Source organism: Bacteroides sp. L008, from assembly GCF_040812255.1.
GTDB classification, from domain to species: Bacteria; Bacteroidota; Bacteroidia; order Bacteroidales; family Bacteroidaceae; genus Bacteroides; species Bacteroides vicugnae.
The window spans coordinates 2768232-2883574 of the sequence record NZ_JBFNXO010000001.1 but is presented as its reverse complement, the minus strand read 5'-3'; the positions used below and the strand labels follow the sequence as shown (position 1 = coordinate 2883574).

General features: G+C 41.6%; 80 protein-coding genes, 1 tRNA gene, 1 pseudogene and 2 riboswitches (2 of these 84 cut by a window edge). Of the genes and pseudogenes, 52 read left to right on the top strand and 30 right to left on the bottom strand.

All coding sequences use genetic code 11. The features are described 5' to 3' along the window. The 11 genes from AB3G73_RS11420 to AB3G73_RS11370 all read right to left on the bottom strand — a co-directional run. On the bottom strand, positions 1 to 1588 hold the 5' portion of the coding sequence (locus AB3G73_RS11420; RefSeq protein ID WP_148365196.1) for a BACON domain-containing protein. It extends 239 nt beyond the left edge of the window; only the first 1588 of its 1827 coding nucleotides appear in the window; the start codon lies at positions 1586 to 1588; the stop codon falls past the left edge of the window. Positions 1589 to 1632: 44 nt separating this feature from the next. Further along, positions 1633 to 3246 (bottom strand): RagB/SusD family nutrient uptake outer membrane protein, encoded by a 1614-nt coding sequence (locus AB3G73_RS11415; protein ID WP_148365195.1) that lies wholly within the window; start codon positions 3244 to 3246, stop codon positions 1633 to 1635. Positions 3247 to 3262: 16 nt separating this feature from the next. Beyond that, positions 3263 to 6322, bottom strand: a complete 3060-nt coding sequence (locus tag AB3G73_RS11410; protein WP_148365194.1) for a TonB-dependent receptor — start codon at positions 6320 to 6322, stop codon at positions 3263 to 3265. Between the two features lie 114 nt (positions 6323 to 6436). Beyond that, positions 6437 to 9457 carry a DNRLRE domain-containing protein gene (locus AB3G73_RS11405; RefSeq protein WP_195649116.1) on the bottom strand — a complete coding sequence of 1007 codons (3021 nt, stop codon included), beginning with the start codon at positions 9455 to 9457 and terminating at the stop codon, positions 6437 to 6439. Between the two features lie 27 nt (positions 9458 to 9484). Next, the gene (locus AB3G73_RS11400; protein WP_259023379.1) at positions 9485 to 11743 is read right to left on the bottom strand and encodes a sialate O-acetylesterase; all 2259 of its coding nucleotides are present in this window, start codon (positions 11741 to 11743) and stop codon (positions 9485 to 9487) included. Between the two features lie 94 nt (positions 11744 to 11837). Next, positions 11838 to 14705 carry a glycoside hydrolase family 2 TIM barrel-domain containing protein gene (locus tag AB3G73_RS11395; RefSeq protein WP_367744948.1) on the bottom strand — a complete coding sequence of 956 codons (2868 nt, stop codon included), beginning with the start codon at positions 14703 to 14705 and terminating at the stop codon, positions 11838 to 11840. Positions 14706 to 14791: 86 nt separating this feature from the next. After that, positions 14792 to 18805: a two-component regulator propeller domain-containing protein gene (locus tag AB3G73_RS11390; protein WP_217721236.1), complete on the bottom strand. Its 4014-nt coding sequence runs from the start codon at positions 18803 to 18805 to the stop codon at positions 14792 to 14794. Between the two features lie 390 nt (positions 18806 to 19195). Further along, positions 19196 to 19441, bottom strand: a complete 246-nt coding sequence (locus AB3G73_RS11385; protein ID WP_004299385.1) for a DUF4248 domain-containing protein — start codon at positions 19439 to 19441, stop codon at positions 19196 to 19198. A 142-nt stretch (positions 19442 to 19583) separates the two neighbouring features. Then, positions 19584 to 20063 (bottom strand): HU family DNA-binding protein, encoded by a 480-nt coding sequence (locus tag AB3G73_RS11380; protein WP_259023377.1) that lies wholly within the window; start codon positions 20061 to 20063, stop codon positions 19584 to 19586. Positions 20064 to 20237: 174 nt separating this feature from the next. After that, on the bottom strand, positions 20238 to 21503 hold the full coding sequence (locus AB3G73_RS11375; protein ID WP_217721235.1) for an ATP-binding protein: 1266 nt from the start codon (positions 21501 to 21503) through the stop codon (positions 20238 to 20240). 137 nt (positions 21504 to 21640) lie between these two features. Continuing rightward, the gene (locus tag AB3G73_RS11370) at positions 21641 to 22240 is read right to left on the bottom strand and encodes a DNA-binding protein (protein WP_217721234.1); all 600 of its coding nucleotides are present in this window, start codon (positions 22238 to 22240) and stop codon (positions 21641 to 21643) included. 286 nt (positions 22241 to 22526) lie between these two features. On the opposite strand from AB3G73_RS11370, the gene AB3G73_RS11365 reads away from it, so the two are divergent. The 4 genes from AB3G73_RS11365 to AB3G73_RS11350 all read left to right on the top strand — a co-directional run bounded on the left by AB3G73_RS11365 (position 22527) and on the right by AB3G73_RS11350 (position 25033). Continuing rightward, the gene (locus tag AB3G73_RS11365) at positions 22527 to 22679 is read left to right on the top strand and encodes a hypothetical protein (RefSeq protein ID WP_004326181.1); all 153 of its coding nucleotides are present in this window, start codon (positions 22527 to 22529) and stop codon (positions 22677 to 22679) included. 3 nt (positions 22680 to 22682) lie between these two features. Further along, positions 22683 to 23234: a GNAT family N-acetyltransferase gene (locus AB3G73_RS11360; RefSeq protein ID WP_217721233.1), complete on the top strand. Its 552-nt coding sequence runs from the start codon at positions 22683 to 22685 to the stop codon at positions 23232 to 23234. 198 nt (positions 23235 to 23432) lie between these two features. Beyond that, a complete protein-coding gene (locus AB3G73_RS11355; RefSeq protein WP_074559463.1) occupies positions 23433 to 23762 on the top strand; it encodes a helix-turn-helix domain-containing protein in 330 nt (109 codons plus the stop codon). Then, positions 23759 to 25033 carry a type II toxin-antitoxin system HipA family toxin gene (locus AB3G73_RS11350; RefSeq protein ID WP_074559462.1) on the top strand — a complete coding sequence of 425 codons (1275 nt, stop codon included), beginning with the start codon at positions 23759 to 23761 and terminating at the stop codon, positions 25031 to 25033. Before AB3G73_RS11355 ends, AB3G73_RS11350 begins: the two co-directional genes overlap by 4 nt. Positions 25034 to 25063: 30 nt before the next feature. Here AB3G73_RS11350 and AB3G73_RS11345 read toward each other — a convergent pair. After that, positions 25064 to 25168 (bottom strand): annotated as a pseudogene (locus tag AB3G73_RS11345) (LD-carboxypeptidase); the annotation flags it as partial. Positions 25169 to 25630: 462 nt separating this feature from the next. Here AB3G73_RS11345 and AB3G73_RS11340 point away from each other — a divergent pair. Further along, the gene (locus tag AB3G73_RS11340) at positions 25631 to 26422 is read left to right on the top strand and encodes a hypothetical protein (RefSeq protein WP_148365188.1); all 792 of its coding nucleotides are present in this window, start codon (positions 25631 to 25633) and stop codon (positions 26420 to 26422) included. A gap of 119 nt (positions 26423 to 26541) precedes the next feature. Here the strand turns inward: AB3G73_RS11340 and AB3G73_RS11335 are convergent, their stop codons facing one another. Next, a complete protein-coding gene (locus AB3G73_RS11335; protein WP_148365187.1) occupies positions 26542 to 27270 on the bottom strand; it encodes a GntR family transcriptional regulator in 729 nt (242 codons plus the stop codon). 141 nt (positions 27271 to 27411) lie between these two features. Here AB3G73_RS11335 and AB3G73_RS11330 point away from each other — a divergent pair, with 141 nt between their 5' ends. From AB3G73_RS11330 to AB3G73_RS11315, 4 genes are all read left to right on the top strand, one after another. Continuing rightward, positions 27412 to 29142 carry a class I mannose-6-phosphate isomerase gene (locus AB3G73_RS11330; protein WP_367744941.1) on the top strand — a complete coding sequence of 577 codons (1731 nt, stop codon included), beginning with the start codon at positions 27412 to 27414 and terminating at the stop codon, positions 29140 to 29142. 37 nt (positions 29143 to 29179) lie between these two features. Continuing rightward, positions 29180 to 30280, top strand: coding sequence for an ROK family protein (locus tag AB3G73_RS11325; RefSeq protein ID WP_195649113.1), 1101 nt, complete (start codon positions 29180 to 29182; stop codon positions 30278 to 30280). A gap of 92 nt (positions 30281 to 30372) precedes the next feature. After that, on the top strand, positions 30373 to 33498 hold the full coding sequence (locus AB3G73_RS11320; RefSeq protein WP_298045103.1) for a GH92 family glycosyl hydrolase: 3126 nt from the start codon (positions 30373 to 30375) through the stop codon (positions 33496 to 33498). Continuing rightward, positions 33495 to 34664 (top strand): sugar MFS transporter, encoded by a 1170-nt coding sequence (locus tag AB3G73_RS11315; RefSeq protein ID WP_195649111.1) that lies wholly within the window; start codon positions 33495 to 33497, stop codon positions 34662 to 34664. The genes AB3G73_RS11320 and AB3G73_RS11315 overlap by 4 nt, the downstream gene beginning before the upstream one ends. A 2-nt stretch (positions 34665 to 34666) precedes the next feature. Here the strand turns inward: AB3G73_RS11315 and AB3G73_RS11310 are convergent, their stop codons facing one another. The 6 genes from AB3G73_RS11310 to AB3G73_RS11285 form a co-directional block, all read right to left on the bottom strand. Continuing rightward, a complete protein-coding gene (locus AB3G73_RS11310) occupies positions 34667 to 35245 on the bottom strand; it encodes a Crp/Fnr family transcriptional regulator (RefSeq protein ID WP_074637578.1) in 579 nt (192 codons plus the stop codon). A 13-nt stretch (positions 35246 to 35258) separates the two neighbouring features. Next, positions 35259 to 36614: an MATE family efflux transporter gene (locus AB3G73_RS11305; RefSeq protein WP_367744938.1), complete on the bottom strand. Its 1356-nt coding sequence runs from the start codon at positions 36612 to 36614 to the stop codon at positions 35259 to 35261. 151 nt (positions 36615 to 36765) lie between these two features. Further along, positions 36766 to 38451, bottom strand: a complete 1686-nt coding sequence (locus tag AB3G73_RS11300; RefSeq protein WP_074637525.1) for a putative transporter — start codon at positions 38449 to 38451, stop codon at positions 36766 to 36768. Positions 38452 to 38666: 215 nt separating this feature from the next. Then, positions 38667 to 38881: riboswitch (cobalamin riboswitch) on the bottom strand. Positions 38882 to 38959: 78 nt separating this feature from the next. Further along, positions 38960 to 39715: an ABC transporter ATP-binding protein gene (locus AB3G73_RS11295; RefSeq protein ID WP_148365171.1), complete on the bottom strand. Its 756-nt coding sequence runs from the start codon at positions 39713 to 39715 to the stop codon at positions 38960 to 38962. Beyond that, the gene (locus AB3G73_RS11290) at positions 39712 to 40728 is read right to left on the bottom strand and encodes an iron ABC transporter permease (protein ID WP_074637528.1); all 1017 of its coding nucleotides are present in this window, start codon (positions 40726 to 40728) and stop codon (positions 39712 to 39714) included. Before AB3G73_RS11290 ends, AB3G73_RS11295 begins: the two co-directional genes overlap by 4 nt. Beyond that, entirely contained in the window at positions 40725 to 41858 is a 1134-nt protein-coding gene (locus AB3G73_RS11285) for an ABC transporter substrate-binding protein (protein ID WP_195649108.1), read from the bottom strand. Before AB3G73_RS11285 ends, AB3G73_RS11290 begins: the two co-directional genes overlap by 4 nt. Before the next feature lie 124 nt (positions 41859 to 41982). Continuing rightward, a riboswitch (cobalamin riboswitch) is annotated at positions 41983 to 42194 on the top strand. Positions 42195 to 42404: 210 nt separating this feature from the next. On the opposite strand from AB3G73_RS11285, the gene AB3G73_RS11280 reads away from it, so the two are divergent. The 6 genes from AB3G73_RS11280 to AB3G73_RS11255 all read left to right on the top strand — a co-directional run bounded on the left by AB3G73_RS11280 (position 42405) and on the right by AB3G73_RS11255 (position 51663). Then, positions 42405 to 44411 carry a TonB-dependent siderophore receptor gene (locus AB3G73_RS11280; protein ID WP_234132467.1) on the top strand — a complete coding sequence of 669 codons (2007 nt, stop codon included), beginning with the start codon at positions 42405 to 42407 and terminating at the stop codon, positions 44409 to 44411. After that, positions 44408 to 45568, top strand: a complete 1161-nt coding sequence (locus tag AB3G73_RS11275; RefSeq protein ID WP_367744934.1) for a DUF5074 domain-containing protein — start codon at positions 44408 to 44410, stop codon at positions 45566 to 45568. The genes AB3G73_RS11280 and AB3G73_RS11275 overlap by 4 nt, the downstream gene beginning before the upstream one ends. Positions 45569 to 45588: 20 nt before the next feature. Beyond that, positions 45589 to 46635, top strand: a complete 1047-nt coding sequence (locus AB3G73_RS11270; RefSeq protein WP_367744933.1) for a hypothetical protein — start codon at positions 45589 to 45591, stop codon at positions 46633 to 46635. Positions 46636 to 46654: 19 nt separating this feature from the next. Then, positions 46655 to 47971 carry a DUF5074 domain-containing protein gene (locus AB3G73_RS11265; RefSeq protein ID WP_367744931.1) on the top strand — a complete coding sequence of 439 codons (1317 nt, stop codon included), beginning with the start codon at positions 46655 to 46657 and terminating at the stop codon, positions 47969 to 47971. 295 nt (positions 47972 to 48266) lie between these two features. Beyond that, the gene (locus AB3G73_RS11260; protein WP_367744928.1) at positions 48267 to 50978 is read left to right on the top strand and encodes an outer membrane beta-barrel protein; all 2712 of its coding nucleotides are present in this window, start codon (positions 48267 to 48269) and stop codon (positions 50976 to 50978) included. 52 nt (positions 50979 to 51030) lie between these two features. Next, a complete protein-coding gene (locus tag AB3G73_RS11255; protein ID WP_138274543.1) occupies positions 51031 to 51663 on the top strand; it encodes an AAA family ATPase in 633 nt (210 codons plus the stop codon). 93 nt (positions 51664 to 51756) lie between these two features. On the opposite strand, the gene AB3G73_RS11250 is transcribed toward AB3G73_RS11255, so the two are convergent. Further along, complete coding sequence (locus AB3G73_RS11250; protein ID WP_148365151.1) at positions 51757 to 53421, bottom strand: putative transporter; 1665 nt, start codon at positions 53419 to 53421, stop codon at positions 51757 to 51759. A gap of 269 nt (positions 53422 to 53690) precedes the next feature. Between AB3G73_RS11250 and mutA the strand changes: the two genes are divergently transcribed. From mutA to AB3G73_RS11195, 11 genes are all read left to right on the top strand, one after another. Further along, the gene (mutA, locus tag AB3G73_RS11245) at positions 53691 to 55592 is read left to right on the top strand and encodes a methylmalonyl-CoA mutase small subunit (protein ID WP_367744926.1); all 1902 of its coding nucleotides are present in this window, start codon (positions 53691 to 53693) and stop codon (positions 55590 to 55592) included. A 1-nt stretch (position 55593) separates the two neighbouring features. After that, the gene (scpA, locus tag AB3G73_RS11240; protein WP_148365149.1) at positions 55594 to 57741 is read left to right on the top strand and encodes a methylmalonyl-CoA mutase; all 2148 of its coding nucleotides are present in this window, start codon (positions 55594 to 55596) and stop codon (positions 57739 to 57741) included. Between the two features lie 223 nt (positions 57742 to 57964). Next, positions 57965 to 58585, top strand: coding sequence for an RNA polymerase sigma-70 factor (locus tag AB3G73_RS11235; RefSeq protein WP_004312400.1), 621 nt, complete (start codon positions 57965 to 57967; stop codon positions 58583 to 58585). Positions 58586 to 58703: 118 nt separating this feature from the next. Next, complete coding sequence (locus AB3G73_RS11230) at positions 58704 to 59687, top strand: FecR family protein (protein WP_217721705.1); 984 nt, start codon at positions 58704 to 58706, stop codon at positions 59685 to 59687. 32 nt (positions 59688 to 59719) lie between these two features. Continuing rightward, the gene (locus AB3G73_RS11225) at positions 59720 to 60865 is read left to right on the top strand and encodes a peptidase M26 (RefSeq protein ID WP_367744923.1); all 1146 of its coding nucleotides are present in this window, start codon (positions 59720 to 59722) and stop codon (positions 60863 to 60865) included. A 179-nt stretch (positions 60866 to 61044) separates the two neighbouring features. Beyond that, positions 61045 to 64566 carry a SusC/RagA family TonB-linked outer membrane protein gene (locus tag AB3G73_RS11220; protein ID WP_367744921.1) on the top strand — a complete coding sequence of 1174 codons (3522 nt, stop codon included), beginning with the start codon at positions 61045 to 61047 and terminating at the stop codon, positions 64564 to 64566. A 19-nt stretch (positions 64567 to 64585) separates the two neighbouring features. Then, complete coding sequence (locus AB3G73_RS11215; RefSeq protein ID WP_259023366.1) at positions 64586 to 66343, top strand: RagB/SusD family nutrient uptake outer membrane protein; 1758 nt, start codon at positions 64586 to 64588, stop codon at positions 66341 to 66343. Positions 66344 to 66367: 24 nt separating this feature from the next. Continuing rightward, positions 66368 to 67927, top strand: coding sequence for an endonuclease/exonuclease/phosphatase family protein (locus AB3G73_RS11210; RefSeq protein WP_195649096.1), 1560 nt, complete (start codon positions 66368 to 66370; stop codon positions 67925 to 67927). Positions 67928 to 68184: 257 nt separating this feature from the next. After that, positions 68185 to 70359 (top strand): DNA topoisomerase 3, encoded by a 2175-nt coding sequence (locus tag AB3G73_RS11205; RefSeq protein WP_148365148.1) that lies wholly within the window; start codon positions 68185 to 68187, stop codon positions 70357 to 70359. A gap of 785 nt (positions 70360 to 71144) precedes the next feature. Beyond that, the gene (locus tag AB3G73_RS11200; protein ID WP_217721700.1) at positions 71145 to 73178 is read left to right on the top strand and encodes a hypothetical protein; all 2034 of its coding nucleotides are present in this window, start codon (positions 71145 to 71147) and stop codon (positions 73176 to 73178) included. Between the two features lie 143 nt (positions 73179 to 73321). Then, positions 73322 to 74380: a linear amide C-N hydrolase gene (locus AB3G73_RS11195; RefSeq protein ID WP_074637587.1), complete on the top strand. Its 1059-nt coding sequence runs from the start codon at positions 73322 to 73324 to the stop codon at positions 74378 to 74380. A gap of 110 nt (positions 74381 to 74490) precedes the next feature. On the opposite strand, the gene AB3G73_RS11190 is transcribed toward AB3G73_RS11195, so the two are convergent. Next, entirely contained in the window at positions 74491 to 75855 is a 1365-nt protein-coding gene (locus tag AB3G73_RS11190; protein WP_074637567.1) for a dipeptidase, read from the bottom strand. Then, positions 75855 to 76931, bottom strand: a complete 1077-nt coding sequence (gene aroC / locus AB3G73_RS11185; protein ID WP_004306728.1) for a chorismate synthase — start codon at positions 76929 to 76931, stop codon at positions 75855 to 75857. Before aroC ends, AB3G73_RS11190 begins: the two co-directional genes overlap by 1 nt. A gap of 161 nt (positions 76932 to 77092) precedes the next feature. On the opposite strand from aroC, the gene AB3G73_RS11180 reads away from it, so the two are divergent. After that, positions 77093 to 77659 (top strand): calycin-like domain-containing protein, encoded by a 567-nt coding sequence (locus AB3G73_RS11180; protein WP_367744918.1) that lies wholly within the window; start codon positions 77093 to 77095, stop codon positions 77657 to 77659. On the opposite strand, the gene AB3G73_RS11175 is transcribed toward AB3G73_RS11180, so the two are convergent. Both AB3G73_RS11175 and AB3G73_RS11170 read right to left on the bottom strand, forming a co-directional pair. Continuing rightward, positions 77656 to 78441, bottom strand: coding sequence for a porin family protein (locus tag AB3G73_RS11175; protein WP_074637572.1), 786 nt, complete (start codon positions 78439 to 78441; stop codon positions 77656 to 77658). The genes AB3G73_RS11180 and AB3G73_RS11175 overlap by 4 nt on opposite strands. 32 nt (positions 78442 to 78473) lie before the next feature. Next, the gene (locus AB3G73_RS11170; RefSeq protein ID WP_074637574.1) at positions 78474 to 79559 is read right to left on the bottom strand and encodes a PCMD domain-containing protein; all 1086 of its coding nucleotides are present in this window, start codon (positions 79557 to 79559) and stop codon (positions 78474 to 78476) included. Between the two features lie 133 nt (positions 79560 to 79692). On the opposite strand from AB3G73_RS11170, the gene AB3G73_RS11165 reads away from it, so the two are divergent. Continuing rightward, entirely contained in the window at positions 79693 to 80979 is a 1287-nt protein-coding gene (locus tag AB3G73_RS11165; RefSeq protein WP_074557628.1) for a serine dehydratase subunit alpha family protein, read from the top strand. A gap of 112 nt (positions 80980 to 81091) precedes the next feature. On the opposite strand, the gene AB3G73_RS11160 is transcribed toward AB3G73_RS11165, so the two are convergent. Beyond that, entirely contained in the window at positions 81092 to 81670 is a 579-nt protein-coding gene (locus tag AB3G73_RS11160) for a peptidylprolyl isomerase (RefSeq protein ID WP_004306740.1), read from the bottom strand. A gap of 481 nt (positions 81671 to 82151) precedes the next feature. On the opposite strand from AB3G73_RS11160, the gene ilvD reads away from it, so the two are divergent. The 5 genes from ilvD (at position 82152) to ilvC (ending at position 88149) form a co-directional block, all read left to right on the top strand. Then, positions 82152 to 83951 (top strand): dihydroxy-acid dehydratase, encoded by a 1800-nt coding sequence (gene ilvD, locus AB3G73_RS11155; protein WP_195357651.1) that lies wholly within the window; start codon positions 82152 to 82154, stop codon positions 83949 to 83951. A 29-nt stretch (positions 83952 to 83980) separates the two neighbouring features. Next, the gene (ilvB, locus tag AB3G73_RS11150) at positions 83981 to 85675 is read left to right on the top strand and encodes a biosynthetic-type acetolactate synthase large subunit (RefSeq protein ID WP_367744914.1); all 1695 of its coding nucleotides are present in this window, start codon (positions 83981 to 83983) and stop codon (positions 85673 to 85675) included. Positions 85676 to 85731: 56 nt separating this feature from the next. Then, complete coding sequence (ilvN, locus tag AB3G73_RS11145; protein ID WP_148365140.1) at positions 85732 to 86295, top strand: acetolactate synthase small subunit; 564 nt, start codon at positions 85732 to 85734, stop codon at positions 86293 to 86295. After that, entirely contained in the window at positions 86295 to 87038 is a 744-nt protein-coding gene (locus AB3G73_RS11140) for an acyl-[acyl-carrier-protein] thioesterase (RefSeq protein ID WP_367744911.1), read from the top strand. The genes ilvN and AB3G73_RS11140 overlap by 1 nt, the downstream gene beginning before the upstream one ends. Positions 87039 to 87105: 67 nt before the next feature. Further along, positions 87106 to 88149 (top strand): ketol-acid reductoisomerase, encoded by a 1044-nt coding sequence (gene ilvC / locus AB3G73_RS11135; RefSeq protein ID WP_122136875.1) that lies wholly within the window; start codon positions 87106 to 87108, stop codon positions 88147 to 88149. Positions 88150 to 88627: 478 nt separating this feature from the next. Here the strand turns inward: ilvC and AB3G73_RS11130 are convergent, their stop codons facing one another. After that, complete coding sequence (locus AB3G73_RS11130; protein ID WP_321020093.1) at positions 88628 to 90565, bottom strand: AAA domain-containing protein; 1938 nt, start codon at positions 90563 to 90565, stop codon at positions 88628 to 88630. Between the two features lie 66 nt (positions 90566 to 90631). On the opposite strand from AB3G73_RS11130, the gene AB3G73_RS11125 reads away from it, so the two are divergent. The 6 genes from AB3G73_RS11125 (at position 90632) to AB3G73_RS11100 (ending at position 98509) form a co-directional block, all read left to right on the top strand. After that, positions 90632 to 92875 (top strand): aconitate hydratase, encoded by a 2244-nt coding sequence (locus AB3G73_RS11125; RefSeq protein WP_367744909.1) that lies wholly within the window; start codon positions 90632 to 90634, stop codon positions 92873 to 92875. 3 nt (positions 92876 to 92878) lie between these two features. Then, positions 92879 to 94069 carry an NADP-dependent isocitrate dehydrogenase gene (gene icd, locus AB3G73_RS11120; RefSeq protein ID WP_217721693.1) on the top strand — a complete coding sequence of 397 codons (1191 nt, stop codon included), beginning with the start codon at positions 92879 to 92881 and terminating at the stop codon, positions 94067 to 94069. A 26-nt stretch (positions 94070 to 94095) separates the two neighbouring features. Continuing rightward, on the top strand, positions 94096 to 95439 hold the full coding sequence (locus AB3G73_RS11115; RefSeq protein WP_148365136.1) for a citrate/2-methylcitrate synthase: 1344 nt from the start codon (positions 94096 to 94098) through the stop codon (positions 95437 to 95439). Positions 95440 to 95622: 183 nt separating this feature from the next. After that, positions 95623 to 96384: a DUF1295 domain-containing protein gene (locus tag AB3G73_RS11110; RefSeq protein WP_074557642.1), complete on the top strand. Its 762-nt coding sequence runs from the start codon at positions 95623 to 95625 to the stop codon at positions 96382 to 96384. Between the two features lie 53 nt (positions 96385 to 96437). After that, entirely contained in the window at positions 96438 to 97661 is a 1224-nt protein-coding gene (locus tag AB3G73_RS11105; protein WP_195650559.1) for an NADH:flavin oxidoreductase, read from the top strand. Next, positions 97658 to 98509 carry an SDR family oxidoreductase gene (locus tag AB3G73_RS11100; RefSeq protein ID WP_148365134.1) on the top strand — a complete coding sequence of 284 codons (852 nt, stop codon included), beginning with the start codon at positions 97658 to 97660 and terminating at the stop codon, positions 98507 to 98509. The genes AB3G73_RS11105 and AB3G73_RS11100 overlap by 4 nt, the downstream gene beginning before the upstream one ends. Here the strand turns inward: AB3G73_RS11100 and AB3G73_RS11095 are convergent. After that, complete coding sequence (locus AB3G73_RS11095) at positions 98489 to 99412, bottom strand: LysR family transcriptional regulator (protein WP_148365133.1); 924 nt, start codon at positions 99410 to 99412, stop codon at positions 98489 to 98491. The two genes, AB3G73_RS11100 and AB3G73_RS11095, sit on opposite strands and share 21 nt — an antisense overlap. 118 nt (positions 99413 to 99530) lie before the next feature. On the opposite strand from AB3G73_RS11095, the gene AB3G73_RS11090 reads away from it, so the two are divergent. The 3 genes from AB3G73_RS11090 to AB3G73_RS11080 all read left to right on the top strand — a co-directional run bounded on the left by AB3G73_RS11090 (position 99531) and on the right by AB3G73_RS11080 (position 104905). Further along, positions 99531 to 101993 (top strand): TonB-dependent receptor, encoded by a 2463-nt coding sequence (locus AB3G73_RS11090; RefSeq protein WP_367744905.1) that lies wholly within the window; start codon positions 99531 to 99533, stop codon positions 101991 to 101993. Between the two features lie 63 nt (positions 101994 to 102056). Continuing rightward, positions 102057 to 103463, top strand: a complete 1407-nt coding sequence (locus tag AB3G73_RS11085) for a DUF4374 domain-containing protein (protein WP_258981700.1) — start codon at positions 102057 to 102059, stop codon at positions 103461 to 103463. Positions 103464 to 103540: 77 nt separating this feature from the next. Beyond that, entirely contained in the window at positions 103541 to 104905 is a 1365-nt protein-coding gene (locus tag AB3G73_RS11080; protein ID WP_148365130.1) for a PepSY domain-containing protein, read from the top strand. Positions 104906 to 105603: 698 nt separating this feature from the next. On the opposite strand, the gene pfkA is transcribed toward AB3G73_RS11080, so the two are convergent. The 3 genes from pfkA to cmk form a co-directional block, all read right to left on the bottom strand. Continuing rightward, positions 105604 to 106584: a 6-phosphofructokinase gene (gene pfkA, locus AB3G73_RS11075; protein ID WP_004297914.1), complete on the bottom strand. Its 981-nt coding sequence runs from the start codon at positions 106582 to 106584 to the stop codon at positions 105604 to 105606. Positions 106585 to 106783: 199 nt separating this feature from the next. Beyond that, entirely contained in the window at positions 106784 to 107653 is an 870-nt protein-coding gene (locus tag AB3G73_RS11070) for a 4-hydroxy-3-methylbut-2-enyl diphosphate reductase (RefSeq protein WP_195650563.1), read from the bottom strand. Between the two features lie 8 nt (positions 107654 to 107661). Continuing rightward, positions 107662 to 108348, bottom strand: coding sequence for a (d)CMP kinase (cmk, locus tag AB3G73_RS11065; RefSeq protein ID WP_298047201.1), 687 nt, complete (start codon positions 108346 to 108348; stop codon positions 107662 to 107664). Positions 108349 to 108566: 218 nt separating this feature from the next. Between cmk and AB3G73_RS11060 the strand changes: the two genes are divergently transcribed. From AB3G73_RS11060 to AB3G73_RS11015, 10 genes are all read left to right on the top strand, one after another. Beyond that, a complete protein-coding gene (locus tag AB3G73_RS11060; protein WP_148365127.1) occupies positions 108567 to 109250 on the top strand; it encodes an energy transducer TonB in 684 nt (227 codons plus the stop codon). A gap of 69 nt (positions 109251 to 109319) precedes the next feature. After that, positions 109320 to 110294, top strand: a complete 975-nt coding sequence (locus tag AB3G73_RS11055; RefSeq protein WP_122136863.1) for a polyprenyl synthetase family protein — start codon at positions 109320 to 109322, stop codon at positions 110292 to 110294. Between the two features lie 5 nt (positions 110295 to 110299). Continuing rightward, the gene (locus AB3G73_RS11050; protein ID WP_148365126.1) at positions 110300 to 111016 is read left to right on the top strand and encodes a hypothetical protein; all 717 of its coding nucleotides are present in this window, start codon (positions 110300 to 110302) and stop codon (positions 111014 to 111016) included. After that, positions 111010 to 111786: a TatD family hydrolase gene (locus AB3G73_RS11045; RefSeq protein ID WP_258981696.1), complete on the top strand. Its 777-nt coding sequence runs from the start codon at positions 111010 to 111012 to the stop codon at positions 111784 to 111786. Before AB3G73_RS11050 ends, AB3G73_RS11045 begins: the two co-directional genes overlap by 7 nt. A 120-nt stretch (positions 111787 to 111906) precedes the next feature. Then, positions 111907 to 111994 (top strand) — tRNA-Ser (locus AB3G73_RS11040). Positions 111995 to 112065: 71 nt separating this feature from the next. Then, complete coding sequence (locus AB3G73_RS11035) at positions 112066 to 112866, top strand: MotA/TolQ/ExbB proton channel family protein (protein ID WP_195650564.1); 801 nt, start codon at positions 112066 to 112068, stop codon at positions 112864 to 112866. 6 nt (positions 112867 to 112872) lie between these two features. After that, on the top strand, positions 112873 to 113358 hold the full coding sequence (locus AB3G73_RS11030) for a hypothetical protein (protein ID WP_148365123.1): 486 nt from the start codon (positions 112873 to 112875) through the stop codon (positions 113356 to 113358). A 36-nt stretch (positions 113359 to 113394) separates the two neighbouring features. After that, positions 113395 to 113988: a biopolymer transporter ExbD gene (locus AB3G73_RS11025; protein WP_195650565.1), complete on the top strand. Its 594-nt coding sequence runs from the start codon at positions 113395 to 113397 to the stop codon at positions 113986 to 113988. A gap of 3 nt (positions 113989 to 113991) precedes the next feature. Beyond that, the gene (locus AB3G73_RS11020; RefSeq protein ID WP_004315772.1) at positions 113992 to 114462 is read left to right on the top strand and encodes a biopolymer transporter ExbD; all 471 of its coding nucleotides are present in this window, start codon (positions 113992 to 113994) and stop codon (positions 114460 to 114462) included. Between the two features lie 245 nt (positions 114463 to 114707). Beyond that, on the top strand, positions 114708 to 115343 hold the beginning of the coding sequence (locus tag AB3G73_RS11015; RefSeq protein ID WP_258981694.1) for a zinc-dependent metalloprotease. Its footprint extends 2055 nt past the window's final position; the window shows 636 of its 2691 coding nt (coding positions 1-636); the start codon lies at positions 114708 to 114710; its stop codon lies beyond the right edge, outside the window.

The following is a 115343-nucleotide window of genomic DNA, read 5'->3' as shown; positions in this document are numbered from 1 at the left end:
GCTTAATAGCATCAGGTTTTACCCCGATACTTTGGGAAGGTCCGCCGTTGTATGCAGTAAAGACCGCTTCCATTTCATTTCTAGCAGGTAAATACCAGCCATCTTTACAATATTCCAGAATCGGAATATTAGCAGCTATGGCACTCTCTCTCATCTTTTGAGTATTAGCTTCACCATCTTCCTGATCTGTTAAACCTAATGCATCTATAAATCCTTCGTTAGCCCAATTTATGGCAGTGGCACTACGCTTTAAAGACAGAATTTTAGCATTGTTGCCCTCTACCCAAAATACGATACCGCCTTCAGCCAGTTCTGTATCACCATCCATCTTTACAAAATCTCCTATCTGGAAAGCAGGAGCTTCCGTCTGTCCTTTCTGTTGTCTTATGGTTATTGTCACTGTGGCTTGAGCATCACCGCTGCCTGCTGTTATCGTTACAATGGCTGTACGAACTTCGTCACCGTCATTCTTAGATAAAGCAGTAAATTTGATTTTATCTTCATTCTGTACAGCAGAAAGCCACGTATTACTGTTACCTTCAATGACATATGCAAATGACAGTTTATTTGTGCTAACTGTGACATCTGCTGTAGCCCCTTCTTCACTTGTCAGTTCTACCTGCGTTGGTGAAACAGATAAGGTAGCGGGCTCCTCGGGGAATTTATAGTCACCGATTGCTTTCATGGCACGTACAAAACGGCTCGTACCTGTCTTGGCACCAAAATCCATTCCATATTTCCCGAAACGTACATAGCGTGCTTTCTGGCCGTCTTCATTTTCCGTGCTCGACCAGTAACTTTCTCCGTTACCATTTTCAGCAGCTGCATTTATTACTGCCCCTCCGAGATCGGTTAATTTTTTATCAAATGTAGAACGGGAAGCTTTTTCTGCATCACTGATTTGATCTGGTGTAGCATTGGTAAATCCGTTATCGCGTGCTATGCCATTATAGATATCAAATAAATTCCCTAATTCTTCAGAGGCAGGCAGATACCATCCCTCTCCTAAATTTGTACATAGAGCAGCTGCGTCATTGGTACCGGCATCAGTATACAGAGCTGTATTTTCCATACCATTTACCATCGAGAAAGCATTGTGTAATTTAATGGATGCTTCAAACGGATTACCACCCCAACGCTCTAGTGAAATAGCCTTACCTACTTCTTGATTATCCGGATCAACCCAGAATATCATTCCGAGTCCGTCTTCTGTTAATTGTCCGACTTTTAATGTCTTTACTTCTGACTCGTCCTTCGCCAACTGCTTCACTGTCACTTCCATTGAAAAATCTCCGGCATTTAACTTGACGATGGCAGAGCGCACCTCACCGGTTTCATTAGTAGTAAGGGTTGTATAGATAATCCGTTGCTTGTTAGCATCTACCGAAAGCCAACTGGCATTATAATCTGCAGTAATTTCGTTCGCTGTAGTGGATATTACCACTGTTTTTGAGGAACCTTCATTTTTATAGAGTTCAATCTCTGTTTCACTATGATTAAATTCCGGCATAATTCTTACTTCACCATACTCTTTACAGGAAGTCAATATCATACTCAGAATCAATGATATCAATGTTAGTCTTTTCATACTATGATTCTTTTACAGATTTATAAATTAAAATCAGTCTCTTTTTATTTCCATGGATCACTTTGCGGAAAAACATTTGTTCCCATCAAGTCAATCTGCGTTTGTGGAATAGGCCATGTTTCATGTTTGCCTATTACGAAGTTCTGGCGGCATTCGGCATAGTCTTTATCCAGATAGGGGTCTTCCAGTACAAGGTCGCCTCCATGTTGACGAACACGTTCGCCCAAGATGCCAAGGCGTTTCAATAATGACCAGCGCACTCCTTCGAAGTGTAGTTCGCGGGCATATTCATCCAAGAGCATATTGAGGGTTAAAGGACCATTTTCATGAGTGTTACCTGCCCTTTCCCAAGTTTTGTTGTAGTATTCTATAGCTTTAGGACTGTCTCCACCATCACGGTGGAAATAAGCTTCACTACACATTAAGTAAGTTTCAGCCAAGCGATAAACAATCAGATCTTTGAAACTGCTGGTACGGTCAGGTTGCGTAGCATTGGTCCATTGGTCAAAGTGTTTTTTTGACATCGGGTGTAATCTTTCCATATAGCCGGCTGCTTTACCATATAAGTCTTTAGGGATTTCCTGCCCATAATTAGCCTTACTTTGGTCATTGTAGTAAAAAGTGTGGATGAAAAGATCCTTATAACGATTGTCTTTTTCTTGATCATATAGGCTGAATAAATAGGTGTTTGGATAAACACGTCCCCATCCATATCCCCCTTGGGCAGCTTCAAATGTACAATCGGGATTAGCTTGGGAGCGGGTCGTTGTAATGATGGCAGCACGATGTCCCATTAATGGAGTACCGGTTCCGCCTCCACCCATATTTTCAGAGAATTGATAAGACCATAAAACTTCGGCGGAACGCATGTCTGCACTGTTGAATACGTCCCCTGTTTTGGCCATCATAGAGTACATTGTTCCATCTCTAAATATATCCTCGCATTCTTCAATCGCCTTATCATAATCCTTCTCCCACATGGCAACCTGTGCTCTCACGTGCTTGGCAGTCGCTTTGGTAACACGGCCATAGTCATTATTGGGTATTCCCCAATCGAGTGCATTGATAGCATCATCCAAATCGTTTTTGACTTGAGTGAATATCTGTTCTGAAGTAACAGGATGGAAATCACGTTCCAGATTATTTACTGTAGTAGGAATCGTATTCAGATAAAGACGTTCAAAACGTTTCCATAGTTCAAAATATGCACGTCCACGGAAAAATTTAGCTTCACCCCATGCGCGGGTAGTTACAGGATCGTCAAATCCCAGTTGCTCCGCTCCGGTAATAATCTCATTAGCTTTACCGATAATGAAATAATAGTGTTGCCAGAATGATTCCACATCACTATTATTGGGCATGAAATTCTGTAGTTTCGCAATGGCAGTACTTGTTCCTGCACGGAAAGCCATAATATCAGTGCTGTAATCACACATCGTCACAATATAGAGGTTGCTACCACCACTTCCGTCTCCTTTTGCGAGTTCTCTGTCCAAACTGTATAATCCTATCGCTGCACGATACAATCCGTCAGGGGAAGTGGTCAGATAATCTGTAGTAATATCCGTTTTTGATTTGAGGTTCAGAAAATCTTCACAAGAAGATAAGAACGCAATGGAAGATATTGCCAGAGCTGTTATATATAATTTATTTTTCATATTCTGTGGGATTTTATTAGAATGAAACATTAATTCCAAATACATACTGTTTTGATTCAGGATATGCACCCGGTGTCAACTCCGGACTATAAGACAAAAAGTCTGTAAATGTCAGAAGATTGGTTGCTGTAGCGTATACTCTAAGTTTTTGAAGTTGAAGTTTCTTTATCCAAGTTACGGGGAAGGTGTAACCCAGTTGCAAAGTGCGCAAGCGAATGTAAGAAGCGTCTTGAATCGCTAAAGAACCATGATAAGTCACATTTGTGTTATGACTAGGTCGCGGGAATTCATTAGAGGGGTTGAATGGAGTCCAATAATTTACCTTCACGCCATTTAGTTTCCCTTGTAAAGAACCGCCACTATTGGATTCGGAGAGATATCCATTTCTAATTTTACGACCGGATACACCATACCAATCCATATATAAATCAAAACCTTTCCATTTGAGAGTTGTATTTAGGGAAAGTGTGAAATCTGGATCTCTTGAGATAGGTGTACGGTCATCGGCATTTATTTTTCCATCGCCATTTACATCCTTTATTTTAACAGATCCCGGAGCGACATTATCCTCGCGTGTCAATGCTTTATCAGCTATACCATCGCCGTCAGTATCAATTGTCGGTTTCAATGTGTATTCCAATTTGCCGTAAGCATTTCTTTTTATATCGAAATCTTCATACTGGTAGATGCCATCCGGTAAATAGTCATAATAAACATTTATGGGTTTACCTACAAACCAGCTATTACCCGGTTGACTCAATGGCTTGCCGTTTTCATCGACTTGATTGTCAATTTTTACGATCTCATTAGCATACTGGCTGAAATTGGCTCCCAGACTCCATGTAAAATTCCTTGTACGGAAGACGTCGCCGTTGATACTGATATCAATGCCGTGTGATTTAGTTTCTCCCAAATTATCAAGCATTTGTTCATAGCCTAAAACTGAGTTTAATTCGCGCTTGACGATCAGATCTGTTGTTCTAGTATTATAGTACTCGATCGTACCTGACAAACGATTGTTGAAGAAACCAAAGTCAACACCAACATTGGCTGTACGTGATTGCTCCCACTTTAAATTGGGGTTTGAGAGTTCTTTTCCGGGGAGATACCCCATATAGGAGTTGTCACCAAACTCATAACGTTCCTGATCTGTCAAGCCAAGCGTTGTATAGTTACCAATTCCATTCTGGTTACCTACAATGCCATAACTCAAACGGAGTTTTAAATTATCAATCCAGGACACATTGCGCAGGAAACTTTCTTCGTTTGCACGCCATGCCAGAGCCACAGAAGGGAATGTACCCCATTTGTTGTTTTTTCCGAATCGGCTTGAACCATCCCGTCTGATAGCCACATTCATAATATATCTATCCATAAATATATAAGAAGCGCGGCCCATGAATGATACCAGATTATTTTCAGAGAATGTTCTAGTAGGTGTGCCGGAGAATTGGCCATTGGATATAAAATCCCAGTCCATATCTACAGGTAAGTCACTGGTCGAATATCCTAGTCCTTTAGTTTGAGAGTGGTCTACTGACTGTACGGCAGTAAGGGTCAGTTTATGTTGCTGTTTTTTGATTGGAACTTCATAAGTGAAGATGTTTTCTATCAGATAATTTCTCTGTTCATTATTTGTCAATTTGGCGGTAGCTCCTCCACCGGGATAATTGACACCTTTCACTTCTCCATCTTCTTGTTGTCTGTTATAGAAAGAAGTATTTAAACGATAATTAAACCCTTTGAAAGGTTTTAATTCCAGAAAAATATTGACGCGGTAACTGTTGTTCGTTATTTCGCGTGCATAATTTTGTGCTCTATAAAGCGGATTAACATCGTTGGCAGTGTCGATATATTTAGTATAACTACCATCCGCATTGTATACTTTAGCTAACGGAGTGCGGGTAATGAACTCCGTAAAATTTCCATCTTCACGTTCACTTTTGGATAATGCGTAGGAAGTATTCACACCAAAACTTGCCCATTTGTTTACTTTGTAGTCCACGTTCAGACGGAAAGCTGCTTTTTTATATCCCGAACCGGTAGTCACCATACCGTCTTGATCAAAGTAATTGAGACCTGCTGATACACGGAGTTTGTCAGTTCCGCCACGTACAGTTAAATCATGGTTTTGGTAAAGAGCATTCTTTAACATTAGATCTTCCCAGTTGACAAACTGACCGTTTGCCCAGACTTCACTCATAATTTCGTCACTCAAAGCTTCTGCAACAGAGATTTCGCGGGCGTCAATAATGCCTTTGTCGTTTGCCATTGCTTCACGTCGCAGCATCATATACTCTTGTGGAGAGTAAAAATCGAAGTTACGCCACAAGGACTGAATACCTACATAGCCGTTATAACTCACTTCCATTTTACCTTGCATACCACGTTTGGTAGTTACAAGAATTACACCGTCACTGGCACGTGCGCCATAAATGGCTTGAGAAGCTGCATCTTTCAGGATTTCGATAGACTCAATGCTTTCTGCGCTTAAAGTACTGAATTCCTCACTGCTTGATACAGAACCGTCAATAACGTACAACGGAGTATTTTGCGCACTGATAGAACGGTTTCCACGGATGGTAATGGTAGGAGCGGCCCCTGGTCTGCCGGATGAGCTTGTTACATTAACTCCCGCTACACGTCCACGGAGCATGTCACCCACATTTCCTGCCGGAAAACTTTTCATTTCATCAGTTTTGACGGAAGCAACGGAAGTAGCGATATCGCTTTTCTTTTGATAACCATAGCCTACTACCACAATTTCTTCCAGCAATTTGGAATCTTCGGACATGGTTACATCAATAACTTTCCGATTCCCGACTTTATGCTCCTGATCTGCATAACCTATATAAGAGAATACGAGTGTAGTATTAGAAGATACCTCGATGGAATATTTACCATTCATATCGGTAATCACACCGGTTGTACCTCCTTTCACATGAACGTTCACTCCAATCAATGGGCCTTGTGTATCAGACACAATACCTGTCACTCGTACATTTTGCGCATGTATGCCTACCATAATCATTAGAAATATAGCCAGCAAGATTGTTTTTAATTGATTGTTTTTCATTTATACATAAGATTTAATTATTGAATATGCTGAACAAAAGTCATCAAAAAAAGAAATATAACATAAAAGGATCGTACGAAAAGAAAGCAATATTATACGAATGCTTATTTCATGTCACCAAATAGATAATACAGGCTTATTATTAGATTCCTTCGTATCAAAATAGCAGCTTCTTTCATTGTCCGAGTCATCGCCCAATTGTCTGAGTTCCCTTATCAACGCAAAAGTGATCTCTTTCTGCTTGCACTTACGGACCAATCCGGTAACATCGAGCTGATGATATGAAGCATTTTTATCGACTACGATTTCTCCCGCTACATGTGCGGTGTTTCCTACCTGGGTTATGCGCATTTGTTCCCTATCTAAATTAGGAGCATTATTCCAATTTAAGGACATTTCATTCCAATCGCAGTTGTCTAAGGCGTAGACATGGAAACGATATGAATGCTTGTCCGACGAATTACCATAAATCTGCAGTAGTGCCGCATTTATATTATCTACTTTGGACAAGTCGAATTTGATGTAGCTGACCTGATTGTGATTAATCTGTGAAGCGTTCATTTCTACACTCATCTTTTTTATTTTGCCAAAGTTCTTTTCGCTATTACTGCCACTCTTTATAGTAGCGTCTGCTGTAGCAATCAAAGTGCAAGGCGTACTTTGGCAAGCAGGGATGGTAAGAAGCATCACACTTTGAGCCGGTAGTTCGAACGATAGTTGTCCGTTTTCAGAAATTTCTTTTGACCACACCACTTCGCCATAAGCATCCGCACTTACTTCTTCGGCAAATACCTTTGTACCGGTGGGGAGGTTTAATGATTTTAAATTCAAAGTCAGCGTGTTTGGCGAGAGTTTACGTTGTACAAGCCATATATAATATCGCATTTCTTCCGGGTTGTAAGAGGTTAATGCATCTACCTCATTATCGGGGACTGATTTCACCGTTTCCAATAGCGGCCGTTCGTCCTTAAAACCTTTTGCAAAAAGCCGGACTACCTGTCCCGTCCGCTGAATGCCACTGATGTCATAAGATTCCGGGATGTTTTTTACTGATTCTTCATCAAACAATTTTATCTCCCTCACCTTGATACTGCCCTTATCGGTAGCAATAAAACGAATTCTCGAACTTGTCACAGGAGTCTTAAATAGAAAGAATGATTGTGTGTAGCGGGCATTCTCTTCAATCGTTTCTTCAATGTCTTTCCAACCGGTACCCTCCCAATATTGCAACCGGAAATTCTTCACGCGGTCCGGACCTGTGTAGACTCCGTATTCCGAGCCTGTATAAATCACAGCTGCACCCAAAGAATAACTCTTTCCCAAATCTATTTCGAGGCATTTCTTTTCGTCTGTATTCACAGATGTCCACATGGAGACATCGGTCTTGTTGCCGTCGGTGATCACTTTCACTTGTGCAGGATGTGAAGAAGTCAAATCAATGACTTTCTTCCCCAATGCTACGTTATTGTAAGCATCTTCCACGATTCTCTTGCCTTGCCAGATAAAATGATGTCCCGATTTAATGCCACGCGGATAGGTGTTGCTGGTTGTGTTGGCAAATTTGAAGGCCCACATACCATACCCTTGGTTAAGGGTATTGTTTGTATATTCACCTGCCCATTCGGTAAATAGGGAAGGGGAGTCCATCGTCTCGTATTTGTCAATAAGATAGGCATTCATCCAACGCCCGGTTTCAGTATACACTATCGGAAGAGAGCGGTTTAAAGGATGATTATCTACTATGATCTTCCGTATGTCCGAAACCTTGGATACATATCCTGCTGCCGGAAGATTATAAGAGTGTGTCGAGAATATGTCCAGCAAGTCTCTGTCGGAAGGTAATCCCCGATAATCAATACGCAGGCTTTTCACAACCTCCGCCCACCAGTTAGCGTTGGAGCCTGCCGTAACAGGACTTACAAAACGTGATTTCAGATGTTTTCCATAGAGTTTGTTTACATCCTGTATAGCACAATATATAGCATCTGACACAACTTTCATGGCATCTACATATTGTGTGATTTTCATCGGACCGGAATGTCGGTGATTAGGTTCGTTCTGCATGGCGAACATTGTCACGTCACCCGTTTTGGCTGCATAAAATGCCAGGGCATAAAAACGTTGCCATTGTTTCCATTTATTGCTCCATGTATTGTCAAAGTCTGTTGAATTCATCTGTAGGACTACATCTATGTTCAAACGTTTCAATTCTAGTAAAGCATATTCAAATACCATTGAATTGGTTGAGAATTGTTGTTTGCGACATCTTTCCAAAATTGGTTTCCATTTGATGAAGTTATTTTTTTCGGGATTGCTTCGTAATTCATGTTTGTACGATTCAAACTCTTCTAGTGTATTCAGGTTCTTTTGATAATTCACAGCTTCTTCGGGTACATAATCATTCATAGATGTCCATACGCGTAAACTGTTTACATTGGAATATTCAAGCCAACCTGATATGTTGCTGCCGGGCATATAATATCCTTGATTGTAAGCCACGTATTTCATGGTATTTCCTACTACATTTTTATTGACTGTTACAAGCATGTCCTTAGGAAATTCTTTATGAACTCTGTCTGGCAGTTCATTCTGAATAACAGGAGCAATCATATTTTTCTTTTCTTTGCCATATACTTCAAACTCATTGATGGTAACAGGTTCCCCATCAGTAGAGATTAGTCGAAGCTGGAAAGTAGTAAGTTGTGGAGTAAATGTGAATTCTATTTTGTCCAGCCTGTTTTCTGTACATTCCGTATTGGGTAAGTCTGTCCAGTTTGCGTCGTCCCAATATTGAATCTTGAAATTCTTCATTGCCCAGAAGCCGGGAGCTTTTCCCTTCTCCTGTTCTGTCTTTTCCGATTCAGGGATTCCTGTGTGGATAACTACCCTGTCAATATCATAATATCTCTGCAAATTGACATCAAGAATATGCGGAGCACGGGCATTTGGGTCACTTATCCAGGAAGATTTACGTGAAATGACTCCGTCAGTCACATTTGATGCTGGAAACTCTTTTTGTTGTGAGGATGCTATTACCGGTTTATGTAATGCTACATTCACATTGTCAGCTGATATACTTGTAAAAGGTATAGTCATGGCTCCATAAACTAAAACCAAACATTTTCTAAGGTACATAAATCTTTTGTATTTTATGGTATGTATTTATTTTCCGGAGTAACAAGCATTATAGGTAGCTTCTGCATATCTGCGTCCCAGAATGATCTGGCTGTCTGCGCTGAAATGAGGGTCACTTTCATTAATCAGAGGAACTAATTCTTTGGATGACACGCAATAAGAATAAGGAATGTGTTTTGGAACCGTGCGTAACATTTCATTGAATGTTTCCGATGTTCCATTCTTTCTCCATTCTGCCAGTTCGCCTACAATAAATGGGAGTTTTTCATTATTTAGGTCTTTCCGTAAATTGGCTATCAGTTCTTGTAGTTTCGGCATATATGTTGCCGGGTCATTACTGTCGCTTTCTCCTTGATGCCAGATGATGGCTTTTAGTGTACCGAACTTCATCGCTTGACGTATACGTGACAGGGTTTCATCATAATAATTATCTTTTGCTCCCTTCATCCATGAGTTGATTGAACTGCCTCCACGGGCATTGACTACCAGTCCTAGTGGACGTCCGGTTCTTTCTGTGATTGATTTTGCAAATGAATAGGCAGGTCCTACTCCTTGTAAACCCAATCGTTTGCGGATCGTAGAATATTTATTCAGAGGATTGCGTGCCGGTTCCATACTGCCGGTGGGAGTAAGCAGATATGTGTTTTTAATATAACCTTTATAGTTATCTGTGATATATCCTCTTCCGGCCATATTGGACTGACCGATAAAAAGAAACAAATCAAGGTCAGGAATTTTTGGTTCAGGATTAATATGGACACCTTCTGTCATCAACTGATATTTGTCTGTACGGAAAGGAACTGCCGGAAAACCCTCTTCATTAAATAAGTTCATATCGGTACTATTCACCCAGAGGTAACGGACATCTACGGGATTTGTCACCAGATTATTTTTCACTTTTACTTGATTTTTGCCTACGATTATTGCTTCAGCGGGATAAAACTTGCCGTCTTTACCCGCAACAGTGAAGCCTGAAAGTGTTGCTGCTTTGTCTTTGCTAACGAGTCCTGTACCGGTATTGGCAAAATCAAGTAGCAAAGAGCCATCGGCAGTTTTCGTCATCTTTTTGAACTCCGGTCCTTGGCAAACCACTTTTTTACCGTAAACTTTTCCTAGTGCTAATTGAGACAACCGCCAGCCTACCGTGTCTTTCACTATGGGATGAATATCTTTCGGATTACCCTGATCGAAAGCGACAACCATTGCTGTATTTTTTACATGGAGTGAGGTGAGGTATTGCGCTTCACGTAGTTCATACCAATAGCGTGTTTTCGTTTCGAATCTGGGTAACTGAATAAAGAGAAAAGGAATATCTCCCTGTCCCCAAGCAGTTCTCCATTCCTTTATCATGGCAGGGAACAGTTTGCGGTACTGCGCTCCGCGGGCTGTGTTCGACTCTCCCTGATAAAAGAGGAAACCTTTCAATGTGTAAGGGATAACAGTGTTTAGCATTGTCTCGGACAACCCTATCGGCCTATGGAAATTCTTTCTTCCCATAGGTTCTACCGGTTTGTCTATATATTTCTTTTGTTCTTCGCTCAGCTGGTGATATTCTGTCAGGCTTGAAACATAACGGTTGTATAATTTCTCGTACCCGTCCGGTCCGTAAGAATTCACCATACTGTCATAATGCTGTACTATCGGCTGGAAGTCTTTGTCCGACATCAGCAGTGTCCTGCTTGTCCAGGCCTCCACCGTGGTTCCTCCTACCGGAGTCTGAATGATACCGATAGGAACATTCAACTCTTTATGTATGTTTCTGGAAAAATAATAAGCGATAGCAGAAAACTCCGGTGCTGTCTGCGGTGAACATACCCTCCATGATGCTTTGGACACTTCCTGTTCCGGGTAGAATTTTCTCGGTACTTTATAATAACGTATTTGTGGATAGTCTGCCAAACTAATTTCCGTTTGAGCATCTTTTACCCTGCGTAAAGCGAATTCCATGTTCGACTGACCACCCGCCAACCATACGTCACCTATTAAAACATCTTGAAAACTAACCTTATTATTACCGTTTATAACTTCTAATTTATAGGGTCCTCCGGCTTCTCCGGTCTTCAATGTCACTTGCCATTTTCCCTGAATGGCTTTTACTTTCTGAAGCTGCCCTGCAAACCGGACCTCAACCAGTGAGCCGTTTTGAGCTTCTCCCCATATCTTTATTATGGCATTTCGCTGCAACACCATATGGTCCGTAAAGACATCTGCTACCGTAAATCCGTCTGTTGCAAAAGTCAGTATTGCTATCAGAGATAAATACAAAGAGAATAATATGCGTTTCATAGTTTGCCTGATTAAAATTCATTGGCAAATATCCTGCTTTTGTACATTATAAGATATAAAAATCGTTCTTTTAAGAAGTAACATCGTACGGAAGTTAACTTTTCGATTTGCTTATTATCGTCTTTAACAATATGGTACGCCTGTCTCCTTTCAGCATCACCTTCATACTGTCTTTTAAATGAGAGATATTTGTTCTGATAACCAACTGCTGTTTAGGTTGAATAACATACTCTTTCCATTCTCCTTCTGCAACCGAAAGACTGATATTAAGAGGTTCTTCTACCGGGTTCTCCAATACGGTAATCATAGTCTTCGCTTTTCGGGGAAGTGCCAGATAAAAGTAACCTTCTCCAATAGTGGACGACTTATCGATTATAGGGCTTCCACCACGCGAGAATTTGAATGGGGCCATCGGGCGTCTGCCATAAGGAACGTATTGTACTCCCGGTTTCGAATTCCAGCCTCCGTAGGAACCTGCATACTGATAGCCATATTCGTCAATCTGCACTTTATACTTAGGCAGTTCTTCCTGTCCCTTAGGAATGATAGGAACCGTGTTTACCATCAGGCCGTTGCAGGGAGCATTGACGATTCCTCGTTCGGAGGCATAGTCTCCCCAGATAATGGAATCGTTTACGGCTACATATCGTTCGTGCTTCTTATCGACAGCCATGTATTGAATCATGTTGGACAAAAGTTTGTCAGCTACTGGATCTGTTCCGCAGTGGTCTATCAAGTCAAATCCGGATAAAAGGATGGAACCTTTACCTATAAATATTTCGGATAATGCCGTAGCAGCCAGAGCACGGCTATAATTGGCAAGAACAGCTACATCCTTCATGGAGGGTGATTGCAGGTCATAACCGGCTTTTACAGGGTAGATGGCCGGAAAACCATTCTTCGACTCATCATAGGATGTATAGTCAGACCATAGCCTGAACATACGGGGATTTAATCCTTTGAAAATCGGATGATAGGGACGTTCCAGGTTAATATTCATTCCGTCTTTATATGCCAGAGAAGGTGACAGATAGACCGGGTCGTTATTACTGTGCTGCAGAAATTCAATCTTTATAGGTGACCAGGATTGGTTGAAGTCTGTTTTATCCTGCTCCAGACAAATTATGCGGCCACCCTTATTGATATATGCTTTCAGTTCTCCGGTCTGCCTGTCAAGATTATCATTCCATGAGTTTTTGCCGATGACAAGCGTGGAGTTTTGGGTGAGTTCTGTTATTGAACGTACTGGTTTCACCGAATATCCGTTTCTTTTCAAACAATTCAAAGTCTGTTGTTCCGGTGTGGTGTCATATACGGAAATCGTAGCTGTTGCATCAACTGCGCTGTTCCAGTCCTTTCCGGCTATAAATAATTCGCTTTCATTATATGACACTTTTTTGCCTTTGGAATAAATCTCTCCTTTTAATAAATAATCTCCCGTAAGCAAATTGGGGGGGATATTGATAGTCAGAGGCAATTTACCGGTTCCGTAATAAGGTACAAACGGAAATTCATTTTCTCCCGATATCACTTTCCTGCCTTCCTGTTCAATCCACCAATGCAGACGGACATCACTCAATGCATTGCAGTAATCGTCATCATTTACCACATGAGCCACCACTGAAAGTTTGTTTCCTGCATATATCTGTGATTGCCAGTTTTCCCAGCTCAATAATATGGACTGATAACTAAGTTGATATTGTCCGGCAACCGGTTTTGGCTTCATTTCGGCAAAAGATTTCACTCCATCCCAATTATGAAATACAATTGTGAAGGGCATGGTGCCTGCCAGACAATCGTTTTGGCTTCTCAAACGCCGGAATAGTTCCGTGGCATTTTTCAGGACAAACGCCTGATAGGCCATGGCTGCTTCTGCCTGTTCCGTATCAGGCAAATGCCCTGTCCAGCATTTTTGAGAACCGGGTTGTTTGGTTCTTGAACAGAGGTTAAAGCGTCCGTCTATACCGGTATAATTGCCAACACATTCCGTAAAGGTGATCGGCTGTACTTTGCCCGGATTCTGCCACATATCCTTATCGCGCATATTCAGGTAAGTAAGAAAAGAGTTGTAATACCATCCCCAATATCTGTGCACGTCATAAATGTCTGCAGATTTCCCCAGACCATAGCCTGCATTACATATATACAGGCGGGTATTATCCCATTTTTTGAGTTCCTGATACATTCGGGTGAGAAAATCTCTGTATAAATCACCCGCCTTTCCTTCGTAAGGCATTTCGTTGGATAAGATATAAATCACAACAGAAGGATGGGAGGCGAACGGGCCTAAATCTATTTCCTTATAAGTTTTGAGCGATAGTTCAAAATCTTTCGGGGGAGCTGTTTGGGTTGCATGTTTGGGGCGACCGTACCGGCCGGCGAATATCATCATTCCTTCTTCGTCGCATACGTCCATCCAATTTTGGTTATCAGGGATACGGATGATATTTATATGGAGGCTTTTCATATATCGCACATAGTCACGGGCAAACTCTTTACTTTGTTCCAGTTGTTCCGGTATGCCACGTTCCGGTGGATTTATGGCATTGCCTCTCAGGTAGATCGGGTTGTCATTTAAATAGAAGATACCGTTATGCATCTCGAACTTTCTGAATCCGATTTTCTTCTGAAAAGTCTGCTCCCCGGCTTTTAGTGTCAGATCATAGAGTACAGGTGAAACCGGACTCCACAATTTAGGAGTCAGTTGGCCTGTCTCCAGTACTACTGTCGTATCGGTTTTATGAGTAAAGAGATATTCTTTGGAAAAGCTGCATAGTTTCTCTTTATTCTGTGAACCGACAATGGTAGCATCAAATAATAACCGTTCACCTGCCTCTGCTGATAATGCTACTTCTATCTTGACACTCTTATCAGAGGTGACAGGAGTTATTCTTTGAATATTGGCTGCTGTCAATAATAATGGGAATAACAGGCCAAAAGCACCTAATAGCTTTGTTTTCATAGTATGATTATTGTATTTAAAATGGATAATAAATTTATTCCACGTATTGATAAATTCAGATAAAGCACCGCTAATCTGGAAAGTGCTTATTCGGGAGTCTTTTTTTCTTCTCCTTTCTGGAACTGCGCCGGTGTCATTCCAAACAATTCCCTGAATCGTTTAATGAAATAGCTTGGAGAGTTGAAACCTACTTCATAAGCTATTTCTGAAATTGTTTTAGTGTCAGACTGGATCAGCAGCATTTGTGCTTTTTTCAGTCTGACGTTCAAAATAAAATCATTCGGTGTCTGTCCTGTTATTCCTTTCAGTTTCAGGAATAACTTAGTGCGTCCGATGTTTAAAGCCTGTGCAAACATATTCACGTCAAAATCGGGATTATCGATGTTCTGTTCGATACAGGTCACACATTGTTCCATAAATTGCTGGTCTGCCCCATTGGTTGCCAGAATATCTATATTATTATCCATTTGTTTAGCATATTTTTTCTGTAACAGCTTTCTGCCGTTCACCAGGTTATTACAACGCATAAACAAATGTTTCACATTAAAAGGTTTGGTGATATAGTCATCCGCCCCCATTTTTAACCCTTGTATAGTAAATTCTTCCGCAGTCTGTGCTGTGAGCAGTATTACAGGAATGTGTGACGTTTCAAAATTACTCTTAATCATCCGGCACATTTCTATACCGGACATTTTGGGCATCATGATGTCACTAAGCACAATATCGGGTTGCACTTCTTTGGTTTTTTCAAAACCTTCTTCACCGTCTTGTGCTTCATAAACCGAATATACTTTGGAGAATAACCGTACTAGCAGTTCTCTTAACTCTTCGTTATCTTCGACAATCAGTATTTTATTCGACGGTTCTTCCTTACTGTCGGAGTTGTCGTCATCCGGCAGTTCCTCCGGCATCTTTTCATCATCCATCTTCAGTAACGAGATGCAGTATGAATCAATATCAGGAGTCTCTATCTTTTGTGAAGCCGATATGTGGCTGTCTCCCAAAGGCAACTCGACGACAAATGTCGTTCCTTTTCCCTCCCGGCTTCGGGCGCCGATTTTACCTTGGTGAGCTTCGATAATACTTTTTGCAAGAGCCAGCCCGATGCCCGTACCTTTCTGGTTATCCAAGCTGTCGACTTGATAGAAGCGGTCGAATATCTTGTCCAAATTTTCTTCGGCAATGCCGATTCCCGTATCTGAAATAAGTATCATAACGCTGTTTTCATACTCTTGTACTGACAACGAAACCGTACCTCCGAGAGGTGTATATTTAAAGGCATTGGACAATAAATTATAAATAACCTTTTCCAGTTGCACCACATCAAACCATACATCTAATGAACGGTCTTTGTTGAAGTATTCGAAAATAATCTGTTTGCCTCTGGCATATTCCTTGAAGGATAGATAAATTTCATCCAGAAACGAATAGATATTCTGTTTGCTATATTTAAACTTTTCGAATCCCTGCTCTTGTTTCCTGAAGTCAAGCAATTCGGTTATCAAACGTTTCATGCGCAGTGTGTTTCTATGGATGCCTATCAGTCTGCCATATACTAGCGGTTGAATATCATTCCGTTCCATCAACATTTCCAGCTGACTCACAATCAGAGTAAGCGGAGTACGGAATTCATGTGATATATTAGTGAAAAATCGGAGTTTGGACTGGTTCAATTCTTCTATCTGCTTTTTTTCTTTCTTCTCATATTCAAGTGAGGCCCTCAATTTCAACTTGGAAGAGTAGAAACTCACTATTATATAGAGAGAAATAATCATGATAACGACATAAGAACAGTACGCCCATGTCGATTTATAGAAAGGCGGTTTTACAATAATGTCTATTTCTTTGCAAATGCTTTCCCTTCCGGAATATTCTTCGGAGCTTTTTATCATTAGCTTGTAGTTACCCGGATTCAGGTTCGTATAAGTGATACCTTTGCGATAACCGGCACTCATCCATTCTTTATCAAAGCCCTCCAGTTTATAGTAAATCCGATTTCTTAGTACTGATACATAATTTGATAATGAGAAATTAACAGTGAGTATGGAATGGTTGTGGTTCAGAGTGATTTGCGGTTGATATAAGATAGACTCGGAAAGGATACCGGAACCATCATTAGGCAATATGAGTTTATTGTTCACCTCCAATGAAGTAAAGTTCAGTTGATAAGGTTTAACGTAAGAATTCAGTTCCTTTTCAAAGAAAGATATCATCATCTTAGGACCGGATAGGAAGATCTCATTATCATGGGCAACAAACAATCCGTAAGGATTCAACGCTGTCATCGGGAAACCATTTTGTTTGTTATAGTTATAAAACCGCTCGTTTTCCATGTCAAAACGAGAAAAGCCCTGGTTGCTTGCTATCAGAAGGTAACCGGAAAGAGATTCGTTTATATCCAGGATATAATCGTTAATCAAGTCTGAATTTTGTGAGTTAAACGACTTGAATGTATTAGTATCAGGTTGGTATAGAAATATCCCGTCTCCGGAAGAACCTGCCCATATGTTTCCTTTTTTATCTTCAAAGAGTACATTTATAAGGTTGCTTCCTATGACTCTTCCGGAGGTGTTGGGAACAAAGTATTCATCCCGTTTATGGGTTTCAATATTATACTTTACCAGCCCCCGGTAATAGGAAAACCATAGATTGTCATGCTTGTCGAGATGCATATCGATGATCTGCCTGTTGTTGAGTTTGCTGTCCATTAATAGTTTGGTACATTCTCCGGTTTGCGGATTAAATAAACCGATACCGTCGTGGGTGGCCAGCAACAAGTTTCCTTTATACGGAATAATTTTCCGGACTATATCGTTAATCAATGTATTCTCCTTGCCGGGAATATGTCTGTAGTTGGTGAATTTCTGCGTTTTCAAATCCAGCTTGTCCAATCCTCCCTTTAGCGTTCCTATCCATAGGAGCTGGTTCTTCTCATCCAGATATAGAGCTTGGATTGCATTGGATGTAAGAGAATTACTATTATTACTATGTTTATATTCGATGAAGTTTTTTGTTTTTCTATCGAGATAATTCACTCCTCCGCCTTCTGTTGCGATCCAAATGCCGCCTTTGGAGTCTTCTTTCATTCTTCCGGCGAAAGGAGAAGTCAATTTTCCTTTCTGCGATTCATCCGGATAATAATAGGTATAGATTTCATAATCCGGATTAAATAGGTTGATTCCTCCATAGTAGGTACCTATCCAGAAGGTCCCTTGCTGATCTTTCATCATACAAATGATAGAAGAGTTGCTTAGGCTATAAGGCTTGTTGTCTTCACTGTAATGAGTAATATTGGTGGAGACATCCAGCTTGTCCAGCCCTTTAAAAGTCCCTATCCAGTAATTCCCCCAGCTGTCTTCCATAATGCAACGGATATAATTACTGGAAAGCCTGTTTTTATAAGGTCCGTCCTTGTAGTTGGTTTGTACACCGTTTCTGTCTAGCCGGAAAAGTCCGTCATCCTTAGTCCCTATCCAGATGTTTTTCTTGGAATCTTCATAAATACAGGTTATATCTTTATCGGGAAGATAATTAAGCCATTTCTTGTTGCTGTCTATCATGTACAAGCCTTTATTCATGGTTCCTACATACAGGTTGCCTTCATGATCTTCAGTGACGCATGATATGCGTGCGCTGTCCAGGTGGTAATAATATGCTAATTTATCTTCTGTGCGGTTGTAGGTGAACAATGAATCTCTCGTGCAAACCCATAACTGGGAGTTGCCGTAGTCAATGGCCTGGATATTGTTATTACGGATAGTATGGAAGGTGTTTTTTCTAATATCATATTCTACTACGGCGTATTTGCACCGGATATAAATATGACCGTTTTTATCACCGCAGATGGTACCGATGTTATTATTGTACAAGCTGTTTTTATCGTTCTCTATCGGACGGAATATATGGAAGTCAGTGCCGTTATATCGGTTCAGGCCATCTTTGGTCCCTATCCAGATAATACCGAACTCGTCTTGATAAATAGATGTGATTGTGGGTTGTGAAATACCATTTTCTACTCCGAGTGCCTGAAAATGTATATTTTGTCCAAACGAAAGAGTAGAAATAAATAATAAAAGAAAAGGGATATACTTCTTATACATACAATGGACTCCTTTAATACAAAACAAACTTATGAATTATTTTCGAAGTATACCAAGTAAAACGGCTTGTTTAACTAATACAATCTTCCGAAAATAATCGGTTGGTAACAAAGGTAGTGTTGGGTAGCTGTTTTTAATATAAGAATAGGACGATTATATATCAATATTGTACGCAATCGGTGAATAATCCTTTTTTATTGATTATATTCCAATTCAGATTATTGTAATATCAAAAAAGAATAGAATTTTGTTTTGCTGACTCACGAAGGCAACAGTCCTATCTTCTTGTTCTGATATTCTTTAGGAGATGTACCGACATACTGTGAATTATGTGGCTTATTTGAAAGCGGCGGGACAACTGCAATGATAAAACCAGTATTCTGGACATCCTTATGGAATGTCCAGAATACTGGTTATGATTTGTACCTGTCGGGGAGTAAAAGTTCGTGTACGCGGATGATAACCTGTGGCAGTCAATAACCGGAGCAGTTCTTTATTTATTTTAATCCATTTGGTGAATATGCGTATGGCGCAACGGGGTGTAATGTTCGGATTGTACATACAAGCCAATTCCTTTTTCTTATAAGTTTTAATGCGAAACGGAATTTCTTCCTCTTCTGATGGCAATTCTTTCATGTTGATAGTTTAATGTTTTAAGATGTTGTAAAGGTACAAAATAAAAAAGGCGTTGTCAAGTCTTTTATAAGAATACTTTGGAAAACAGTACCCGCCTACGGACGGGTACTGTTTTCCTGCTTTTAAAGGCTGATAATTAATCTTATGCTGCCGGGTCCGGTGCTTCTCCTTTGCCGTCATCCGGATTGGGATTCGGGTTGGAATCCGGTTGTTCCGGGCTGATGGAGCCATCATCGGAAGCCACCGCTTTTTGAACACTGACTTTACTAAGCATCTCTTTGAATTTGTAGCCCGGAGTGAAAATAATTTTCACTCTGCGTATCGTATCGCTATCTACCTCTTTTTCAGTATCCTGACTTTCGCAATTCATACCTGGACGGAAGCATCCGAAATCTCCTAATTGAACAGAAATACCTTTTCTAAGGTTGAGATTTAATGTATCGATCAAAGCATCGAGTACAAATTTTACCGCTCCACTGGGAACCATTCCGACTTTAGTGATTTCCTCGCACAAATCTCTGAAATCCACCGTATTGGTGATTACATTTTGTGCTACATACTTTTCAGCTTTAGTTTTATCAAAGCCGAATGTTCTTTTTTTAATGACGTATCTAAGTGCCATAGTTTTTTGTTTTTTTAATTAGTTACTTTAGTTATCAATTCTCTTTGTGATCACGATGCAAAGATACTATGGGCACTTTCCGGGGAGGTGCTTTAACGGTCCTAGATGTACGTACTTTGATTCACTTTTATTTATTTTGTTTGTATACTTCTGATTTATAGATTCTTATATTTTCTACTTTAATAGCCATTTCCAAATAGGGAGTATTTCAATTAGTTTTCCTTCTATTTCAATAGTCCGTTCTTCAGAATATGTAATTATCATCAGTTGGGAACAGTCGAGGACTCTGGATAGCTTAATGAGAGCTCCCACTTCACGGTCGTATGTTCCGTCACTGTTGTCTAAGGAGTAACATACCTGAATGGCTGTGGTGCTATCCGGAAGATAAAAGTCAACCTCTATGCCTTTATTATAGAAAAAAACAGTATCTTTGTGTCCATAGCGTCTAAGTAGGGTTATGGCAACTAAATTTTCCAATAAAGATGTTTGTCCGTCAAGTAAAAAGAGATTTAGAATCCCGTTGTCATTAAAATAATATTTAGGCGTACTTTCCTTGTCGGCTAATTTACCGGCAATATTATGAATAGATGAAATGAGCCATGCGTCTTTAGCATATTCCATGTAGTTTATAACAGTGGTTACACCCACTTTGGCGCCAGTTGATGAAACTATATTGGCGATGCGATTAAAGGATATGGGTTGTTTGACGCTTTCGGCTATTTTCTTAAACAATACTCTAAGAGCAAATGTATTGTCAATCGAATGACGCGTAGCTATATCTCCCAGATAGATTTTTTGATATATACTGGTCAGATAATCCCGTTTTGCATTAAGTGTGGCACCTTCCGGAAATCCGCCAAAGAAAAAATAATCGTTGAATTTGCGCAATATTTCGGCTTTCTTCTCCGTAGCTATAAGGGACATAGGGGTTAGTTCGATGTTATTGGCTGTAAGATATTCTTTGAAATTGTAAGGGTATACGTCTACGGTTATATATCGTCCACCGAGAGTAGTCTGTACATCTCCGCTAAGCATTTTTGCATTACTGCCGGTGATGTATACTCTATGTTTAGTGTCTGCCATACGACGTGCAAACTTATCCCAACCTGTGATATTCTGTATTTCATCAAGAAATAGTATAGGTCTTTTGCCATACATCTCAAGATGAATTTCAAGCAGCAAGTTTAAATCATTCACGCACATTCCAACAAGCCGTTCATCTTCAAAATTGATATAAAGCATCTCATCCCAACCCATTCCTAGTGAAAGGAGTTGTTGCATCCGTTGATAAAGCAAAAATGATTTTCCGGCACGTCTTATGCCGACAAACACATAATTCCCAAATTCCTCGAAGTTGAAATTTCTTGGAATCACTTTATATTTAGGGACTTCAAGTTGGTTGTCCGCAATTACAGATTTTAGAATTGTTCTATTCATCATAATGTATATATCTTATTGATAATACAAATATAAGCATTTTTATCCTACAGACAAGATAATATATCTATTATTTTGTCTTGTAGATAAGATAAAGGATAAATAAGCAATTCTACTTGTGCCAAGAGTTTTTGTGATGTTTATACCTTTATATATACAGTCAACTTTCCAATCCCTTCTTTCCTTATTATTCCGTCAGTGATAAAGGATTTTAATTCTTCAATAGCCACTTTTTTATTTCGTCCTGTCAGATGGCTATAATCTGTCCGGCTGATGAATAGGTGATTTTCCAAGTATGTGTTGAGGCGGTCGCGACACGTCTCACGGGAGATACTATTTTTCTTAGGGCGTGTGATAGATTCTCCTCGTTGCAGCCTCATTTTATCGCCTACTTCTTTCTTGAATGGACGGCTTGCGCGGAAATTAATATTTTTCATTTGGACAGACGCTGCCCGAATTTCTTTTTTATCTTTAATTGGCGGACATTGCAGCGAGGTAGAGAAGAATCCGAAGTTCCCTATTTCTACATTCCAGCCGTCGGCTAGTAAATCCCGTGCTTCATTGGCAAAGGCTTCCATGGCTCCTGCCAATAAACTTCTGCTGATACCGGTAAACTTGTGGACACGATCCAGAAACTCTTCTTTACCTACGGTTCCTTTGGAGACAATACGGGCGTGTAGCGGTTGTTTCTCTTCTTTGTTTGGACTAGGAGTCTCAAATAGGTCATATATTGCACTCATATACTAATGTTTAGTGATTTTATAGTTACTATTAATTCGTTCTACAACTGTTGACTTTTAGTTCTACAGTTGTTTCCCTTTAGTTCCACATCTGTTATTGTTTCGTTCCATATTTGTGGAACGAATTGATATGTGCTACAAAAGTAGCTACTTTATGCAAGAGAGAGGTGCTTTAATTGTAGAGTAGTTTTTTATATGAATAAGATAACTTCGTAATAACTTGCACTTCCTGATTTATTCAATTACTTTTGTAGCGTATAAACCAAAAGAAAGGAGTTGTATAAGTATGGCAAGACCAATTAAGGAAACTCCGATACTTTTCGGAGAAGATGCTCGGCGATTTGAAGAACGGATGAAAGAGAAGCGTAGTGAAACGCCGGAGCAGCGGGAAAAAAGGTTGAAAGACTATGAACTGGCAATGAAAATCTTTAAAAAATAAAAAATGAATCGTCAGTTGATAGAGGAAGCGTATGAGATGCGTAAATTAAATATCTCAGAAAAAATAAAATCGTTCGATTGTGGAGATACCGATCTGAACGATTTTATTTTAAATGAATCTTTTCTTTATCGGGAAGCTTTGTTAGCTGTAAGTTATGTACTTGAAAATAAAATGGGACAACAAACAGTCGCATATTTTAGCCTTGCTAATGATCGTATTTCTTTGTCTGATTTTGAGAATAAAACAGAATTTAATCGTTTTCGAAAGCATCGGTTTGTGAATGAGAAACGTTTAAAAAGTTATCCTGCCGCTAAAATTTGTCGTTTAGGAGTCGATTTATCTGTGAAAGGTCAATCAATAGGCTCATTCCTGTTGAATTTTATCAAAAGTTACTTTGTTATTGAAAATAAAACGGGTTGTCGCTTTTTAACTGTAGATGCGTATGCGGCAGCTGTTCCTTTTTATGAGAAAAATGGATTTATTCCTTTGAATAATGAAGATGTGGATTCTGCTACACGTTTGCTTTATTTTGACTTGAATGATATTGTGAAATAGATTAGAGCAGCTTTATCAAATATTTTGTTTTGTATACAAAACAAAATGATGTACCTTTTATTCTATATATGAAACGAAAACCTTTTATTGAAGTCTGCCTTTTTGTATACATACGCCTGATCCAATCTTTTTCTTATCAACCAATCATATAATAAATAATAAATCTTATCTTTGTATATTATATGATAGATTACGATTATGACAAAGAGTACGATGGGAACTAAACTTCCTCGCAAGTTGATTTCGAAAATGCAGATTGTAGGCGAACAAATAAAATTGGCTCGTTTGAGACGGAATTTGAGTATTGCGCAGGTAGCAGAACGCGCTACTTGTTCGGAACTTACGGTCTCACGGGTGGAAAAGGGATTGCCTACTGTTTCTATTGGTATTTATTTGAGAGTACTCTATGCTTTGCAGCTGGATGGTGATATTCTTTTATTGGCAAAAGAGGATAAAATGGGCAAAGCATTGCAGGACTTGAGCTTGAAGCAACGGGAGAGAGCGTCTAAAAAGAAAACTAGTCAATGAAAAAGATAGAAGTATATGCCGATTTTGATTGGCTGAAAGATATAGAATTGATTGGTGAATTGAGCTATGAAGTGCTTCGTGGTTCAGAAACGTATGGATTTCAGTTTAGTAATGATTGGCTGAAAAAATATGGGGACTTGTTTTTAAGTGAAGATTTGAATAACTATCCTGGAATACAATATACCCAACAAGGCAAAGGTATCTTTGGATGTTTTTCTGATGCTTTACCCGATCGCTGGGGACGAGCTTTACTGAACAGACGTGAGCAGTTGTTGGCAGCAGAAGAAAAACGTGCTGTACGTCGACTGACTTCATTTGATTATCTAGTGGGCATTGATGACTTTTCTCGGATGGGTGGTTTTCGTTTTAAAGAGAATCCTAACGGTGATTTTATCAATATCAGTAATAAATTGCGAATACCTCCACTTACGGCTGTCCGGGAACTGATGTATGCCAGTCAGGAGATTGAGAAAAGTGAAGAACAGAATCTTTTGCCAGATAAAAAATGGCTGATTCAGCTAATTCAACCCGGTACCTCTCTTGGAGGTGCACGGCCAAAAGCGAGTGTGACTGATGAACAGGAAATATTGTATATCGCTAAATTTCCATCCCGGAAAGATGATTATGATGTCGGTCTATGGGAACATTTTTGTCATCTTCTGGCAGCGAAAGCTGGAATCAGGGTAGCTTCAACCGGAGTACTTGCTACAGAAAGTAAATATCATACCTTTTTATCCAAGCGGTTTGATCGGAGAGATGATGGAAAGCGCATTCATTTTGCTTCCGCTATGACTCTGCTTGGATTGATGGATGGAGCTAATGCTGGTACAGGGAATGGTTATCTGGATATTGTTGACTTTATGATACAGGGTTGTACGAATGTGGAAGTTAATCTTCAAGAGCTTTATCGTAGAGTAGCATTCAATATCTGTGTGGGTAATACGGATGATCATTTTCGTAATCATGGCTTTCTATTAACTCCCAAAGGGTGGACTCTTTCTCCGGCGTATGATATGAACCCGACTTTGAATGAACAGCAAAGTTTGCTAATCTCCAGTTCTTCTTGTGAGTCGGATTTGACGATTTTGTTGGATGCTTGTGAGGATTATATGCTTAGCAAAGACATGGCTGTAAAAATAATTTCCGAAGTAGTTGACACTATGAAAGGTTGGCGTCAATTGGCTATGAGGCTCCAAATTTCGAAGCGTGAGATAGATTTATTTGCCCACCGTTTTGATAGATACAGTTCCTTTGTTTTCTCTGCTGTTTGAATGGGCTGTAGTGTTATCAGGACAATAAAATTCAACCTCCTTTTCCCTGATGGTAAATTCTACTCTCGCTCCATTAATGAGCGGCAGGTTATGAGTCACGTGTCCTACCGGAAAATTGAAATAGACCGGATGATCTCTTCTGCAATAATACACGAAAAAAAATGATGCCGGATATGTTTCCTCATTAAAACAGGATTGTGTAAACTTTAAAACGATTCGAATAACCGGCTTTTTTTAATACAATATTCTGTCTTTGATTTTCACTAAACATTTGCGGCTTTCTTTTGTTGTTTTCCGAAAAGTATTTGTACCTTTGTCATTGGAACGTAGTATGCCTTTGTGGTATGCGATTGTGCGTTTCCTCGGCTAACAGGAAATTGTAACGGATTTTTTAACTCACGCCGGGAAGACGCCTGTACTTCTATGACTTCTCATAGGGTACGGGCTGTCTGCCCGTGTGCGTTGGGTAGCCGTTACTACCTCCTGTTAGCGGGATTGTGACAGCTCCGTACTTTTTTATAATAAAAGGTACGGAACTAGTTAATATTATTAATCTAGTTCCGTTTTTTTATGGCAAATTGGCTCACAACAAAACAGATGTCCGAAAGACACGACATCCAAGAGGCTATTTTAAAGAATTGGGCAAATCTTGGATACATTACGAGTTCCCGAATCAACGATCAGTTGTTTTTGGATGATGAGAGTTTGGATGCTTATCTGGAAGCTCACAAAAGACTTGGTTTAGAAGCAGATTACCTTTCTAAAATCGTAGAAGAAAAGAAATTGGAACGTGACTTTATCATTTCCAGATACGATGATCTACTATATGTATTGAGAACACAGAAGACCTGTAAACCGCTATATGAAATAATCATTCGTGAACTGGCAGCATTGATTCTTCACCCTGTTGCCCGCAATATTTTCTATTCTATTTCTACAGGAGAATCAGTAGAAAAAGTGGCTGGTCGGCATCGAATTACCTATCAAAAGACATTGCAAATTTATAACTCTATACTTAAAGGATTGAAACTGAAGAAAGATATATTGGCTACTTATCGAAAACGTGCTATCAATGCTCGTTTTTTATCTTTGGCAGACAATAATAAGAATATAAATGTTGAGCAGGAAGAGTGGATACTTCAATTACCTGTTTGCAAAGTAGCTGATACCCGGTTGGGTAATGTTTTGTATAATCAAGATGTTCGAACGGTAAAAGATTTACTGGAAATCGTATCGGGAAGAGGTTGGAAAAGTCTGTTAAGAATAGAAGGAGTAGGAAAAACTTCCTACTATCATTTATTATCCAAACTTCAGATGATAGGTGTTGTGGATGAAAGTCTGGACAGGATTCTTGCCGGGCGCTCTATTGGTAAGTTTAATAATAAATGATAGATGATGGATAAAGCATAATGCAAAGAAATGGAATGCAAAAAGACTATTTTAAAAGAAGATAAGAGTTCCGGTCTTTAAAATAGTCTTTCTATGTTGCGTATGTATGAACATACTCTTCATCTTTCCGCCTCTATTGTATAAGTAAAACTGTCTGCGCGGTAGTATCCGATGTTGTATTCAATCGGCATTCCGTTCACATCATAAACAAATCTTTTCCTTATTAATATAGGATCACTGGATTTTATTTCCAGCTTTTCTGCGATAAATTCCCCTGCAAGTCTGGCTGAAATCTCCTCTTTGCTGGTTTTTACCACTATATTATATTGAGTTTCCAGCATTTCGTATAATGGGCGTGTGTAGTCTTCTTCTCCAGTCAATGGAATGTTAGGGTTGAAATAAGAGATAAAGTAGACAAACGGGTATTCCTTTTTTCCTCTGACGCGCTCCATTACTACGCAGCGGGCATCAGGATTAGAACCTAAATTAAAGAATGTGCCAATTTCTTCAGTCGGACGTTTCAAGCTGATATGTAGTTCGAAATTACGTATTTCGATACCTAACATCTTCATTTCCTGCGAGAAACTAAGCCAGTTCTTTACTCCGCCTACGATACCTTTCTTTACCACCTTCGTTCCGTATCCTTTCTTTCGTACCAGAAGTCCCTCAAACACGAGTTTGTTGATAGCTTGTCTTAATGTGTTCCTTGAAATGTGTAATTGTTCAGACAATTCGACTTCGTTAGGAAATAGCTTTCCGTTTTTGTACTCTTCAGATTCTATGAGTCTTCTAAGTATCTCTTCTGCTTGAATATGAAGAGGTTTATCACTGCTATGGTCTATTTTCATATCTATCCGGATTGGTTTATTTTCAGCAAATATAAGATTTATCAAAAAATAATCCAAGTTTTGTTTGAAATAAAAATAAAATCTATATATTTGCACAATCTAAAGTATGTATGAACATATAAAATTAAAAACAACTATAATATGAGAAAAGCTAATTATGATAAATTTCCTTCTACGAAGTTGACGGGGATGCTTGTTCAGGGTTGGGATGCTATCATTTCTGTGTTAAAAAATCAAATGGATGCAAGAAAAGTGCTGGCAGTGGATTTATATACTGGAGTATATGAAGAAGAAGTGCTGGATGCTTTTTCAAAAGAATTCTCCGGAAAGGTGATGAATGTGCGTGATTTGATGAAACCGGAACAAGAGATCCAAACTTTGACGGAACGCTTCATGACAGAAGATGTGTTGTTTGGCTATGTGACCAATTTGAAACTGGAAGATTATTTGGATGCGGATAAATTGGCTGCTGCTCAAAAGCAAATTAGTGAAGCGGAGGATACTATTGTAATAATAGGTACGGGAGCTGCCATAGTGGCTCCGCAGGATGCGATGATTGTATATGCGGATATGGCACGTTGGGAAATTCAACAACGTTTCCGTCGGCATGAGGTAAAAGCTTTAGGGATAGACAATCGGAAAGATGCCGTTTCTTTGCAATACAAGAGAGGCTATTTCAATGATTGGAGAGTATGTGATAGGTATAAGGAAAGATTGTTTGACAGGGTAGAATTCTGGATTGACACCCATGTGGCCGGAACACCGAAGATGATTGATAAGGATACTTTCTTTAAAGGGGTAGAGGCAACGGTGAACACGCCGTTCCGGGTAGTTCCTTTCTTCGATCCGGCTCCCTGGGGTGGTCAATGGATGAAAGATGTTTGCGATTTGGATCGTGAACGCGAAAATTTTGGTTGGTGCTTTGACTGTGTGCCCGAAGAAAACAGCCTCTATTTTGAGGTGAACGGAGTGCGCTTCGAACTTCCTTCGGTCGATTTGGTGTTGCTGAAAAGTAAAGAGTTGCTTGGCGAACCGGTGGAAGCCCGTTTTGGAAAAGACTTCCCCATCCGTTTCGACTTTTTGGATACGATAGGTGGAGGTAATTTGAGTTTGCAGGTGCATCCTACCACTCAATTTATCCGTGATAGTTTCGGTATGTATTATACACAGGATGAAAGCTACTACATGGTAGACGCGGAAGAAGATGCCGTAGTTTATCTGGGAGTGAAAACGGGTGTTGATAAAGAAGCGATGATCGCTGATTTGCGTAAGGCACAAAAAGGTGAATTGGTGTTCGACGCAGAAAAGTATGTCAACAAGATTCCGACAAAGAAACACGATCACTTTCTGATTCCGGGAGGAACGATTCATTGTTCCGGTGCGAATAGCATGGTGCTTGAAATCAGTTCGACTCCGAACCTCTTTACTTTCAAACTATGGGACTGGCAACGTCTGGGGCTGGATGGAAAACCACGCCCAATCAATGTGGAACGTGGTAAATGCGTAATCAACTGGAATCGGGATACGGAATATGTAAATGAACATCTTCGCAATCAGTTTAAGGAAGTGGCTTCCGGAGATGGGTGGATGGAGGAACGTACCGGATTGCATCCGAATGAATTTATCGAAACCCGCCGTCACCGTTTCTCGTCACCGGTGCTGCATCACACAAACGACAGTGTAAATGTGCTGAATTTGCTGGAGGGAGAAGAGGCCGTCGTTGAGAGTCCTACTCACGCCTTTGAACCTTTCGTGGTGCATTATGCGGAAACATTTATCATTCCTGCTGCGGTGAAAGAGTACACCATTGCCCCGTATGGTAAATCGGCAGGAAAAGAATGTGTAACGATAAAAGCCTACGTACGCTTTTAATAATGAAATAATTCAATTATCTAATATCTTGAAAACTATGTATGAACATGATGAACGAATCGTAATGACGCTTGATGCGGGAGGCACTAATTTTGTGTTTTCAGCCATACAGGGCTGTAAGCAAATAATATGTCCAGTTTGTAAGGCAGCTGTAACTGACAATTTGGAACGATGTTTGGATGTATTGGTAAAAGGATTTGAGGAGGTGATGAAACGACTGACTCGGAAGCCTGTAGCAATCAGTTTTGCTTTTCCTGGACCGGCAGATTATAAGAATGGTGTTATTGGTGATCTGCCTAACTTTCTAGCTTTTCGGGGTGGTATTGCTTTAGGAGAATATTTAAAACAAAAATTCCATTTACCGGTTTTTATTAACAATGATGGTAATCTTTTTGCTTATGGAGAGGCGCTTGCAGGAGTCTTGCCTGCAATAAATAAAATGTTGGAAACTTCAGGAAGTAAAAAACGATATAGAAATTTGTTGGGTATTACCATAGGTACAGGCTTTGGTGGTGGGGTTGTTATTAATAATGAGTTGTTATCTGGCGATAATGGCTGTGGCGGTGACCTTTGGATATTTAGAAATTATTTTTACGAAGATAAAATAGCGGAAGAGAGTGTCAGTATTCGTGCTGTAAATAGAGTTTATAAAGAAATATCAGGGGATGAAAGATGTCTGACCCCCAAAGATATTTATGAGATTGCTGAAGGAAAAATGATGGGTAATCAGGTAGCGGCCATTGGTAGTTTTTCTTCTCTGGGAAAGGCTGCAGGAGATGCGGTTGCCTATGCTTTAACGGTTATTGATGGAATAGTTGTGATTGGTGGGGGGCTATCCGGAGCCTCTAAATATATAATGCCTTCATTTCTGGAAGTGTTGAGAGGTAAACTTACTACTTTTTCTGGTCGTTTCTTATCCAGATTACAGATGGAAGTTTTTGATTTGGACGATTCTGAAGATTTGTCCCGTTTTTTATCGCAAAAGTTGACGGAAATTCCAGTTCCGGAATATGGAACTTTGGTATCATGTGATTTGAATAAATATGTAGGAGTTGTGAAAACTAAGCTAACTACTAATGTCGCTATTTCTGTAGGAGCCTATGTGTTTGCATTAAATGAATTGGATAAATATTTATAGTATCTATATTAATATGTAATAATCAACAGCTTGCAATATTCACTATCGCGTATTAGGGGCATAAAGAATATATAATTTTAATAATGTGACATATGAAACGACTTTTTTTTTCTTTTTTGTTGATAATTTTTGTAGTCTTATATGTTAGAGCCGATAAAACATTATGGGAAATAGGTGAGAAAAATAACTCTTCGGCTGAATTTGCATTAGGACCTTCAGGATATACAAAATTTCTGGCTAATGATTTCGGATATGAAGATCGTTATTTTTTAATTGGAGGTTCAGATGTAAGTAAGGACTTTCCATATGTGTTACCGGGACCTGCAGATCAGTGGGGAGGTACGGGAGGAACTTCTGGATGGCGGACGCATGATGCGACCATTCTTTTTGATTTGGCAAATGTTCCCAAATCTAAGGATTGGAAATTGGTTGTAGATTTATTGGGGGCGAGTCCTATAGGGGCAGTGGTAAAGATTAGAATAAACTCTGTTGACAAAAGATTTGTTGTAGACGGGGGAGTGAAAGAAGTTTTAGAAGGTGATTTACGGAATGCTAAAAATAGTGCATTAATATTTCCTATTCCTACTGATGAATTAAAAAAAGGGGGAAACACTGTTGTTATTTCAGTTTTAGAAGGTGGATGGATTGTATTTGACCAGATACGATTAGTGGGGCCTGAAAAGGCGGGCTTGGGTAAATTAAACAAAAAAGTATTTTTACGTGGTGTTTCTCCAGCTCCTTATGAAATAGAGGAAAATGGACGAAGATATCAGCCTTTGTTAATTGACGCAGAACATTTGGCAGGAAATCCTAAACTAAGGGTAGAATTGGACGGACTAGAAATCTTTTCTGCTGATATGGATACGGCTCGTTATCAATTTGAGGCTCTTATGCCTGCTGTTTATGGACGTCAGAAAAGCATGTATAAAGTTTGGGCTGATAATGATCTGCTATATTCGGATATAGTGGTTCGTAATCCTCAACAATTGCAATCGTGTGCCGATTACGTGGACACAAAGATAGGGACAGGACATTCTCGCTGGATGATTGCTCCGGGACCATGGATGCCTTTTAGTATGGTTAAGCTGAGTCCTGATAATCAAAATGCAGGATGGCAATCAGGCTATCAACCTACTTTTGAAACTATCGGCTGTTTTAGTCATATACATGAATGGACGATGGGAGGGCTTGGCATGATGCCGACAAATGGCGAACTTCAAATAAGGGTAGGGGATGAACTAAGACCGGATGAGGGTTATCGATCTCGTATAGATAAAAAAACAGAAGAGGCACCATTGGGGTATTATAAGGTGTATATGACTGATACGAAGATATGGGTGGAGAATACGGCTACCACTAGGGCATCTTTTCAAAGGTATACTTTCCCTAAAGATAAGGATGGGCGTGTAATGATTGATCTTCAGATTCCTACTGAATATGATTATAAACTGATGGATGTAGAAATAAAAAAAATCAGTGATTATCGAATTGAGGGATACAGTCATCAGTTATCTCCTCGACCTAATGTCTGGAGTGGAGATGCTGATCAGGAATATGTTGTAAATTTTGTCATAGAATTTGATACCCCTATTAAAAATGTAGGAGGATGGGTGGAAGATAAGGTGTTGAATAGGGATCATATTGAAGGCAAAGACTTGAAATATGCTGGTTTGTATGTAGAATTTGATACTAAACAAACACCGGTTGTTCAAGTTCGTACAGGTATTTCTTTGGTTAGTATCGCTAACGCATCGGAAAATCTGGAAGAAGAAATTTCCAGGAAATTTGGTTGGGATTTTGCTTCTATTGTACAAAACCAGAAACAAACATGGAATGAGATTTTGGGTCGTGTACAAATCACTTCCAATGATCGTCTGGAAAAGGTACGCTTTTATACAAATATGTATCGTTCTTATTGTCGGAATATTTGGAGTGATGTGAATGGTGAATGGATGTCGGCAGATAAAAAGGTGCAAAAACTGGCAGATCCGAATCATAGGGCATTAGGTTGTGATGCTTTTTGGAATACATTTTGGAATTTAAATCAAGTGTGGAATTTGGTAACTCCGGAGTGGGCTTCCAGATGGGTTAATTCTCAATTAGCTTTATATGAAACAAATGGATGGTTGGCTAAAGGACCTGCTGGTATGAAGTATATTCCGGTTATGGTAGCCGAACATGAGATTCCGTTGATAGTTTCTACTTATCAGATGGGGATTCGGGATTATGACGTAAATAAGGCTTTTAGGGCTGTAAAGAAGATGCAAACTACTCCTGCTACACATGTTGCTGGCGGATTTGCGGGAAACAGAGATCTTATACCTTATTTACAGTATCATTATGTACCTATTGAGAAAGGGAGATTCTCCAATTCTTTGGAGTACTCTTATGATGATTGGACAGTTGCTCAGTTTGCAAAATCATTAGGAAAATATGAAGATTATAAGATGTTCAGCCAGCGAGGTTCATGGTGGAAAAATGCTATTAATCCAAAAAATGGATATGTTCATATGAGGGATACACTAGGAAATTTTGTAGAAAAATTTGATCCCTTTAGATCTGGATGTAATATACATTATGTGGAAGGAAATGCTTGGCAACTTAGTTTCTTTGTTCCGCAGGATATACCTGGCCTGATTGATATAATTGGGAAAAATAAATTTGTGAATCGGCTGAATTGGGGATTTTCTGCTAGTGAACCATGGCGTTATAATGCTCCTAATGATCAATATTGGGATTTTCCTGTAGTTCAAGGTAATCAGCAGTCTATGCATTTTGCTTTTTTATTTAATTGGGCAGGGCAGCCTTGGTTGACACAGAAATGGGTCCGTTCGGTGATTGATAGATATTATGGTTATGGAATTGCTAATGCATATTTAGGTGATGAAGATCAAGGACAGATGAGTGCATGGTTTGTGATGGCTGCTATAGGTTTGTTCCAGACAGATGGAGGATGTAAAATGGATCCCGTATATGAGATAGCAAGTCCTTTATATGAAAAAACTGTCATTAAATTGGGAAGACTTTACAATCGGGGGGAACAGTTCATGATTGTTGCTAAAAATGTTTCAAGAAAGAATAAATATATTCAAAGTGCAGTGTTAAACGGGGAGAAACTTGATCATTTTTATTTTCCGGCATCAGAATTACTAAAAGGAGGTGAATTGATATTGGAAATGGGAGATACACCTAATAAAGCTTGGGGAGTCGTTAAATGAAAACACAAAAATCTATATATGCCGCCCTTCCCGTTCTTTTCGGGTTCTTTGTTATGGGCTTCTGTGATATAGTCGGCATTTCTTCCGATTATGTTCAACGTACTTTCAATTGGTCTCCTGCGATGACCGGATTTGTTCCTTCGTTAGTTTTTATCTGGTTCCTGTTTTTGGGTATTCCTATTGGAAATCAGATGAACAAATGGGGGCGTAAGAATACGGTCTTGCTTAGTATGGGAATAACGGTGGTAGGTATGCTTCTGCCTTTGGTTATTTATGATAGCATGACTTGTATGATTGCGTATGCGTTGTTAGGTATAGGTAACGCTATTCTGCAAGTTTCACTGAATCCGTTACTGAGTAATGTAGTAACTGGTCAACGATTATTAACCAGTAGTCTGACGGCAGGACAGGTAATCAAAGCAGTATCTTCTCTTGTCGGACCGGAGATTGTATTGCTGGCTGTAGCGCACTTTGGAGACGACAAATGGTATTATTGCTTTCCTATATTAGGGTTCATCACGTTATTATCCGCTGTTTGGCTGATGGCTACTCCTGTTAAACGGGAAGATTCTAGTGCCGCGACCCAACAACTTTCTATCAGTGATACTTTTTCTCTTTTGAAAGATAAAACGATTCTGCTGTTATTTTTGGGTATCTTCTTTATTGTCGGTGTAGATGTTGCTACCAATTTTATCAGCTCCAAACTGATGGCGGAACGATTTGACTGGACGGCAGAACAAGTGAAGTTTGCTCCACAGGTTTATTTCTTAAGCCGTACGGTAGGTGCTTTGCTGGGTGCTTTCTTGTTAGCCCGTATTGCTGAAATGAAATATTTCCGTGTGAATATTGTTGCCTGTATGATCTCTTTGCTTATTCTGGCCTTTGTGAAAGATGATATGATAAATCTGATTTGTATCGGTGCTGTCGGTTTTTTTGCTTCATCGGTATTCTCTATCATTTATTCGATGGCTTTACAGGCAAGGCCGGAAAAAGCAAACCAGATTTCAGGGCTGATGATTACTGCTGTTGCCGGAGGTGGAGTGGTTACTCCAGTGATTGGATTTGCGATTGGAACAGTAGGTATTATTGGAGGCGTTTTTGTCACTTTAGCTTGTGTGGGTTATTTGACTTATTGTGCTTTTGGGGTGAAGACCGCGAAAGCATAGTATTATTGCGGAGAAGATGCTATCTTCGCCCGAATCCTACTTAGCGACTGCGGAGTTATCCACAAGTAAGACGCAATATGTTTTAAAGGTACATATTGCAATAATTCCGGAGTCTCTTTGATAAGGTTGAGATAGCGTTCTTTAGCCCGTGGGCTTCCCGAACTGATAAGCCAGTTTTCCTGTTGAAGAAACTGATGATCCATGAGGCGGAGCCCCAAATTAGCGAGTCCGATGGATGAGGCGAATAGCTGATTCAGAGCTGTTCGGGAAATACAATAGGCCACACTGTCACACATGACCTCAATATTTATTAATGAGTAGGCATTATCTACATAACCCCAGACGGAGAAAGCAGCTTCTCCGTCTGAAGCAAACCAGATGGTAGTGTCCACTCCGTCTTTATGATAATAGGCTCGCCATATTCCTGTCTTGATAAAATAAAGATTACAGTTCTTTGTCCCCTCGCGTACTATTAAATCTCTCTTTTTGAAATGCACCTCTTCCATACAGTTCAGTAGAGACTGTACATCGGTTTTTGATACCTTGTATCTATCGCAAAGTTTTTCAATGAATGTTCTCATATTGCAAAGATACTTATCGTCGGCAGACAATGAAACGATCTTTCAAATAAATTCCGAAAATATAGAAAGTGGTTAATAACTCTGCCAATGGTACGGCTAGCCAGATACCCGGTGTACCCAATACCGGAGGGAGCGCAAAGAATCCGATCAACATAAACACTACTCCCCGGAGAAGAGTGATAATTGTTGCCTGCTGACCTCTTTCGACACTCTGGTAATAACCAATGCCAATCATGTTGACGGCAAAGAAGATGAATCCTGCTCCAAAATAAGGAAGCCCGTTTACTGCTATGTCGAATGCAGCGTAACTGCGGTCAATGAATAGCGAAACAATGTCTTGGCAGCATAGTACGGTAAGAATGAAAAAGCTGATACCGCAGATTAAAGCGGTCCGAATGGCGAGATGCAGGGTCTTTCGTACACGTTCGGGCTGTCCGGCTCCGAAGTTATAACTGATAATCGGTTGTGCGGATTGTGCAATGGCATTATAGACCATGAAGATGATAGGGAAGAAGTAACAGGCAATACTGAATGCTGCCACTCCGTCTTCACCGAGATGGTGGATGAAAACGTAGTTCCCCAGAAACATCATACAGGCAATGGAGGCTTCACTGATAAAAGCAGAACTTCCCAGTTTAATCATATAGCCGATGTTGCGAAGAGTCAGTAACAGACTTTTGATACTTAATTTTATCCGGCATAGATGGAGGGTACGAGAGAAACGGAGGAGGTAAATCAGTGTCATCAGCCCTCCTACAACAGTCCCCAGACTGGTGGCAAAAGCTGCTCCCATCATTCCCCAACCAAATTCGAAGATAAATATATAATCCAGTATGATATTGAGTATGGCTGCAACCGCATTACACATCATGGCATAGGTGGGCGAACCATCCAGGCGGATGCAGAACATTCCTATATTTAATACTTCGTAGAATACGAGAAAAGGGATGTACCATGCCATATATTCTATGGCTAACGGTAATAACCGGTCCGAACTACCCAATAATCTGGCTAATGGCTCTATAAAATAAAGACACAGAGCAGACAGGATAAGTATGAGCAATGCGGAAAAAGCAATTGCCTGAGTGATATTAATACTTGCCACTTTGCGTTTTCCCTGAGATAAATGAATGGAAGCCACCACCGAAGCTCCCACTCCGAACATCAGTCCAATCCCTGCTGCAATCATAAAAAGCGGTGCAGTGATATTTACTGCTGCCAGTGCGTCACTGCCAATTCCTTTTCCTACAAATATACCGTCCGTAATAACGAACAGAGCCGAGAATACCATCCCAAGTACTGTAGGAATTAGTAACTTACGGAACAACGTGGAGATGTTCATACTGCCGAAATCAATACTATCTTTCATAACTTTCTACCTTTGTCATTGAAAATGGCGACAAAGGTAGGCTTATGAGAGGAGATAAAAATTACCAAATGGTAATTTTTGCTATATAGTAATAAGATAAGAAGAGGCACTTTGTTGATTCGTATGCTGATATGCAAGAAGTAGGGTATTATTATCCCAACGACAGAATCAATATTTGTGCCGTCAATACTCGCAGAAACATGGTGAGCGGATAGACCGTAGCGTAACCAACGGCAGGAGCATCACAAGAGGTCAGGTCATTGGAGTAAGCCAATGCCGGCGGATTGGTGGTAGAACCTGCCAGAACACCGATAAGCGTGAAATAATTCAGCTTGCAATAATATCGTCCTATCAATCCTGTAATCAGAAGTGGCAGGATGGTTATAATGACTCCGTAGCCTACCCATACATATCCTCCGCCATGAATGACTGTGTCTACAAAGCCTTCGCCTGCTCCCAAACCTACGCAGGCGAGGAAGATGGAAATACCGATTTCACGAAGCATCAGGTTGGCACTCATGGTGGTATAAGTAATCAGCTTGTATTTCGGACCGAAACGGCTAATCAGGATAGAAACGATGAGCGGACCGCCTGCCAGTCCTAGTTTCACAGGTTGCGGGATTCCGGGAAATGCGAAAGGAAGACTTCCCAGAATACATCCTAAAGCGATACCTATAAAGATAGGAATCAGGTTCGGGTGATTTAAACGTTTCATGGAGTTGCCAAGTACTTTCTCTGCATGAGCAACAGCCAGTTCGGAACCTACAATGGTGACACGGTCTCCCATTTGTAACTGTAATTGTGGAGAAGCTACCAAGTCTACTCCCGAACGATTGACGCGGGTGATGTTTGCTCCGAAGTTATTTCTGATTTTGAGTTGTGAGAGTGTTTTCCCGTTCAATTCCGGTTTAGTAATCAGGATACGGCGTGAAATGAGTTCTTTGTTCAGTTGTTCCCATTCCATTTTGATTTCCTTTCCGAAGAATACAGTGATTGCTTCCACGTCAATCGGGGTAGAGATCACTAATATGATATCCCCCACATGTAGGGTTGTTTCGGAATTAACCAATTCGGTTTCTCCACCTTCGCGGTGTTTGATGCGGGAAATAACAAATTTACGGTTCAGTAACGGGCGGAGTTCTTTAATCTTGATACCGTCTACCGATTCGTTTCTCACCTCGATGGAGATAGGGCGTACAGTAAGTTCCTGAAGATGTCCCAGACCGACTTCTGCATCTTTTTCTTCTTGAGCAGTATTGATGCGCAGGAGATATTTCAAAGTAAGCAGTGAGAGGATGATACCTACTACACCCAGCGGATAACTGACAGCATATCCTAAAGCAATTTCGGGAGCGTCTATACCATTCAAATCACTGTTGGCCTGTTGTGCGGCTCCCAGTCCCGGAGTGTTGGTGACGGCTCCGGACAGAATACCTACCATTGTGGTAATCGGAGTTCCGGTGGTGAAGTGCAGGATGATAGTAATGGTTACTCCTAATACTACTACCAGCATGGCCAGCATATTCAAGGTGAAGCCACCCTTTTTGAATGCCGAAAAAAAGCCGGGCCCCACTTGCAGGCCAATTGAGTAAACAAACAGAATCAATCCGAATTCTTTCAGAAAGTGGAGCAGGTGTTCGTCCAGATTCATGTTGAAATGACCGAATACGATTCCGACAAAGAGTATCCAGGTAACTCCCAGAGATACTCCCCGCACTTTGATTTTTGCAAGGATGATTCCAAACGCTATGGTTAGTGACAGAATCAGTACGGAGTGTGCTACTCCGCCGCCCCAAAGATTGGGGTAACCTTCAAATAAATTTCTTAGAACTTCCATTGTGATTATTATATGATGATATTTAGTTTGGCTAAAAAGTACCCCCGGAGAAATCACTTCTGCGGGGATACGCACACATTGAGCATGACGGTTTAATGCCGTCCTTTTGATATTTTAGCTAGAGAGAATTTATCCTCCTTCAATCATTTCCGATGTCATGACTACCCGATTATTTTTTTTACAGTCTGCCGTTTTCCTATCCCACGAGTAAAAACAGCTATTAAGGTATGAATGGCAGGTCTTCTGACTGACTCCCTTCCTGATTCCTTCCCGACCTTGATTATCTATCATACCCGGTCAGTGGTAAAAGTAAATATCAAGAAGTTGAATAGAGTTTCACAGCAGCGGGACTGTCCGGGATTTACACCCGATTCCCTTTTAATTCAGATAGTTGATATGGCTATCTGAAACCAATTCGGGGGCAAAGATAGCGAATTTATATAGAACCCAAATGAATGCTACCTATTTATTTTATACACAGTCTGATTCTTGTCGGATATCTGTTTGTTTATTTGATGCGTACTCTCATCTCCTGCGCATCGAACGTGACTGATTCATTGCGGAAAAGTCTTTCTATATGTCCGCTGGTCACCATTTCCTGAGTAGGTAGTGTGTACATCTGCGGATTATCTATGAGCATGATGGAGTCGCAGAGCGATAAGGCGATGTCGAGGTCATGAGTGGAGAACAAGATGCATTTGCCCTCGTCCTGTGCCAGTTTCTTTAAAAGTAAACAGAGCTCGTAGCGGTTGGGTAAGTCCAGGAAGGCGGTCGGCTCATCAAGCAGGATGACGGGAGTATCCTGTGCAAGGGCACGGGCAATCATGATTCGCTGACATTCGCCATCGGACATTTTGTCCATTGTCTTTTCTGCATAACCGGACATACCGACTAGCTGCATAGCGTCGTCCACTCGCTTTTGGTCTTCCGGTTGCAGTTGACCGATCCAGTTGGTGTAGGGAGCACGTCCTAAAGCTACTACATCTTTACAGCGGAGATTGGCGATGCGTACTTTATCGGTGGTGACAAAGCTGATATTCCGGGCTAATTTTTCCGGTTTCAATGAAGCTATGTTTTTTCCTTGCAGAGTAATTTCTCCTGATTGAGGCTTTTCCAATCCCATCATAGCACGGAGCAGGGTACTTTTTCCCGTCCCGTTACGTCCCAGCAGGGCGACGAGTTGTCCGCCCGTGATTCGGGTATTTACGGTTTCCAACAGCGTGCGCTGTCCATATCCTAATGTCAGTTCTTTAAGCTCTATCATTTGAATCTACGCAAGTTTTTGGTGATTACCCATAAAATAACCGGAACACCTAGCAAGGCGGTGATGCAGTTAACCGGAAGCTGGAATTTCTTGGCGATGATGTCGCAGAGAAGCATACTGATAAGTCCTGTCAGCATGGTGCCGGGGACAAGTATCCGGTGGTCGGCATTGTTGAACAGCAGTCGTGTGACGTGCGGTACTGCCAGACCGATAAATCCTACCGGACCACAGAAAGCGGTGACCGTTCCTGTCAGCAGTGCGGTAGAAACAAAGATGAACGTGCGTGAACGTTTTATGTTCATTCCCATCGTTCGTGCATAGTTTTCACCGAGCAGTAGCAGGTTCAGCGATTTGATACAGGCTACGGAAATCAGTAAGCCGATACATAGCATAGGTAGCATAATTCCCAGTTGGGTGGCTGTGATATGGCTAAGAGATCCCATTGACCAGAGTGTGAACATTTTCAGTTGTTCGGCAGAACTTAGGTATTGCAGAATCTGGATGATGGCGCCTGCCACATAACCTATCATAACTCCCATAATCAGTACACCGAGAATGTTTTTTACTTTCCGGCTGATAATGGCTACTCCCAATAAGATTACAGCAGTTCCTATCCAGCCCGAACCAACGATACCCAGTGACTGAAGAATTGGAAACTCCGCCCATCCAAGTAATGGAGCACCTAGTATGAACAGGGCTACGCCCAGTCCTGCACCGGAACTTACTCCCAGCAGGTAGGGGTCTGCCAACGGATTCTGGAATACTGTTTGCATCTGTAAACCACTAACGGAGAGTGCTATTCCTATCAAAGCCGCTACCACTACCCGTATGAAGCGGATAGAAAGGAGAATATTACGTGTCATTTCATCACATTCGCCTCCTGTGAGTACAGTCCATACCTTAGTGATTGGAATATATGTATCTCCCGTTGCCATGTCTATCAGTAATAACAGTATGGCAACTATACCCAGTGTAATGAATAAAAAGGGAGTACGTTTATCAGGTTGTTTCATTCCAGATGTCTGTAATAGTAAAGTGAATCGGATACGAGTTCGGGGTGAAAGATATGAATCAGGTCACGCAATACGATGTCGGGACGTACCACTGCAGATTCCCAGTAGTCATTGCCTCCTGTCGGCGTTGTTCGTAAATTGTTGTTGTAAACAGTTTTTTCGCGTACTGCCTTGGCATCTGCGAATTTAGGATTGACCGTCTTTAGTTCATCCAACGTAGAAGCCATGCCTACATTAATCCAGTAGTCGGCCTTTTGTATCAGTTTGTAAGCCGTTTCCAGTCCGATGGGAGTGGAACTGTTAGAAGTGTTTTCTTTGTAGATGTAATCCGCACCTGCATCAGTTACCAATTGTGCCATGTAACTTTGTGTGGAAGGCATCACCCAACTGTCGTTCCACGGGGTATTGAACATAACGGTAGGACGTTGCTTGACGGAGTCTGTAAGTGTTTTTAGTGCATAATAGCGTTTGGGGATTTCTCTGAATATTTCCATTCCTTCCTCCCGCTTGTCCGTCAGCTCCGAAAGAACAAGCATCCATTCGGCTTTGCCGAGTGGTGATTCTTCCAGATACTCTCCCATATACAAATAGGGTATAGAGAGTTCTTTTAGTTTATCCGTCACAGCGGTTTGGGCATCACCTATTCCATATAATAATACCACATCAGGCTTTAGGCTGATCAATAGCTCGTAATTCATTTCCGGTCCCAGGTCCTTGATCGAATCTTTGTGGGCAAGAATATAAGGATTGGCAATGTAATCGATACCTGACACTCCGACAATTCTGTTTATTTCTCCCAACGCGTCGAGCATGGCAATGTAAGAAGAAGACATGCATACGATTTGTTTCGCTCCGGCAGGAATTATAGGTCCATTGAATCCGGCGGGCGCTTGTTCACCGTTGCGTGAAACGAAATAGGACATTGTTATGTCTTTAGCCCCTTGCCATGGATTCGTTATCTGTATAAGGGTGCTGGCAAAATTCTCTGCGCCTAGAATCTTGAATCCTGAAGCATATTCGGGGATATATATATTTTGCTTAAATACCTCCAGAGATGTTTTATTACGAGATATGCAGCTTGCCAAAAAGAAGAGGCATAGTAATGCGATAGTTGAGATTGGAGATTTCACTTTTATACGGCTTTTAATTAGAAAAAATAATAGTGGATGCTCTCGGGGGCAAAGATAGGACTTATTATTAGTTTGTTTTTATTTTAATTCGAATTTTCTTCTGATTTATTTCTATTTAGTGTATATTTGCCACAGAAATTTTGGTGTCACTCGTCCGATGCTACGGAAGAGTGGTGAAAAGGGAATCAGGTGTAAATCCTGAACAGACCCGCTGCTGTAAGCTCCGCCAATAGTTTTCCTACAATACTCAAATCCACTGTCTCACTTTGGAGAGATGGGAAGGGCGTTAGGAAAATGGAGTAAGTCAGAAGACCTGCCAAAGTTGAATTCTTGAAACTTTCTGGGATTAGAGTTTGAAGAGTGCAGTTTTTTTATTCAAAATACATCTTTATTGATGATGTGAAGTTCCGGAAGGGAATAATATGCCTTTTTGAATGTGCCATTATACGGGAAAGAAGTACGTATATGTGTTTGAGTGTGTGGAAAATTGCATCCTTGCTGTAACCCTATGAAAGTTTATTATTTTAATTAATAAACAGGAGGATTATGTTCGGGCAGATTCATTTTAGGATATTTTGGATAGGATGCTTTTTGAGTATGGTTTCATGGTTGTCAGCACAAAGCAAGCTGGACAGTTTACATCATCTTAATGAAGTAGTAGTCACTGCTAAAATTAATAAGGAAGTGATTCCTGTTCAATCTTTATCAGGAGATAAGTTAGAAAAGTTGGCGGTACATTCAGTTGCAGATGCCATACGTTATTTTTCAGGAGTGCAAATAAAAGATTATGGTGGAATAGGTGGTTTGAAGACCGTTAATATTCGAAGTATGGGGACGAATCATGTCGGAGTGTTCTATGATGGCATTGAATTGGGGAATGCTCAGAATGGAGTTATTGATTTGGGGCGCTTTTCTTTGGATAACATGGAAGCTGTCACTTTATATAATGGTCAGAAAAGTGCAATTTTTCAGCCGGCAAAAGATTTCGGCTCTGCGGGATCTATCTATCTGCAGTCGAGGACGCCTGTGTTTCAAGGAAATAGAAACTATCATGTAAGAGCGACCTTTAAAACGGGATCTTTCGGAGTTGCCAATCCCTCTTTGCTTTGGGAACAAAAACTGAGTGAGAATGTGAGTGCATCACTTAGTACCGAATATATGTATACAACCGGAAAGTATAAATTTACTTATGCTGTAGCCGGGGGATATGATACTACGGCAGTCCGTCGCAATGGAGATGTGAATGCTTTACGTGCCGAAGGAGGCTTATATGGTAAAATGAAAGGTGGATACTGGCGTACGAAAGCTTATTTTTATAATTCGGAGCGTGGATATCCTGGTGCTGTTGTTCGGAATCGTTTCTCACATGAAGATCGCCAGTGGGATAAAAATTTCTTTTTTCAGTCTTCTTTCAAGAAAGATTTCGGTGGAGTATATAGTTTGTTGTTGAACACCAAGTATGCGTATGATTATTTGCACTATTTGGCAGATCCCAGAAAAGAGGAGGCTACTATGTATGTGGACAATACATATCGTCAACAGGAAGTTTATTTGTCAATGGCTAATAGGGTAACTCTTCTTCCTTTTTGGGATGTGAATCTTTCAGCGGACTATCAATGGAATAAGTTGGATGCTAATCTGACTGATTTTCCTTATCCCCAACGGAATACGACATTAGTAGCAGCGGCTACTTCTTTACATTTTGAGCGTTTTAAGTTGCAAGCTAGTGTTTTAGGAACTTTCGTACAGGAAAATGTTGCTTCGGATACTACTTCAGCCGGGAATAAAATGGAATTTACTCCTACTTTCATGGCTTCCTATAAGCCTTTCAAGAATATTGATTTTAATTTACGTGCTTTTTATAAACGGATATTTCGTATGCCGACATTGAATGATTTGTATTATACATTCATAGGAAATATAAAATTAAAACCTGAATATACGAATCAATATAATGTAGGGTTTACTTATCAGAAATTATTTGCCGGAACGTGGCTGCAAGCTTTAAATGTTCAACTGGATGCATATTATAATGAGGTGGAAAATAAAATAATAGCAACTCCTACCAATAATTTCTTTCGTTGGACAATGGTTAACTTGGGGCTTGTCAAAATAAAAGGGGTGGATGTCGTTTTGCAGGGAAATTGGAAATTGGGTGATGATTGGATGTTTGATAGCCGATTGTCATATACTTACCAAAAAGCACAGGATTTTACTGATAAGCTGGATAAAGATACGTATGGAGGACAAATAGCGTATATACCCTGGCATAGTGGTTCGGCCATACTGAATGCTGAATACAAATCATGGGAGTTGAACTATAGTTTTATATATACGGGAGAACGTTATGATGTTTCTGCCAATACTCCGGAAAATTATCACCTTCCTTGGTATACAAGTGATTTATCTTTTGCAAAGAATTTCAATTGGAAAAAGTATGATTTCAAGTTGGCTTTGGAAGTGAATAATATTTTTAATCAACAATATGAAGTCGTAAGGTCTTATCCGATGCCCGGAACTAACTTTAAATTCATTTTATATTTAACTATATGATGGTGAAGAATATTCTTTTGCATGTCTTGTTTGGAATAGTAACAAGTTGTTGTTTGTTTGCTTGTCGGGGAGAACTGCCGGTTTTACCTTCTGATGAGATAGAAGTTGGTAAGGATCCGTTGGGAGGGATCCGTATCAAAGGAATGTATCTTCTTAATGAAGGAAACATGGGGAGCAATAAATGTACGCTTGATTTTTATGATTGTACTACCGGTAAGTATCATCGCAATATTTATGCTGAACGAAATCCGTCTGTGGTAAAAGAATTGGGAGATGTTGGAAATGATTTGCAGATTTATGGGGATAAATTGTATGCTGTAATCAATTGTTCAAACTTTATAGAAGTGATGGATGTGGAAACAGCGCAACACTTGGGGCAAATAGATGTAACGAATTGCCGGTATATCACTTTTAGCGATGGAAAGGCGTATGTTAGTTCTTATGCAGGGCCTGTCGGAATAGACCCTAATGCACGCCCGGGAAAAATAGTTGAAGTAGATACGACTAATTTGGCTATAACCCGTGAAGTGGTGGTCGGTTATCAGCCCGAAGAAATGGTAATAAAAGATGGAAAACTCTATGTCGCCAATTCCGGCGGTTACCGTTTCCCGGATTATGACCGGACTGTATCAGTCATTGATTTGAAGACCTTTAAAGTTATTAAAACTATTGACGTGGCTATCAATCTTCACCGTATGAAGTTGGATCGTTACGGGCGTATATATGTGAGTTCGAGGGGGGATTATTATGGAACCGGGTCAGATGTTTTTATTATAGATACTCAAACGGATCGTGTGACAGGGAGTTTGGGACTTGCTGCCAGTGAGATGTGTATGAGTGGAGATTCTATCTATATGACAAGTGTGGAATGGAGTTACGTTACGGAAAGTAATACTATCACTTATACTCTTTATGACGTGAAACAAAATAAAATAGTTTCTCACAATTTTATTACTGATGGAACAGAAACAGAGATTGCAATTCCATATGGGGTGGCCGTAAACCCAGAGACAAAAGAAATTTTTGTAACAGATGCAAAAAGTTATGTAGTGCCCGGATATCTTTATTGCTTTAGTCCTGAAGGAAAGAAAAGATGGAAAGTCAGGGCAGGAGATATACCGGCTCATTTTGCTTTTACAACGAAAACATTTCAATAACTAACTGATAATTAATAAAAATGGAAAGGAAGATTTTAAGACTAACATGGGGCATTGCAGTTTTTTTATGTTGGGGAACTGTATTCACAGGGTGTGGTGATGAAGAAGATACTTTTGAAAATATAGAACCTACTCCTGAAGGGGCTACGGCCTATATCACTAAAGTTTTTGATTTTGTTCCGGCCGTAGGACAATTTACTAATTCGTTGCCGGAATATGAGGAAGGTGATACACAAGAGGCAATGAATGAGAAAGTGTTGGCTGCTATTGGTAATAATAAAAAAGGAATGATTTCGTTAGGAGGATTCGGGGGATATGTTGTGGTAGGTTTTGATCATACGATCGCCAATGTTGTTGGAAAACGTGATTTTCGAGTGCTTGGCAATGCTTTTTATTCTACGGATAATCCTGATATCAATGCACCGGAGGGAGGAAGTTGTGAGCCGGGAGTGATCATGGTGGCTTATGATAAAAATCAGAATGGTGTGCCGGATGATGAGTGGTATGAAATTGCTGGTAGTGCTCACGAAAACCCTGCATTAGAATTATGGTATGATAAGGCTGTAACTGCTGGAAATGATGTGAAGACTTATCGAAACTATGAAATTACATACTATCGTCCGGAAAAAGAGCCGACCACTTCGGAAGAAAGGGAGAAATATATCTGGTGGGAAGATAATCAGGGAAACTCCGGATATAAAGTGAAGAATACATTTCACAAGCAATGTTATTATCCGGAATGGATAAAAGAAGATAAAATAACTTTTAAGGGAACTTGTTTACCTCAAAATGCTGTTGACGAAAGTGGGCAAGGTAGTTATTTTGTATTGTATAAATTCCGTTATGGTTATGCTGATAATGAATTGAATACAAAAGACGAGTCTGCTATTGATATAGATTGGGCAGTAAATTCAAAAGGTCAAAAGGTGCATTTACCCGGGGTTGATTTCATAAAGATATATACTGGAGTCAATCAGGGAAATGGGTGGTTGGGGGAATGCTCCACTGAAATATCAGGAGTTGAGGACTTACATATTTTAGGAGTTGATATTGATACACGTAAATAAGTAAAAATAATTTATAATAATGAAGATAAAAATGAGAAAGTATTTAGTATTGGCAACTGTTGCCTTGAGTTTAGCTTTTGCAGCTTGTGATGATGAGAATAATGTGAACTCATCTGTATTGATTGGGAGCGGATCGGGAAGTAATGTGTTAGCGCAGCTGGATACATTATACTTAGATGCTCGGATTGAAAATCTGTCAGGAACAATGAAATATCTGTGGACAGTAGATGGAAAAGAAGTGTCAACCGCTTCAACATATAAATTCTCACAACCTAAGACTGGAGAGTATGTTATAGGCTTGACTGTATCAGACAGTAACGGCGAGACCTTTCAAACGAATATGACTGCCAAGGTGGAAGGACGGTTTGGTAATGGCGCTTTTGTTTTGAATGAAGGAAATATGAGTAATGAGACAGGAACTCTGACCTTTGTTGATTCAAAAGGAATAGCGGTAGATAGTGCGTATTATCGGGTAAATCAGACTTTGCTCGGTAATGTCTGTCAGGACTTGTTTATTAGTGATAACCGAATTTATATACTTTCTCAGAATGGCGCAAAGAATGGGGGTGAAGGATTATTGACTATTGCTGATGCAGATAATTTGGAGAAAGTGAGAGTGTATAATAATACGACCTTATCTTGGCCGACTAACTTGGCTGTGGTAGGAGAAAATCTCTATATTCGTGATAACAAAGGAGTTTATATGTTAAATACTTCTACAGATGTTTTGACTTTAGTTGAAGGCACTAGCGGAGCTTTGAAAAATCGTATGGCTGTGGTTGGAGAAAAAACTTTTGTAATGGGTAGTAAAAAGCTTTTCGTGATTCAGAATGGAGTTGTTGTACATACGATTTCATTCGAAGGTGCTTTATCCGGCGTCGCTAAGGCGTTTGATGAAAATTTGTGGGTATCGTGTACAAGTCCGGCAAGTATTATAAAAATTAATCCGGTTGATTATACAATAATTGATTCTCATCAATTAGATGTCAGCATCGGTGCTGGCTGGGGAGTTGCTCCTGCCTTTTCTGCGAAAGATGATATTATTTATTTTAGCAATGCCGGCTTTAAGTTATATCGGCATATTTTCTCTCAAGATAAGACAGAAGAGGTTGCTAATATAAAAGATTATGTGGAAGATGCCGGCATATATTATAATAGTTTGGGAGTTGATCCAGTAAGCGGAGAAGTCTATTTTGCGACTTTAAAAGGATATGCAGAGTATAAAACAAATGATATTGCTATTTTGGATTTTACTAAGTCGCCGGTTTTGCAGACTGATATTAAAAATAAAAATAGTTTTCCTGCAGGAGTTTTCTTCACGGAAAATTTTAAGTAAAAAATATAGTTTATAATCTATTACGTTGAATGATAGAGGCTTCCTTGTCCGAGAAAAGAATGTCCTTTTAAGAAGTATATTTTTTGATTGGTAAGGAAGTCTTCTTTTTGTTTGGATATATTGTGACCTTGTGTGATTGGAATGTAATTAGTTTTAATAAAATGGATAAAGTAGTATGCTTTCAAGAAAACTCCTTAATTTTGTGTCATAATTTCGACAGAATTAAATATTAGACTTGACTACTATTGATATGAAAATTAGCAGACTATGCGGGGGCTTTTTATTAATCTTTTGCATGCATACAATAATGTATGCTCAACAAGTGAGAACTGTGCGAGGAAGAGTGCAGACTGTGGAAGCCGGCAGTAATGAGAAGCGGGCATTGCCATCTGCCAGCATTGTTATTTTGGCGAAGAGCGATTCTGCCTTTATCAAGGGGATAACAAGTGATAAGAATGGGCGTTTCGTTCTTAATTATCAACCGCAGAAGAAAAAGAAATACCTGTTGAAAGTCTCTTTTATGGGAATGCAATCTGTATACCGGGCACTGGAAGACTCTATATCGGTGAATATCGGTACAGTGGTATTGAAAGATGATGATATTCAGATTAGTGAAGTGACGATAACGGGAAAATTGCAGGAAGTAGTGATGGAGGGAGATACTACGGTTATCAATGCTGCCGCTTTTAAGACTCGTGAAGGAGCTTATCTGGAAGATTTGGTGAAGCGTGTTCCCGGATTGGTATATAATAAGAAAGATAATTCGTTGATATACAACGGACAGCCCATCAGTGAAATCAATGTAAATGGTGAAGCTTTTTTCGCCGGAGATAAAAAGACAGCGCTCGAAAATCTTCCGGCGGACCTGATTAGTAAGTTGAAAGTATATGATAAGAAATCAAAAGAAGAGGAGTTCACCGGAATTAGTTCAGGAGAAAAGAAATATGTACTCGACTTGCAGACTAAGGATGAATTGAACAAAACCTGGCTGACAAATGCAACGGTAGGATACGGGAATAACCAGAAGAAGGATTTGGAGGGACAAGTGAATTATTTTAGTAAAGACGGAGATAATCTTTCTTTTATCGCACAGTCTACCAACAGATACCAAAATAGTACGTACAAGGATAATATCAACAATTCGGTAGGAATGAATATGACTCATAAGTTCGGTAAGAAATTCTCCCTGACCGGAAGTGTGAACTATAATTTGAACCGGAACGGAAATCTTTCTTCCATTTATCAGGAACAGTATTTGCCGGCAGGTAATCAATACTCTGCGTCTACTAACGAAAGTAACTCTAAGGGGCGGTCGATTAGTTCTAACTTCATGGGAAGCTGGGAAGTGGATAAGCGTACACGCATACATTTCACCGGTAATGTAGGAATCTCTCCCAACAGGAATGAAAACAGTAGCCAGAATGCATCCTTTGATGCTCCTCCCGGCATAAGTCATGAGAGCTTGTTTGATGACTTTGAATCTATTCCTCGGAATATAAAAGTGAATCGTAGTGAGAACCGGTCGCGTTCGGAGAATCAGTCGAACCGTTATAGCTGGATGATGGGTATTATGAGGCGTCTGAATGAAAAAGGTACAACGCTGGCATTGAATATCCTGAACTCGGATTCGTGGGGAGATAATGAAAGCTTTTCGCTTTCCAAAACTACTTATTTCCGTCTCGAAGATAAATTGGGAAATGATTCGGTGCTTTATCGTAACCAGTATTTGAAGTCGCCTCAAAAAAATAATTCATGGAGAGTCGGGATTACCTTTGCCCAGCCTATTGGTAAGAAGATGCATTTCCGGGTAGCATATAACTGGGATACTAACTATGAGCGTGATAATCGTGATACGTATGAATTATCTTCTCTGACGAAGTCGGAAGTTTTTGGTGAGCTGCCTCCCGACTATGAAGCAGGATATGTGGATAGTTTGAGCAATCGGAGTCATAGTCGTACGAATGGACATAACTTGGATGTAGGGCTCAATTACTCCGATGATACCTGGATGTTTAATGCCTCATTGGGAATGACCCCGCAAAAACGTGCCATTGAACGGAAAATGGGAAAGCTCTATGCGGACACTACCATGCATACTATCGACTTCCAGCCTATGATATGGGTGAATTGGAAAAAGAAAGAGGCGCGGATCACTTTCAATTATAGCGGTAGAACCCGGCAACCCTCTTTATCTGATTTAATGCCGCTGACGGATAACAGTAATCCGTTGCATATCACCCGGGGAAATCCGGATTTGAAACAGATGTTTTCTCATAGTGTCCGTGTGGGCTTTCAACACTCAAAAAAAGGTATATCTGCGAATATCGGCGGGCAAATGGAACAGAATAGCGTGACGCAGGTAGTGCTATATGATGCACAAACCGGTGGACGTGAGACATCTCCTATTAATATTAACGGAAACTGGAATGTATATGGAAGTGCCAACTGGTGGAAGCGTCTGGGACATTTTTCCTTGCGGTTGGATATGAACGGTAATCATAGCAATCGTGTCAGTATGATTAATGAAGACAAGAGCCTCGAACCGAAGAAAAGTACGACACGTGATACCGGATTGGGGTGTGACGCGAATGTATCTTATCAGCCCACGTGGGGAGGCATTGATTTCTCTACTTCCTGGAATTATCAGTATTCGCTTAATTCTATCAATGATAACGATACCTATACACGTAATTATAGTTTCCGTCTTGAGGGATACGTTGACCTTCCTTTTGGTTTGCAATTACGGACTGACGGGGCTTATTCTTTCCGTAATGGTACGAATATCCGTAAAGGCGAAGATGACCAAATGTTGTGGAATGCAAGTGCTAGCTGGCGGTTCTTGAAAAAGAAAGAAGCGGAATTATCTGCCTATTGGGCGGATATTCTCGGAAAGAGGAAGAGTTTCGGGCGTACGACTACTTCTGATGGTTTTTATGAGTTCCGTAACCAAGAAATAAAAGGATATTTCATAGTCACTTTTAAATATAACTTTCGTTTGATGATGTGATTTTTAGAAAAAAGTCGTATGTTTGCTACAGAACCATAAAACAAAATGTACTATGAGCGGTAATTACGTTATCAATATCGGCCGTCAGTTAGGTAGCGGTGGAAAAGAAATAGGAGAGAAGTTGGCTGCCCGTTTGGGGATCAACTTCTACGACAAGGAACTGATCAATCTGGCTTCAGAGGAAAGCGGATTGTGTAAGGAGTTTTTTGAAAAGGCTGATGAAAAAGCTTCGCAAGGTATTATTGGCGGACTGTTCGGTATGCGTTTTCCTTTTATTAGTGAGGGAGCTATGCCATGTAACAACTGCTTGAGCAATGATGCCTTGTTCAAAGTACAGAGTGATGTGATCCGTCATCTGGCAGCAGAAAGATCTTGTGTCTTTGTAGGACGTTGCGCAGATTATATTCTGCGGGAACATCCTCGTTGTGCGAATGTTTTTATTTCAGCCTCTAAAGAAGATCGCATAGCACGGTTGTGTAGTATGCATCATATTGATGCGGAAGCTGCAGAAGAAATGATGGAAAAGGCGGATAAGAGACGTTCGGAATACTATAATTATTATAGCTATAAAACGTGGGGAGCAGCAGCTACTTATCATTTGTGTATCGATTCTTCTTCTTTGGGAATTGAAGAGACAGTGCGGTTCATTGAAGAATTTGTGGTAAAGAAACTGCAGCTTGTATGATAGGGTGATAGAAAAGTAGATTGAAAAAATAAATAAAGCCGGCATATTTCATTAGGATATAGCCGGCTTTATTCTTTATGTGCTAAATTTGATTTACATCATTGTTAATAATATCATCTGTCCTGTCAGAATACGGAGGAACATCGATAACGGATAAACTGTAGAATAACCCACTGCCGGAGCATCTCCGGAGGTTGTTTGGTTGGCGTAAGCCAATGCGGGGGGATCGGTATTGCTACCGGCTATCAATCCCATTAGGGTGAAGTAGTTTACCTTATAATATAATCTTGCGATAGCACCGATAATAAGTAGCGGGATGACGGTGATCAGGAAACCACAGCCTACATAAAGCAGACCGTCACCTTCAACTACCGTTTGCACGAAATTGGCGCCGGCATCTATACCTACACTGGCAAGGAAGAGTACAATACCGATTTCGCGAAGCATCAGGTTGGCACTCATGGTTGTATAGGTTACTAAATGTAGCTTATGACCAAAACGTCCGATAAGAATAGCCACTACCAGCGGCCCGCCTGCCAAGCCTAATTTTAAAGGAGTCGGCATGCCCGGAAATGCAATCGGAAGACTACCCAGAAGGATACCTAAGAAGATACCAACGAAAATTGTGACAATGTTCGGTGTATCCAAGCGTTTCAATTGATTACCCAGTACACCGGCTACGCGTTCTACTGCATCTTGCTGTCCTACTACCATTACGCGGTCACCTACTTGAAGTATCAGGTTCGGATCGGCAAATAAATCCATACCGGAACGGTTGATACGGGTAATATTCACCCCATACATGCTACGGAAGTGCATAGAACCTAATGTTTTACCATTGATTTCCGGTTTAGTGACCAGAATACGGCGGGAAACCATTGGAAGATCTTGTTTCTCCCAGTCGAGTTCCACTTCTTTTCCGATAAATACAACAATTGCCGGAGCATCTTCTTCCGAGCAGACGATAAATAACTGGTCGCCTACATTAAACACTGTTTCATGGTCGGGAATACTTACATGACCATCATGGCGGATTCGAGAGCAAACGAAGTTACGACCCAAGAACTGCTTGATTTCAATCAGGGTTTTTCCACTGATTGATTCGTTCCGAACTTCCAGGCTCATCATGTGAGGTTTGTGGTGTGCATCACCGCTTTGAGTCTTTAAGTTCTCTTCCTCTTTGGTCATGTTGACACGGAAGATGTAACGGATAGCGATGATAGAGCCGATGATACCTACCACACCAAGCGGATAGGCACAAGCATATCCCAATGCAATCTGTGGACCAGTATAATTTAGCTGGTTCAAGGCTTCATTGGCAGCACCAAGTCCCGGAGTGTTTGTGACAGCTCCATAGAGGATACCTACCATCATCGGCAGTTCTACCCGGCCGTTCCAGAGGTAATAGAGTCCCAGTGCAACAGCAATATTTAACACTACGATGCCTACAGCCAACAGGTTCAATGTCATTCCTCCTTTTTTGAAAGAGGAAAAGAAAGATGGCCCCACCTGAAGACCGATACAGAATACGAACAAGATCAATCCGAACTCACGGATGAAATGTAGGATGTGTGTATCGGCCGTGAAGCCGAAATGTCCCATTAGGATGCCGGCAAACAAAACAAATGTGACGCCCAAAGATACTCCGAATATCTTTATTTTACCAAGATACACGCCGGCAGCCACTACAAATGCGTAGAGGAGCACGATGTGAGCTACGGAGCTGGGGTCCCACAATAAACTTTGTAACCAATCCATAATATAGCAGTTTTTATAATGTTTTTCTAAAAACGGGTGCAAAATTACTCATAACATCGGAGCAAATCAAATAAATGAAGAACTAAAAATGAAGAATTTCTATGCAGATTGTATACATTCGACGAATCGGGACGCCCTGTGCGAATTTTCCCTAAAAAAGAGATTCGTTTTAACTTATTGGTTATATTTGCAAGTCGAACGACGGATGTTTAGAAAGAGATAGATAAAAATAAAGACAATATTAATCTTGTTTTAATTTTAAATAAACTATGGCAGACAAAAAAGAAAAACTCTTCTCAGACTTTTCTCCTGTCTCTACCGAACAATGGATGGAGAAGGTTACAGCCGATTTGAAAGGTGCTGATTTTGAGAAGAAGCTCGTTTGGAAAACAAACGAAGGGTTTAAGGTGAAACCTTTTTACCGGATGGAAGATCTGGAGGATTTAAAAACTACTGATGCGCTTCCTGGGGAGTTCCCTTATTTAAGAGGAACTAAAAAAGATAACAATGCGTGGTTGGTTCGCCAGGAAATTAGAGTGGAATGTCCGAAAGACGCCAATGCGAAAGCACTGGATATCTTAAATAAGGGTGTTGACTCACTTTCTTTTCATGTGAAAGCAAAAGAACTCAATGCGGAATATATTGAAACACTGTTAAGTGATATTCAGGCGGAGTGTGTTGAACTGAATTTCTCAACCTGTCAGGGGCATGTGGTTGAGTTGGCTAATCTGCTGGTAGCTTATTTCCGGAAGAAAGATTATGATGTGAAGAAACTGAAAGGTTCTATCAACTATGATTTCTTCAACAAGATGCTGACTCGTGGCAAGGAGAAAGGTGATATGCTGCAAACAGCCAAATCCTTGATTGAAGCCATTCAGCCGCTTCCTTTCTATCGTGTGCTGAATGTAAATGCTTTATCATTGAATAATGCAGGTGCTTATATTTCTCAGGAATTGGGTTATGCTCTGGCTTGGGGAAATGAATATATGAGTCAATTGACTGATGCCGGTATTCCTGCTGCTATAGTAGCCAAGAAAATCAAGTTTAATTTTGGTATCAGTTCCAATTACTTCCTTGAAATAGCAAAATTCCGTGCGGCACGTTTACTTTGGGCAAATATTGTAGCTTCTTACAATCCCGAATGTGTGCGTGATTGCGAGAATAAAGGTCCTAACGGAGAATGTCGTTGCGCAGCAAAAATGGCGGTTCATGCCGAAACCTCTACTTTCAATCTTACTTTGTTTGATGCACATGTGAATCTGCTTCGTACACAAACAGAAGCAATGAGTGCTGCATTAGGAGGCGTAGACTCAATGACGGTAACTCCGTTTGATAAGACTTATGAGACTCCGGACGAGTTCTCGGAACGTTTGGCTCGTAACCAACAACTGTTGTTGAAAGAAGAATCTCATTTTGATAAAGTGATCGACCCTGCTGCCGGTTCTTATTATATCGAGAATCTGACTGTGTCTATTGCAAAACAGGCTTGGGAACTCTTCCTTACTGTAGAAGAAGCAGGTGGCTTCTATGCGGCATTGAAAGCAGGAACTGTTCAGGCTGCTGTGAATGAAAGCAACAAGGCTCGCCACAAGGCAGTTGCACAGCGTCGTGAAGTGTTGTTGGGTACAAATCAATTCCCGAATTTCAATGAAAAGGCTGGTGATAAGCAACCTGTTGAAGGTAAGTGCTGCTGCGGAGGTGACTCTCATACTTGTGAGAAAGATGTATCCACATTAGTGTTCGATCGTGCTGCTAGTGAGTTTGAAGCGTTGCGTCTTGAAACAGAAGCGTCGGGTAAACGTCCGAAAGCGTTTATGTTGACTATTGGTAATCTGGCAATGCGTCAGGCACGTGCTCAATATTCTTGTAACTTCTTGGCTTGTGCCGGTTATGAAGTAGTCGATAATCTGGGATTTGAAACTGTAGAAGCAGGAGTAGAGGCAGCTATGGCTGCAAAAGCTGATATTGTTGTTATCTGTTCCAGTGATGATGAATATGCTGAATATGCAATTCCAGCTTTCAAAGCACTGAATGGTCGTGCTATGTTTATCGTTGCCGGTGCTCCGGCTTGTATGGACGACTTGAAAGCCGCAGGTATCGAAAATTTCATCCATGTCCGTGTCAATGTATTGGATACCTTGAAAGAGTTTAACGCTAAACTATTGAAGTAAGATGAGAAAAGATTTTAAAAACATCGATATATATGCCGCATTTCAGCCGACGAATGGTGCTGAATGGCAAAAGGCTAACGGTATCTCCGCTGACTGGAAAACACCGGAACACATTGAAGTGAAGCCTGTCTATACAAAAGAAGACCTTGAAGGAATGGAACATCTTGGCTATGCTGCCGGACTCCCTCCTTATTTGCGCGGTCCGTATTCAGTAATGTACACTCTTCGCCCTTGGACTATCCGCCAGTATGCCGGATTCTCCACTGCCGAAGAATCAAATGCATTCTATCGCCGTAATTTGGCTTCCGGTCAGAAAGGTTTGTCAGTAGCATTCGACTTGGCTACTCACCGTGGATATGACCCCGATCACGAACGTGTAGTAGGCGACGTAGGTAAAGCCGGTGTATCTATCTGTTCATTGGAAAATATGAAAGTGCTGTTCGATGGTATCCCATTGAACAAAATGTCTGTGTCTATGACAATGAATGGAGCTGTGCTTCCGATTATGGCATTCTATATCAATGCCGGTTTGGAGCAAGGTGCTAAACTTGAAGAAATGGCCGGTACTATCCAAAATGATATTCTGAAAGAATTCATGGTGCGTAATACTTATATTTATCCGCCTGCATTCTCTATGAAGATTATTTCTGATATTTTCGAATACACTTCGCAGAAGATGCCTAAGTTCAACTCTATCTCTATCTCCGGTTATCACATGCAGGAAGCAGGTGCAACTGCGGATATCGAGTTAGCTTATACATTGGCCGATGGTTTGGAATATCTTCGTGCCGGAACGGCAGCAGGCATTGACATTGATGCATTTGCACCGCGTCTGTCTTTCTTCTGGGCGATCGGAACCAATCACTTTATGGAAATAGCCAAGATGCGTGCTGCACGTATGTTGTGGGCGAAGATTGTGAAGCAATTTAATCCGAAGAACCCGAAATCACTGGCATTGCGTACTCACTCACAGACATCCGGTTGGTCGTTGACAGAACAGGATCCGTTCAATAACGTAGGGCGTACTTGTATTGAGGCTATGGCTGCAGCTCTGGGGCATACTCAATCTCTGCATACCAATGCATTGGATGAGGCTATCGCTCTTCCGACAGATTTCTCTGCACGTATTGCCCGTAATACTCAAATTTATATCCAGGAAGAAACTTATGTTTGCAAGAACGTTGACCCATGGGGTGGATCTTATTATGTAGAGTCTCTGACTAATGAGCTGGCACACAAGGCTTGGGAACACATTCAGGAAATTGAAAAATTGGGTGGTATGGCGAAAGCTATCGAAACAGGTATTCCTAAGATGCGTATCGAAGAAGCTGCTGCACGTACACAAGCCCGTATTGACAGTGGTCAGCAGACAATTGTCGGTGTGAACAAGTATCGTTTGGAAAAAGAAGCTCCGATTGATATTCTTGAAATTGATAATACGGCTGTTCGTCTTGAACAGATTGAAAACCTGAAACGTTTGAAAGAAGGACGTAACCAAGCTGAAGTGGACAAAGCATTGGCAGCAATTACCGAATGTGTAAAGACTGGCAAGGGTAACTTGTTGGAATTGGCTGTGGAAGCAGCTCGTGTTCGCGCAACATTGGGTGAGATTTCTTATGCTTGCGAACAGATAGTAGGACGTTATAAAGCAATAATTAGAACGATATCAGGCGTGTATTCATCAGAAAGTAAAAACGATAGCGACTTCAAACGTGCTTGTGAACTGGCCGAGAAGTTTGCGAAGAAAGAGGGACGTCAACCTCGTATCATGATTGCGAAAATGGGACAGGACGGTCACGACCGTGGTGCTAAAGTCGTAGCAACCGGTTATGCTGACTGTGGTTTCGACGTGGATATGGGACCCTTGTTCCAGACTCCGGCGGAAGCTGCTCGCGAGGCTGTTGAAAACGACGTTCATGTAGTAGGTGTTTCTTCACTGGCTGCCGGACATAAGACATTGGTTCCGCAAATTATTGAAGAACTGAAGAAACTGGGTCGCGAAGACATTGTAGTGATTGCCGGTGGTGTTATTCCTGCACAAGATTACGATTTCTTGTATAAGGCAGGTGTAGCTGCTATCTTCGGTCCGGGTACTCCGGTAGCGAGAGCTGCTTGTCAGATTTTGGAAATTCTAATGGATGAAGAATAAGGAAAACTATCTTATTGACAGATTGTATATGCAATAAGTAACCATGAATCAATAGAAAAAAGGGTCAGTTACTGGCCCTTTTTTTGTATCCTATTATTGAAAACTTTCTTTTGGGCGTTTTATAAAAAAGTACCTCAGATTTGATTTATTGAAAAAATATTCATAATATTGTCATCACTTTGTTAACTGTTGCCCCGTACCTTTGCGCATAAATTTCTAAACTATGGTAGATTTCATGGATGATAAACAATTATTGGGAGAGCTGAAAAGAGGCAATAATGCAGCTTTTGAGTTTCTGTTCAAAAGTTATTATCCTCGTTTGCGAGGGTATGCTATTCGTTTTATAGAAGATGAAGAAACGGTTCGTGATATTATTCAAGAGTGTTTCTTACGATTTTGGGAACGTCGCGAAATGTTATCTGCTTTCTCACTTACTTCTCTTCTTTTTTCTATGGTCCGCAACGGATGTCTGAATTATCTGAAACATCGCTCGATTGTTGAAAAGTACCGGGTGGAATACCTGGCAAAGGTGGATGGGGAAGAAAGACTCTACTATGCAGACTTTATGCAGGATGCAGAACATAAATTATTATACAAAGAATTGCAGGAGCAGATTGCCCTTGTGCTTAATCAGTTGCCGGACAGGTCGCGTGAGATTTTTTTGTTAAGCCGTTTCAGGGGATTGAAGAATAGGGAAATTGCAGAAAAACTACAAATATCTACCACAGCAGTCGAAAAGCATATAGCAAGGGCTTTGCAATATTTTTCCCGGCATTTCAGCGAACGCTATCCGGTGGATCTGTATATAGTGATATTGGCATGGCTGATGATGGAGCAGAAATAATCAATGCACTCTTCGGTTATATAAAGAATAAGAAGCAGGAAAGTTTTTTCTGCTTTTTTTGTTTCAGAGGTTGGGTAAAAGAAATATGGGTTGTTACATCTTATAGAAAGTGAATATAATGAAGCAAGAAGAAAATATCCATGAATTGGCTATTCAGTATTTTGAAGGACGCATATCAAGAGCTGACGAAAAGAATCTGTTCGAATATATCGAACAGGTGGAAGGTGGCTATGGCAGGTTCCGTCAGTGGGAGAGGGAATGGATGAATCACCGGAATACCGATTCGGAGACAGATGCCGAATGGGAAGCTTTGAAGCATAAGATGTATACGCAGGAAGCGATTGTCCCGTTATTGAGAAAGTCGAAACTTGGTATATGGAAGATAGCCCGTATCGCTGCCGTTATAGCATTGATTGTCGGTACTACGTTGGGTATTCAACAGGCTATTTACTTGTTTACGCCAAAGACTTTCTTTGTTTGCGAAGCTCCGTTGGGGGATAAGAGTAAGATACAGCTTTCGGATGGTACGGTTGTGTGGCTGAATGCAGGTTCCGTATTGAGATATTCGAATTATTTTAATACAGCCGACCGAGTGGTAGAGCTGGAAGGGGAGGGGTATTTTGAGGTGACTAAACAGAATGGAAAGCAATTCACGGTAAAGACGCATGAATATGATGTGGTGGTAAAAGGTACGAAATTTAATGTATCTGCCTATTCGGACGATTCTTATATAACAACCACCTTGCTGGAAGGAGCGGTAGAGTTGAATTATAAAGAAGATCAGATACGGATGTCTCCAGGAGAATCTATTTCTTTGGATTTGGCAACAGGACAGTTGAAAGGAAAGAAGGTAAATGCACGTCAGGCAATGGCGTGGGCGGAAGACAGGATTGAATATGATGACATTACGTTAGGAGAGATGGTGAAGAAACTTTCACGTCAGTACGATGTGCATATTCAGTTAGAGTCGGAGAAATTGGGAGATATGAAGTTCCGTGTTTCGTTGCGTAATAAAGAGACAATCGTAGATGTAATGGACGCACTGAAAGAAATCATACCTATCAAAGTAGAATATAAGGAAAAGGATATATATATAAGATAAGAACTCAATGTTTAATTGTAAAGAAATCAGGTATGAATATTACTCAAATAGGCAGATTTGGGATGCTGTTGATGATGGCATCTGTTGCAATCTCGTGTTCTGACCCTAATCCTTTGGACTCATATACTCGTGTTCCGTTCGAAAAAACGGAAACGGATGACGGAAATAGTGATGGTGATGGAGACGGTGCCGGTGGTTTGTTCGAGAAAGGAAACGGAACGGACAGCAAACCTTATATGATAATGAATGCTACGCAGATCAGAAATATGCGTAGTGTGTTGAAATCGGGAATGAAAGTTTATTTCCAGTTAGGTGCTGATATTGATATGGCAGGCATTGATGACTGGCAGTCGTTGAATGGTTCCGGTGATTTTCCTTATGAAATAGATTTTGACGGAGACAGCCATGTCATTAAGAACTTCAAATGTTCTGCCGGTGATTATCCGAGTTTCTTCGGAGTATTGTGCGGTGATTGTCGTAATGTAGGCTTTGTGAATGCTTCTGTATCATCTGCTCGGCAGGGGATTGGAATTATTACCGGTTATCTCGGACTTAAAGATAAAGGTAACGGAAATAAGACAGGAAGAATTGTGAACTGCTATACGACCGGTGAAGTGATCGGTTCTGGTGCGGCAGGTGGAATAGCCGGTGTATTGGCAAATAGCTATGATGGGCAGGAAAGTTATATAAAGAACTGTTATTCAAATGCAACGGTCAGCGATCAGGCGGCAAGTGGCGGAAAAGCAGGCGGTATTGCCGGACGGAAAGTAGGTGTCGGCGGATTTATTGAGAACTGCTATGCATACGGAGCAGTCAGTGCAACTAAAGGAGGCGTAGGCGGTATTTTGGGACAAATTGACAAAAGTTGTGACATTGCTATCAAGAACAGCGCAGCATGGAGTAACTTGACCGGAGTGGATGCTTCGTCAACCATAGGACGCATTGTAGGGGTTTCTGCTTCATTAGGCAGTTATGAGAATTGTTATACCTGCGAAAGTATTGTACTCAAAGTGAATGAAAAAACGATTACCGCATCAGACGAATCATCAGCCACGGGAACAACTTTTCACGGAGTGGCGAAGTCAGCGGAAGAACTGGGGAATATCATCGTAGCCTGGAATCCGAATCTTTGGAAAAAAGGAACGAACGGTTATCCGATATTCCAGTGGTCTGAATAAATAAAGCCAGTCGATACAAAAAAGCAGAAATAATCTGCTTTTTTGCTTTTATAGGGGTTGGGCAGATGAATGATGAGTTGTTTTATCTTATAGAAGCGATTCAGAGAAATACTACAATCGAATATATATATCCTTAAGTATAAATCACTTTAAATTGTAACAACTTAATTGATAAAATTATGAATGACCGAAGAAACTCATTTTTTAGACTGTTTCTCCTGATTCTGTTGTGTTTGGGCGTCCAGTCACTACGGGCGCAGACAGTTACAAAGGTCTTTAAAGATGAGCCGCTGAAGGCGGTATTGAAAGAAGTTGAGCGGCAGACGAAGTACTCCATTATCTATAAAACGGACGAGGTTAATGAAAACAAGAAGATAACGGCTTCCTTTCAGCAGGCAACTGTTAATAATGTGCTTGCTACTGTTTTGGATAAGGATGTAGAGTATAAACTACAAAACCGGATGATTATCATCACAAAGAAAACAGAACGTAATACTGCTGCCGTCCCATCGCAGCCTTTACATCGGGTTACGGGGAAAGTGGTCGATGTGAACGGTGACCCGGTAATCGGTGCCAGTGTACAGGTGATGGGACAGTCTATGGGAACGATCACGAATTTGGATGGTGAATTTACATTGTCCTCGGTTCCGGCCAATGCCCTAGTCGTTGTGTCCTATATCGGATTTGAGAAGAAAGAAATTAAAGTCTCCGACCTGCAGAAATCTTCGAGGGTAATACTCCGGGAAGATACGGCTACGCTGGAAGAAGTGGTGGTGGTAGGCTACGGTACTCAAAAGAAAATAAACCTGACGGGAGCTGTTGCAGTAGTAGACAGTAAAGCGATGGAAGACAGACCCGTGCCGAGAGCCTCACAGATGTTGCAAGGGACTGTGCCCAATATGAATGTAACTTTTGGGTCAGGGTATCCGGGAGCTTCGGCAACTATCAATATCCGTGGTGTGAATTCTATCAGTGGCAATGCATCGCCATTAGTGCTGATTGACGGAATAGAAGGGGATATCGACCGCTTGAATCCAAATGACATCGCTTCCATTTCCGTATTAAAAGATGCATCTTCGGCCGCTATTTACGGAGCTCGTGCTTCTTATGGCGTTATCCTCGTGACTACCAAAGAAGGTTCAGCCCGTAAGACTACCGTTTCGTATGATGGAAGATATTCATGGAGCAATCAGACGACTTCTACTGATTTTGAAACCAGGGGATATTACTCGGCAGGTATCAACGACTTGTTTTATACCAATTATAACGGAAAGCCTTATACCAACTATACGGAAGAAGACTACCGCCAGCTTTGGTTGCGCCGGAATGATAAAACGGAGAATCCCGAACGTCCCTGGGTGGTTACCGACCAACGTGACGGAAGAGATACATACGTCTATTACGGTAACTTCGACTGGTATAATTATCTTTATCGTAAAAACAGACCGATGTGGGAGCACAATATCAGTGTCAGTGGGGGAAATGAAAAGTTGAACTATTATTTATCAGGAAATACAGTTGACCAAACGGGTATCTTCAGACAGAATCCTGATAAATATAAGGTATATAATTTCAGAAGTAAAATCTCGGCAAAGATCACTCCACGACTGACAATCAGCAATAACACGAAGTACCATTATAATAGTTACTCTTATCCGGGATTATCGGGTATTAATAACAACTTCAATACTGCGGTGAATCATGCACTGGCGAGCTTTGTACCCATTAATCCGGATGGCAGTGCAGTGTATCTGACTTCGTTGAGCAATTCTGCCATTTTGGATGGCATGGGAGCTATCCTTGCTTATGGAAAACATAAGAATGAAGACCAGCGGTATGAGTTTTCCACGACTTTCGAAGCAAGTTTCAATGTAATGAAGAACCTGAATGTCCGTGCAAACTACAGCTACCTGCACTATAACTATCAGACCATGAACAGAACAGTAAATGTACCATATTCCAAATATCCGGGTGAGATATCCTATCTGACTACCGGAAGCGGTGTGAATCAGTTGAAGGAAACACAGACCAATCATTGGTATCAGGCTTTCAATGTTTATGGTGATTATATGCTGGATATTGCCGACCATCAGATAAAAATCATGGCAGGTTACAATTATGAAACCAAGCGTCTGAAAGATATCAAAGTCTCCCGCCAGGGTTTGCTCTCCGATGACTTGAATGACTTAAATCTGGCAGTCGGAGATGCGATGACTATGTCCGGCGGACAGAATGAATATGCGCTTTTGGGAGCATTTTATCGTCTTAATTACTCCTATAAAGGAGGTCGTTACCTATTTGAGACAAGCGGACGTTATGACGGAAGTTCACGTTTCAGAAGCGGACACCGTTTCGGTTTCTTCCCCTCGGCTTCCGTAGGATGGAGAATAAGTGAAGAACCGTTTTTCGGGAATTTAAAGAAGAATATTGATAATGTGAAATTGCGTCTCTCATACGGTTCGTTAGGAAATCAGCAGGTAGGATATTACGATTATATCCAAACCATTAATACCAACGGTACAATGAATTATATCTTTGGCGATCAGAAGAAAGGCTCTTATGCAAGTGTCTCCGACCCGAACTCCGCTGACCTGACCTGGGAAACCGTTTCGACTTGGAACGTAGGACTGGATCTCGGATTCCTGAACAACCGCCTGAACCTGACTGCCGATGCCTATGTTCGTGATACTAAAGGTATGCAAACTTCCGGTAAAAAACTTCCCGGTGCTTATGGAGCCAACGAGCCCAAGCAAAATGCAGCCAACTTGTGTACCAAAGGCTGGGAATTGATGCTGACTTGGAATGATGCTTTCAAACTGGCAAACAAACCTTTCCGTTATAACCTGTCCGTAGGTTTGGCAGATAATACATCGAAAATAACCAAATTCGATAATCCTTCCAAGATATTGAGTGATTATTATGTAGGTCAGAAATTGGGAGATATCTGGGGATATGTAGTGGACGGACTTTTCAGAACAGACGAAGAAGCGGCAAACTATAATGTCGACCAAACAGCAGTCAACTTCGTTATCAATACAGCGCAGGTGAATCCGGGACTTCACGCCGGTGATATGAAATTTGTTGATTTGGATGGCGACCATACAATATCTTCCGGCTCGAACACGGCAGATGATCCGGGCGACCGCAAAATAATCGGAAACTCATTACCGCGCTATACATACAGTATTCAAGGTGGTTTCGACTGGTATGGATTCGACTTCTCCATCTATCTTCAGGGAGTAGGACATCAAGACTGGTATCCGGGCACTAATTCTGTATTCTTTTGGGGACCATACGCTCGTCCGTATTCATCGTTCATTCCACGCGATTTCTTGAGTCAGGTATGGAGTCCGGAAAATCCCGATGCCTATTTCCCGCGCCCGATAGGGTATCTTGCCCTCGGCAACAACCGTTCTTTGGGAGTGGTGAATGATCGTTATTTGCAGAATCTGGCTTATTGCAGAGTGAAGAATATCACAGTAGGCTATACGATTCCCGCCGTATGGACGAAGAAGGTAAAGATAGAGCGCCTGCATATCTATTTCAGTGGTGAGAATCTGTTTACCTTCTCTCCGCTAAAGAGCGACTACATTGATCCGGAACAAGCATCGGCAGAAAATTCCATCCAATCGGCAAATGGTAACGCAAAGTTGTACCCTTGGTCAAAGACCTATTCTTTTGGAGTGAACGTAACTTTTTAAACTAACTAATATTTGAATTATGAAACCTGTTTATATAGTATCTTGGTTGTTCGCATTGGCGATATCTTTCGTGTCTTGCGACGATTGGTTGGATAAGACACCAAAAGACCGCCTGTATCCGGATGTATATTTCAAGACTGAAGATGAGTTGCGATTATTTACGAATCAGTTTTATAACAATCTGGTTCCGTCCGCTGTCGATATTTATTCCGAGTCGTCCGATTTGATTGTCAAGTCCGACTTGATGCTCGAAATGTCCGGACAGCGCATCATACCCGATGAAGGAAACGGTTGGAATTTTACGGCACTTCGCGATATTAATTTCTATCTGCAGTATTCCCATAACTGCACGGAAGTGAATGCCCGTAACCGTTACGATGGTGTTGCCCGTTTTTTCAGAGCTTATTTCTACTTTGAGAAGGTGAAGAGATACGGCGATATTCCCTGGTATGACAAAGCACTCGACTCGGATGATCCCGAATTGTATAAAGCCCGTGACTCACGTGAATTTGTCATGCAGAAAATGCTGGAGGACCTGGATTTTGCGATAGCCAATCTTCCGAAAACGAAGAATGCGTATGTACTGACCCGGTGGACGGCATTGGCCCTGAAATCCCGTGTCTGCCTGTTTGAGGGTACTTTCCGCAAATATCATGGACTGGAGGATTATGAAAAATACCTGAATGCCTGTGTCTCGGCTTCTGAAACCTTTATGAACGAAAGCGGATATACACTCTATAAATCGGGCAGCACACCTTACAGGGATTTATTCGCTTCCATAAATCTACAAGCGGATGAAGTGATTTTCGGCCGTGACTATGAAGCTTCTCTTTCTGTGCTTCATAATGTGCAGAATTATGAGAACTCCACCACAATGGGACGTCCGGGAATGAACAAGAAGATAGTGAATTCTTATCTGATGGCGGACGGAAGCCGTTTCACGGATAAAGCCGGTTATGAAACGATGACATTCGATCAGGAATGTCAGAATCGGGATCCACGACTGGCACAAACCATCCGTACCCCTGGATATACGAGAATTGGAAGTACAAAGAAAGAAGCCCCGAACCTGGCTTATACCATGACCGGATATCACCTGATAAAATATTCGATGACGGCTAACTACGATGAATATAATAAATCGTGCAACGATATTCCCCTGTTCCGCACGGCAGAGGTGTATCTGAATTTTGCAGAAGCAAAAGCCGAACTGGGCACTTTGAAGCAAGCTGACATCAATAAATCTATTAAATTACTTAGAGACAGGGTAGGAATGACTAACCTGGATATGGAACTGGCAAATTCAAAACCCGACCCGTATTTGATGAGTGCTGCCACAGGTTATCCGAATGTGAAAGGAGCCAATCAGGGAGTAATCCTTGAAATCCGTCGCGAACGAACCATAGAACTGGCAATGGAGGGTTTCCGTTATTACGACATCATGCGTTGGAAAGAAGGTAAACTATTTGAGAACGATCTGCTGGGAATCTATGTTCCCGGGCCCGGTACTTACGATTTAGATAAAGACGGTACGGATGATGTCTGTTTCTACGTAGGAACAAAACCTGCCGGAAATGTACCTTTATATTTAGAGATTGGCGAGCAGATTCGCTTGTCGAATGGTGAAAGTGGTTATATCATCTGTCATAGTCTGATTACCAAGAAATGGAATGAAGACAGAGATTATTTGTACCCTGTTCCTATCAGCGAACGTACTTTGTCCAATGGTGTGATAACACAGAATCCCGGTTGGAATGACGGATTGAACTTTAATTAATTAGATTCAGAAATATAAATTCTTATGAAAAATATGATTTCTTATATATGTCTTTTGGCAACCGTGTTTGCCAACTTGTCCTGTGCCGACGACATGGACAACTCTAAATTCGATAATATGATACCTTACGGTAAACAGGAAGTTTCCTATACTTATCCGAAAGGGGAGGGGAACCTTAGAGTGTTGACCTTTAATATAAGGCATTGTGCCGGTAACGATGACGTGATTAATTATGACAGGACAGCCGCTGTTATCAACGGAATGGAACCCGATGTCGTTTGCCTGCAGGAAGTGGACTACATGACTACCCGTAGTAATAAAGTCGACCAACTGAAAACCTTGGCGGATAAAACAGGCATGAACCACTATTTTAGTAAGTCAATCGCTTATCAGGGTGGTGAATACGGTAACGGTCTTTTGTTCAAAGGGACGCCGATCAGCACGAAGACTTATCCCCTTCCCGGTGCCGAACTCCGTTCTGCTGCCATAGCTGAATTTGAGAACTATGTAGTTATCTCCACCCACTTGGCTTTGGAAGAGAATAATAGAGTTGAATCTGCAAAACAGCTCACAGACCTTGCCAAAACATATAATAAAGTGGTTTATATGGCTGGTGACTTTAACGAGGACTTGATGAATGGCACATTCTTTACGGAACTGAAGAAAGAATGGGAGGTTGTCAGTTCTACAGAAAACACTTTTCCTACCGGACAGGCTACCAAACGGATTGATTTTGTTGTTACTTTGAAAACTCCACCTACCACTGTGGTAAAATCGAATGTAATATACAACCTGGATGGTGTCAACGTAGCAATAACTTCCGACCATTATCCACTTTATTGTGATTTTAAGAAGCCGGCCGGACTTGAAGAATATCCGAAGGCAGAAGGTGACCTGCGCATAGGTAACTATTTCCTGACCTATTGTAAAGGCACAGATGGCGTGATTGATTACGACCGGACAGGACGTATTATCGCCAAAATGAATGCGGATATTGTCTGCTTGCAGGGACTGGATAAGGAAACGGAACGTTCGGAAGGTATCGACCAGTTGAACGTACTGGCACAGAAAACGAATATGCATGATTACTTTGCTAAAGCCATTGATTATAAAGGCGGTGAATTCGGTGTTGGTATACTGACAAAAGAAGAACCTGTAAGTGTAGACAGATACCAAATGGCGGGAAAGAGCGAGATGCGTGCAGCCATGGTAGTGGAATATGAAAAGTTTGTAGTAGCCAGTACCAATTTCGATACGGATATGGCAAAGCGTATAGAGGCCCTTCAAACGTTAGAAACGAAACTGTCCGCCTATAATAAACCTGCATTCCTGTTAGGATACTTCAATGAGGGCGACTTGGAAAGCGAGTTTTTCCAAATGGTGAAGAGTAACTGGAATCTTCTTAGTGCTGATAAGTCTACCGAAGTCAGTGGTAAGAAACGTCGCCTTGACTTTATCGTGTCTTTGAAGAGTCACAACGTAAACGTGACGCAGACTGATGTGATAGAAAGTCTATCGGGAGTAGATGTGACCGTTGCTTCTACACATTATCCTCTTTTCTGTGATTTCTCCGGTTTAAAATAGAAACGTTATAGAGAGGCTGCACAGAGCTATGCACATATCGTGTGTAGAACTGTGCAGCTTCATTATATAGCTTATCAAACATCAAATGGAGTGGTATAAAAAAGGAGAAAGTGGTACATCTTGAAAACTATTTAGTTGAAGTTATCATTCTTTCTCCGATCTATGACTTTATGGACTTTTTTCTCTCTTCATGCGGTCAATGAGAAATAATCGTGTAACTTTGTAAACTGTTAGTGTAAAAACAAGAAGAGAAAAAAATGATAGTTTGCATAGCCGAAAAGCCATCAGTAGCACGCGATATAGCCGAAGTACTCGGCGCTCATACCAGAAAAGAAGGATATATAGAAGGAAACGGATACCAGGTGACCTGGACATTCGGGCATCTTTGTACCCTGAAAGAACCGCATGAATACACGCCTAACTGGAAATCGTGGAATTTAGGTAGTCTGCCAATGATTCCTCCACGTTTCGGCATCAAGCTGATAGAGAATCCTACATACGAAAAACAATTCCACATTATCGAGGGACTGATGCAGAACGCAGATGAAATTATCAACTGCGGTGATGCCGGGCAAGAAGGAGAATTGATTCAGCGTTGGGTGATGCAGAAAGCAGGTGCACGCTGTCCGGTGAAACGGCTGTGGATTTCTTCATTAACAGAAGAAGCTATCCGGGAAGGGTTTGCGAAGCTGAAAGATCAGACTGATTTTCAATCACTCTATGAAGCCGGACTTTCCCGTGCGATGGGTGACTGGCTATTGGGAATGAACGCCACCCGTCTTTATACCATTAAATACGGTCAAAATAAACAGGTGCTTTCCATTGGTCGTGTGCAGACACCGACCTTGGCACTGATTGTCAACCGCCAGTTGGAAATAGCCAATTTCGAACCCAAGCAATATTGGGAACTGAAAACCAACTATCGGGATACTACTTTTTCCGCACTTATTCGCAAAAGTGATGAAGAAATAGCTGCGGAAGAAGAAAAGAACGGTGGAAAAAAGAAAATAGATAATCCGGGTATCGACCCTATTGCTAACCGGGAAGAAGGTGAGGCATTGGTAGAACGTATAAAGGATCTTCCGTTTGTAGTCACTAGTGTTGGCAAGAAAGACGGGAGAGAGTTCGCCCCACGTTTGTTCGACTTGACTTCTCTTCAGGTAGAGTGCAACAAGAAATTCGCTTATTCAGCTGATGAAACGCTGAAACTGATCCAGTCTCTTTATGAGAAGAAGGTAGCTACCTATCCGCGTGTCGATACTACTTTTTTGAGTGATGATATTTATCCGAAATGTCCCGCTATCCTGAAAGGACTTCGTGATTACGAAGTCTTGACAGCTCCGTTAGCCGGCACTACACTTCCTAAATCAAAAAAGGTATTTGACAACTCGAAAGTAACGGATCACCACGCCATTATCCCGACCGGAGTCTATGCTCAAAACCTGACGGATATGGAACGTCGTGTCTATGACTTGATAGCCCGTCGTTTTATAGCCGTATTCTATCCGGACTGTAAGATTTCTACTACTACAGTCATGGGCGAAGTGGATAAGATAGAATTCCGGGTAACCGGAAAACAAATCCTGGAACCGGGATGGCGTGTTGTATTTGCCAAAGATGTAAAAGAACCTACCGAAGAAAAAGAGGAAGAGGATGAAAATGTACTTCCTGCTTTTGTAAAAGGAGAAAGTGGTCCTCACATTCCCGACCTGAATGAAAAATGGACGCAGCCGCCCAGACCTTATACCGAAGCAACTTTGCTTCGTGCAATGGAGACAGCCGGAAAACTGGTGGACAATGATGAACTTCGTGATGCCTTGAAAGAGAATGGTATTGGTCGGCCGTCTACCCGTGCTGCCATTATTGAGACATTATTCAAACGGAACTATATTCGTAAAGAAAGAAAGAACCTGATTGCCACCCCGACAGGAGTGGAGTTGGTGCAGCTCATTCACGAAGAATTATTGAAATCGGCAGAACTGACTGGTATTTGGGAAAAGAAGTTGCGCGAAATTGAAAAGAAGACATACGATGCCCGCCAGTTTCTTGAAGAACTGAAACAGATGGTTTCGGAAATAGTGATGAGTGTACTTTCTGATAACACAAACCGACGCATTACTATTCAGGATGCAGTAGCTGCAAAAGCCGAAGAGAAAGAAAAGAAAGAAACTAAAAAGCGCGAACGTAAATCAAGTGCACCGAAAGAAAAGAAACCAAAAACAGGAAAAGCGGCAAACGAAGTAAGTTCTAATTCGGCACCTTCTCCGGCTCCGGTTACTACTCCTGCTTCAACTCCTTCTGCTGCAGGTGATGTAGATACGTTTGTAGGTCAGCCATGTCCGCTTTGTGGTAAGGGAACTATTATTAAAGGAAAAACTGCTTACGGATGTTCGGAATGGAGAAATGGATGTACTTTCCGGAAAAATTTCTAATATAAAAGGGGTAAGATAATTGGGAGTAAAAAGACCGTCATATCACGAAGAGAGTGAGAGATGGAGGTTCTGCAATTAACAGGTTAGATTTAATCTGCATTATATGAATGCGGCCTCTTTATTATGCTGCATTGAAACAAATTAAGTGTGTTTGCAGTCCAGACAAATTTCCTGCCTTACTATTGCTTTTTACTGATTTATTTTGTATCTTTAGTGGTTTCATCCTTTCAGAGATAGATGGTCACCTTATAGAATGACTAATATCACCTTATAAAGTGACATTAGTCATTCTATAAGGTGACCATTGTCCCGTTGTAACGTGACAACTACTCGAGTGCATAAAAGATTCTAGTTTTCTGCATAGAAAATCTTAAATCTATGCATTGAATAATCTTAAATACAATAAAGGTTATGGAGATATTACTTTATGGAAGTAGAATATCTTACTCGATCTTTATACGAATTTTATTTCGTTCCATAGCTGTTATCTTGTGATTAATGTCTTCTTGCACTGGTGAATTTCATTTTATATGCTGCCATACGATGACAAGGTAAAGTACACTGCTGAAAATAGTTAAGTGAAAAGCTACCTGGTTTGTTGAAAAATACTATATTTGTACACAACTCTAAATGTTCTATTTATGAAACACGACTGTCAACCAAAACCCATTGATACGGATTATATGGTATTGGTGCATGATATGATACGATTATCAGGACAAATAGCTCGAAATGTACACAATATGGGCAGAACCTGTATGTTTTGCCATCAATAAGTTATAAGCATGAACCGTTTTATAAACTACTACAAGAAGATATTCTCACAAGAGTATATGGATCGCACCATTTCGGGGGGTATCAAGTCGCAGCTCACCCTGTTACTCGTTACTATTGCTACGGTGCTGGCTATCTTCTTTATCATCGTGATGTTCTTCTCTATCCAATTTTATGGACATGAGGAATGGGGCGAAAGGCTCTGGGTGGTGTACAACAACTTTGTGGATCCTGGTAACCAAATGAACGAGACAGCTTGGTCCAGCAGGCTATTGCTGGGAATTGTTAGCTTTTCGGGATCCATTTTATTGGGCGGTGTGCTCATCTCTACCATTTCCAACATTATAGAGCGGCGTGTGGATGTGGTAAACACGGGGCGAATGACTTACCGCAACATAACTCAACACTATGTATTGATAGGCTTCAATGAACTATCTATCAATATGATACGCGAACTATATAACGAATGTCCTTCGGCACGTATCTTGCTGATGAGCGGTATAGAGGCAGCAACGGTGCGCCATCGCATACAGTCTGCCTTGCCCATCGAAATAGAGCGGCAGGTGCTTGTTTACTTTGGCAACATTGAGTCGATCGAAGAACTTCAGCGGTTGAACATAGTGAGCGCGAGTGAAGTGTATGTATTGGGTGATGAAGAACGTTGCGGACGCGATGCTAAAAATATAGCGATTGTGCATTTGGTGAGTGCTTTGCGTGGCAAATGCCCCGATGGCAAGGTGATGCCTGTATATGTGCAGTTCGACAGCATCCCTTCGTACTCTAACATACAGAAAATGAATCTGCCGCCGGAGGTGTTTTGCATTGAGGGGAAACCTAATATCTTTTTCCGTCCCTTTAACCTCCACGAGAATCTGGCCCGGCAACTATGGAGTCTCTATGCTGCCGATAGTGAAAGATATTATGATCCGCTAGACTATCGCCCCATAAGCATAACGCAACAACCTGATGGAAGCTGGAGTGCTATTAGTCAAGACTATGTGCATCTGGTTATTGTGGGATTCAACCGGATGGGACGCTCGCTGTTGCTTGAAGCACTACGTATCTGCCATTATGCCAATTACGATGACCGTCTGCCGGCAGATGAACGCATACGTACCCGCATCACTTTAGTAGATCGAGAGATGGAGTCACAGAAAGACTACTTCAAAGCTCAATTTCCTTATATCGAGAGTCAGATAGACGATATTGAGGTAGAATATTGCCATGACGACATTTGTAGTACTGCTATGCGCACCCGTCTACAACAATGGGCACAAAATAAACACTGTATGCTTACAGTGGCTATTTGTGTGCATGATCCCGATTTGAGTCTCTCATTAGGACTCAATTTACCGCATGAGGTTTATCAGCATCAATGTCGTGTACTTATCCGTCAGGATTTCAATAACGATTTGTCGTCGATAGTGGATGATGAGCAAGGGCGTTATCGTTATGTCAAGGTGTTCGGCATGGTAGATAGGGGGATGAAGAAAAACATCTTGCAGGATAAACTCGCTTTGTATGTGAATTACCTCTACGATTGTTGCTATACGGATGAAAGCCTCAAGCAGAAAGAGGTGTTGAAGAAGATGTATGAATCTTATAGCAGCCACTCTGCCGACTTCATTTTGATGAATCACCAGGCACACTATCTGTGGAATAAATTGAGCGAGCCGTTACGTTGGGCTAACCGCTATCAACTGGATGCCTATAGTGTGTTTTGTCGCACGTTAGGCTACGGTATTAAGCGGAGCGACCGTTCGCCGGCGCGTATATCCGTATCTATGTTCAATGAGAATCTACCGTCTCAAGTTTTGTATCTGTTGGTGCGCATGGAGAAATACCGATGGAATGCCGAGCGTACGGTGGCTGGCTGGAGACGTGCCGAGGTGAAAGATAAAGTTTTCTTGCAACACCCTCTCATTATGCCTTTCAACGAATTGTTGCAAAAGTACCCCGAAGAGGTGGAGAAGGATGCCGACGTTATTCTTAATCTGCCCTATGTACTGGCATTGGGAGGATATGAACTTTATAAACTGGCGTAACCCTTTACGTTGAAAACCTAAAATTTCTTCCTGCATTGAATAAATGCCTTTTTTTCATTAAAATCATCTTTCTTTTGAGGAATAATTGTGGTGCATTTGTTCTTATTATAAATAAGAAGATCAATTATTTAAATAGAATGAATATGAAGAAAAAATTAGCAGGAGTTGCATTGGTGTTGGCTACCGTCTCTTTGATGAGTATACAGCCTGTAGAAGCATGTACGCGTGCGGTGTATATAGGCCCTGACCAGATGGTGGTAACGGGACGTACAATGGACTGGAAAGAAGATATCATGACGAATATCTATGTATTTCCGCGTGGCATCCAACGTATGGGACATAATAAGGAAAAAACAGTGAACTGGACTTCCAAATATGGAAGTGTGATTGCTACAGGATATGATATAGGTACTTGTGACGGAATGAACGAGAAAGGATTAGTAGCTAGCCTGCTTTTCTTGCCGGAATCCATTTATTCTCTTCCCGGTGATACCCGTCCGGCAATGGGCATCAGCATTTGGACACAGTATGTGCTTGATAACTTTGCCACAGTACGCGAAGCGGTGGATGAATTGAAAAAGGAGACTTTCCGCATTGATGCTCCCCGTATGCCGAATGGAGGACCGGAGTCTACCTTGCATCTGGCTATCACTGATGAAACAGGCAATACGGCCGTATTGGAATATCTGGATGGGAAATTGAGCATTCACGAAGGAAAAGAATACCGGGTAATGACAAATTCTCCTCGATATGAATATCAGTTGGCCATTAATGATTACTGGAAAGAAATCGGTGGCTTGCAGATGTTGCCGGGAACTAACCGGGCAAGCGACCGTTTTGTACGGGCTTCATTTTACATTCATGCCATTCCGCAGATTGCGGATGCAAAGATTGCAGTTCCCAGCGTATTGAGTGTGATGCGTAATGTTTCCGTGCCATTTGGTATTAATACACCGGAGAAGCCTTATATATCTTCTACCCGTTGGCGTTCCGTATCCGATCAGAAGAATAAGGTATATTATTTCGAATCTACCCTGACTCCGAATTTGTTTTGGCTGGATTTGAAGAAAATTGATTTTAGTCCGAAAGCCGGTATTAAGAAACTGTCTCTGACAAAGGGCGAAATTTATGCAGGTGATGCAGTGAAGGATTTGAAAGACAGCCAATCATTTACCTTCCTTTTCGAGACTCCGGTCATGTAATTTGTCAGTGTGATAGATATATAAAAGAGTGGTGGACAAATGCTTGTAATCAAGCTTGTCCACCATTCTTTTATATGTATCGTTTATAACTTGATTGTTATTTATCCGCTTTATCGTCTGGCATATTCCTGATGAAACTCTATGACTGCCTCTATCCCTTTCCGGAAGATCTCCAATGAGCAATTCTCATTTGGAGAATGAATCGCATTCGATTCGAGTCCAAATCCCATCAATACGGTTTTGATTCCCAATACCTGTTCGAAAGTAGAGATGATGGGGATACTTCCGCCACGGCGTACCGCCAACGGCTTTTTCCCGAAAGCGATTTCGAAACCTTTCTCTGCTGCCTGATAGGCAGGAAGTGAAATCGGGCACACATATCCTTGTCCTCCGTGCATGGGAGTCACTTTCACCTGTACTGTATCAGGAGCGATACTAAGAATATAATCTGCGAACATTTGCGAAATCTTATGGTGATCCTGATGCGGCACTAACCGGCAAGAGACTTTAGCATAAGCCTTTGAAGGCAGTACGGTTTTAGAACCTTCTCCTGTATATCCGCCCCAAATGCCACATACGTCAAAAGACGGACGGCAACTGTTACGTTCCAATGTGCTATATCCTTTTTCTCCGAAAAGCTCTTTTACACCGATTGCTTCTTTGTATTTCTTTTCGTCAAAGGGAATATGGGCTATCATTTCCCGTTCGGCTTGCGGCACTTCTTCCACATCATCGTAGAATCCGGGAACAGTGATACGTCCGTCGGCATCCGTTACTTTGCTGATAATCTGGCAAAGCACGTTGATCGGATTGGCTACCGCACCTCCGAAATGTCCGGAATGCAAGTCACGATTCGGTCCCGTCACTTCTATTTCCCAATAAGCCAGCCCGCGCAGACCAGTAGTCAATGAGGGAAGTTCGGCTCCTAGCATACTCGTATCCGACACTAGAATAACGTCTGCTTTCAGCAATTCTTTATGTTCTTCGCAGAAAGCTTCCAAGCTGGGCGAACCTATTTCTTCTTCACCCTCGAAGATGAACTTCACATTATTTTTTAGTAATCCGTTTTTGACGAGATATTCGAAAGCTTTCACCTGAATAAACGATTGTCCTTTGTCATCATCCGCTCCACGTGCCCAGATATGTCCGTCACGTATTTCCGGTTCAAACGGTTCGCTTTTCCAGAGTTCCAATGGTTCGGCCGGCATCACATCGTAATGAGCGTAGATTAATACAGTCTTTGCATCCGGGTCTACGATCTTTTGAGCGAAAACAACCGGATTGCCCTGTGAGGGCATTACCAATGCTTCGTCCACACCTGCTTCCAATAACAGCTGTGCCCAGCGTTCCGCACAAGCCAGCATATCGTCGTGGTGCTCCGGCAAAGCACTGATGCTGGGGATGCGGATGAGGCTGAACAAGTCATCCATCATCTTAGGTTCGTGTGCCGCTATGTATTTCTGAATCTCGTTCATTAGAGTTGCGTCGTTTTATCCAGTAAGTAATAATCGAGTATAGTCATGGCGGCCATTGCTTCTACGATAGGTACGGCACGAGGTAATACGCAAGCGTCATGACGTCCGCGTGCTTTCAGAGTGGTGTCGACGCCATCAATGTTGACAGTTTCCTGTTCCATCAGCAGCGTGGCAATCGGTTTGAACACTACACGGAAATAAATATCCTGACCATTACTCAATCCTCCCTGAATACCTCCGGAGTGATTGGTGTGCGTCTCGATCCGTCCGTTATTGTTATAGAAAACATCGTTCTGTTCGGAACCTTTCATTTTCAATCCCTTGAATCCTTCGCCGTATTCGAATGCTTTGGCAGCGTTGATGCTTAACATGGCGTTACCCAAGGCAGCATGAAGTTTACCGAAAACAGGTTGTCCCAATCCGATGGGGCATCCCTTAATGACACAGGTCAGTGTACCTCCGATGGTATCGCCTTCACCTTTTACCTTATAGATAAGGTCTGCCATTTCTTTTGCTTTTTCAGGGTCCGGACAACGTACATCGTTGGTTTCTATCAGGTCGAAATTATAGTCCGAGTAAGTACCCTCAAGCTTGATAGGACCTACCTGCGAGGTATAGGCAGTGATGTTGACTCCCAGTTGGCGGAGTGCCAGCTTAGCCAATGCACCGGCTACAACGCGCGAAATCGTTTCGCGTGCAGAGGAACGTCCGCCGCCACGATGGTCACGGATTCCATACTTCACCGTGTATGTGTAATCAGCGTGTGAAGGACGATATACATTTTTCAGATTGTTGTAGTCATTGGGGTGTTGGTTTTCATTCCAAACGATAAAACCGATAGGACACCCGGTTGATTTCCCCTCAAAAATACCTGAAAGAAACTCTACTTTATCAGCTTCTTTGCGTGGGGTGGTAAGGATTGATTGTCCCGGACGACGGCGATTTAGTTCTTGTTGTACAAATTCTTCGTCGATGGTAATTCCTGATGGGAATCCGTCAATCACTCCTCCAATTCCTTTTCCATGAGACTCACCGAAACTTGTGAGTCGAAAGATATTGCCAAATGAATTAAACATAGTTGTGGCTTTTTTAAAATTACTATATGCAAATATAACAAAGTTTTCGGTAAGAAAGTTGCGAACTCGAAATAACTTCGAAAAAGGAAGCATATTGAACCTTTTTTCTTCTTTTTAGTTTATAAAGGACGAATTTATTGTAATAACTAAACCAAAGACGTATGAAAAAGAATCTATTGTATTTATTGGCATTGGTATGTGCTCTAACTTTCTTTGCTGCTTGTAGCAGTGACGATGACAACAGTGATAACAAGAATAACGAGAATCCTCCCGAAGAGGAAGCTGTGATAACGGCTCCGGATGTAATCGGAACGTATTGGGGAAATCTGGATATATCCATGATACCGGATGGTTCTGACCAGGAAATTGTCATCGGCGACGGAATAGAGAAGTTTATCACGCTCTCGCAGGTCAGCAATACGGAAGTGAAGATTGAACTGAAGGATTTTGAATTGTTCATCAATCAGCAGATACTAAAGTTTGGAGATATTGTCATTGATAAATGTGAAGTGAAGAAGGGGGAAGGTGTGTCTACATTCACCGGACAGCAAGACCTTACGTTTGAAGGAGATGCCGCCTCTTTGGGTACTTGCCCTGTGACAGTTACGGGAACTGTAGAAGATGGAAATGCAGACATGACTATTAATGTGAAAGTGCCTGCATTGCAACAGACGGTGAAAGTAACCTACTTCGGAGTGAAGCAGGTGGCAGAGCCTAGTGGGACTTAAAAAGCATACCCGAAACCTATATTCAAGTAGATGGGGTACATGGCAAAAGTGATCGTATTAAAATCGTTTTTAAATATATCATTCAATCCCCAGGTAAGATCGGCGTACACATTGAGGTGTTTGAAGGCTCGCCATCCGGCTCCTACTTGTAGTCCCCATTGGAAATGTCTCAAATCGTCCGAGAAATCGTATGTTGCAATTTTGCCGTCGGTAAACTCTACTTTCGGACCGGTGGGATTATCTTCCCGCAAATATCCTTCGTATACGTGACCTGAAAATTCTCTTGAAAGCAGATAGGAGAAATAAGGCCCGGCTTTGATGTTCCACCGGTTGGTTAGTTTGTAGGTAGCCATTAGAGGTATTGTCAGTCCGGCGGTATGTACTTTGGTTTTTACTCCGCCTGTCCATACTCCACTGATTCTTTCACCTCCTTGCCCGAGAATCTCCATATTATAATTCTTCACAGTGGCTTCGGTAGTCATTGCTTTGTTTTCAAGCCGCAATCCGACTATAATTCCGAGCTTGTTCTGAACGGCAATCCATTTGGTCACTTCACCTCCTATACTGATAGCTAATGTCGGGTTATATCCGTCAATGGAACGGATTTCCACCGGAAGAGGAAGCGGGGCTGTGCCGCCAATGCTGAAACCTGCTTTTATCTCATATTCCAGTCCGTGAAGGGCGGAACGGATCAGTGTTTCATTTCGATCAACCTGTGCATAGCCGGGGAGGGCTATTCCTATACAGGTTAGTAAGCTGAATATATACGGATAGATTTTCATCGTTCTTGTTGTTATAAAGTTATTTAGTTTTACTAATTTTCCGAGTGATAGATTAACTCGGCCTCATCAATGAGCAACGTACTTCCGATTGCTCCGTTAAAATGATCTCCTTCCAGACTTGAGGTGAACACTATGGCTATATTATATTTTCCATCCCTTAGCTTTTCCTTATCTATGAATTTGCCGGGGAGAGTGGTGAAAGGAAGCTTAAAGTAAGTCCATTCATTTGTTTCTTTGGCATTATCAATCCGTGCTGTTGAAATTAGATTTGGGCTGGTAAACGCGTTCGTCCCATCAAGAGTTGGAACAGATTCACTGGTTTCGTACATGATGGCATATATGTCACAGATATCCCGTTTCCCATTTACAGGTTTGCCTCCTTCTGTAAACTGATCTCCTGCTTTATATTTATAATAACCTGCCAGATAAGTAGGTACATGCCGGAAAGGAAGACCGAATTTAGTTGCTTTAAGCGGATTACTCATCGCATTGTTTACATCGAAGGAACCGATAAACAGATTTCCTGCCGCAATGGGCATTCCTGCTAACTGTCCGAAGAATCCGGTACTGCGTGTCACTAAAGAAAGGCATTTGCCGGCTTTTCCGTCCGTTATTTGGAAAGTAGGATAATCATCAGCTGTTTTAGCTACACCGGTCATGGCATAGCCCGCATTTCCGCTGGCCCATTCCATAACGACTTTATCTCCTTCGCGTTCTACAAATATGTAGTACTTCTTTCCGCCAAGCGTATCTTCGAAATTATAGTTCGTGGCAAGTTCGGTGTCGATAACCGATACGATATACGTTTTCTTCCAAACACCATCGGCGGCTGTAACAGTATATTCTTGTGGAGTATTGAAATTTCGCTCCGTACCGCTAAGGGGACTAATTGTAGCTCCCGGAGTCAATGTAAATTCAGGTGTAAGTTCTGAAATATCAGTTCCCGGACCGACGAAGATAGTGATGGAATTATTGTTAATAATAGGACTGGTTGTCATGGCTACTCCCGGTAGTATGCAACTTAATATGTCTGCTTCTGCATTGAGAGCTTCTTCGCGGATACAAGAAGAGGAAACAATAGCCAGCAGCAAATAGAGAATCACGTGTTTTGCTTTCATTTTTCTATCAATTCTTTCTGTTAAAGTTTGGTATATGGAAGGTTTTATAACAATATGAGATTTTATTTGTTCATTATAGAATGCTGGAAAAGAAAGAATTTCCTATTTTTGTGGAACTAAAACTTATAAGTCCATGACTGAATCAGAAAGAAGGCAAATTATAGAATTGATTAAGAAAGAAGTCATTCCGGCTATTGGATGTACGGAACCTATCGCAGTAGCGCTTTGTGTAGCTAAGGCTGCTGAAACGCTGGGAGTGAAACCGGAGAAGATAGACGTCTTGTTAAGTGCTAATATATTAAAGAATGCCATGGGAGTCGGAATCCCGGGGACGGGTATGGTAGGGCTTCCCATAGCTGTAGCTTTAGGTGCGTTGATTGGCAAATCAGACTACCAGTTGGAAGTATTGAGGGACTGTACGCCGGAAGCGGTGGAGCAGGGAAAACTGTTTATTGCAGAAAAACGGATTTGTATTTCTCTGAAAGAAGATATTACGGAAAAGCTTTATATCGAGGTGAACTGTAAAGCGGGAGATAAAACAGCTAAAGCTATCATTGCCGGTGGACATACCACCTTTATATATATAGCCAAGGGTGAACAGATATTGCTCGACAAGCAACATACAGTCAGCGAGGAAGAGGAAGATGCTTCGCTCGAATTAAACTTGCGTAAAGTCTATGACTTTGCACTGACTGCTCCGCTGGATGAGATCCGTTTTATCCTTGATACAGCCCGTTTGAATAAAGCTGCTGCCGAGCAAGCCTTTAAAGGTAACTACGGACATTCTCTAGGTAAAATGCTTCGAGGAACTTACGAACATAAAGTGATGGGTGACAGCGTATTTTCTCATATTCTCTCTTATACATCAGCTGCTTGCGACGCCCGGATGGCGGGTGCAATGATTCCTGTCATGAGTAATTCCGGCAGTGGTAATCAGGGGATATCCGCTACACTCCCTGTCGTTGTCTTTGCCGAAGAGAACGGAAAGAGCGAAGAAGAACTTATCCGTGCTTTAATGCTAAGCCATCTTACTGTTATATACATCAAACAAAGTTTAGGACGTCTGTCCGCTTTATGTGGCTGTGTGGTAGCTGCCACCGGATCCAGTTGTGGAATCACCTGGTTGATGGGGGGAAACTACAATCAGGTTGCCTTCGCCGTTCAAAACATGATTGCTAATCTGACAGGAATGATTTGTGACGGTGCAAAACCGAGTTGTGCTTTGAAAGTAACTACCGGAGTTTCGACAGCTGTATTATCTGCAATGATGGCAATGGAAGACCGTTGTGTGACTTCCGTAGAGGGAATTATCGACGAAGATGTAGATCAAAGTATCCGCAACCTGACAAGAATCGGCTCGCAAGCCATGAACGAAACGGATAAAATGGTGCTTGACATCATGACGCATAAAGGATGCTGATTTCAAGTATTAAGTATTAGCTCAAATAACGGCATAAAAAAAGTATTAAGTATTAAAGCCCGGCTGTGTCCGCACGGAATTAATACTTAATACTTTATATTTAATACTTTATTTAGTGACAGTGTCCGCCTTCGCAACCGCAGTCGTCTCCGCAGCCATCACCGCAGCTGTCGCATCCGCAACCGCAGCCATCACCACCACTCATCATTTTCACAAGTTCCTGAATTTCTTCGTTCGTAGCAGGACGGCTTTCCAGTATTTCACCTTCAAAGATCAGGTCGGCACCAGCCAACGGGTGGTTGAGGTCGACTACTACAATATCCGGTTTGATTTCTACTACGCTGGCATTTACGCGTTGACCGTCACCAGTCATCAAAGGCACGATGTTACCCTCTTTAATACGTTCACTGTCAAATTTGCCATCTATTTCAAAGATATTTTTGGGGAGGTCAATAACGTGTTGTTCGTCATATTGTCCGTAAGCCTTATCTGCCGGAATGGTAAAGTCAAATTTATCACCTTTAGAAAGAGCAGTTATCTGATTTTCGAAATCTTCGAGTGTTGTTCCTAATCCTGAAATGAATTGAAAGGGATGTTCTGCTTTTGCTTCTTCGAACAACTCTTTTTCACCATCTTCCATTGTATATAGTTTGTATGCAACGGTAATGTACTTGTTTTCTACTGTTTCCATCTGATATTTTTTGTTTCTGATTAATAATTCCCGGTAATCCGGGTCGACAAAGATACGAATTATTTGCTTTTACTCCGGTATAGGGAGGGTAAATTTCAGATTATTAAGTGCTTTTGTCAGAAAAGAAAAGTAGGACACATCCTTTGATAATAGTTGTAAATTCAACCTTTAAGTGATAAAATAGAGAAATAACACCACTCTTCTCTTACAATTATTAGCTTTTAAGTGATTTTTTTCTTCGATTTGTTTGGAGTTAATAAAAAAGCCCTTACCTTTGCAGCACGAAAATAAAGAAAAGAAGATATGAATATGTTACATACATCTATTAACCTAGCAGTCCTGCATATTATTCGCGTCGTGGTGGTCCCATCAAGAGCGTGAGAAAGGTTTTTGTGTTGTATGTGTTCGTACCATAAAAGATAGAATTTAGAGCCTTTCTCACTTGTGTGAGGAAGGCTCTTTAATTAAAAGATAGATTGAAATGAAAAAGCAATTACGCAGTTCGTTTAGTACACAAGGCCGTCGGATGGCGGGAGCCCGTGCATTATGGGCAGCCAACGGTATGAAGAAGAATCAGATGGGTAAACCCATTATCGCTATCGTCAATTCGTTCACACAGTTTGTTCCGGGACATGTGCATCTGCATGAAATCGGTCAGCTGGTGAAGGCAGAGATTGAGAAGCTGGGATGCTTCGCTGCGGAATTCAATACAATAGCTATCGACGACGGTATAGCAATGGGACATGACGGTATGCTTTACTCGCTTCCTTCACGTGACATCATTGCAGACAGTGTAGAGTATATGGTTAATGCGCACAAGGCAGATGCAATGGTATGTATCAGCAATTGCGATAAGATCACTCCCGGAATGTTGATGGCAGCTATGCGTCTGAATATTCCTGCCGTATTTGTATCGGGCGGTCCGATGGAAGCCGGAGAATGGAATGGTCAGCACCTGGATTTGATCGATGCGATGATTAAATCGGCCGATGAAAGTGTCAGCGATCAGGAAGTAGCGAATATCGAGCAAAATGCTTGTCCTACTTGCGGATGTTGTTCCGGTATGTTTACCGCCAACTCAATGAACTGCCTGAATGAAGCAATCGGACTGGCTCTTCCCGGAAACGGAACCATCGTAGCTACACACGAGAATCGTACGCAGCTTTTCAAAGATGCAGCAGAACTGATCGTGAAAAATGCAAAGTTATATTATGAAGAAGGAGACGAAAGCGTACTTCCCCGTAGTATTGCTACCCGTCAGGCTTTTTTGAATGCCATGACGCTGGATATAGCGATGGGGGGATCGACCAATACAGTTCTTCACCTGTTGGCTATTGCTCATGAAGCAGAGGTAGACTTCAAGATGGACGATATCGACATGCTTTCCCGCAAGGCTCCTTGTCTCTGCAAGGTGGCTCCCAATACACAGAAATATCATATTCAGGATGTAAACCGTGCCGGTGGTATCATTGCTATCATGGATGAACTGGCAAAAGGAGGTCTGATAGATACATCCGTTCGACGGGTAGACGGAATGTCATTGGCGGAAGCTATTAATGAATATTCAATCACCAGTCCGAATGTAAGTGAAAAAGCAATTAAGAAATATTCGAGCGCAGCCGGAAATAGATTCAATCTCGTACTTGGTTCACAGGGTATGTACTATAAGGATTTGGATAAAGACCGTGCAACCGGATGTATCCGCGATTTGGAGCATGCTTATAGCAAAGACGGTGGATTGGCCGTGTTGAAAGGTAACATTGCGCAAGACGGTTGTGTAGTAAAAACAGCAGGTGTAGACGAAAGTATCTGGAAGTTTACCGGACCTGCCAAAGTATTTGATTCGCAAGAAGCAGCCTGTGAAGGCATTCTCGGAGGCCGAGTCGTCAGTGGCGATGTCGTCGTCATTACGCACGAAGGTCCGAAGGGTGGTCCTGGTATGCAGGAAATGCTTTATCCTACCTCTTATATTAAATCTCGTCATCTCGGAAAAGAATGTGCTTTGATTACCGACGGACGTTTCAGTGGCGGAACTTCCGGATTGAGTATCGGACATATTTCTCCTGAAGCGGCAGCTGGAGGCAATATCGGAAAAATTGTAGACGGAGACATCATAGAAATCGATATTCCGGCCCGGAAGATTAACGTGCGACTGACGGATGAAGAATTGGCAGCCCGTCCGATGACTCCTGTCACTCGTGACCGTTATGTGCCGAAGAGTCTGAAGGCTTATGCCAGCATGGTAAGTTCTGCCGATAAGGGAGCAGTGAGATTAATCTGATATAGTTCATTTATCAACTATCAACTAATATGAAAGATTTAATAACAGGTGCAGAGGCTATGATGCGCTCTTTGGAACATCAGGGAGTGACTACCATCTTCGGTTACCCCGGTGGTTCCATAATGCCGGTGTTTGATGCCTTGTACGATCATCGAAATATATTGAACCATATTTTGGTTCGTCACGAGCAGGGAGCTGCCCATGCGGCACAAGGTTATGCCCGTGTATCAGGAGAAGTGGGCGTTTGCCTGGTGACGAGCGGTCCCGGAGCAACTAATACGGTAACAGGTATTGCAGATGCGATGATCGATAGTACACCTATCGTAGTGATTGCCGGACAGGTAGGAACAGGGTTTCTTGGAACAGATGCTTTTCAGGAAGTTGACTTGGTAGGTATTACGCAACCAATCGCCAAATGGAGCTATCAGATCCGTCGTGCGGAAGATGTGGCCTGGGCGGTCGCACGTGCGTTTTATATTGCCCGTAGTGGTCGTCCCGGTCCGGTGGTACTGGACTTTGCCAAGAATGCGCAAGTAGAAAAAACGAAATACGAACCGACGAAAGTCGATTTTATCCGCAGTTATGTTCCTGTTCCCGATACGGACGAGGAGTCTGTACAGGCAGCTGCCGAACTGATTAATAACGCCGAACGTCCGCTTGTATTGGTAGGACAGGGTGTTGAATTGGGAAATGCACAGAACGAATTGCGTGAATTTATCGAAAAGGCGGATATGCCTGCAGGCTGTACGCTGCTCGGACTGTCTGCTTTGCCGACAGAACATCCGTTGAATAAAGGAATGTTGGGTATGCACGGTAATTTGGGGCCGAATATCAATACCAATAAATGCGATGTGCTGATTGCCGTTGGTATGCGCTTTGACGACCGTGTGACTGGCAATCTGGCTACTTACGCCAAACAGGCGAAGGTGATTCATTTTGATATCGATCCTGCAGAAGTCAATAAGAATGTAAAGGTAGATGTAGCTGTTTTGGGAGATTGCAAGGAGACATTGGCTTCTGTGACTAAACTCCTGAAAAAGAAAACTCATACCGAATGGATTGATAGTTTCAAAGAATATGAGAAGGTAGAGGAAGAAAAAGTAATCCGCCCTGAACTTCACCCTGCAACAAACTCTTTGAGTATGGGAGAAGTGGTGCGTGCGGTAAGCAATGCTACTCATCATGAAGCAGTTTTGGTAACGGATGTAGGTCAAAACCAGATGATGTCTGCACGTTACTTCAAATATACGAAAGAACGTAGTATCATCACTTCCGGAGGACTCGGAACAATGGGCTTCGGTCTTCCTGCAGCTATCGGGGCAACTTTCGGAGCACCGGAACGTACCGTATGCGTATTTATGGGAGATGGCGGACTGCAAATGAATATTCAGGAACTGGGTACAATTATGGAGCAGAAAGCTCCGGTGAAAATTATCTGCCTGAATAATAATTACCTCGGAAACGTACGCCAGTGGCAAGCTATGTTCTTCAATCGCCGCTATTCGTTTACTCCGATGTTGAATCCGGATTACATGAAGGTTGCTTCGGCTTATGATATTCCTTCCAAACGTGCTTTTACCCGTGAAGAACTGAAAGAAGCCATTGCAGAAATGCTGGCGACGGATGGTCCGTTCCTGCTCGAAGCGTGCGTAGTGGAAGAAGGCAATGTTCTGCCGATGACTCCTCCGGGTGGTTCGGTCAATCAGATGCTGTTGGAATGCTAGGAGAAGTTGAATATTGAGAATGGAAGATTGAAAGTTCGCAATTAAAATTTAGGATTATGAGTGACAAGACATTATATACGATAATAGTTCATTCCGAAAATATAGCCGGATTGCTGAATCAGGTAACTGCTGTATTTACTCGTCGGCAAATCAACATCGAGAGTCTGAATGTATCTGCTTCTTCTATTAAAGGTGTACACAAGTATACGATTACAGCCTGGACGGATAAGGACACTATTGAGAAGGTAGTGAAACAGATTGAGAAGAAGATCGATGTGATTCAGGCACATTATTTCACCGAGGATGAAATATACTTCCATGAGATTGCACTTTATAAGGTATCTACTCCTGCTTTTCAGGAAACTCCGGAAGCATCCAAGTTGATCCGCAGATACAATGCCCGTGTAGTGGAAGTCAATCCGGTATTTTCTATTGTTGAGAAAAATGGCATGAGCGAAGATATAACCTCACTCTACGGTGAACTGAAGGCTTTGAATTGTGTTTTGCAGTTTGTTCGTTCGGGACGCGTAGCGATTACTACCAGTTGCTTTGAACGGGTGAACGAGTTTCTCGATGGACGGGAAGCCATGTATAACCAGAGTAAAAACCAACAAGAATAATGAGTGAAGAAAATAAAATAGGAACTTATCAGTTTGTGGCAGAACCGTTTCATGTTGACTTTAACGGACGTCTGACTATGGGCGTACTGGGAAATCATCTGTTGAATTGTGCAGGTTTTCACGCAAGTGACCGTGGCTTTGGTATTGCAACACTGAACGAGGATAATTACACTTGGGTACTTTCGCGTCTGGCCATTGAGTTGGATGAAATGCCTTATCAATATGAGAACTTTTCAGTTCAAACATGGGTGGAAAATGTCTACCGCTTGTTTACTGACCGTAACTTTGCTATTATTGATAAGGATGGGAAAAAGATTGGTTATGCGCGTTCCGTATGGGCAATGATTAATCTCAATACCCGCAAACCGGCCGATCTATTGACCTTGCACGGAGGAAGTATCGTAGATTATGTCTGTGACGAACCTTGTCCTATTGAAAAACCTTCACGTATCAAAGTGACAAGCGATCAGTCAATGGCTACCCTGACGGCAAAATACAGTGATATTGATATTAACGGTCATGTGAACAGCATCCGTTACATTGAGCATATCCTTGATTTGTTCCCGATAGAGTTGTACAAGACCAAACGTATTTGCCGTTTCGAGATGGCGTACGTGGCCGAAAGTTACTTTGGTGATGAGCTCTCTTTCTTCTGCGACGAAGTGAATGCAAACGAGTTTCACGTAGAAGTAAAGAAGAATGGCAGCGAAGTTGTTTGCCGTTCGAAAGTGATATTTGAATAAATGTGAGAATACAAAATTGATTAATAACGGATGACGTAAGTCATCAAAAACTAAAAACAAAAAGAAAATGGCACAGTTGAATTTTGGAGGTACTACTGAAACTGTAGTAATCCGTGACGAATTTCCATTGGAAAAAGCTCGTGAAGTATTGAAAAATGAAACAATTGCTGTAATCGGTTATGGCGTACAGGGACCTGGACAGGCACTGAACTTGCGTGATAACGGTTTCAATGTAATCGTTGGTCAACGTGAAGGAAAAACATACGATAAAGCAGTAGCAGACGGATGGGTTCCGGGCGAAACTTTGTTCGGCATTGAAGAAGCTTGCGAGAAAGGTACTATTGTAATGTGCCTGTTGTCTGACGCAGCAGTAATGTCTGTATGGCCTACTATCAAACCTTACTTGACTGCCGGAAAAGCTCTTTATTTCTCACACGGTTTTGCTATCACTTGGAATGACCGTACAGGTGTAGTTCCTCCTACTGATATCGACGTTATCATGGTTGCTCCTAAAGGTTCGGGTACCTCTTTGCGTACTATGTTCCTCGAAGGACGTGGCTTGAACTCTTCTTATGCTATCTATCAGGATGCTACAGGCAAAGCAATGGATAGAACCATCGCACTGGGTATCGGTATTGGTTCCGGTTATCTGTTTGAAACAACTTTCCAACGTGAAGCTACTTCTGACTTGACAGGTGAACGCGGTTCATTGATGGGTGCTATCCAAGGTTTGTTGCTGGCACAGTACGAAGTATTGCGTGAAAACGGTCATACTCCTTCTGAAGCATTCAATGAAACAGTGGAAGAACTGACACAGTCATTGATGCCGTTGTTTGCAAAGAACGGTATGGACTGGATGTACGCTAACTGTTCTACTACTGCTCAACGCGGTGCTCTTGATTGGATGGGCCCATTCCACGACGCTATCAAGCCGGTAGTTGAAAAGTTGTATAATAGCGTGAAGACTGGTAACGAAGCACAGATTTCTATCGACAGTAATTCACAACCTGATTATCGTGAAAAATTGAATGAAGAGCTCCGTCAACTGCGTGAAAGCGAAATGTGGCAGACTGCTGTTACTGTTCGTAAACTTCGTCCGGAAAACAATTAAACTGGATAAATTATACAAGTTTGTAAAAGGGAGAGGGCTGTTTGCTTTCTCCCTTTTTTGGTTAAAAAGAGATTTAGAAATGAATAAATGAAGCTTTCCGAAATTATTTTTCAAAAATATATTGATTATATGGACAAAAAATGCAAGTTTATGTTTATCTTTGCGTCATCAGATAAAATAAACGAGAAGTATGAATTAACTTAACCAGCCCTGAAGAATGATTAACATCACTAAATAAATAAACGAATGACGCTGCTTTTGATTTCTCAGAAGTGGTGATTTAGTGTGTTTTATCTTTATGGGAGTTGATATTTCTTTTTGAAATCTGCATTTGTATATTGAAAGTAAAAGTCTTTTTAATGGCTTCTTAAATAAAGAATAGTACTGACGTAAAATAAAATATTGTTTGTTTTGTTTGTGTTAAAACGAAGTGTGGTTTCGTGAGAAAGTGCACTTTGTTAAAAGGAGGATTAAGTATTTAATCCTCCTTTTTAATGAATAACATCAGCCTTTTGTAAAAAGGATGTTTGGTAAGGGTAGAGGTATCTCCTAATATAACAAGCTTCATTCGTGCCCTTGTAATCGCTACATTCATTCTTCGCAAATCATTCAGGAACCCAATCTGCCCATCCTCGTTGGCACGTACAAGACTGATGAAAATAACGTCCCGCTCCTGTCCCTGAAAACCGTCTACCGTGTTTACGGTGATGAGGCTGCGGAAGGGGCGTAAAAAGCTGCTCCCTTTGATCTTTCCCCTCAAATATTGCACTTGCGCCTTGTAGGGTGAAATCAGACCGAAATCAATTCTTTCATCCAGTATCCGTTCTTTGCCGATCCGTTCGATATATGCTTCCAGTTCCTGTAGTAATAGATTGGCTTCCTGCTTGTTGATGCGTCCGAAACTCTCACCTACAAAATCTTCGTGAAAGTCCATTTCCGAAGTATCAATCCAATTCATAGGAGTGTCAAAATCAAGAATACCCCGGTAGCGCACTTCCGGAGCAGCTTCCAGTTCTCCGTGGTAGAACCAGTTGGAGGGAAACTGCATGATGGCTTCGTGCATTCTGTACTGCACTTTTAATAAAGAAACAGCAGAAGGCTTTTGCTGAACCACTTTTTCCATTAACGTGTGATCCAGTCCTCCACGAGCGGCTTCTATACATTTGATCGTTGGTGGGAGCTGGCAATGATCTCCTGCAAGGATGACGCGGTCTGCTTTACGGATGGCAATCCAGCAGGCAGCTTCGAGCGCTTGAGCAGCTTCATCAATGAACAAAGTAGGAAAGCGACGCCCGTTGAGCAGACGATGGTTGCTGCTGACCAGTGTAGAAGCAATCACACGGGCACTATCAAATAGATCGGCATTGATTTGTATTTCCAACTCTGTGGCACGATCGCGGAGATGGCTCATGCGATTACGCATACCTTCCCGTTCAGAATAACTTCCCTGGCGCATCCGGCTACCCATTTCACGGATAGATTTGCGAATTCCCCAAAGTTCCGGATAGGCAGGATGGCTTTCAAACCGGCGTTCGTAGGTGGATGAAAGCATTTTGTCGTTGACCCGGGTAGGATTCCCGATGCGGAGTACGGGTACTCCCCGGTCTACCAGTTTCTCACAAATCCAGTCGACAGCAGTGTTGCTTTGTGCACAGACAAGCACTTGCGGTTCCCGGTGCAATGTTTCGTAAATTGCTTCGACAAGAGTCGTTGTTTTTCCGGTTCCCGGAGGACCGTGAACGATGGATACATCACGTGTGCAGAGTACCTTGTTGACAGCTGTTTCCTGGGTGCTGTTCAGCCAGGGGAAGCGGACAGGATACAACTCCCGGAATCCCGGTTTTTGTGGACCAAGCAAAATATCACGCAGTTCTGCCAGACGATTATCTTTAGCGCGTATGGTGTCTTCCAGTGCCTCGAACATGGCCCGGTAGGATGTTTCGTCAAAATAAAGTTGCACCCCCAGTATGCCGTCAGTTTGCAGTTCCGCTAAAGCTCCCGCTCCGGGAAGTACAACTACCATTCGCTCCTCATCTGCAAAGCTGACAGTAGCGATGAAATTCATGTACTTCACTTTTCCTTCGAATGACTGGTGGAAAAAGCAGACGGGGCGGCCGAACTCGAAGGAATGCTCTATTTCTTTATTTTCGGTCCGTGTAATATCTATTACAAGCTGATTCAGAGAATTGTAGTAACTTCGGCCAAGAGAGACGGGATACCAGCAGAGACCGCGTTTCACTTTACGGGCAACGCCCATTGTTTCGGTCTGCCGTTTAAATTCTTCCTTTTCGTGTTCATACTCCATCCGTAGGAGGAGTTGCTGTTGCTGAAGGTCGATGATTGGACTTTTCGGATTATTACTCATAATAGGCGCAAAGGTAACAAATCTTCGTTCCGGGTAGAAAAAATATTTCATTTTGTTAAACATTACTCGAACGCCGTTCGTTATTTTTATAGATAGACTCATAAAAGATAAAACAATATGGTATATGATGTGACTATGTTAGAAGCTTTCTACGCTGCTTATAAAGGAAAGGTAGAACACGTACGGGCTATATTGAAACGCCCCTTGACGTTGGCCGAGAAGATTTTGTATGCTCATCTGTATGATGTAGCCGATTTAAAAGATTACAAACGGGGAGAAGATTATGTGAACTTCCGTCCCGACCGTGTAGCTATGCAGGATGCGACTGCGCAGATGGCATTGCTTCAATTTATGAATGCAGGTAAGGATCAGGTGGCTGTGCCCTCAACAGTACATTGCGATCACTTGATACAGGCGTACAAAGGTGCAAAGGCGGATATTGCTACGGCAAGATTGACCAATGAAGAAGTATACGACTTCCTTCGCGATGTATCTTCCCGTTACGGCATCGGTTTCTGGAAACCGGGAGCAGGTATTATCCATCAGGTAGTACTCGAAAACTATGCTTTCCCCGGCGGTATGATGGTAGGAACGGATTCCCACACTCCTAATGCAGGCGGACTGGGCATGGTAGCTATCGGTGTTGGTGGCGCGGATGCTGTGGATGTGATGACAGGAATGGAATGGGAACTGAAAATGCCGAAGATTATCGGTGTTCGTCTGACCGGAAAACTAAGTGGCTGGACATCTCCGAAAGATGTAATCCTGAAACTGGCCGGCATCCTTACCGTAAAAGGAGGAACAAATGCTATTATCGAATATTTTGGTCCTGGAACCGAATCCCTTTCTGCTACCGGGAAAGCTACCATTTGTAATATGGGTGCCGAAGTAGGGGCTACTACCTCTCTGTTCCCGTTTGACGGGCGCATGGCTGCCTATTTAAGGGCTACCGGAAGAGATTGTGTGGTCGATTGGGCGGAGGCTGTCGATGCCGATCTTCGTGCGGATGATGTAGTGACCGACGAGCCATCCAACTATTACGACCGTGTGATTGAAATAGACTTGTCGGAACTCGAACCTTATATAAACGGACCGTTTACACCGGATGCCGCTACTCCTATTTCCGAATTTGCAGAAAAAGTGTTATTGAACGGCTACCCCCGCAAAATGGAGGTGGGCTTGATCGGTTCATGTACCAATTCTTCTTATCAGGATTTGAGTCGTGCAGCTTCTTTGGCGAAACAGGTCACTGAAAAGAACTTGAGTGTCGCTGCTCCGTTAATCATCAATCCGGGTTCGGAACAAATCCGGGCTACTGCCGAAAGAGATGGGATGATTGAAGCTTTTGAACAGTTGGGTGCCACGATTATGGCAAATGCCTGTGGCCCTTGTATCGGTCAATGGAAACGCGAGACGGACGATCCGACACGGAAAAATTCAATCGTTACTTCTTTCAACCGTAACTTTGCCAAACGTGCTGACGGTAATCCGAATACCTATGCGTTTGTAGCTTCTCCGGAACTGACAATGGCATTAACGATTGCCGGCGATCTCTGCTTCAATCCGTTGAAAGACAGACTGGTGAATCATGACGGAGAAAAGGTGAAACTATCCGAACCTGTAGGAGATGAACTCCCTTTGAAAGGTTTTACATCCGGAAACGAGGGGTATATTGCCCCGCACGGAGCAAAAACGGAAATCAAGGTGAAGCCTGATTCTCAACGTCTCCAGCTCCTGACGCCTTTCCCGGCATGGGACGGACAGGATTTACTGAATATGCCTTTACTGATTAAAGCACAAGGAAAATGTACTACCGACCATATCTCTATGGCAGGTCCGTGGCTCCGCTTCCGGGGACATTTGGAGAATATTTCCGACAATATGCTGATGGGAGCTGTCAATGCTTTCAACGGTGAAACGAACAGCGTTTGGAATCGTTCAACAAATACTTATGGAACAGTTTCCGGTACGGCAAAAATGTATAAGTCTGAAGGTATTCCGTCTATAGTTGTTGCCGAAGAGAATTATGGAGAAGGTTCCAGCCGTGAACATGCAGCCATGGAACCGCGCTTTCTCAATGTGCGTGTCATTCTGGCTAAGAGTTTTGCCCGTATCCACGAAACGAATCTGAAAAAGCAGGGAATGCTTGCTCTTACTTTTGTAGACAAGGCAGACTATGAGAAGGTTCAGGAACACGATCTTTTGTCAGTAGTAGGTTTAGTCCATTTCGCACCGGGTCGCAATTTGACGATTGTTCTTCATCACGAAGACGGAACGAAAGAAAGTTTTGAAGTACAGCATACCTATAATGAACAGCAGATAGCCTGGTTCCGTGCCGGCTCTGCTTTAAATGCAAGATAAAATATGAGCAAGATAACCATGCAAGCAGATGGTACGTTGCTGGTGCCCGATGTGCCTACCGTACCTTATATTACCGGCGATGGAGTAGGAGCGGAAGTGACTCCTGCCATGCAAGCCGTAGTGGACGCAGCTATCCGGAAAGCTTATGGCGGCAAACGTCGGATCGAATGGAAAGAAGTGTTGGCTGGAGAACGTGCTTTCCATGCAACAGGTTCCTGGTTGCCGGATGAAACAATGGAAACCTTTCAGGAATACCTGATAGGAATCAAAGGCCCGTTGACAACTCCTGTCGGAGGTGGAATCCGGTCGTTGAATGTAGCGCTGCGTCAGACACTTGATTTATATGTCTGTCTTCGTCCAGTTCGTTGGTATCAGGGAGTACAGTCGCCTGTCAAATCACCTGAAAAAGTGAACATGTGCGTGTTCCGTGAAAATACGGAAGATATCTACGCAGGTATCGAGTGGGAAGCTGGTACTCCGGAAGCTGAAAAGTTCTATAAATTCCTGAAAGACGAAATGGGAGTAACAAAAGTCCGTTTCCCGGAAACCTCTTCTTTCGGTGTGAAACCTGTATCACGTGAGGGTACTGAACGTCTGGTACGTGCTGCCTGCCAGTATGCGCTCGACCATCATTTACCTTCTGTAACGCTGGTGCATAAAGGAAATATCATGAAGTTCACGGAAGGTGGCTTCAAGAAATGGGGTTACGAGCTGGCACAGCGTGAATTTGCCGATGCTTTGGCAGATGGCAGACTGGTGATAAAAGATTGCATTGCCGATGCTTTCTTGCAAAATACACTCCTGATTCCCGAAGAATATTCCGTGATAGCTACCTTGAATCTGAATGGAGACTATGTTTCCGACCAACTGGCGGCCATGGTAGGCGGTATCGGTATTGCTCCGGGAGCAAATATCAACTATCAAACAGGACATGCCATTTTTGAAGCGACTCATGGAACAGCTCCCAATATTGCGGGAAAAGATGTGGTGAACCCTTGTTCTATTATACTTTCGGCCGTAATGATGCTCGAATATTTTGATTGGAAAGAAGCGGCTGCTCTGATAGAGAAAGCCTTGGAACAAAGCTTCCTGGACGCTCGCGCTACACACGATTTGGCTCGTTTTATGCCGAATGGAACCTCCCTCTCTACTTCCGCTTTCACTCGTGAGATCGTGGAAAGAATTGAAAAATAAAAGTAACGAATAAAAAACGAAGAAAGATGAAAAAAGAGTACCTGATTTACAAACTTTCCGAGGAGATGAAGGAAGCTACCCGGATTGATAATGAATTGTTCCCAAAGTTTGATGTGAAACGCGGATTGCGTAATGAAGATGGCACAGGTGTATTGGTAGGTTTAACCAAAATCGGTAATGTAGTAGGCTATGAACGTATTCCGGGTGGTGGATTGAAACCGATACCGGGAAAATTATTCTATCGTGGTTATGATGTGGAAGATATTTCGCATGCCATTATCAAAGAGAAACGTTTCGGTTTTGAAGAAGTGGCTTACCTGTTGCTTTCCGGACGTCTGCCGGATAAAGAAGAATTGCTTTCTTTCCGTGAATTGATTAACGACAATATGCCGTTGGAGCAGAAAACAAAAATGAATATCATAGAGTTGGAAGGAAACAACATCATGAATATTCTTTCACGCAGTGTGCTTGAAATGTACCGTTTTGATGCGAATGCGGATGATACTTCCCGGGATAACCTGATGCGTCAGAGTATTGAACTGATTTCGAAATTTCCCACTATCATTGCTTATGCGTACAATATGCTTCGCCATGCTACTTTCGGACGTTCTCTGCATATCCGCCATCCGCAGGAAAAACTCTCTATTGCCGAGAACTTTCTGTACATGTTGAAAAGAAATTATACCGAACTTGATGCTCGTACCCTCGATTTGTTGCTGATTCTTCAGGCAGAACATGGGGGCGGTAACAACTCCACTTTCACTGTTCGCGTTACTTCTTCCACCGGAACGGATACTTATTCGGCCATCGCCGCAGGTATCGGTTCATTGAAAGGCCCGCTTCATGGAGGTGCAAATATTCAGGTTGCCGATATGTTCCAGCATCTGAAAGAGAATATCAAAGACTGGACAAGTGTGGATGAGATAGACACTTATTTCACCCGAATGTTGAATAAGGAAGTATATAATAAGAGCGGATTGATCTACGGTATAGGACACGCCGTTTATACAATCTCCGATCCCCGTGCTCTTCTGTTGAAAGAATTGGCTCGTGACCTTGCCCGTGAAAAAGGAAGAGAAAGTGAATTTGCTTTCCTCGAACTGTTGGAAGAACGAGCCATCGCTACTTTCGGACGTGTTAAAAACAACGGAAAGACAGTATCCAGCAATATCGACTTCTATTCAGGCTTCGTGTATGAAATGATCGGCTTGCCGCAGGAAATCTTCACTCCTCTGTTTGCTATGGCACGTATCGTAGGCTGGTGTGCACACCGTAATGAAGAATTGACCTTCGAAGGTAAACGAATTATCCGCCCGGCTTATAAGAATGTACTTGATGATTTGCCTTATATTCCAATCAAGAAACGCTGATAAAAACAAATCCTTTTATTGAATATATAAGTGATCCCGGATGTATGCCTCGTAATTTCAGGTATGCGTTCGGGAATGCTGTTTTTTATGTTCTTAAAGGAATGTATTTCAGATTCTTTCTATTTTTTGTACCGTCATTCGTTTCATTTTTGTTATTTTTGCGTGTTACAAAAAAAGATCGACATGAATATAGCTGCTTTTAATCTGTTTCTGGGCGTGATGAGCCTGATTGCCCTGGTTGTTTTTATCGCCCTTTACTTTGTGAAAGCCGGATATGGCATTTTCCGTACGGCATCGTGGGGCGTAGCTATATCCAATAAACTAGCCTGGATATGGATGGAAGCTCCCGTTTTCCTAGTGATGTGTGTAATGTGGATATATTCCGAGCGTCGGTTTGAACCGGTAATCTTCACTTTTTTCCTGTTCTTCCAGATTCATTACTTTCAACGTGCTTTCATTTTTCCCCTGCTACTGACGGGGAAAAGTAAGATGCCGCTGTCAATCATGTCGATGGGTATTCTTTTTAATTTACTGAATGGCTATATGCAAGGTAAATGGATCTTTTATCTTGCTCCCGAAACGATGTATCAATCCGGTTGGTTCGCTTCACCGTGGTTTATTATAGGCACACTGCTTTTTTTCACAGGTATGCTGACGAACTGGCATTCGGATTATATCATCCGGCACTTGCGCAAACCGGGAGATACCCGGCACTATCTGCCTCAAAAAGGTATGTACCGTTATGTCACTTCCGCCAACTATTTCGGTGAAATAGTGGAATGGGCAGGATGGGCGATACTCACCTGTTCACTTTCCGGACTTGTTTTCCTTTGGTGGACGATTGCTAACCTTGTTCCTCGTGCCAATGCCATCTGGTGCCGTTATCGCGAAGAATTCGGCGATGCAGTGGGAGAACGGAAACGAGTGTTCCCTTTCCTTTATTAGGTATTAGGGCATTTTTCATTACGACTTAAATATGACTCAATAAATATACTACTATGGAATCTAAACTTTTTAGTCCGGTCACTTTTGGCCCTTTGACGTTGCGGAATCGAACAATCCGTTCGGCAGCTTTTGAGAGCATGTGTCCGGAGAATACTCCTACGCAGATGTTGCTGGATTACCATCGTTCGGTAGCTGCGGGAGGAGTGGGTATGACAACAGTGGCTTATGCTGCCGTGACGCAAAGCGGACTTTCTTTCGACCGTCAGTTGTGGTTGCGTCCGTCTATTATTCCCCGTTTGCATGAATTGACAAAAGCTGTGCACGATGAAGGTGCAGCAGTGGGTATACAAATCGGACATTGTGGGAATATGTCCCATCGAAATATTTGTGGTGTCACTCCTATATCCGCATCTTCGGGTTTTAATCTTTACTCTCCTACGTTTGTGCGTGGAATGAAAAAGGAGGAGTTGCCGGAAATGGCACAAGCGTATGGAAATGCGGTCAATCTGGCGAGAGAAGCAGGATTTGACGCTGTTGAAGTGCATGCAGGACATGGTTATTTGATTAGCCAGTTCCTTTCTCCATATACTAATCATCGGAAAGATGAATATGGTGGTTCGCTCGAAAACCGGATGCGTTTTATGGACCTGGTGATGGAAGAAGTGATGAAAGCGGCAGGCAATGATATGGCCGTTTTGGTAAAAATGAATATGCGTGACGGTTTCAAAGGAGGCATGGAGATTGACGAATCGATACAAGTGGCCAAACGTCTATTGGAACATGGAGTTCATGGATTAGTGTTGAGTGGAGGCTTTGTGAGCCGTGCACCGATGTATGTGATGCGGGGTGCCATGCCAATCCGTTCGATGTCTTACTATATGAATTGCTGGTGGCTGAAATACGGAGTCCGTATGTTTGGTAAATGGATGATCCCCTCTGTACCTTTCAAAGAAGCATATTTCCTTGAAGATGCACTGAAATTTCGGGCAGCTCTTCCGAATGCGCCGCTGATTTATGTCGGCGGTCTTGTTTCTCGTCAGAAAATAGATGAAGTGCTCGATTCCGGTTTTGATGCCGTACAGATGGCGAGAGCTTTGCTCAACGAACCGGGATTTGTGAATCGGATGAAAAAGGAGGAACAAGCACGCTGTAGCTGTGGACACAGTAATTATTGCATCGGTCGTATGTATACGATAGAAATGGCTTGTCATCAACATTTGAAAGAACAAATCCCTTTGTCTTTACAAAAGGAGATTGATAAATTGGAGAAAAAATGAGTGAAATGAAATGGGCGATTATCACCGGTGCGGACGGAGGAATGGGGACAGAAATAACACGTGCCGTAGCCAAAGCCGGTTATCGAATCATAATGGCATGTTATAATCCGAAGAAAGCGGAGATTGTCCGCGAACATTTGAGCAAGGAAACCGGAAACCCGTATTTGGAAGTAATAGCTATTGATTTGTCTTCCATGCAATCGGTAGTTTCTTTTGCCAACCAGATTTTGGAAAGAAACCTCTCCATTGCTTTGCTGATGAATAATGCCGGAACGATGGAGACAGGTTTTCATACTACTTCTGATGGGTTTGAGCGAACGGTAAGTGTGAACTATATGGGACCTTATCTGCTTACTCGGAAATTGGTTCCGCTGATGGTGCGTGGAGCGCGTATCGTCAATATGGTTTCTTGTACATACGCAATTGGTAAACTCGATTTTCCCGATTTCTTTCACAGAGGAAAAACGGGGAGTTTTTGGAGAATTCCTGTTTACAGTAACACCAAACTGGCTTTGTTACTATTTACTTTCGAACTCTCCGGGCAACTTCGTGAGAAAGGAATCACCGTCAATGCTGCCGATCCGGGAATTGTTTCTACCAATATCATTACGATGCATAAGTGGTTTGATCCGTTGACGGATATTTTTTTTCGTCCTTTTATCCGCAAACCGAAGAAAGGGGCTTCTACGGCAGTCGGTTTATTGTTGGATGAAAAGGAAGCAGGCGTGACAGGACAACTGTATGTCAATAACCACCGGAAAAACTTGTCTGATAAATACACGAATCATGTGCAGAAAGAGCAGTTGTGGGAGGTGACGGAACGGTCGTTAGCGCAGTGGCTGACATGATTCATTATGACATTTTTCGAATTCAGTTGTCATTATTTCTTTGATCTGTTGGATCTCATCGCTTAATATTGAGTTTTTCCGATGTCCGATGTAGAGTGTATTTTTCATCTCTACATATCCTTTCCACAGGCATATAATATCTCCTCGTTCTATAGAATCCCGGCAGATAGAATGAGGCATAAGTGCCAGGCCGACTCCTTTTTCCAAACAGCGGAGAATGGTATTCTTGTCAGGCATCACATAATTGGGTGCGAAATCGCTCTCTTTTTTGAAATTGAGTTTCCAAAAACGCGCCCATATATTTTTTTCGTTGCTGTACCAAAGTTGAGATTGTAACCACTTTCTTACCTGACCCTTATTCTCAATATCCAGCTGCTGGAATTGAGAGATATCGGTTTCTTTTCCTGCAGCGACGATAAATTCGGAGGTTCCGAGAACTTGATATGAAATATTGTGAATGGGCGTTTCGATTGAAGTGATGATAATGTCTACCGAACCGCTTTCCAGAAGCTCACTCAATTTGTCGTTGTCTCCGAATTGTACGATGAGATTAAAATCTAAATCGGCGATATGAGGAGCTATTAGTTGAGAAAATAGTCCCGAATATACTCCAAGGCAAAGAGTCATTCTCTCTTTTCCACTTCTCTTGCGGACACTGTTTTCTACTTCTTCCAATTTGGTGAGTGAGTAACATATTTGCCGGTATAGCTTTCTTGCTCGTTCATTGGGAATCATTTTCCGGGTGTTACGTTCAAATAACGGATGTCCGATATAATTTTCCAGTGAACTTAAATGCAGACTGACGCCAGGTTGAGAAATATTCAACTCTTTGGCAGCGTCGCTCATAGTTCCCGTATCAAATATAGCTTTAAAGGTTCTAAACCACTCCAGATCTGCTCTCATCTTGTCTTATTTATTAGAAAAGTTTGGGTGATACCAAATTTTTATGATTTTTATAATTAATGCTTGTTATATACTTTTGCACCCGCAAATGTAATTCTTATTTAGAATAAATAAAAATATGAGTCGGGTGAAAAAGATTGTTTGTTGTGAAATAAAGAGGATGACAGGTCTACTGTTGTTGATGTTAATTTTCTCTCTATCAGCTTATTCGCAGCATGGGAAGGGAGTCATGATATCGGGTCGAATAATATCTACGGAAAAAGAAATAGTTGATTTTGCTACTGTTCACCTGAAAGGGACTGGTTTCGGTTCTGCCACTAACCGTGAGGGGCTTTATCATATTAAAGCTCCCGGTGGCGAATATACATTAGTTGTTTCCGCTATGGGATATAAAACGATAGAAAAAAAAGTGGTTTTAAGAAGGGGAGAACGGATAAAGATGAACTTTACCATCACTCCTGATGTGAAAGAACTTAGTGAAGTGGTGATTTCTACTTCCGGAGTGAATCGGGTGAATAAATCAGCTTTTAATGCTGTAGCGATTGATGCAACCAAACTTCATAATAGTACGCAGGATTTAGCCAGTGCTTTAACGAAGGTGCCTGGTGTGAAGTTGCGTGAGTCAGGCGGGGTGGGTTCGGATATGAATCTTTCTTTAGATGGAATGAGTGGAAAAAACATCAAGTTATTCATTGATGGAGTGCCGCAGGATGGAGTAGGAGGCTCGTTCAGCCTGAATAATATTCCGATTAATTTTGCAGAGCGTATCGAAGTATATCGTGGTGTGGTACCCGTTGGCTTTGGTACGGATGCTTTGGGCGGTGTGATAAATATTGTCACCGGAAATAAGCGGCGTACATTTGTCGATGCTTCATATTCTTATGGATCTTTCAACACCCATAAATCGTATGTGAATGTGGGACATACGGCTGATAATGGGTTTACATTCGAAATCAATGCTTTTCAGAATTATTCGGATAATAATTATTGGATTGATACTCCGGTGGAACATTATGATGAAGTGGTCGATGAAGATGGCTGGGTATCCGGCTGGGATTCGGAAAAAATAGAACGGGTGAAACGCTTTCACGACACTTATCATAATGAGGCTGTTGTGGGTAAAGTGGGGCTTGTGAATAAACCGTTTGCCGACCGTTTGATGCTTACCTTTACCTATTCGCAAAATGATAAGGAAATCCAGAACGGTGTTGTACAGGAAATTGTATACGGACAAAAACGGCGGAAAGGCCATTCATTTATGCCTTCGGTGGAATACCGGAAAAGAAACTTATTGCTCAAAGGTCTGGATGTGAACCTGACTGCAAACTATAACCGTAATATTACTCAAAACATTGATACGGCAACTTATGAATATAACTGGCTGGGACAAATGCGGTATAAAAAAGGTAAGTTGGGCGAGCAGAGTTATCAAGACTATAAATCAAGTACCGATAACTGGAACGGTACCTTTACTGCCAATTATCATTTGGGTGAAAGCCATGCTTTCGTGCTTAATCATGTGTTGATGGGGTATGAGCGTAAACCTACTTCTTCTGCTAATATAACAGATGCTACGGGTGCCGCCCAGTATAGCAAAATTGAAAAGAAATCAAGGAAGAATATCACAGGACTTTCTTATCGTTATAGTCATAAGGATTTATGGAATGTTTCTGTGTTTGGTAAATACTATAACCAGTACAGTAGTGGGCCGAGAAATACCAACAATGATGATAGTTCTTCCAATAATAGAGTCAGTTATGAAGAGTCTGCCGGTAGTAGCGGAGCCTTTGGCTATGGGATAGCTGCTACGTATTTGTTTTTGGATGGATTTCAGGCAAAGTTTTCGTATGAAAAGGCGTTACGCCTTCCTACAGCCGATGAATTGTTTGGTGATGATGATATGGAACTGGGAGATGCAGGATTGAAACCGGAACACAGTCATAACGTAAATGCGAGCTTGTCTTACTCACACGAATTTGGAAAACATTCTATATATGTCGAAGGAGGATTGGTGTATAGAGATACGAAGGACTTTATCCGGCGTTTGACCGGAACGTTTTTGGCAGGTTCATCACAATATGCAGCATACATGAACCATGGACGTGTAAGGACAATGGGCTGGAATGCGGAAGTACGCTATAATTATTCTAAATGGTTTTCTATCGGTGGAAATTTTACCGATTTGAACACGCGTGATTACGAGAGGTACGGATTGAATGGGAGTGAATCGACTACCTATAAAGTAAGGATGCCGAATATTCCTTATTTGTTTGCTAACGTAGATGCTTCCTTTTATGCGCATCATCTTTTTGGAAAGGGCAATTTGCTGACAGTAACATATGATAATTATTATGTGCATGAATTTCCTCTCCATTGGGAAAATCATGGGGCTTCCAATAAAAAGGGAGTACCAAGTCAGTTTTCTCATAATCTTAGTTTGGTTTATAGTCTGAAGAACTCCCGCTACAACTTTTCTCTGGAATGTAAGAACTTTACAGATGAGAAGCTTTATGACAACTTTAGTCTACAGAAAGCCGGTCGTGCTTTTTATGGGAAAATCAGATATTATTTCAACAGATAAAAAATGAACAGGCTCTTTGAGCTTAATCTTTAAATATTAGTCAATTTTTAATAGGAACAAAAAATGGTAAGAAAGAATTTTTTATGGATGCTTGCAGTGTCTATGGTTATGGGATTGACAGTTTTGTCTTGTAGTGATGATGAGCCGGGAAATCAGGGAGACGACGGTGAAGGAACAGGTAGTGACTCTCCCAAATATGGGGTCAATTTTACCCTCATTGATTCGGATCAGCAGAAGTATAAAACTTCCACTCTGGTAACCGAAGATTTGGTTGGAAACGGAGAATATTTTACCGTATCCGGCTTTGAATCCATAGGTGATAAAGTGTATACAGCCTTGTGTCCGTTGGGTTTCAGTGATTATGGAATTGAGTCGGGAGCAGCAGAGGGATATGAAGACCTGATTGCGGAAGATGAAGAAACCGGAGAGAAGTCAATAAGTGCAACTGTACACCCTAATCAAGTTTGGATTGGAATTTATGACGGAATTAATAATTTTGATAAGAAGCCGACTATCATCACTGATAATCGTATCAGCTATGCAACTTCACGTTATCGTTCTCAATTCTACCCAACTATTTGTGCGGCAGATGACGGTTATTTGTATGTCTTCTCAAACAGTGTAGCAAAGAGCCAAAGTAATGAGAAAAATAAAACGACTCTTGATGCAGGAGTGCTTCGTGTCAACACAACAACTAACGAGTTTGACAAGTCTTATTATTTTAATATAGAAGATGCGGCAAATGCTACATTTGGAAAGAAACTCTCTTTCTTCCAGGTATGGCATATCACAGGTACTAAATTTTTGTTGAGAATGTACGCTACAGAAGGAAAATATGACTCTACGAGTGATGCAAAAATGATGGCAATTTTTGATTCTCAAAGCGGAACTTTAACTAAGGTGACCGATTTCCCGGTTGCTGAAGAATTGGCGGATATGGGAAGATTTGTTTATGTTGAAAATGGTAAAGCCTATATTCCGGTCGTATTCCAGAAATCTGCTTCGGGTTCATCTACAGTTCAACAACCCGCCATTTATATTATTGATGCTGCGGCTGCTAAGGCTACTAAGGGAGCGACTGTTCAGGCTGACGGAGGTATTACCGCTATTTGTAAAATGAATAATGGGACGTTGGAGAAATATGTAATTGCTGCTGCAAGTTCGGAAGCCTCTTATTTGGTTCCGGCAACAGAAGCGGAAATAAATGATCCGGATGCTGTATTAACTATTAAAGTGGAAGGTGGTAGTACGGAAACGGATGCTGCAACTCATTGGCTCTTCCCTAATCAAAAATATGCATACGGTTTGGGATACCGTCAAGGTGATGCCGGAGTTTCATATTCTTTCGAACTGAAAAGTGACGGTACATTGGGCAAGCGTTCGGCAGAATTTACTATGCCGCGTTTTACCGCATTCGGAACTAGAGATCAATATTTGATTCTGGGTGCTGCTGCTGAAACAAGTTTATAAAACAGTATAAAAATAGATAAAGGCCGGTTCTCTCTCTTCTTTTTTAGAGGGACTGGCTTTTTACCACTCCAAATACAATGAAGAAAATTTTCAGACAAATACATTTGTGGCTTTCCGTCCCTTTCGGACTGATAATTACTCTTATCTGTTTCTCCGGTGCTATGCTGGTATTCGAGAATGAGGTAAATGAGTTGTCCCGTCCTGCGCTTTACTATGTAGAAACAGTAAAAGAGGAACCTATTCCTATCGATAAGTTACTTGAAAAAGTGGCAGCGACATTGCCGGACAGTGTATCTGTGACCGGTGTTAGCATTTCTTCTGATCCCGGGCGTACTTATCAGGTCAATCTTTCCAAACCACGCCGCGCATCTTTGTATGTAGACCAGTACACGGGTGAAGTAAAAGGAAAAAGTGAGCGCAGTAGTTTTTTTACGTTTATGTTCCGGATGCACCGCTGGCTGTTGGATAGTATGAAACCGGGAAATGATGGAATATTTTGGGGTAAGATGATTGTAGGTGTCAGTACACTGTCATTGGTTTTTGTTTTGATTTCGGGAATCGTTATTTGGTGGCCTCGTACACGTAAGTCTTTGAAAAACAGTCTGAAAATAACAGCAACAAAAGGTTGGAAAAGATTTTGGTATGACTTGCACGTGGCGGGAGGAATGTACGCCCTGATTTTTCTGTTAGCTATGGCATTGACGGGATTGACATGGTCCTTTCCGTGGTATCGGACAGCTTTTTATAAAGTCTTCGGGGTAGAAATGCAAGTGCATACCCTCCAAGGACATGAACAGAAGGGTAATCCCCAAAAGGGAGATGTCAGACTGGCACATCAAGAAAAGAAGAGAGAAGGCAATGATGCACAAAATGGTGAAAGAGGTGGGCGTCCGAAAGGTCGGAAGGACAATAGAGAACATGGAGAGAGGCCACATAATGGTAAAGAACAATCAGGAAATTATAAAAAAGATAGAGAGCATGCCGGAAATCAGGGGGCTGGAGAATATCCACGGAGGCAGTTGGACAGTAAGGAATATCCGGAAAACGATCACAGTAATCGGTATTCTGCGGCTTTGCCATTCGCTTATTGGCAGGAAGTGTATGATAAACTAAGGTATCAAAATCCGGAATATAAGCAAATCAGTGTTTCTTCCGGTACGGCAAGTGTATCTTTCAACCGCTTTGGAAATCAGCGTGCATCTGATCGTTATTCTTTTAATACGGATACTGGTGAATTTACAGAAACAAGTCTTTATCAACATCAAGACAAGTCAGGGAAGATTCGCGGCTGGATTTATTCGGTACATGTCGGTAATTGGGGAGGGATGTTTACCCGCATACTTGCCTTTATTGCCGCTTTGATTGGGGCTGCATTACCACTGACCGGCTATTATTTATGGATAAGGAAATTCATCAGGCAATTAATAGGTACGAAGAAATAAAGGCTGTATAATGGCAGGCTATTGTCAATAATGGCATCTTTACTTTATTTCTATTCCGATTTGAGCAAAATCATACGATTTTGTTTAGAATACATTGTGATTTGTACTCTTTTTATTGTCAATCTGTCAGAATAACACTCAAGTGGTTGAATATCAATTCTATATATCCTGACAATAGATGCTGATAATAGGCTGACAATAAAACATATATACTTTTATTGTCAGTGCTGACTCCTTATCAGGTAGCTTGTTTGCAGGCTGATAAAGTGGGGGGAATAGGAAAAGAAACTGGTATAGTTACGTTGGGATACCGGTATTGTTCTATTAAAGTACCGGTATCATTAATTTCCCACGGCCGTGACAAGATCTTCTCACGGCCGTGGTAGGAACTCTTCACGGCTGTGGGAAGAAGCTACCACGGCTGTGGTGAATTAGCTATATCGGCATCCTAATCGAACAATAGTTACTGTATGATGGAAGTATTGCAGTTGTATAACGGTAGTTTAATGGATATTTGTCGCGAAAGGTAAGTAGCACTGGAGGATGGAATTCATATATGTGAACGCACTTGGTGTTGTAGTTGCGTTCATCTCTATCATATTATATAAATAAAAGAGCCATGAATAAATGGGTTACTCCATCATTCATAGCTCTTTATCGTCATATATCAGTATAAATAAACTCTTTAGAATAAAAAATTAGATCGAAAGCTCTTTCAATACAGTGACGAGGTCTCTCTTGATCGGTTTGTCATTCTTAATAGCCTTGCTGAACGGCACGTAAACGATTTCATCATGTTCGATTCCGATCATAACATTGCGCTGATCTTCCATAATAGCATCGATAGCAGCAGCACCGAGGCGGCTTGCCAGAATACGGTCGTGAGCGGTAGGACTACCACCACGTTGCAGATGACCTAAAATCGTCACACGTACATCATATTGCGGATATTCGTTTTTCACACGTTCGGCATAATGCATGGCTCCTCCTGTCAGTTCGCTTTCGGCTACTAATACAATGCTACTGTTTTTGGACTTGCGGAATCCGTTTTTGATAAACTCTTCCAGTTGGTCGACTTCCGTACTGAATTCCGGAATAATGGCAGCTTCCGCACCCGAAGCGATAGCTCCGTTCAAGGCAAGGAAACCGGCATCACGTCCCATAACTTCAACGAAGAACAAGCGTTCATGTGAAGTGGCTGTGTCGCGAATCTTATCTACGGCATCCAATATGGTATTCAATGCAGTATCATATCCGATGGTCGTATCTGTACCGTAAAGGTCATTGTCAATAGTTCCCGGCAGTCCGATACATGGAACATCAAATTCCTGTGCAAAGATACGCGCACCTGTCAGTGAGCCGTCTCCACCGATGATAACCAATGCATCAATGCCTTCTTTTTTCATGTTGTCATAAGCCAACTGACGACCTTCCGGAGTCGTGAACTCTTTACAACGGGCTGTTTTCAGGATAGTACCACCCAACTGGATGATATTACTCACATTCTGACTCTTGAATTCTTTGATTTCACCTGTAACCAGACCTTTATATCCTCTGTATATACCTTTAACTTGCAATCCATTGTAGATGGCTGCACGTGTCACTGCACGTATAGCAGCGTTCATTCCTGGAGCATCACCTCCGGAGGTCAAAATTCCGATACACTTAACTGTTCCCATATAACAATCTCTCATTAATTAGTTTGACGCGGCAAATGTACAACAAAAAGTTGAAAGCAGTGGTTATGAAGTTTTTTTTCGTAAGAAGAAAACATTAAAAATGTTCAAATGATCTTTTTTTGCTTTCCTTTTATTCATTCATGTTGCTTTGCCGTTTCCTTATGTTGCTTTGCTATTATTCTTTGTCAGAATAAAGCTGTTATTCTTTGATAAGCGTCCGAATGTGATTGTAAATCTTCTCCATCAGCCATTTAGGAGTAGAAGTCGCACCACATACGCCAATTGAATTTACGTTTTGAAGGAGAGAAGGATCTATTTCTTTCTCATTATCTATCAAATGTGAATTGGTATTTACCTTCAAACATTCTTCAAACAGCATTTTTCCGTTTGAACTCTTTTTGCCACTGACGAAGAATATCAAATCGTGTGTAGCTGCAAACTCCCGGAGCTTAGGCATCCGGTTGGCAACCTGACGACAGATAGTATCATAATATTCGAAAGTCGCTTCCGGTGAAATATGTTGCTTGAAGTATTCCACGATTTCCTGAAACTCGTCCAGTGACTTGGTGGTCTGTGAGAAAAGACGGATGCTTTTGTTTAAATCCAACTGTTTGGCTTCTTCTGCCTTTTCAATGACAATTGCTTTTCCATCTGTTTGTCCCACCAATCCCAATACTTCAGCATGGCCGTTTTTGCCGTATATGACAATTTGTTTTTCTTTGTCACTGTCTGTCAGATACCCTTGTCTGATGCGTTTTTGCAAACGTAATACTACCGGACAGGTCGCATCGATAATCTCTATATTATTTTCACGGGCAATCATGTAAGTTTCCGGTGGCTCTCCATGTGCACGAAGCAATACTTTGGCATTCTTCAGCTGCTTGAATTCTTCCCGGTTGATCGTGATTAATCCCATCGTTTTAAGCCTTTCCACTTCCCGGCTATTGTGTACAATATCTCCGAGACAATAGAGAGTCTCTCCCTTTGCCAACTCTTCTTCTGCCTTATGAATGGCTGTCACCACACCAAAGCAGAAGCCGGACCCCTCGTCTATCTCCACCTTGATCATAAAGCAAACTATTTACTTACCTTATTAAATTGTCTGAAAAGCCATTCCTTTTGCTCTTCAATCGATAAGTGGGTGTTATCCAGAAGCAGGGCATCTTCAGCTTTGCGAAGCGGACTTACTTCCCGGTTCTGGTCGATATAATCCCGTTGTTTCACGTTTTCCAGAATTTCGTCGAAGCTGGCTTCCTGTCCTTTTGCTTTCAGTTCGTCATAACGGCGTTGAGCACGGATTTCGGGAGTAGCGGTTACAAATATTTTCAGTTCCGCATCAGGGAAAACGGTGGTTCCTATATCCCGGCCATCCATCACAATTCCCTTTTCCTTTCCCATAGCCTGTTGCTGCGCCACCATTTCTTCACGTACGAAGTCAAGCGTACTGATAGGACTCACTTTGGAAGAAACCTCCATCGAACGGATTTTATTCTCCACATTCACGCCGTTGAGATACGTGTCGGGACGTCCGGTTTCCTTATTCAGCTGGAAAGATATACGAATGTTCTTGATTTCATTTTTCAGTTTCTCCGTATCGATCACGTCTCCGTTGAAAATCCCGTTTTCTATACTATATAAAGTGACCGCACGATACATGGCTCCGCTGTCAATGTAAATATAACCCACTTCGCGGGCAAGATCTTTGGCCATTGTACTTTTTCCACAAGAGGAAAAGCCATCGATTGCAATTGTTATCTTTTTCATATTCAGTTTATCTGATTTGTCCGCCAAAGATACGGTAAATTTGAAAATCAACCATAGGTTTGCTGTTAAAAGGGGCAAGACAAGTACGAAAGAATTAAAAAAGTTAAAAAGCTGGATAAAAAAGAGATAAAGAGGAGAATGGATCTATGAAAATGTACTATATTTGCCCAGAGACACACGGAAGACACTTTTTTTTTAATCATTATATTAATAAATTTATGGAAGTTAAAAAATCACCCAAGGCAGACTTGGAAGGCAAGAAGTCTACATGGCTGCTCGTTGGTTACGTGGTAGTTCTAGCTTTCATGTTCGTGGCGTTCGAATGGACCCAGCGTGACGTGAAAATAGATACAAGCCAGGCAGTAGCTGATGTTGTGTTTGAAGAGGAAATCATTCCTATTACTGAAACCCCGGAACAGGCAGCACCACCACCACCTGAAGCTCCAAAAGTAGCAGAATTGCTGGAGATTGTGGATGATAAGGCTGAAATTGAAGAAACAACAACTATTATTAATGAAGATAATCAAGCTCGTGTAGAGGTTAAATACGTACCTGTACAGGTTGTTGAAGAAGAGCCGGAAGAACAGACAATTTTCGAGGTTGTAGAAAATATGCCGGACTTCCCGGGCGGACAAGCAGCTTTGATGCAGTATCTGGCAAAAAATATTAAATATCCGACTATCGCACAGGAAAACGGAACTCAAGGACGTGTTATCGTACAGTTCGTTGTTAATAAGGACGGTAGTATCGTGGATGCGAAGGTTGTACGTAGCGTTGACCCGTATCTGGATAAAGAAGCCCTCCGTGTGATTAACACCATGCCGAAGTGGAAACCTGGTATGCAGCGCGGAAAACCGGTACGTGTAAAATTTACGGTTCCTGTGATGTTTAGATTGCAGTAATTTGTAACACTATAAATTGGGAGGCTGCTTTCGGCAGCCTCTTTTTATTCATTCATTTTTTTATTCATCATGTTTACAGCTTCTCAATTACTCGATAAGATAAATAATCATATCTCTGAAATCCAGTTTACCCGGACGCCGAAAGGGCTTTATGAACCGATTGAATATATCCTTTCTCTGGGTGGGAAGCGGATACGTCCTGTATTAATGTTGATGGGATATAACCTGTATCGGGAGGATGTTGCGTCTATATACGATCCTGCCACTGCAATCGAAGTTTATCACAATCACACCTTGTTACATGATGATTTGATGGATCGTTCGGATGTGCGCAGAGGGAAACCTACCGTACACAAGGTCTGGAACGATAATACTGCTGTACTTTCGGGAGATGCTATGCTGATTCTGGCATTCCGGTATATGACGGGGTGTCCGCCGGAACACCTGAAAGAAGTGATGGATTTATTCAGCCTGACTACACTCGAAATCTGTGAAGGACAGCAACTGGATATGGAATTTGAATCTCGCTGTGACGTCACAGAAGACGAATATATTGAAATGATTCGTTTGAAAACAGCTGTGTTGCTTGCGGGTAGCCTTAAAATCGGTGCAATTCTCGCAGGAGCGACTGCTGAAGATGCAGAGAATCTATATAATTTTGGAATGCATATCGGAGTAGCATTCCAGTTGCAGGATGACTTGTTGGATGTATACGGTGATCCGGAAGTGTTCGGGAAGAAGATAGGTGGAGACATCCTCTGCAATAAAAAAACATATATGCTTATCAAAGCACTGAACCGTGCGGATGAAAAGCAGCATACTGAATTGAATCGTTGGTTGAATGCGGAAGCTTTTCAGCCTTCTGAAAAAATCGAAGCGGTAACTGAAATCTATAATCAGTTGAACATCCGCAATATCTGTGAAAGCAAAATGCGTGAATATTATACGCTCGCTATGGAAAGCCTGGCGGCGGTAGCTGTTGCAGAAGACAGAAAAAAGGAACTGAAGAATCTGGTGAAATTGTTAATGTATCGTGAAATGTAGCTATTATGCCTTATAGACGATTACCAAATACAGATCAAGCAAGAGTTCGGGCACTGAAAGCGGCTGTCGAAAAGGGAGAGATGTATAATGTGCGTGACTTGGCTATTACATTGAAGACATTATTTGAAGCACGTAACTTCTTGCATCGGTTCGAGGCGGCGCAAATTTATTATACACAGTGCTACGATAATCAGTCACGTGCCAGCCGTAAACATCAGATGAATGTGAAGACTGCCCGGCTGTATATCTCTCATTTTATTCAGGTGCTTAATTTGGCAGTGCTTCGTGATGAAATCAAGGTGATACATAAAGAGTTATATGGCTTGCCTGCTTCTAATACCGTACCGGATTTGTTGAGTGAAGCCTCATTGGTAGAATGGGGGAAGAAAATAATCGAAGGCGAACAACTAAGAACCACTCAAGGTGGCATACCTATTTATAATCCGACTATTGCACGCGTGAAAGTGCATTATGATATTTTCCTGGATAGCTATGAACGGCAGAAGAATTATCAGGCATTAACCAATCGTAGTCTTGATGAACTGGCGTCCATGCGTGACCGTGCCGATGAATTGATTTTGGACATCTGGAACCAAGTAGAAGCCAAATATCAGGATGTCACTCCCAATGATACCCGATTAGAAAAATGTCGCGACTATGGGCTGATATATTATTATCGCTCCAGCGAAAAAATAAAAGAAGAAAAAGAAATATCATGTTGATCGATACTCATTCTCATCTTTTTGTTGAAGAATTTACCGAAGACCTGCCGCAGGTGATGGAACGTGCACGGAAAGCGGGAGTTTCCTATATTTTTATGCCCAATATAGACAGTACGACCATTGATGCTATGTTGTCAGTTTGTAGGGATTATCCGGGATTTTGCTATCCGATGATCGGATTGCACCCCACTTCTGTCAATGAATCATATGAACAGGAATTAGCGATTGTCCACAAATACCTGTCGACTTCCCATGAATTTGTGGCTATCGGAGAAATAGGTCTTGATCTTTATTGGGATAAGACTTTTCTGAAAGAGCAGATCTTGGTTTTTGAAAAACAAATAGAGTGGGCGCTAGAATATGATCTTCCCATTGTAATCCATTCAAGAGAAGCGTTTGAATATATATATAAGGTAATGGAATCCTATAAAAATACCCCATTGACCGGCATTTTTCATAGTTTTACCGGGACATCGGAAGAAGCGGAGAAAATGTTGGAATTCGAAGGATTTATGTTAGGTATCAATGGAGTTGTAACTTTCAAGAAGTCGACCTTACCGGAGACACTGGCGACTGTTCCTTTGGAACGTATTGTGCTCGAAACCGATTCTCCCTATTTGGCTCCCGTGCCGAATCGGGGAAAGAGGAATGAAAGTGCCAATGTGAGAGACACCCTTATGAAGGTGGCGGATATCTATCAGATGGACCCGGAGTACGTTGCACAGGTCACTTCTGTGAATGCGCTAAAAGTGTTCGGAATCCGCAAATAAGGTTCGAAAGGTTTTAAATTATATTAATTTGCAGTATTTATTCGAGATAAAAGAGTAAGAATGCTTCTTGAAAAGAAAAAAAAGAATACATTTGTAGCTGAAAATGCTGAAAACGCAGAGGGAGAGGTGCTCGAGTGGTTGAAGAGGCACGCCTGGAAAGCGTGTATACGCCAAAAGTGTATCCGGGGTTCGAATCCCCGTCTCTCCGCAGAAATGAAAGAGAGATGAGAAGTAAATACAATAATAATCAATTAATTAATCTTAAAAATTAGACACACAATGAAAAAGTTATTTGCAATTGTTGCTGTGATTGGGGCCTTCACTTTTGGCTCAATTCAATTTGCTCAGGCTCAAGACGCTCCTGCAGCAGAACAAACTGAACAACAAGCTGCTCCTGCCGCTGAAGCTACTACTGCTGCTGCTCCTGCTGCAGAAGAGGGTGGTATTCACAAGGAAATCAAAGTTAAATTCATCGAAGGTACTGCATCTTTCATGAGTTTGGTAGCTATCGCTTTGGTGATCGGTTTGGCTTTCTGTATTGAACGTATCATTTATTTGAGCTTGGCTGAAATCAACACAAAAAAATTCATGGCATCTATCGAAGCTGCTTTGGAAAAAGGAGATGTTGAAGCTGCTAAAGACATTGCTCGTAACACCAGAGGTCCGGTTGCTTCTATCTACTATCAAGGTCTGATGAGAATTGATCAGGGTATTGATGTAGTTGAGAAGTCAGTTGTATCTTACGGTGGTGTACAGGCTGGTTACCTTGAAAAAGGATGTTCTTGGATCACACTGTTTATCGCAATGGCTCCGTCACTCGGATTCTTGGGTACTGTAATCGGTATGGTGCAGGCATTTGATAAAATCCAGCAGGTAGGTGATATCTCTCCGACGGTTGTTGCAGGTGGTATGAAAGTTGCCTTGATTACAACTATCTTCGGTTTGATCGTAGCATTGATCCTTCAAGTATTCTACAACTACGTACTTTCTAAAATTGAGGCTCTTACAAGTGAAATGGAAGATTCTTCCATCTCTTTGCTTGACATGGTAATCAAATATAACTTGAAATACAAAAAATAATCTAAAATGAGTAAGTTAACATATAAAGCATCGTATTACGCACTTTATGCGATGTTTGCCATTATTCTGATCGTAATAGGGCTTTTCTTTTTCGGAGGAAATGCTACAGGCGATGCAGTGATTGTGGGGGTAGATCCCGAAATGTGGCAGCCGGCTCAAACAGATGCCTTACTCTATTTGATGTACGTCTTGTTTGGTGTGGCTATTGCTGCTACAGTTCTTGGTGCTATATTCCAATTTGGTGCAGCTCTCAAAGATAATCCGGCAAACGCTATCAAGTCTTTGCTCGGTTTGGTTCTTTTAGTTGTTGTTTTAGTTGTAGCTTGGTCTATGGGTGATGGTACACCGATGCAGATCCCTGGCTATAGTGGTACTGACAACGTTCCTTTTTGGCTGAAACTAACAGATATGTTCCTTTATTCTATTTACATACTGTTGTTTGTGACTATTGTTGCAATCATTGCAAGTGGTATAAAGAAAAAATTATCGTAATCAATTGAGGACACTCAATTAAATAAGTGATTAAAAATGGCAAAAGGAAAAAGAAAAGTTCCTGATATTAACTCAAGTTCTACGGCGGATATCGCTTTCTTGTTGCTGATCTTCTTCTTGATTACGACATCAATGGATACGGACCGTGGTTTGGCAAGACTTTTGCCTCCACCACCTGAAGATCAAGATCAACAGAATACAGATAAGATCAAAGAACGTAACGTCTTACAGGTATACCTGAATAAGGATGATGCCTTGATGTGCGGAAATGATTATATCAGTGTTGATGAGCTAAGAGAAAGAGCTAAAGAATTTATTGCTAATGTTGCTAATGCAGAACACATGCCTGAAAAAACACAGAAGAATGTAGAATTCTTCGGCACATATCTGGTTAATGACAAGCACGTAATTTCTTTGCAGAATGACCGTGGATCTTCTTATCAGGCATATATCAGTGTGCAGAACGAATTGGTGGCTGCATATAATGAATTGAGAGACGAGTTGGCTCAGGAAAAATGGCAAAAGACATATGCGGAATTGAATGACGATCAACAAAAGGCGATTCGTGAAATTTATCCGCAGAGAATTTCTGAGGCAGAACCTAAAAAGTACGGAGATAAAAAGAAGTAAGTAATGGGAAAATTTAATAAGACTGGTAAACGTGAAATGCCGGCATTGAATACTTCTTCGTTGCCTGACCTTATCTTTACTTTGTTGTTCTTCTTTATGATTGTAACAACAATGCGTGAGGTAACATTAAAGGTGCAGTTTACACTTCCGCAAGGTACTGAACTCGAAAAACTGGAGAAGAAATCGCTGGTAACATTCATTTATGTAGGGGAACCTACACAAGAATATCGCGCGAAAATGGGTACTGAAAGTCGTATTCAGCTGAACGACAGCTATGCTGAAGTTGGTGAGGTACAAGACTTCATTTTCCAGGAACGTGCAAGTATGAATGAAGGTGATGCAGCTAAAATGACTGTGTCTCTGAAAGTAGATCAAAAGACAAAGATGGGTATTATTACTGACGTAAAAAATGCTCTTAGAAAATCTTATGCTTTGAAGATTAACTATTCAGCCACTAAACGAGGTGAGAAGTAATTAGTTAATTTAATATATAAAAGTGAAGGGTGTCCAAATCGGTTTGGACACCCTTCACTTTTATATGCAAATGTTGCACCATATTAGAATATAGTCACTTTATATGCTTTTAAATAGAGAAGTCTTTAAGATAAAAAAGAATAAAATAACGGCAATTTGGTATGATAAAATTCACTTTCAATAGGAATTATATATAAATTTGTACCTGTTTTTATTATTTATAATATAATTAAATAATTTTGATTGTGAATAAGTTAGTTGCAAAGAAGGCGTTTCTTTTGCTGGTACTAGCGTGCGCAATGTTAGTGACGGTAGAACCGATTTACGCAAAGAAGAAAAAAAACACGAAAACTGCGAAAAAAGAGTCTCCCTATGAGAAGATTTTTAAAGGGAAGAAAGATGAGGTGAAAAAAGGAGTGATAACTCTTCATAAGATTGAAGGAAAAATCTTATTTGAGTTCCCTCTTACCCTTCAGAATCGCGAGATGCTTTTAGGATCGACAGTTTCAGAGATTAGTGACAATGGAAATGCATTGGTTGGGCAAAAAATTAAGAAGCCCCTGCACATTAAGTTCGCATTACGTGATAGCGTGATGGAGATGCGCGAAGTAAGTAACTTTGCACGTCGTCCAATCTTTTCTACGAGTAAGGATGAGTCCATAAAACAGGCAATGAAGAAAGGAATCGGAGAGCCTGTAATGGAGGGATTCAAAGTGATGGCGTATAATGCAGATAGTACAGCTGTAGTATTCGACATGACGGATTTTTTGGTGAGCGATAATAAGCGCATGGCTATTTTTGACCCTTATGGTAAGAAGACCATGTTTGGTGCTTGTGTGCGCCGGGCAACTTTCAAAAAAGAGCTCTCTTATGTCGATCAG

What these genes read in the sequence shown, in the direction of transcription:
- AB3G73_RS11315 (WP_195649111.1), top strand. Translation starts at nt 33,495, where the DNA reads ATGAAAACACAAAAATCTATATATGCCGCCCTTCCCGTTCTTTTCGGG.
- AB3G73_RS11130 (WP_321020093.1), bottom strand. Translation starts at nt 90,565, where the DNA reads ATGAAATATTTTTTCTACCCGGAACGAAGATTTGTTACCTTTGCGCCT.
- AB3G73_RS11125 (WP_367744909.1), top strand. Translation starts at nt 90,632, where the DNA reads ATGGTATATGATGTGACTATGTTAGAAGCTTTCTACGCTGCTTATAAA.
- AB3G73_RS11220 (WP_367744921.1), top strand. Translation starts at nt 61,045, where the DNA reads ATGAATGACCGAAGAAACTCATTTTTTAGACTGTTTCTCCTGATTCTG.
- ilvN (WP_148365140.1), top strand. Translation starts at nt 85,732, where the DNA reads ATGAGTGACAAGACATTATATACGATAATAGTTCATTCCGAAAATATA.
- AB3G73_RS11140 (WP_367744911.1), top strand. Translation starts at nt 86,295, where the DNA reads ATGAGTGAAGAAAATAAAATAGGAACTTATCAGTTTGTGGCAGAACCG.
- AB3G73_RS11280 (WP_234132467.1), top strand. Translation starts at nt 42,405, where the DNA reads ATGTTCGGGCAGATTCATTTTAGGATATTTTGGATAGGATGCTTTTTG.
- AB3G73_RS11235 (WP_004312400.1), top strand. Translation starts at nt 57,965, where the DNA reads ATGGTAGATTTCATGGATGATAAACAATTATTGGGAGAGCTGAAAAGA.
- AB3G73_RS11175 (WP_074637572.1), bottom strand. Translation starts at nt 78,441, where the DNA reads ATGAAAATCTATCCGTATATATTCAGCTTACTAACCTGTATAGGAATA.
- AB3G73_RS11360 (WP_217721233.1), top strand. Translation starts at nt 22,683, where the DNA reads ATGAATCGTCAGTTGATAGAGGAAGCGTATGAGATGCGTAAATTAAAT.
- AB3G73_RS11110 (WP_074557642.1), top strand. Translation starts at nt 95,623, where the DNA reads ATGAATATAGCTGCTTTTAATCTGTTTCTGGGCGTGATGAGCCTGATT.
- AB3G73_RS11275 (WP_367744934.1), top strand. Translation starts at nt 44,408, where the DNA reads ATGATGGTGAAGAATATTCTTTTGCATGTCTTGTTTGGAATAGTAACA.
- AB3G73_RS11050 (WP_148365126.1), top strand. Translation starts at nt 110,300, where the DNA reads ATGCCTTATAGACGATTACCAAATACAGATCAAGCAAGAGTTCGGGCA.
- AB3G73_RS11340 (WP_148365188.1), top strand. Translation starts at nt 25,631, where the DNA reads ATGTCCGAAAGACACGACATCCAAGAGGCTATTTTAAAGAATTGGGCA.
- scpA (WP_148365149.1), top strand. Translation starts at nt 55,594, where the DNA reads ATGAGAAAAGATTTTAAAAACATCGATATATATGCCGCATTTCAGCCG.
- AB3G73_RS11160 (WP_004306740.1), bottom strand. Translation starts at nt 81,670, where the DNA reads ATGGAAACAGTAGAAAACAAGTACATTACCGTTGCATACAAACTATAT.
- AB3G73_RS11055 (WP_122136863.1), top strand. Translation starts at nt 109,320, where the DNA reads ATGTTTACAGCTTCTCAATTACTCGATAAGATAAATAATCATATCTCT.
- ilvC (WP_122136875.1), top strand. Translation starts at nt 87,106, where the DNA reads ATGGCACAGTTGAATTTTGGAGGTACTACTGAAACTGTAGTAATCCGT.
- icd (WP_217721693.1), top strand. Translation starts at nt 92,879, where the DNA reads ATGAGCAAGATAACCATGCAAGCAGATGGTACGTTGCTGGTGCCCGAT.
- AB3G73_RS11300 (WP_074637525.1), bottom strand. Translation starts at nt 38,451, where the DNA reads ATGGAAGTTCTAAGAAATTTATTTGAAGGTTACCCCAATCTTTGGGGC.
- AB3G73_RS11415 (WP_148365195.1), bottom strand. Translation starts at nt 3,246, where the DNA reads ATGAAAAATAAATTATATATAACAGCTCTGGCAATATCTTCCATTGCG.
- AB3G73_RS11265 (WP_367744931.1), top strand. Translation starts at nt 46,655, where the DNA reads ATGAAGATAAAAATGAGAAAGTATTTAGTATTGGCAACTGTTGCCTTG.
- AB3G73_RS11225 (WP_367744923.1), top strand. Translation starts at nt 59,720, where the DNA reads ATGAATATTACTCAAATAGGCAGATTTGGGATGCTGTTGATGATGGCA.
- AB3G73_RS11215 (WP_259023366.1), top strand. Translation starts at nt 64,586, where the DNA reads ATGAAACCTGTTTATATAGTATCTTGGTTGTTCGCATTGGCGATATCT.
- AB3G73_RS11115 (WP_148365136.1), top strand. Translation starts at nt 94,096, where the DNA reads ATGAAAAAAGAGTACCTGATTTACAAACTTTCCGAGGAGATGAAGGAA.
- AB3G73_RS11080 (WP_148365130.1), top strand. Translation starts at nt 103,541, where the DNA reads ATGAAGAAAATTTTCAGACAAATACATTTGTGGCTTTCCGTCCCTTTC.
- AB3G73_RS11320 (WP_298045103.1), top strand. Translation starts at nt 30,373, where the DNA reads ATGAAACGACTTTTTTTTTCTTTTTTGTTGATAATTTTTGTAGTCTTA.
- AB3G73_RS11335 (WP_148365187.1), bottom strand. Translation starts at nt 27,270, where the DNA reads ATGAAAATAGACCATAGCAGTGATAAACCTCTTCATATTCAAGCAGAA.
- AB3G73_RS11035 (WP_195650564.1), top strand. Translation starts at nt 112,066, where the DNA reads ATGAAAAAGTTATTTGCAATTGTTGCTGTGATTGGGGCCTTCACTTTT.
- AB3G73_RS11085 (WP_258981700.1), top strand. Translation starts at nt 102,057, where the DNA reads ATGGTAAGAAAGAATTTTTTATGGATGCTTGCAGTGTCTATGGTTATG.
- ilvB (WP_367744914.1), top strand. Translation starts at nt 83,981, where the DNA reads ATGAAAGATTTAATAACAGGTGCAGAGGCTATGATGCGCTCTTTGGAA.
- AB3G73_RS11210 (WP_195649096.1), top strand. Translation starts at nt 66,368, where the DNA reads ATGAAAAATATGATTTCTTATATATGTCTTTTGGCAACCGTGTTTGCC.
- AB3G73_RS11060 (WP_148365127.1), top strand. Translation starts at nt 108,567, where the DNA reads ATGGAAGTTAAAAAATCACCCAAGGCAGACTTGGAAGGCAAGAAGTCT.
- AB3G73_RS11030 (WP_148365123.1), top strand. Translation starts at nt 112,873, where the DNA reads ATGAGTAAGTTAACATATAAAGCATCGTATTACGCACTTTATGCGATG.
- mutA (WP_367744926.1), top strand. Translation starts at nt 53,691, where the DNA reads ATGGCAGACAAAAAAGAAAAACTCTTCTCAGACTTTTCTCCTGTCTCT.
- AB3G73_RS11350 (WP_074559462.1), top strand. Translation starts at nt 23,759, where the DNA reads ATGAAAAAGATAGAAGTATATGCCGATTTTGATTGGCTGAAAGATATA.
- AB3G73_RS11365 (WP_004326181.1), top strand. Translation starts at nt 22,527, where the DNA reads ATGGCAAGACCAATTAAGGAAACTCCGATACTTTTCGGAGAAGATGCT.
- AB3G73_RS11255 (WP_138274543.1), top strand. Translation starts at nt 51,031, where the DNA reads ATGAGCGGTAATTACGTTATCAATATCGGCCGTCAGTTAGGTAGCGGT.
- aroC (WP_004306728.1), bottom strand. Translation starts at nt 76,931, where the DNA reads ATGTTTAATTCATTTGGCAATATCTTTCGACTCACAAGTTTCGGTGAG.
- AB3G73_RS11025 (WP_195650565.1), top strand. Translation starts at nt 113,395, where the DNA reads ATGGCAAAAGGAAAAAGAAAAGTTCCTGATATTAACTCAAGTTCTACG.
- AB3G73_RS11105 (WP_195650559.1), top strand. Translation starts at nt 96,438, where the DNA reads ATGGAATCTAAACTTTTTAGTCCGGTCACTTTTGGCCCTTTGACGTTG.
- AB3G73_RS11165 (WP_074557628.1), top strand. Translation starts at nt 79,693, where the DNA reads ATGACTGAATCAGAAAGAAGGCAAATTATAGAATTGATTAAGAAAGAA.
- AB3G73_RS11090 (WP_367744905.1), top strand. Translation starts at nt 99,531, where the DNA reads ATGAGTCGGGTGAAAAAGATTGTTTGTTGTGAAATAAAGAGGATGACA.
- AB3G73_RS11170 (WP_074637574.1), bottom strand. Translation starts at nt 79,559, where the DNA reads ATGAAAGCAAAACACGTGATTCTCTATTTGCTGCTGGCTATTGTTTCC.
- AB3G73_RS11180 (WP_367744918.1), top strand. Translation starts at nt 77,093, where the DNA reads ATGAAAAAGAATCTATTGTATTTATTGGCATTGGTATGTGCTCTAACT.
- AB3G73_RS11230 (WP_217721705.1), top strand. Translation starts at nt 58,704, where the DNA reads ATGAAGCAAGAAGAAAATATCCATGAATTGGCTATTCAGTATTTTGAA.
- AB3G73_RS11295 (WP_148365171.1), bottom strand. Translation starts at nt 39,715, where the DNA reads ATGATAGAGCTTAAAGAACTGACATTAGGATATGGACAGCGCACGCTG.
- AB3G73_RS11325 (WP_195649113.1), top strand. Translation starts at nt 29,180, where the DNA reads ATGTATGAACATGATGAACGAATCGTAATGACGCTTGATGCGGGAGGC.
- AB3G73_RS11250 (WP_148365151.1), bottom strand. Translation starts at nt 53,421, where the DNA reads ATGGATTGGTTACAAAGTTTATTGTGGGACCCCAGCTCCGTAGCTCAC.
- AB3G73_RS11405 (WP_195649116.1), bottom strand. Translation starts at nt 9,457, where the DNA reads ATGTACCTTAGAAAATGTTTGGTTTTAGTTTATGGAGCCATGACTATA.
- AB3G73_RS11205 (WP_148365148.1), top strand. Translation starts at nt 68,185, where the DNA reads ATGATAGTTTGCATAGCCGAAAAGCCATCAGTAGCACGCGATATAGCC.
- AB3G73_RS11020 (WP_004315772.1), top strand. Translation starts at nt 113,992, where the DNA reads ATGGGAAAATTTAATAAGACTGGTAAACGTGAAATGCCGGCATTGAAT.
- AB3G73_RS11390 (WP_217721236.1), bottom strand. Translation starts at nt 18,805, where the DNA reads ATGTATAAGAAGTATATCCCTTTTCTTTTATTATTTATTTCTACTCTT.
- AB3G73_RS11375 (WP_217721235.1), bottom strand. Translation starts at nt 21,503, where the DNA reads ATGATGAATAGAACAATTCTAAAATCTGTAATTGCGGACAACCAACTT.
- ilvD (WP_195357651.1), top strand. Translation starts at nt 82,152, where the DNA reads ATGAAAAAGCAATTACGCAGTTCGTTTAGTACACAAGGCCGTCGGATG.
- AB3G73_RS11290 (WP_074637528.1), bottom strand. Translation starts at nt 40,728, where the DNA reads ATGAAACAACCTGATAAACGTACTCCCTTTTTATTCATTACACTGGGT.
- AB3G73_RS11270 (WP_367744933.1), top strand. Translation starts at nt 45,589, where the DNA reads ATGGAAAGGAAGATTTTAAGACTAACATGGGGCATTGCAGTTTTTTTA.
- pfkA (WP_004297914.1), bottom strand. Translation starts at nt 106,584, where the DNA reads ATGGGAACAGTTAAGTGTATCGGAATTTTGACCTCCGGAGGTGATGCT.
- AB3G73_RS11200 (WP_217721700.1), top strand. Translation starts at nt 71,145, where the DNA reads ATGAACCGTTTTATAAACTACTACAAGAAGATATTCTCACAAGAGTAT.
- AB3G73_RS11310 (WP_074637578.1), bottom strand. Translation starts at nt 35,245, where the DNA reads ATGAGAACATTCATTGAAAAACTTTGCGATAGATACAAGGTATCAAAA.
- AB3G73_RS11045 (WP_258981696.1), top strand. Translation starts at nt 111,010, where the DNA reads ATGTTGATCGATACTCATTCTCATCTTTTTGTTGAAGAATTTACCGAA.
- AB3G73_RS11400 (WP_259023379.1), bottom strand. Translation starts at nt 11,743, where the DNA reads ATGAAACGCATATTATTCTCTTTGTATTTATCTCTGATAGCAATACTG.
- AB3G73_RS11380 (WP_259023377.1), bottom strand. Translation starts at nt 20,063, where the DNA reads ATGGCACTTAGATACGTCATTAAAAAAAGAACATTCGGCTTTGATAAA.
- AB3G73_RS11330 (WP_367744941.1), top strand. Translation starts at nt 27,412, where the DNA reads ATGAGAAAAGCTAATTATGATAAATTTCCTTCTACGAAGTTGACGGGG.
- cmk (WP_298047201.1), bottom strand. Translation starts at nt 108,348, where the DNA reads ATGAAAAAGATAACAATTGCAATCGATGGCTTTTCCTCTTGTGGAAAA.
- AB3G73_RS11370 (WP_217721234.1), bottom strand. Translation starts at nt 22,240, where the DNA reads ATGAGTGCAATATATGACCTATTTGAGACTCCTAGTCCAAACAAAGAA.
- AB3G73_RS11070 (WP_195650563.1), bottom strand. Translation starts at nt 107,653, where the DNA reads ATGATCAAGGTGGAGATAGACGAGGGGTCCGGCTTCTGCTTTGGTGTG.
- AB3G73_RS11100 (WP_148365134.1), top strand. Translation starts at nt 97,658, where the DNA reads ATGAGTGAAATGAAATGGGCGATTATCACCGGTGCGGACGGAGGAATG.
- AB3G73_RS11395 (WP_367744948.1), bottom strand. Translation starts at nt 14,705, where the DNA reads ATGAAAACAAAGCTATTAGGTGCTTTTGGCCTGTTATTCCCATTATTA.
- AB3G73_RS11410 (WP_148365194.1), bottom strand. Translation starts at nt 6,322, where the DNA reads ATGAAAAACAATCAATTAAAAACAATCTTGCTGGCTATATTTCTAATG.
- AB3G73_RS11260 (WP_367744928.1), top strand. Translation starts at nt 48,267, where the DNA reads ATGCATACAATAATGTATGCTCAACAAGTGAGAACTGTGCGAGGAAGA.
- AB3G73_RS11385 (WP_004299385.1), bottom strand. Translation starts at nt 19,441, where the DNA reads ATGAAAGAATTGCCATCAGAAGAGGAAGAAATTCCGTTTCGCATTAAA.
- AB3G73_RS11355 (WP_074559463.1), top strand. Translation starts at nt 23,433, where the DNA reads ATGACAAAGAGTACGATGGGAACTAAACTTCCTCGCAAGTTGATTTCG.
- AB3G73_RS11305 (WP_367744938.1), bottom strand. Translation starts at nt 36,614, where the DNA reads ATGAAAGATAGTATTGATTTCGGCAGTATGAACATCTCCACGTTGTTC.
- AB3G73_RS11095 (WP_148365133.1), bottom strand. Translation starts at nt 99,412, where the DNA reads ATGAGAGCAGATCTGGAGTGGTTTAGAACCTTTAAAGCTATATTTGAT.
- AB3G73_RS11190 (WP_074637567.1), bottom strand. Translation starts at nt 75,855, where the DNA reads ATGAACGAGATTCAGAAATACATAGCGGCACACGAACCTAAGATGATG.
- AB3G73_RS11195 (WP_074637587.1), top strand. Translation starts at nt 73,322, where the DNA reads ATGAAGAAAAAATTAGCAGGAGTTGCATTGGTGTTGGCTACCGTCTCT.